Origin of the sequence: Klebsiella sp. AqSCr (assembly GCF_008452795.1) — a bacterium.
Lineage (GTDB): Bacteria > Pseudomonadota > Gammaproteobacteria > Enterobacterales > Enterobacteriaceae > Klebsiella > Klebsiella pneumoniae.
This window is the reverse complement of record NZ_MJDM01000005.1, coordinates 2,762,451-2,877,793: the sequence shown is the minus strand read 5'-3', so window position 1 is coordinate 2,877,793 and position 115,343 is coordinate 2,762,451. Positions and strand designations below refer to the sequence as shown.

Annotated in this window: 90 protein-coding genes, 1 tRNA gene, 2 pseudogenes and 1 riboswitch (1 of these 94 only partly in view); of the genes and pseudogenes, 54 read left to right on the top strand and 39 right to left on the bottom strand. The window is 59.3% G+C overall.

All coding sequences use genetic code 11. From position 1 onward, the window contains the following. Nucleotides 1–1,603, bottom strand: the 5' portion of a protein-coding gene (mtlA, locus tag BHE81_RS18125) for a PTS mannitol transporter subunit IICBA (RefSeq protein WP_002922397.1). The gene continues 305 nt to the left of window position 1, outside the view; 1,603 of the gene's 1,908 nt are visible here — the first part of the coding sequence; the start codon lies at nt 1,601–1,603; the stop codon falls past the left edge of the window. Between the two features lie 538 nt (nt 1,604–2,141). Here mtlA and BHE81_RS18120 point away from each other — a divergent pair. The 7 genes and pseudogenes from BHE81_RS18120 to BHE81_RS18090 all read left to right on the top strand — a co-directional run bounded on the left by BHE81_RS18120 (nt 2,142) and on the right by BHE81_RS18090 (nt 8,427). Beyond that, nucleotides 2,142–2,510: a DUF3302 domain-containing protein gene (locus BHE81_RS18120; protein ID WP_004152044.1), complete on the top strand. Its 369-nt coding sequence runs from the start codon at nt 2,142–2,144 to the stop codon at nt 2,508–2,510. A gap of 3 nt (nt 2,511–2,513) precedes the next feature. Next, nucleotides 2,514–3,650 carry an HlyD family secretion protein gene (locus tag BHE81_RS18115; protein ID WP_149888817.1) on the top strand — a complete coding sequence of 379 codons (1,137 nt, stop codon included), beginning with the start codon at nt 2,514–2,516 and terminating at the stop codon, nt 3,648–3,650. A gap of 106 nt (nt 3,651–3,756) precedes the next feature. Then, nucleotides 3,757–4,365, top strand: coding sequence for a glutathione S-transferase (locus BHE81_RS18110; protein WP_004145238.1), 609 nt, complete (start codon nt 3,757–3,759; stop codon nt 4,363–4,365). 105 nt (nt 4,366–4,470) lie between these two features. Continuing rightward, a complete protein-coding gene (gene selA / locus BHE81_RS18105) occupies nt 4,471–5,859 on the top strand; it encodes an L-seryl-tRNA(Sec) selenium transferase (protein WP_023301436.1) in 1,389 nt (462 codons plus the stop codon). Continuing rightward, complete coding sequence (gene selB, locus BHE81_RS18100) at nt 5,856–7,697, top strand: selenocysteine-specific translation elongation factor (protein WP_004173923.1); 1,842 nt, start codon at nt 5,856–5,858, stop codon at nt 7,695–7,697. The genes selA and selB overlap by 4 nt, the downstream gene beginning before the upstream one ends. 42 nt (nt 7,698–7,739) lie before the next feature. Continuing rightward, nucleotides 7,740–7,832, top strand: a pseudogene (locus BHE81_RS18095) (IclR family transcriptional regulator); the annotation flags it as partial. A 109-nt stretch (nt 7,833–7,941) separates the two neighbouring features. Next, nucleotides 7,942–8,427: a 4Fe-4S dicluster domain-containing protein gene (locus tag BHE81_RS18090; protein WP_002922360.1), complete on the top strand. Its 486-nt coding sequence runs from the start codon at nt 7,942–7,944 to the stop codon at nt 8,425–8,427. 42 nt (nt 8,428–8,469) lie between these two features. Here the strand turns inward: BHE81_RS18090 and avtA are convergent, their stop codons facing one another. Further along, a complete protein-coding gene (gene avtA, locus BHE81_RS18085) occupies nt 8,470–9,726 on the bottom strand; it encodes a valine--pyruvate transaminase (RefSeq protein ID WP_149888816.1) in 1,257 nt (418 codons plus the stop codon). Nucleotides 9,727–9,897: 171 nt separating this feature from the next. Then, a complete protein-coding gene (locus BHE81_RS18080) occupies nt 9,898–11,931 on the bottom strand; it encodes an alpha-amylase (protein ID WP_009308772.1) in 2,034 nt (677 codons plus the stop codon). A gap of 314 nt (nt 11,932–12,245) precedes the next feature. On the opposite strand from BHE81_RS18080, the gene BHE81_RS18075 reads away from it, so the two are divergent. Continuing rightward, nucleotides 12,246–13,064, top strand: coding sequence for a protein bax (locus tag BHE81_RS18075; protein ID WP_004188166.1), 819 nt, complete (start codon nt 12,246–12,248; stop codon nt 13,062–13,064). Nucleotides 13,065–13,103: 39 nt separating this feature from the next. Here the strand turns inward: BHE81_RS18075 and xylR are convergent, their stop codons facing one another. The 4 genes from xylR to xylF form a co-directional block, all read right to left on the bottom strand. Further along, a complete protein-coding gene (xylR, locus tag BHE81_RS18070; protein ID WP_002922351.1) occupies nt 13,104–14,282 on the bottom strand; it encodes a D-xylose utilization transcriptional activator XylR in 1,179 nt (392 codons plus the stop codon). 232 nt (nt 14,283–14,514) lie between these two features. After that, nucleotides 14,515–15,696, bottom strand: a complete 1,182-nt coding sequence (gene xylH / locus BHE81_RS18065) for a xylose ABC transporter permease XylH (protein ID WP_002922349.1) — start codon at nt 15,694–15,696, stop codon at nt 14,515–14,517. Then, nucleotides 15,674–17,215: a xylose ABC transporter ATP-binding protein gene (locus BHE81_RS18060; RefSeq protein WP_002922346.1), complete on the bottom strand. Its 1,542-nt coding sequence runs from the start codon at nt 17,213–17,215 to the stop codon at nt 15,674–15,676. The genes xylH and BHE81_RS18060 overlap by 23 nt, the downstream gene beginning before the upstream one ends. A gap of 64 nt (nt 17,216–17,279) precedes the next feature. Beyond that, on the bottom strand, nt 17,280–18,275 hold the full coding sequence (gene xylF / locus BHE81_RS18055; protein ID WP_004152040.1) for a D-xylose ABC transporter substrate-binding protein: 996 nt from the start codon (nt 18,273–18,275) through the stop codon (nt 17,280–17,282). Between the two features lie 494 nt (nt 18,276–18,769). Between xylF and xylA the strand changes: the two genes are divergently transcribed. The 4 genes from xylA (at nt 18,770) to yiaA (ending at nt 22,657) form a co-directional block, all read left to right on the top strand. Then, nucleotides 18,770–20,092: a xylose isomerase gene (gene xylA, locus BHE81_RS18050; protein WP_002922139.1), complete on the top strand. Its 1,323-nt coding sequence runs from the start codon at nt 18,770–18,772 to the stop codon at nt 20,090–20,092. A 92-nt stretch (nt 20,093–20,184) separates the two neighbouring features. Next, a complete protein-coding gene (gene xylB, locus BHE81_RS18045; RefSeq protein ID WP_023301438.1) occupies nt 20,185–21,639 on the top strand; it encodes a xylulokinase in 1,455 nt (484 codons plus the stop codon). A gap of 168 nt (nt 21,640–21,807) precedes the next feature. Beyond that, on the top strand, nt 21,808–22,179 hold the full coding sequence (gene yiaB, locus BHE81_RS18040) for an inner membrane protein YiaB (RefSeq protein ID WP_004181516.1): 372 nt from the start codon (nt 21,808–21,810) through the stop codon (nt 22,177–22,179). Between the two features lie 31 nt (nt 22,180–22,210). Then, on the top strand, nt 22,211–22,657 hold the full coding sequence (gene yiaA / locus BHE81_RS18035; RefSeq protein ID WP_004188180.1) for an inner membrane protein YiaA: 447 nt from the start codon (nt 22,211–22,213) through the stop codon (nt 22,655–22,657). Between the two features lie 26 nt (nt 22,658–22,683). On the opposite strand, the gene BHE81_RS18030 is transcribed toward yiaA, so the two are convergent. Beyond that, the gene (locus BHE81_RS18030) at nt 22,684–23,679 is read right to left on the bottom strand and encodes an acyltransferase (protein ID WP_004145225.1); all 996 of its coding nucleotides are present in this window, start codon (nt 23,677–23,679) and stop codon (nt 22,684–22,686) included. Between the two features lie 179 nt (nt 23,680–23,858). Between BHE81_RS18030 and BHE81_RS18025 the strand changes: the two genes are divergently transcribed. From BHE81_RS18025 to BHE81_RS18005, 5 genes are all read left to right on the top strand, one after another. Next, nucleotides 23,859–24,158, top strand: a complete 300-nt coding sequence (locus BHE81_RS18025) for a YsaB family lipoprotein (protein WP_002922129.1) — start codon at nt 23,859–23,861, stop codon at nt 24,156–24,158. A gap of 127 nt (nt 24,159–24,285) precedes the next feature. Continuing rightward, nucleotides 24,286–25,197, top strand: coding sequence for a glycine--tRNA ligase subunit alpha (gene glyQ, locus BHE81_RS18020; RefSeq protein WP_002922128.1), 912 nt, complete (start codon nt 24,286–24,288; stop codon nt 25,195–25,197). Nucleotides 25,198–25,206: 9 nt separating this feature from the next. Beyond that, entirely contained in the window at nt 25,207–27,276 is a 2,070-nt protein-coding gene (gene glyS, locus BHE81_RS18015) for a glycine--tRNA ligase subunit beta (protein WP_002922127.1), read from the top strand. Between the two features lie 325 nt (nt 27,277–27,601). Next, on the top strand, nt 27,602–27,754 hold the full coding sequence (gene hokA / locus BHE81_RS18010; protein ID WP_002922102.1) for a type I toxin-antitoxin system toxin HokA: 153 nt from the start codon (nt 27,602–27,604) through the stop codon (nt 27,752–27,754). Between the two features lie 301 nt (nt 27,755–28,055). Beyond that, a complete protein-coding gene (locus tag BHE81_RS18005; protein ID WP_023301439.1) occupies nt 28,056–29,675 on the top strand; it encodes an ATP-binding cassette domain-containing protein in 1,620 nt (539 codons plus the stop codon). Between the two features lie 98 nt (nt 29,676–29,773). On the opposite strand, the gene cspA is transcribed toward BHE81_RS18005, so the two are convergent. The 3 genes from cspA to BHE81_RS17990 form a co-directional block, all read right to left on the bottom strand. Further along, a complete protein-coding gene (cspA, locus tag BHE81_RS18000) occupies nt 29,774–29,986 on the bottom strand; it encodes an RNA chaperone/antiterminator CspA (protein ID WP_000014594.1) in 213 nt (70 codons plus the stop codon). Between the two features lie 252 nt (nt 29,987–30,238). Further along, nucleotides 30,239–30,529 (bottom strand): HTH-type transcriptional regulator, encoded by a 291-nt coding sequence (locus BHE81_RS17995; protein WP_002921931.1) that lies wholly within the window; start codon nt 30,527–30,529, stop codon nt 30,239–30,241. Nucleotides 30,530–30,774: 245 nt separating this feature from the next. Beyond that, the gene (locus BHE81_RS17990; RefSeq protein ID WP_023158417.1) at nt 30,775–32,130 is read right to left on the bottom strand and encodes an MFS transporter; all 1,356 of its coding nucleotides are present in this window, start codon (nt 32,128–32,130) and stop codon (nt 30,775–30,777) included. A 440-nt stretch (nt 32,131–32,570) separates the two neighbouring features. Between BHE81_RS17990 and BHE81_RS17980 the strand changes: the two genes are divergently transcribed. Beyond that, nucleotides 32,571–33,281 (top strand): DUF3053 domain-containing protein, encoded by a 711-nt coding sequence (locus BHE81_RS17980; protein WP_002921929.1) that lies wholly within the window; start codon nt 32,571–32,573, stop codon nt 33,279–33,281. 108 nt (nt 33,282–33,389) lie between these two features. Here BHE81_RS17980 and ghrB read toward each other — a convergent pair whose 3' ends face one another. The 6 genes from ghrB to BHE81_RS17950 all read right to left on the bottom strand — a co-directional run bounded on the left by ghrB (nt 33,390) and on the right by BHE81_RS17950 (nt 39,353). Further along, nucleotides 33,390–34,361 (bottom strand): glyoxylate/hydroxypyruvate reductase GhrB, encoded by a 972-nt coding sequence (gene ghrB / locus BHE81_RS17975; protein WP_004145219.1) that lies wholly within the window; start codon nt 34,359–34,361, stop codon nt 33,390–33,392. Between the two features lie 24 nt (nt 34,362–34,385). Then, a complete protein-coding gene (locus BHE81_RS17970) occupies nt 34,386–35,666 on the bottom strand; it encodes an MFS transporter (protein ID WP_002921927.1) in 1,281 nt (426 codons plus the stop codon). Between the two features lie 104 nt (nt 35,667–35,770). Continuing rightward, nucleotides 35,771–36,706, bottom strand: a complete 936-nt coding sequence (locus tag BHE81_RS17965) for a sugar kinase (protein ID WP_023301440.1) — start codon at nt 36,704–36,706, stop codon at nt 35,771–35,773. Nucleotides 36,707–36,709: 3 nt separating this feature from the next. Continuing rightward, a complete protein-coding gene (locus BHE81_RS17960; protein ID WP_023342578.1) occupies nt 36,710–37,459 on the bottom strand; it encodes a sugar phosphate isomerase/epimerase family protein in 750 nt (249 codons plus the stop codon). 111 nt (nt 37,460–37,570) lie between these two features. Beyond that, nucleotides 37,571–38,587: a LacI family DNA-binding transcriptional regulator gene (locus tag BHE81_RS17955; RefSeq protein WP_002921918.1), complete on the bottom strand. Its 1,017-nt coding sequence runs from the start codon at nt 38,585–38,587 to the stop codon at nt 37,571–37,573. 103 nt (nt 38,588–38,690) lie between these two features. Next, the gene (locus tag BHE81_RS17950) at nt 38,691–39,353 is read right to left on the bottom strand and encodes an OmpA family lipoprotein (protein ID WP_002921917.1); all 663 of its coding nucleotides are present in this window, start codon (nt 39,351–39,353) and stop codon (nt 38,691–38,693) included. A 167-nt stretch (nt 39,354–39,520) separates the two neighbouring features. Here BHE81_RS17950 and BHE81_RS17945 point away from each other — a divergent pair, with 167 nt between their 5' ends. Next, complete coding sequence (locus BHE81_RS17945; protein WP_023342579.1) at nt 39,521–41,851, top strand: molybdopterin guanine dinucleotide-containing S/N-oxide reductase; 2,331 nt, start codon at nt 39,521–39,523, stop codon at nt 41,849–41,851. Here BHE81_RS17945 and BHE81_RS17940 read toward each other — a convergent pair. Together BHE81_RS17940 and tag are read right to left on the bottom strand one after the other, a co-directional pair. Continuing rightward, entirely contained in the window at nt 41,820–42,260 is a 441-nt protein-coding gene (locus BHE81_RS17940; RefSeq protein WP_004173935.1) for an N-acetyltransferase, read from the bottom strand. The two genes, BHE81_RS17945 and BHE81_RS17940, sit on opposite strands and share 32 nt — an antisense overlap. Continuing rightward, nucleotides 42,238–42,819 carry a DNA-3-methyladenine glycosylase I gene (gene tag / locus BHE81_RS17935; RefSeq protein ID WP_002921914.1) on the bottom strand — a complete coding sequence of 194 codons (582 nt, stop codon included), beginning with the start codon at nt 42,817–42,819 and terminating at the stop codon, nt 42,238–42,240. The genes BHE81_RS17940 and tag overlap by 23 nt, the downstream gene beginning before the upstream one ends. A 199-nt stretch (nt 42,820–43,018) precedes the next feature. On the opposite strand from tag, the gene BHE81_RS17930 reads away from it, so the two are divergent. The 18 genes and pseudogenes from BHE81_RS17930 to BHE81_RS17840 all read left to right on the top strand — a co-directional run bounded on the left by BHE81_RS17930 (nt 43,019) and on the right by BHE81_RS17840 (nt 67,095). After that, nucleotides 43,019–43,600 carry an autotransporter outer membrane beta-barrel domain-containing protein gene (locus tag BHE81_RS17930; protein WP_073545694.1) on the top strand — a complete coding sequence of 194 codons (582 nt, stop codon included), beginning with the start codon at nt 43,019–43,021 and terminating at the stop codon, nt 43,598–43,600. 241 nt (nt 43,601–43,841) lie between these two features. Further along, on the top strand, nt 43,842–45,047 hold the full coding sequence (locus BHE81_RS17925; protein ID WP_002921907.1) for an MFS transporter: 1,206 nt from the start codon (nt 43,842–43,844) through the stop codon (nt 45,045–45,047). A gap of 242 nt (nt 45,048–45,289) precedes the next feature. After that, nucleotides 45,290–46,963 carry a kdo(2)-lipid A phosphoethanolamine 7''-transferase gene (eptB, locus tag BHE81_RS17920; RefSeq protein WP_009308767.1) on the top strand — a complete coding sequence of 558 codons (1,674 nt, stop codon included), beginning with the start codon at nt 45,290–45,292 and terminating at the stop codon, nt 46,961–46,963. Nucleotides 46,964–47,154: 191 nt separating this feature from the next. Then, nucleotides 47,155–48,549, top strand: coding sequence for an ankyrin repeat domain-containing protein (locus BHE81_RS17915; RefSeq protein ID WP_023301442.1), 1,395 nt, complete (start codon nt 47,155–47,157; stop codon nt 48,547–48,549). Between the two features lie 119 nt (nt 48,550–48,668). Continuing rightward, nucleotides 48,669–48,745 (top strand) — tRNA-Pro (locus BHE81_RS17910). Nucleotides 48,746–49,461: 716 nt separating this feature from the next. Next, complete coding sequence (dppA, locus tag BHE81_RS17900) at nt 49,462–51,069, top strand: dipeptide ABC transporter periplasmic-binding protein DppA (protein ID WP_002921789.1); 1,608 nt, start codon at nt 49,462–49,464, stop codon at nt 51,067–51,069. A gap of 134 nt (nt 51,070–51,203) precedes the next feature. Continuing rightward, entirely contained in the window at nt 51,204–52,223 is a 1,020-nt protein-coding gene (gene dppB / locus BHE81_RS17895; RefSeq protein WP_002921786.1) for a dipeptide ABC transporter permease DppB, read from the top strand. Between the two features lie 9 nt (nt 52,224–52,232). Next, nucleotides 52,233–53,135, top strand: coding sequence for a dipeptide ABC transporter permease DppC (gene dppC, locus BHE81_RS17890; protein ID WP_004145207.1), 903 nt, complete (start codon nt 52,233–52,235; stop codon nt 53,133–53,135). A gap of 10 nt (nt 53,136–53,145) precedes the next feature. Beyond that, nucleotides 53,146–54,129 (top strand): dipeptide ABC transporter ATP-binding protein, encoded by a 984-nt coding sequence (gene dppD, locus BHE81_RS17885; RefSeq protein ID WP_002921785.1) that lies wholly within the window; start codon nt 53,146–53,148, stop codon nt 54,127–54,129. Beyond that, complete coding sequence (dppF, locus tag BHE81_RS17880) at nt 54,126–55,139, top strand: dipeptide ABC transporter ATP-binding subunit DppF (protein ID WP_002921784.1); 1,014 nt, start codon at nt 54,126–54,128, stop codon at nt 55,137–55,139. The genes dppD and dppF overlap by 4 nt, the downstream gene beginning before the upstream one ends. 18 nt (nt 55,140–55,157) lie before the next feature. Next, nucleotides 55,158–55,337 carry a hypothetical protein gene (locus tag BHE81_RS17875; protein ID WP_004145206.1) on the top strand — a complete coding sequence of 60 codons (180 nt, stop codon included), beginning with the start codon at nt 55,158–55,160 and terminating at the stop codon, nt 55,335–55,337. Between the two features lie 317 nt (nt 55,338–55,654). Further along, nucleotides 55,655–56,194 carry a cellulose biosynthesis protein BcsO gene (locus tag BHE81_RS17870; protein ID WP_004186070.1) on the top strand — a complete coding sequence of 180 codons (540 nt, stop codon included), beginning with the start codon at nt 55,655–55,657 and terminating at the stop codon, nt 56,192–56,194. A gap of 1 nt (nt 56,195) precedes the next feature. Next, a pseudogene (locus BHE81_RS17865) lies at nt 56,196–56,988 on the top strand (cellulose synthase operon protein YhjQ/BcsQ). A gap of 19 nt (nt 56,989–57,007) precedes the next feature. Continuing rightward, complete coding sequence (bcsA, locus tag BHE81_RS17860) at nt 57,008–59,119, top strand: UDP-forming cellulose synthase catalytic subunit (RefSeq protein ID WP_004186066.1); 2,112 nt, start codon at nt 57,008–57,010, stop codon at nt 59,117–59,119. Continuing rightward, on the top strand, nt 59,116–61,557 hold the full coding sequence (gene bcsB / locus BHE81_RS17855; protein ID WP_023301444.1) for a cellulose biosynthesis cyclic di-GMP-binding regulatory protein BcsB: 2,442 nt from the start codon (nt 59,116–59,118) through the stop codon (nt 61,555–61,557). The genes bcsA (BHE81_RS17860) and bcsB (BHE81_RS17855) overlap by 4 nt, the downstream gene beginning before the upstream one ends. After that, nucleotides 61,554–65,606, top strand: a complete 4,053-nt coding sequence (locus tag BHE81_RS17850; RefSeq protein WP_110246568.1) for a cellulose biosynthesis protein BcsC — start codon at nt 61,554–61,556, stop codon at nt 65,604–65,606. Before bcsB (BHE81_RS17855) ends, BHE81_RS17850 begins: the two co-directional genes overlap by 4 nt. Beyond that, complete coding sequence (gene bcsD / locus BHE81_RS17845; protein WP_002921529.1) at nt 65,606–66,082, top strand: cellulose biosynthesis protein BcsD; 477 nt, start codon at nt 65,606–65,608, stop codon at nt 66,080–66,082. The genes BHE81_RS17850 and bcsD overlap by 1 nt, the downstream gene beginning before the upstream one ends. An 11-nt stretch (nt 66,083–66,093) precedes the next feature. Beyond that, complete coding sequence (locus BHE81_RS17840) at nt 66,094–67,095, top strand: glycosyl hydrolase family 8 (protein ID WP_002921526.1); 1,002 nt, start codon at nt 66,094–66,096, stop codon at nt 67,093–67,095. Nucleotides 67,096–67,202: 107 nt separating this feature from the next. Here the strand turns inward: BHE81_RS17840 and bcsG are convergent, their stop codons facing one another. Genes bcsG through bcsE form a run of 3 tightly spaced genes read right to left on the bottom strand, consistent with a single transcriptional unit; the run spans nt 67,203 to nt 70,617 of the window. Beyond that, complete coding sequence (gene bcsG, locus BHE81_RS17835; protein ID WP_023301447.1) at nt 67,203–68,870, bottom strand: cellulose biosynthesis protein BcsG; 1,668 nt, start codon at nt 68,868–68,870, stop codon at nt 67,203–67,205. Continuing rightward, on the bottom strand, nt 68,867–69,064 hold the full coding sequence (gene bcsF / locus BHE81_RS17830) for a cellulose biosynthesis protein BcsF (protein ID WP_002921518.1): 198 nt from the start codon (nt 69,062–69,064) through the stop codon (nt 68,867–68,869). Before bcsF ends, bcsG begins: the two co-directional genes overlap by 4 nt. Further along, the gene (gene bcsE, locus BHE81_RS17825; RefSeq protein ID WP_004173945.1) at nt 69,064–70,617 is read right to left on the bottom strand and encodes a cellulose biosynthesis protein BcsE; all 1,554 of its coding nucleotides are present in this window, start codon (nt 70,615–70,617) and stop codon (nt 69,064–69,066) included. Before bcsE ends, bcsF begins: the two co-directional genes overlap by 1 nt. A 168-nt stretch (nt 70,618–70,785) precedes the next feature. Here bcsE and bcsR point away from each other — a divergent pair, with 168 nt between their 5' ends. The 9 genes from bcsR (at nt 70,786) to BHE81_RS17780 (ending at nt 86,676) form a co-directional block, all read left to right on the top strand. Beyond that, nucleotides 70,786–70,974 carry a cellulose biosynthesis protein BcsR gene (gene bcsR / locus BHE81_RS17820; RefSeq protein ID WP_002921513.1) on the top strand — a complete coding sequence of 63 codons (189 nt, stop codon included), beginning with the start codon at nt 70,786–70,788 and terminating at the stop codon, nt 70,972–70,974. 11 nt (nt 70,975–70,985) lie between these two features. Then, entirely contained in the window at nt 70,986–71,717 is a 732-nt protein-coding gene (gene bcsQ, locus BHE81_RS17815) for a cellulose biosynthesis protein BcsQ (protein WP_002921510.1), read from the top strand. Next, the gene (gene bcsA, locus BHE81_RS17810) at nt 71,714–74,332 is read left to right on the top strand and encodes a UDP-forming cellulose synthase catalytic subunit (protein WP_021312498.1); all 2,619 of its coding nucleotides are present in this window, start codon (nt 71,714–71,716) and stop codon (nt 74,330–74,332) included. The genes bcsQ and bcsA (BHE81_RS17810) overlap by 4 nt, the downstream gene beginning before the upstream one ends. Nucleotides 74,333–74,342: 10 nt before the next feature. Continuing rightward, nucleotides 74,343–76,688 (top strand): cellulose biosynthesis cyclic di-GMP-binding regulatory protein BcsB, encoded by a 2,346-nt coding sequence (bcsB, locus tag BHE81_RS17805; protein WP_024622923.1) that lies wholly within the window; start codon nt 74,343–74,345, stop codon nt 76,686–76,688. A gap of 3 nt (nt 76,689–76,691) precedes the next feature. Next, on the top strand, nt 76,692–77,801 hold the full coding sequence (gene bcsZ, locus BHE81_RS17800) for a cellulose synthase complex periplasmic endoglucanase BcsZ (protein WP_004145188.1): 1,110 nt from the start codon (nt 76,692–76,694) through the stop codon (nt 77,799–77,801). Continuing rightward, nucleotides 77,783–81,262, top strand: a complete 3,480-nt coding sequence (bcsC, locus tag BHE81_RS17795; RefSeq protein WP_023301448.1) for a cellulose synthase complex outer membrane protein BcsC — start codon at nt 77,783–77,785, stop codon at nt 81,260–81,262. The genes bcsZ and bcsC overlap by 19 nt, the downstream gene beginning before the upstream one ends. A 242-nt stretch (nt 81,263–81,504) precedes the next feature. Next, nucleotides 81,505–83,511: a biofilm formation regulator HmsP gene (hmsP, locus tag BHE81_RS17790; protein ID WP_023301449.1), complete on the top strand. Its 2,007-nt coding sequence runs from the start codon at nt 81,505–81,507 to the stop codon at nt 83,509–83,511. Between the two features lie 156 nt (nt 83,512–83,667). Beyond that, the gene (locus BHE81_RS17785; RefSeq protein WP_002921438.1) at nt 83,668–84,954 is read left to right on the top strand and encodes a dicarboxylate/amino acid:cation symporter; all 1,287 of its coding nucleotides are present in this window, start codon (nt 83,668–83,670) and stop codon (nt 84,952–84,954) included. A 219-nt stretch (nt 84,955–85,173) separates the two neighbouring features. Next, the gene (locus BHE81_RS17780) at nt 85,174–86,676 is read left to right on the top strand and encodes a M16 family metallopeptidase (RefSeq protein WP_002921436.1); all 1,503 of its coding nucleotides are present in this window, start codon (nt 85,174–85,176) and stop codon (nt 86,674–86,676) included. A 54-nt stretch (nt 86,677–86,730) separates the two neighbouring features. On the opposite strand, the gene BHE81_RS17775 is transcribed toward BHE81_RS17780, so the two are convergent. Then, on the bottom strand, nt 86,731–87,660 hold the full coding sequence (locus BHE81_RS17775) for a sugar kinase (RefSeq protein WP_002921434.1): 930 nt from the start codon (nt 87,658–87,660) through the stop codon (nt 86,731–86,733). A gap of 194 nt (nt 87,661–87,854) precedes the next feature. On the opposite strand from BHE81_RS17775, the gene BHE81_RS17765 reads away from it, so the two are divergent. Beyond that, nucleotides 87,855–89,906, top strand: a complete 2,052-nt coding sequence (locus BHE81_RS17765; protein ID WP_023285614.1) for an AsmA family protein — start codon at nt 87,855–87,857, stop codon at nt 89,904–89,906. Nucleotides 89,907–89,943: 37 nt separating this feature from the next. On the opposite strand, the gene BHE81_RS17760 is transcribed toward BHE81_RS17765, so the two are convergent. From BHE81_RS17760 to BHE81_RS17750, 3 genes are all read right to left on the bottom strand, one after another. Then, the gene (locus tag BHE81_RS17760) at nt 89,944–91,266 is read right to left on the bottom strand and encodes an MFS transporter (RefSeq protein WP_004150118.1); all 1,323 of its coding nucleotides are present in this window, start codon (nt 91,264–91,266) and stop codon (nt 89,944–89,946) included. 271 nt (nt 91,267–91,537) lie between these two features. Beyond that, complete coding sequence (yhjD, locus tag BHE81_RS17755) at nt 91,538–92,569, bottom strand: inner membrane protein YhjD (RefSeq protein WP_110246569.1); 1,032 nt, start codon at nt 92,567–92,569, stop codon at nt 91,538–91,540. A 106-nt stretch (nt 92,570–92,675) separates the two neighbouring features. Then, nucleotides 92,676–93,575: a LysR family transcriptional regulator gene (locus BHE81_RS17750; protein ID WP_004145179.1), complete on the bottom strand. Its 900-nt coding sequence runs from the start codon at nt 93,573–93,575 to the stop codon at nt 92,676–92,678. A 119-nt stretch (nt 93,576–93,694) separates the two neighbouring features. Here BHE81_RS17750 and BHE81_RS17745 point away from each other — a divergent pair, with 119 nt between their 5' ends. Beyond that, nucleotides 93,695–94,453 (top strand): SDR family NAD(P)-dependent oxidoreductase, encoded by a 759-nt coding sequence (locus BHE81_RS17745; RefSeq protein ID WP_002921336.1) that lies wholly within the window; start codon nt 93,695–93,697, stop codon nt 94,451–94,453. 34 nt (nt 94,454–94,487) lie between these two features. On the opposite strand, the gene BHE81_RS17740 is transcribed toward BHE81_RS17745, so the two are convergent. From BHE81_RS17740 to BHE81_RS17730, 3 genes are all read right to left on the bottom strand, one after another. Beyond that, a complete protein-coding gene (locus BHE81_RS17740; RefSeq protein ID WP_023283052.1) occupies nt 94,488–95,021 on the bottom strand; it encodes a GNAT family N-acetyltransferase in 534 nt (177 codons plus the stop codon). A 66-nt stretch (nt 95,022–95,087) separates the two neighbouring features. After that, nucleotides 95,088–96,740, bottom strand: a complete 1,653-nt coding sequence (locus BHE81_RS17735) for an alpha,alpha-trehalase (protein WP_004150117.1) — start codon at nt 96,738–96,740, stop codon at nt 95,088–95,090. A gap of 239 nt (nt 96,741–96,979) precedes the next feature. Next, nucleotides 96,980–98,128 carry an iron-containing alcohol dehydrogenase gene (locus BHE81_RS17730; RefSeq protein WP_024622924.1) on the bottom strand — a complete coding sequence of 383 codons (1,149 nt, stop codon included), beginning with the start codon at nt 98,126–98,128 and terminating at the stop codon, nt 96,980–96,982. A gap of 126 nt (nt 98,129–98,254) precedes the next feature. On the opposite strand from BHE81_RS17730, the gene BHE81_RS17725 reads away from it, so the two are divergent. Then, nucleotides 98,255–98,878, top strand: a complete 624-nt coding sequence (locus BHE81_RS17725; RefSeq protein ID WP_004173953.1) for a glutathione S-transferase family protein — start codon at nt 98,255–98,257, stop codon at nt 98,876–98,878. 53 nt (nt 98,879–98,931) lie between these two features. Here BHE81_RS17725 and gorA read toward each other — a convergent pair whose 3' ends face one another. Both gorA and BHE81_RS17715 read right to left on the bottom strand, forming a co-directional pair. After that, nucleotides 98,932–100,284 (bottom strand): glutathione-disulfide reductase, encoded by a 1,353-nt coding sequence (gene gorA, locus BHE81_RS17720; protein ID WP_002921271.1) that lies wholly within the window; start codon nt 100,282–100,284, stop codon nt 98,932–98,934. 72 nt (nt 100,285–100,356) lie between these two features. Beyond that, entirely contained in the window at nt 100,357–101,199 is an 843-nt protein-coding gene (locus BHE81_RS17715) for a 23S rRNA (adenine(2030)-N(6))-methyltransferase RlmJ (protein WP_002921269.1), read from the bottom strand. A 193-nt stretch (nt 101,200–101,392) separates the two neighbouring features. On the opposite strand from BHE81_RS17715, the gene BHE81_RS17710 reads away from it, so the two are divergent. The 3 genes from BHE81_RS17710 to rsmJ all read left to right on the top strand — a co-directional run bounded on the left by BHE81_RS17710 (nt 101,393) and on the right by rsmJ (nt 105,649). Then, nucleotides 101,393–102,664 (top strand): acid phosphatase, encoded by a 1,272-nt coding sequence (locus BHE81_RS17710; RefSeq protein ID WP_016529354.1) that lies wholly within the window; start codon nt 101,393–101,395, stop codon nt 102,662–102,664. Nucleotides 102,665–102,846: 182 nt separating this feature from the next. After that, complete coding sequence (prlC, locus tag BHE81_RS17705; protein WP_004901172.1) at nt 102,847–104,889, top strand: oligopeptidase A; 2,043 nt, start codon at nt 102,847–102,849, stop codon at nt 104,887–104,889. A gap of 7 nt (nt 104,890–104,896) precedes the next feature. Then, complete coding sequence (gene rsmJ / locus BHE81_RS17700; protein ID WP_004151425.1) at nt 104,897–105,649, top strand: 16S rRNA (guanine(1516)-N(2))-methyltransferase RsmJ; 753 nt, start codon at nt 104,897–104,899, stop codon at nt 105,647–105,649. Between the two features lie 145 nt (nt 105,650–105,794). On the opposite strand, the gene dtpB is transcribed toward rsmJ, so the two are convergent. Together dtpB and uspA are read right to left on the bottom strand one after the other, a co-directional pair. Then, nucleotides 105,795–107,267, bottom strand: coding sequence for a dipeptide/tripeptide permease DtpB (gene dtpB, locus BHE81_RS17695; protein WP_002921264.1), 1,473 nt, complete (start codon nt 107,265–107,267; stop codon nt 105,795–105,797). A gap of 256 nt (nt 107,268–107,523) precedes the next feature. After that, complete coding sequence (uspA, locus tag BHE81_RS17690; RefSeq protein ID WP_004145166.1) at nt 107,524–107,961, bottom strand: universal stress protein UspA; 438 nt, start codon at nt 107,959–107,961, stop codon at nt 107,524–107,526. A gap of 382 nt (nt 107,962–108,343) precedes the next feature. On the opposite strand from uspA, the gene uspB reads away from it, so the two are divergent. Further along, nucleotides 108,344–108,679: a universal stress protein UspB gene (uspB, locus tag BHE81_RS17685; protein WP_002921203.1), complete on the top strand. Its 336-nt coding sequence runs from the start codon at nt 108,344–108,346 to the stop codon at nt 108,677–108,679. A gap of 55 nt (nt 108,680–108,734) precedes the next feature. On the opposite strand, the gene pitA is transcribed toward uspB, so the two are convergent. Next, nucleotides 108,735–110,231: an inorganic phosphate transporter PitA gene (gene pitA, locus BHE81_RS17680; protein WP_002921200.1), complete on the bottom strand. Its 1,497-nt coding sequence runs from the start codon at nt 110,229–110,231 to the stop codon at nt 108,735–108,737. Between the two features lie 229 nt (nt 110,232–110,460). Here pitA and BHE81_RS17675 point away from each other — a divergent pair, with 229 nt between their 5' ends. Continuing rightward, nucleotides 110,461–111,654 (top strand): NAD(P)/FAD-dependent oxidoreductase, encoded by a 1,194-nt coding sequence (locus tag BHE81_RS17675; protein ID WP_002921196.1) that lies wholly within the window; start codon nt 110,461–110,463, stop codon nt 111,652–111,654. A gap of 39 nt (nt 111,655–111,693) precedes the next feature. Here BHE81_RS17675 and BHE81_RS17670 read toward each other — a convergent pair whose 3' ends face one another. From BHE81_RS17670 to BHE81_RS17650, 5 genes are all read right to left on the bottom strand, one after another. Then, entirely contained in the window at nt 111,694–112,707 is a 1,014-nt protein-coding gene (locus BHE81_RS17670) for a magnesium transporter (protein WP_002921192.1), read from the bottom strand. A gap of 57 nt (nt 112,708–112,764) precedes the next feature. Further along, nucleotides 112,765–112,946, bottom strand: a riboswitch (M-box (ykoK) riboswitch). Between the two features lie 98 nt (nt 112,947–113,044). After that, nucleotides 113,045–113,443, bottom strand: coding sequence for a nickel-responsive transcriptional regulator NikR (nikR, locus tag BHE81_RS17665; RefSeq protein ID WP_002921188.1), 399 nt, complete (start codon nt 113,441–113,443; stop codon nt 113,045–113,047). Further along, nucleotides 113,431–114,222 (bottom strand): nickel import ATP-binding protein NikE, encoded by a 792-nt coding sequence (gene nikE, locus BHE81_RS17660; protein WP_002921186.1) that lies wholly within the window; start codon nt 114,220–114,222, stop codon nt 113,431–113,433. Before nikE ends, nikR begins: the two co-directional genes overlap by 13 nt. Continuing rightward, on the bottom strand, nt 114,219–114,983 hold the full coding sequence (locus BHE81_RS17655) for a nickel import ATP-binding protein NikD (protein ID WP_004173959.1): 765 nt from the start codon (nt 114,981–114,983) through the stop codon (nt 114,219–114,221). Before BHE81_RS17655 ends, nikE begins: the two co-directional genes overlap by 4 nt. Continuing rightward, nucleotides 114,983–115,343 (bottom strand): ABC transporter permease subunit (locus BHE81_RS17650; RefSeq protein ID WP_172622144.1); only part of this gene is annotated, 361 nt, incomplete at its 5' end. The genes BHE81_RS17650 and BHE81_RS17655, both read right to left, overlap by 1 nt.

The window sequence follows — 115,343 nt, the reverse complement described above, 5'->3', positions numbered from 1 at the left end:
TCGCCTGCACATATTCCGGCTCGACGTAGCCGCCTTTCACCAGCTGCTCACCGGCGAAGCGAATGGCTTCTTCTTTGGTGGCTGCTTTGCGACCGAGGAAGATGTTATCCGCGCCCAGCTGGAACAGGTTGTTGTTAGTATCGTCAAAGCTGTCTTTCAGGCTATCGGTGACTTTGACTTCGTTGTCGATGTGGCGCTGGGCCGCGACCAGGCGCTCGGTCAGGCTGGTGTACAGACCGCTGTCGAGGAAGTTGGTCAGCGAAATATGCTGCGCCTGCGGCACCTGGCGCATGGCGCGCTCGGTAAGGTCGCGGTGGGTGATGACCAGGTCAACATCCGGCGGCAGGTTATTGATTGCGCTGTTGGTGACCGAGATGTTGCTCAGCCCGGCATCCTGCACTTTCTTGCGCAGTACCCCGGCGCCCATGGCGCTGGAACCCATCCCGGCGTCGCAGGCGACGATGATTTTACGCACATGGCTCAGGTCGTTGGTGACATTGCCGGCCGCCAGCGGGCTGGCGCCTTTGGATTCCGCTTTCATGTCATGCATACGACGCGTTGCGGCTTCGATATCGTCTTCTTCTTTGACTTTGCTGGTCTTGAGCAGAACCGCAGAGACCACGAAGGAGACCGCCATCGCTGCGATAATCGCGGCGATGTTAGCGAAGTAGGCGCCTTTCGGCGTCATCGCCAGTACCGCCAGAATGGAACCCGGGGAAGCCGGGGAAACCAGACCGCCATTGAGGATAGTCAGGGTGAAGACACCGGTCATCCCGCCGAGGATAACGGCCAGGATCAGGCGCGGGTTCATCAGCACGTACGGGAAGTAGATTTCATGGATACCACCCAGGAAGTGGATGATAGCCGCCCCGCCTGCAGACTGTTTTGCGCTGCCGCGGCCAAAGAACATGTACGCCAGCAGAACGCCCATCCCTGGACCCGGGTTAGCTTCAATCAGGAAGAAGATGGATTTACCCAGCTCGTGGGACTGCTGAATACCCAGCGGCGAGAAGATACCGTGGTTGATGGCGTTGTTAAGGAACAGGATTTTTGCCGGTTCGACGAAGATAGACGCCAGCGGCAGCATGTCGTGCGCCACCATAAAGTTAACGCCAGCCGCCAGAATTTTCGACAGAACTTCGACCGCCGGGCCAATGCCGAGGAAGGCCAGAATGGCGAGGATCATCCCGATGATGCCGGCGGAGAAGTTATTCACCAGCATTTCAAAACCGGATTTGATCTTACCGTCTACCCAGTTATCGAACTTCTTGATGCAGTAGCCGCCCAGCGGGCCGGCAATCATTGAGCCGAGGAACATCGGCATATCCGCGCCGACGATAACGCCCATGGTGGTGATCGCCCCGACCACGCCACCACGTTCGCCGCCGACTAATTTACCGCCGGTGTAACCGATCAGCAGCGGCAGCAGGTAGGTGATCATCGGACCGACCAGCTTCGCCAGCGTTTCGTTTGGCAACCACCCTGTCGGAATGAAAAGCGCGGTGATGATACCCCACGCGATAAACGCGCCGATATTCGGCATCACCATATTGCTGAGGAAACGACCAAAGCTTTGCACCTTGATCTTGATATCGGATGACATAAAACACCCCTTCTTCTGTTTTGCGTATAGCGCAGGCTTAAAGCCCGAGGTTTGTTGTTAATGTGGCGGCAGAGGTAGCCGGGCCCTGATTGATAGTGCGAAATCTGGCACTGAATCGTTTAGCTGTCCAGCCAGCGCCCTTTTGTGTGATACGGATCACATGAATATAGGGGGCAAAGCGCTTTTTGTAGTGATGCTGATCACATAATTCCTGTGTAAAAAAACAACACAGCGCCTTTTTAGCCGCTGATCTGCCTTTTTGTGTGATATTTGTCACAATTTTGTTTCGTGGTTTTGTTGTTTGTTTGTGATTTTGATCACAAAGAATTTCACGGTGGATTTTTGCCGCTGTGATCTCGGCCCGGTTTTGCGGCCAGGGCGAGATGGCTCTGTAACTAAGCAACCTTAACTGCCGAATAACTTTTTTACGCCGGATGGCAAAAATGAAAGGCGTGAATTATGCTCAAAATAGCGGCCCGAATGTCAGTGGGTCGTGAATAAAATTCATATAAATTATTAGCGTAAAGCCGAGGGAATTATGTTTCTCAATTATTTTGCGCTGGGCGTTCTGATCTTCGTTTTTCTGGTCATTTTTTATGGGATTATCATTATTCACGATATTCCTTATTTGATCGCCAAAAAACGCAACCACCCTCATTCCGATGCTATTCATGTCGCCGGATGGGTCAGTCTTTTTACTCTCCACGTAATATGGCCGTTTTTATGGATTTGGGCCACGTTGTACCAGCCTGAGCGCGGCTGGGGCATGCAGCATAAGGCGAATACGGCCCCTGACGAACCTGAAAAAGAGACCGATATACAACAGCTTCGCCAACGACTGAGCGACCTTGAACACCAGGTGGCGGCCATCCAGCGGCCGCAGTCCACCTCTGCGGCGGAGAAATAATCTATGGATCTGTTGATAATTTTGACCTACGTGGCCATCGCCTGGTCGATATTTAAAATCTTCAAAATACCGGTAAATAAATGGACGGTACCTACCGCGGCGCTGGGGGGTGTATTTATTGTTAGCGCGCTTATTTTATTAATGAACTATAACCACCCTTACACCTTTCTGGCGCAAAAGGCGGTGATATCTATTCCTATTACGCCGCAGGTTACCGGAGTGGTTAACAGCGTCACCGACAAAGCGAATCAGCGCGTCAAAAAGGGTGAGGTGCTTTTTACTATTGACCCGGCGCGCTATCAGGCGCGGGTCGACCGTCTGCAGGCCGACCTGGTGACGGCGCTGCACAGTATTAACACCCTCAAAGCGCAGCTCTCTGAAGCCCAGGCCAACACCACCCGCGTGTCGGCGGAACGCGATCGCTTATACAAGGACTATCAGCGCTACCTGAAAGGGAGCCAGGCGCGGGTGAACCCGTTCTCGGAAAGCGACATCGATAACGCCAGGCAGAATTACCTTGCCCAGGACGCGCTGGTCAAGGCGTCGGTGGCGGAGCAGGCGCAGATCCAGAGCCAGCTGGACAGCATGATCAACGGCGAGCAGTCGCAAGTGGCCAGCCTGCGCGCCCAGCTGGCGGAGGCGAAATATAATCTCGATCAGACCACCGTGCGGGCGCCAAGCGATGGGTATATCACCCAGGTGCTGATCCGTCCGGGGACCTATGCCGCCTCGCTGCCGCTGCGTCCGGCGATGGTGTTTATCCCCGAGCAAAAACGGCTGATCGTCGCCCAGTTTCGGCAAAATTCCCTGTTAAGGCTGGAGAAAGGCGACGACGCGGAAGCGGTGTTTAACGCCCTGCCCGGACAGGTATTCCACGGCAAACTGGTGAGCATTTTACCGGTGGTGCCGGGGGGAACCTATCAGGCGCAGGGGGCGTTGCAGTCGCTGACCGTGACGCCGGGCAGCGATGGCGTGCTGGCGACCATTGAGCTCGATCCGAATGCCGAAATCGATGCACTACCCGATGGCATCTATGCGCAGGTGGCGGTCTACTCCGACCATTTCGCCCACGTTTCGGTGATGCGTAAAGTGCTGCTGCGGATGACCAGCTGGATGCACTACCTCTATCTCGATCATTAATGCGATCGGCGGCAGGTTGAGCCGGACGCTCACCTGCCTTTTGTCCTGCCCTGAGCCATACTCATATCTTTGTTGGCGATAATTTGTTGGCGATAAGGAGCAGGCTATGAAACTGATCGGCAGCTACACCAGTCCCTTTGTGCGCAAAATATCGGTGATCCTGCTGGAAAAGCGCATCCCTTTTGAGTTTGTCAACGAATCCCCCTACAGCGAAAGCAACGGTGTGGCGCGCTATAACCCGCTGGGCAAGGTACCGGCGCTGGTGACGGACGACGGTGAGTGCTGGTTTGACTCCCCGGTCATCGCCCAGTATCTGGAGCTGCTGGGCGTGGCGCCGCCGATGATCCCCGCCGACCCCAGAGCCGCTCTCAGGATGCGCCAGCTAGAGGCGCTGGCGGATGGCGTGATGGAGGCCGCCCAGGCGCTGGTGCGTGAAAAGGCTCGCCCGGGCGCGCAACAGTCAGAGCAAGAACTGCTCCGCCAGCGGGAGAAAGTGGCTCGCGGTCTCGACAGGCTGGAAGCCTGCGCGGCAGACGGAACGCTGCGCGGCGACGAGGTTAATCTGGCGACCATTTCCACGGCCTGCGCCATTGCTTATCTGAACTTTCGTCGGGTAGCGCCCGGCTGGTGCGCCACCCGGCCGCAGCTGGTGAAGCTGGTGGATGCGTTGTTCCAGCGCGCCAGCTTTGCGCGCACTGAACCGCCGCGGACTTGACCCAGGCAGGTAACAGTTTGCGCAAGGAGGCGTTACAATCGCCGCTGATTGTTGACTCCCTCTCCCGTCGGGAGGGGGGAAAATAACTTACCGCCAGGCCCATTCATGACTACCGAAATTCGTGCGCTTTATACCCGGCTTCCGGCCATTGACCGCTTACTACGCGACCCCGCTTTTTCTCCCCTGCTGGCGCAGCACGGCCATTCGCAGGTGGTGGCGCAGCTGCGCCAGATGCTGGATGAGGCGCGGGAGCAAATCCGCCAGTATCAGACACTGCCGGACTGGAGCCATGACTGGCCGAGCGCCTGCGCGCAGCGGCTCACCGCCGGCCGGCAGAGCGCCCTGCGTCCGGTGTTTAATCTCACCGGTACGGTATTGCATACCAATCTGGGGCGCGCCATTCAGGCGGAGTCGGCTGTGGAGGCGGTCGCCAGCGCGATGCACGCGCCGGTGACGCTCGAATATGATCTCGACGACGCCGGGCGCGGCCATCGCGATCGCGCCATTGCCGATCTGCTGTGCCAGATCACCGGCGCGGAAGACGCCTGTATCGTGAACAACAACGCGGCGGCCGTTCTGCTGATGCTGGCGGCCACCGCCAGCGGTCGCGAAGTGGTGGTCTCTCGCGGCGAACTGGTGGAGATCGGCGGGGCATTTCGCATCCCCGACGTGATGCGCCAGGCGGGTTGCCAGCTGCACGAAGTAGGTACCACCAACCGCACCCATGCCAAAGATTATCGCCAGGCGGTGAATGACAATACCGCGCTGCTGATGAAGGTCCACACCAGCAACTACAGTATTGAGGGCTTTACCAAAGCCGTCGACGAAGCGGAGCTGGCGGCCATTGGCCGCGAACTGGATGTTCCGGTGGTAGCCGACCTGGGCAGCGGGTCGCTGGTGGATCTCAGTCAGTATGGCCTGCCAAAGGAGCCGATGCCGCAGGAGATGATCGCCGCCGGGGTGAGCCTGGTCAGTTTCTCCGGCGACAAGCTGCTCGGTGGCCCGCAGGCCGGGATTATCGTCGGCAAACGCGCGCTGATTGCCCAGCTGCAAAGCCACCCGCTGAAGCGGGCCCTGCGTGCCGATAAAATGACCCTCGCGGCGCTGGAGGCTACGCTGCACCTCTATCAGCACCCGGAGGCGCTGAGGGAGAAATTGCCGACGCTGCGCCTGCTCACCCGTCCGGCGGAGGAGATCCGCCGGCTGGCTGAACGCCTGCAGCCTGACCTGGCGGCACACTATGCTGATTTTGCCGTCAGCGTGGCAGCCTGCCAGTCGCAGATTGGCAGCGGCTCGTTACCCGTCGACCGCCTGCCCAGCGCGGCGTTGACCTTTACCCCGCATGACGGCCGCGGTAGCCGGCTGGAGGCGCTGGCGGCCCGCTGGCGCGCGCTGCCGTGTCCGGTGATTGGCCGCATTTATGACGGTCGGCTCTGGCTGGACCTGCGCTGTCTGGAAAATGAAACCCGCTTTATGGAGATGTTGTTACGATGATTATTGCCACCGCTGGACATGTTGACCACGGCAAAACGACGCTGCTGCAGGCGATAACCGGCGTGAATGCCGATCGTCTGCCGGAAGAGAAAGCGCGGGGAATGACGATCGATCTCGGCTATGCCTACTGGCCGCAGCCGGACGGGCGGGTGCTGGGATTTATTGACGTTCCCGGGCACGAAAAGTTTTTGTCCAACATGCTGGCGGGGGTGGGCGGTATTGACCATGCGCTGCTGGTGGTGGCCTGCGATGACGGGGTGATGGCGCAAACCCGCGAACACCTGGCGATCCTGCAGCTGACCGGAAAGCCGACGCTGACCGTGGCGCTGACCAAAACGGACCGCGTGGCGGCCGCCAGGGTGGCGGAGGTTCAGGCAGAGGTCGAGCAGACCCTGGGCGAGCTGGGCTTTGACGCCGTCGCTTTCTTTCCCACCGCGGCGGCGGAAAATATCGGTATTGCAGAACTGCGCAGCCATCTGCTGCAGCTTGCGGAGCGCCCCCGCCCGCAGCAGCAGCGGTTTCGCCTGGCGCTGGATCGCGCTTTTACCGTCAAAGGCGCGGGGCTGGTGGTCACCGGGACGGCGCTCTCCGGCGAAGTACGGGTCGGGGATACCCTATGGCTTACCGGCGTCAACACGCCGATGCGCGTCCGCGGCCTGCATGCCCAGAATCAAGCGGTTGAGCAGGCGCACGCCGGACAGCGCATTGCGCTGAACATTGTCGGCGATGCGCAAAAAGAGGCAGTGCACCGCGGCGACTGGCTGCTCTCCTCACCACCGCCGGAGCCAGCAGAACGGGTGATTGTCGAGTTGCAGTGCCATACGCCGCTCAGCCAGTGGCAGCCGCTGCATATTCACCATGCTGCCAGCCACATTACCGGCCGGGTGTCGCTTCTTGAGGGCAACCTGGCGGAGCTGGTGCTGGATACTCCGCTGTGGCTGGCGGATAACGACCGGCTGGTGCTCCGCGATATCTCTGCTCGCTTGACGCTGGCGGGCGCACGGGTGGTGACGCTGGATCCTCCGCGTCGCGGCAAACGTAAACCGGAATATCTGCAGTGGCTGCACGCCCTGGCAGCGGTCGGCGCTGACGATGCGCAGGCGCTGGAGTTACATCTGCAGCGGGATGCCGTCCGGCTTGAGCACTTCGCCTGGGCGCGGCAGCTCAGCGAAGCCGGAATGGCGGCCCTGATCCAGCGACCGGACTATCTGCAGGCCGGACAGCGCCTGCTTAGCGCGCCGCTTGCCGCCCGCTGGCAGCGAAAATTGCTGGATGCCCTTGCGCGCTACCATGAGCAGCATCGAGACGAGCCGGGCCCTGGCCGGGAGCGCCTGCGCCGCATCGCGCTGCCGATGGAAGATGAAGCGCTGGTGCTGCTGCTGATTGAGCAGATGCGCGAGAGCGGCTTAGTCCACAGCCATCACGGCTGGCTGCATTTGCCGGAGCATAAAGCCGGGTTTACCGACGAGCAGCAGGCGGTCTGGCAGAAGGTGGAGACTCTGTTCGGCGACGATCCGTGGTGGGTGCGCGATCTTGCGCGCGAAGTCCATGTTGAAGAGTCCCTGATGCGCGCGGTGCTGCGCCAGGCGGCGCAGCAGGGGATGATTACTGCGATCGTCAAGGATCGTTACTACCGCAACGATCGCATTGTGCAGTTCGCCCAGCGGGTGCGCGAGCTGGATCGGCTGCGCGGTTCAACCTGCGCGGCGGATTTCCGCGATACCTTAAACGTCGGGCGGAAGCTGGCGATCCAGATCCTGGAGTATTTCGATCGGATTGGCTTCACCCGCCGTCGCGGCAACGATCATATCCTGCGCGATAAGGCATTGTTCCGGTAATCATTAACGTCGGCTCCCCGGCGGACTTCGTGCCGGGGAGCTGGCGAAAAGAACTTGTTAAAACCACTACGTGAGACCGCCGAAGCAATTTCGCGTGAGCTGGGTTTCACGGTGCGTGAAGCGTCAGGCAAATGACCACATCCTGCCGGCCATCTGACAAAAAACAGCGCTGATTCCATTCAGGATCAAAGCGCGGGCAGGGGACATTCTGGCACCCTGCGGTTTTATCCCCAGGGAGCAGAGGATGAACCAGTTTCTTATTGCCAATGCCCAGCGGTGCATCGGCTGTCGTACCTGCGAAGTGGCCTGCGCGGTGGCGCACCAGCAGGCGCAGGATGTCGCCGCCCTGTCGACGAACCATTTCGCGCCGCGTATCCGGGTGGTGAAAAGCGGTGACATATCGACGGCGATGGCCTGTCGGCAGTGCGAGGATGCGCCCTGCGCCAGCGTTTGCCCACAGGGGGCGATTCAGCGCGACAATGACGTCTGGTGGGTCGACCAGCGGCGCTGCATCGGCTGCAAAAGCTGCATGGTGGCCTGCCCGTACGGCGCGATGACCGTTACGGTAATGAACCAGCAGGCGCAGGCGTTGAAATGCGATCTATGCCATCACCGCGCCGAAGGACCGGCCTGCGTGGCCGCCTGCCCGACGCAGGCGCTGCGGGTGATGGTTCCCGCGGAGCTGGAAGCGCTATGCGCGCAAAAACGCCAGCGGCTGGCGCTGGCGTGAATGGGGTCGCTGACGAACGTTACCCGCCCGCGGCGTCAGAGATTATGCTTCCTGTTCGCGCCAGGCAAATTCAACCTCTTCGGCGAGGATTTTCACTCCGGCTTCGATTTTTTGCGGGTCCGGTACATAGTTCATGCGCATACACTGGTGGGTGTGCGGCCACGGTTTATCCAGACCAGGGAAGAAGTAATCCCCCGGCACCATCAGCACGCCGCGCTTTTTCAGCCGCTGATACAGCAGCTCGGTGGAGATCGGCAGATCCTTAAACCACAGCCAGAGGAAGATTGCCCCCTCCGGTTTGTGAATAAAGCAGCGCTCCTCCGGCAGATAGCGGCGAATAATGGCGATGGTTTCCTGCACCCGCTGGTAATAGAAGGGCTTGATCACCGTCTCTGACAGGCGCAGCAGATCCTGTCGTTTAATCATTTCGCACATCATTGCCGGCCCGATGCCGCCAGGGGCGAGGCTAATAATGCCGTTCATGTTGCTGATGGCGGTGATGATTTTTTCGTTGGCGATGATAATCCCGCAGCGGCTGCCCGGCAGGCCCAGCTTGGACAGGCTCATACACAGCACGATGTTCGGATTCCACAGCGGTCGGGCGTCGCTAAAGATAATGCCCGGGAACGGTACACCGTAGGCGTTATCAATCACCAGCGGGACCCCGTGCTGATTCGCCAGCGCATCCAGTTTGATCAGCTCTTCATCAGTGATGACGTTGCCGGTCGGGTTGGTGGGGCGCGAGACGCAGATCATCCCGGTCTCTTCCGTCACCTGCAGATGCTCAAAATCAACATGGTACTTAAACTGGCCTTCCGGCAGCAGTTCGATGTTCGGCCGGGTGGCAACGAACAGATCCTCTTCCAGACCGGCATCGGCGTAGCCGATATATTCCGGCGTCAGTGGGAACAGTACCTTACGGGTGGTGCCATCTGCCCGACGGCCTGCAAACAGATTAAATAAGTAGAAAAATGCGCTCTGACTGCCGTTTGTTAGCGCAATATTCTGTGGTTCGATCTCCCAGCCCAGCTCGTCGCGCAGCATGTTCGCCAGCAGAGCCAGCAGCTCGCTTTTGCCCTGTGGACCATCATAATTACAAAGCGCATCAAGGGCTTTGCCATTATCCAGCATGTCGGCCAGCAGCTGCTGGAAGTAGTCATTCATTTCCGGGATCTGAGCGGGGTTGCCGCCGCCCAGCATAATAGCGCCCGGCGTGCGCAGACCGTCATTAAGGTCTTCCATCAAGCGGGTGATGCCTGAATGACGGGTGAATTTGTCGCCGAAAAGGGAAAATGTCATCGCGAATAGTCTATCGGTGGTTCTGGAAAGTGGCTAACCATAACGCCAGCGCTGGCGTGGTGCAAATCGGCGGGAGGAGGCGGGTTTTTATCTTTATCCTGTATATTGCTATTTTGTTAGCATTTTGTTCTAAATGGTGGCTCCCCGCCAGGGCGGAGAGCCACCTGTGGATTACTGCTGCTGTCCGGCCCAGATGACCATCACTTTGTCTTCACCGCTCTCACGCACGAACCCGTAACCACGCGACATCGACAGCGTTGTCTGTTTGCCCATGCCGATTGCCGGATGGCGAGCGCGGAACTGGCCGATCTTCTGCCAGTGGGTAACGCTGCGGGCCGCCTTGCCGTTGACATCCTGCCAGTTCATCTCCGAGCGGGTACCCTGCAGCGGGTCCGAGCCGGTGGGGCCGAACGGGCGCGATGATTCGTCGCCATAGAAAATCTGCACGGCGCCAGGGGCCAGCAGCAGTAGCTCCGCCGCGGTGGTGCCGCCTTCACGGAACAGCCGCGTATCGTGCGAGGAGAGGTAGCTCAGGACGTTAAAGCTCTGCAGCTTGTCCGCCATTTGCTGCCAGGTGAGGTCAATATTGGCCATACAGGTCGCCGCTTTCGCCGCCTGGTCCTGGTAGTCGAAATTGATCATCGCATCAAAACCGTGGCGATAATAATCGCTCTGCATCACTCCATGTCCCCAGGCTTCGCCGGTCATCCAGAACGGCGCCGCATCCAGCGCTTTATCCGGATTGGCTTTCTTCCACTCCGCCAGCGCGGCGGTGGCCTGGGTTTTTAACTGCTGCCAGGCGTCCATCTCCACATGTTTGGCGGTATCGACGCGGAAGCCATCGATGCCGTAGTCACGTACCCACTGGCTCAGCCAGTGTGTCAGATAGTCGCGCGGCGTATAGCCCGGGATCGCTTTCGCTGCGGTGTCTGGTTTATGGTTATAGAAGTTCGGCAGGCCTGAGACCTCCTTCGATTCGGTTTTCAGGTCCGGCAGGAAGGCCAGCGACATGGTGAGATCGTCATAGCCCGGATTGTCGTAATCGCCGATATCGGTGCGGATCCACTTCTTACCCCACCATTTCTCCCACCCGGCTTTGTCGCTGAAGTTGATATAGTCGTTAAAGCTGTGCCAGGTCTGTCCCGCGCCCGGCTTCCAGTCCGTCCAGCGCTCGCCGAGAGTTTTTTTCAGCTCATCGCCTTGCAGATACAGGGAGCCGAACTGGAACTCCTGCATGTCGGCCAGGGTGGCGTAGCCGGCATGGTTCATCACCACGTCGAACAGAATACGTATTCCGCGCTTATGCGCTTCATCCACCAGTCGGCGGAGATCCGCTTCGGTCCCCATGTTGGCGTCCAGTTTCGACCAGTCCTGGGTGTAATAGCCGTGATAAGCGTAGTGAGGGAAATCGCCCTTCGTGCCGCCGCCGACCCAGCCGTGGATCTGCTCGAGCGGGGAGCTGATCCACAGGGCGTTAACTCCCATCTGCTGCAGATAATCCAGCTTGCTGGTTAATCCCTGCAGGTCGCCGCCGTGGAAGGTGCCGATCTCCTGCATGCCGTCTTTATGGCGACCATAGCTGTTGTCGTTGGCCGGGTTACCGTTTACGAAGCGATCGGTCAGGACGAAGTAGACGGTGGCATTGTGCCAGTCAAACGGCGCCGGGGCGGCGGTCTCGGCACGCTCGAGTAGCAGCAGGCCATTGCTGCCGAAGGCGGGCTGCAGGGTGATTTTGCCGCCGCTGACGGTCGCGACATTGCCGCTGTAGAAATCGCGGACCTTGCTGCCCTCGGCGAAGGTTTTGCTGACGTCGATGGTCAGCGGTTTTCCGTCCCACTTCGGACACTGGCGGATCTGCGGCGCCGCGGCGCTGGTCTCTTTTTCCTCCAGCGAAATTATCATCGTTGGCGTGCCGGAACGGGTATCCACCTCCAGGGTATACAGACCCTGGCGGAAGATGCGCCATTGCGGCGGTGTGCCGCGACAGGGCTCCATGGACAGCATCTGGTTGAGCTTAATGCCGCCGGAAGGCTGCCAGCACTGCTGGTCAAAATTTAGCTGCAGGGGACGTGTACCCTTCTCAACCACTTTCTGGCTGATGAATCGGCCGGTCCCTTCTTCGGTAAAAGCAGGAAAGTCGGTGGTAGTCCAGGCGGCAAAGGCCATCCCAGGCACGAATAACGTGGCAAGCGCAGCGAGTTTCATTGCGAGATCCTGTGAGCGGTTTTTATCTAGTGTGCCTTGTCGCCGCGCGGGTGAACTCCTCCTGACGCGCGTTTTACCAGGAGGATGAAAAGGGGTGAGTGACACCGCTCAAAAAATAGGCTAAAAATGAGACGAAGCTAGCATTTTCGCGCTGGCGATGCGCCGCAGAAACCGATTTCAGATGACAGCAATTCGGAATTGGACTATTTCTGTTGATGCCCTCAGTGCGTATTTTTGATACTATTAGCGATTCAGCTATCGTTTTTTTGTGAAAAACAAGGTGTTGGAATGCATATATCCGACCAGGAGACCTGATGATATCGAATCCCATACGACGATATGGGGCCGCCATACTTATGTTACTAACCTGCATCTTTTCAGGTAGTGTGTTGGCGACAACGCACACAGCGACAAAGAGTCATAAAGCCCCAACGGTAAAGAAGATAAGTAGTACTAAGGTAAGCAGTAAACAAGAGTATTCTCGCAATAGTGTAAAGAGCAGTTCACTTCCTGACTTGCGAAAATACCCTTCCGGAACACCAAGGAAAAAAGCGTTTCTCCGGACGGTCATGCCTTATATTACCAAGCAGAATCAGGCGATTACTGCGGATCGTAACTGGCTTATTTCCAAGCAGTACGATGCTCGCTGGTCACCGACTGAGAAGGCGCGCCTGAAGGATATCGCTTCCCGTTATAAGGTGAAGTGGTCAGGCAATACGCGTCATGTGCCCTGGAACGCGCTGCTTGAGCGTGTCGACATTATTCCGAACAGCATGGTGGCGACCATGGCGGCGGCGGAAAGTGGCTGGGGTACCTCCAGGCTGGCGCGCGAGAATAACAACCTGTTCGGCATGAAGTGCGGCGCCGGTCGCTGCCGCGGCGCGATGAAAGGTTACTCGCAGTTTGAGTCGGTAGAGCAGTCGGTGCAGGCTTACGTAACAAACCTGAACACCCACCCGGCCTATTCTTCTTTCCGCAAGTCGCGCCTGCAGCTGCGCAAGGCGGATCAGGAAGTAACCGCCAGCACCATGATCCATAAGCTGAAGGGGTATTCGACTAAAGGGTCGAGCTACAACAACTATCTCTTCGCGATGTATCAGGACAATCAGCGGCTCATCGCCGCCCATCTGTAATCCGGATGCCCGGCCTTGTCGCCGGGCATTTTTTTTACCCTACAGCATCACCTCGCTGTGCCGATCGCGGTACTCCTTCGGCGTCACGTCGTACTCCTTCTTAAACACCGAATAGAAATATTGCAGCGACGGATAGCCGCACATCTGCGAAATCTCATTGATCGACAGACTAGTGGACACCAGCAGGCTACGCGCCTTTTCCAGTTTTTCGCTGTGGATCACCGTGTGGATGGTCTCACCGACCTCCTCTTTGAAGCGTTTTTCCAGATTAGAGCGAGAGATGCCCACGGCGTCGAGCACCTGTTCCACCTTGATGCCTTTGCAGGCATTGTTGCGAATGTAATGCATCGCCTGTATCACGGAGGGATCGTTTAACGACCGGTAGTCGGTGGATCGTCGCTCAACGACGCGCATCGGCGGGATCAGCTGGCGCTGCAGCGGGAGGGCCTCGTTATTCAACAGCCGGTGGAGTAATTTTGCCGCCTGATAACCCATCTGGCGGGTGCCCTGGGCGACAGAGGAGAGGGCGACGCGAGAGAGATAGCGGGTTAGCTCCTCGTTATCGATGCCGATAACGCACAGTTTCTCTGGCACCGGGATATGCAGTAGCTCGCAGGCCTGCAGGACGTGGCGGGCACGGGCGTCGGTGACGGCGATGATGCCGGTTTGCGGCGGCAGGGTTTGCAGCCAGTCGGCGAGCCGGTTTTGCGCGTGCTGCCAGTTCTCCGGCGCTGTCTCCAGCCCCTGGTAGACCACGCCGCGATACTTCTCCTTCGCGACCAGCTGGCAGAAGGCATACTCGCGCTCTACCGCCCAGCGTTTACCGCTGGAGGCGGGGAGTCCGTAAAACGCGAAGCGGTGCACCCCTTTTTCCTTCAAATGGAGAAAAGCGCTTTCCACCAGCGCGGCGTTGTCGGTGGCGATATAGTGGACCGGCGGGTACTGCTCTGGCTGATGATAAGATCCGCCGACGCCGACGATGGGCACGTGGACATCGGCCAGCAGCTTTTCGATTTCGGGATCGTCATAGTCGGCGATAACGCCATCGCCCAACCACTCTTTGATGTTTTCGATGCGTGCCCGAAAGTCCTCTTCAATAAAGATATCCCATTCCAACTGGGAGGCCTGCAGATACTCGCCGACACCTTCAACTACCTGGCGGTCATAAGCTTTGTTGGCGTTAAATAACAGCGTAATACGGTGACGCTTTTCAAACATAGATAATGTTCCTGCTCTAACCCCGGTCATACCCCTTCATTCAAGATGTTGCCGATGGCCTGACTTACCACTCATCCCGGCCACGTACGCCGGTACGCGGCCGGGGGCGCCGTCTGCAACCCGAATGATGTTGGGTATACACTACCGGCTAATGCCCGAGATATTTCAAGCGCCTTATGGCGAAGTTTGGCGGTAGCGCAAAGAATTCAGACATTCTTCAGAGAGTCTCTGCTTATGCGCGCCGCTTGGTGGCAGAGTCCATCCACACCGCCAGCAGCAAAATGGCGCCTTTAACGATATATTGCCAGAAGGTGGCGACGTCCATCATGCTCATGCCGTTATCCAGGGCCGACATAATAAACGCCCCCATTACCGCCCCGGCGACGCTGCCGATGCCGCCCGCCAGGCTGGTGCCGCCGATGACGCAGGCGGCGATGGCGTCCAGTTCGGCGATATTGCCCGCCGAAGGCGACCCCGCGCCGAGCCGTGAGCTGAGGATTAGCCCGGCAATGGCGACCATCAGGCCGTTAATGGCAAACACCGCCAGCTTGGTACGCTCGACGTTAATCCCGGACAGACGGGCCGCCTCCAGGTTGCCGCCGATGGCGTAGATGCGGCGACCAAAGGCGGTGCGGGTGGCCATAAACAGGCCCGCCAGCAGCAGGGCGGCGAGGATCAGCACCGGGGTCGGTACGCCGCGATAGTCATTGAGCAGCCAGATTGCGCCCAGCACAATCACCGCGGTAATGGCCTGGCGGCCGACGGCGGCGGTGGAGGACGAGGTCGCCAGACCTAACGCCTGCCGGCGCATCCGCCCGCGCCACTGCCAGACGATAAACACCGCCATGCCGACAACGCCGATGCCGAAGCCGATGCCGTCTGGCAGGTAGCTTTGGCCGATCTGCGACATCGCCGGGCTGGTGGGCGAGACGGTGGTCCCGTTGGTGATGCCGATCAGAATGCCGCGAAACGCCAGCATCCCGGCGAGGGTGACGATAAACGAGGGCACCTTGCGATAGGCTACCCACCATCCGTTCCACGCGCCGAGCAGCAGGCCCATCACCAGCGTCACCAGAATGGTGAGCGGCAGCGGCCAGCCGAGCCAGACGTCAAAGATCGCCGCAGCGCCGCCCAGCAGCCCCATCATCGAGCCAACGGAGAGGTCGATTTCTGCCGAAATAATCACAAACACCATGCCGACGGCGAGGATGCCGGTGATGGCCGTCTGCCGCAGCAGGTTGGAGATATTGCGTGCGCTCAGGTAGGCGCCATCGGTAACCCAGGTGAAAAACAGCATAATGACGACGATGGCGGCGATCATCACGAAGACCTGGAGATTCAGCCCCTTCAGCGCCGGCAGGGCCGCGGGGGCGGTTGGGGTGAGTTTGATTTCAGACGACGTGTTCTTCGACATGGCGTTCGCTCCTCAGCGCGGCTTCCATCACCTGTTCCTGGGTCAGATGTTGATTAACCAAATTGGCTTTTAGTCTGCCTTCGTGCATGACCAGCACCCGATCGCTGAGACCGAGCACCTCGGGCAGTTCGGATGAAATGACAATGACCGCGATGCCCTGCTGCACCAGCTGGTTAATCAGTTTATAAATTTCATACTTCGCCCCGATATCGATGCCACGGGTGGGTTCGTCGAGGATCAGAATGCGCGGATTGAGCAGCAGACAGCGCGCCAGAATCGCCTTTTGCTGGTTGCCGCCGCTCAGACGGCCAATCGCCAGCTCCGGCGAGGAGGTTTTAATTTTCAAACGCTGAATGGACTGCTGGATGCAGTGCTGCTCGGCGGCGTCGTCCAGGCTGCTCATTGCGCCGGTGAACTGGTTGAGCGCCGCGAGGGTAATGTTTTTGCCCACCGCCATCACCGGCACGATGCCGTCTTTTTTGCGGTCTTCCGGCACCATGGCGATGCCGTGGGCAATGGCCTGCTGGCAGTTAGAGATGCTCACCGGCTGGCCATCAATAAAGATCTCCCCTTGCCAGCGCCCCGGCCAGACGCCGAACAGGCACTGTACCGCCTCGGTACGTCCGGCGCCGACCAGCCCGGCGATGCCGAGGATTTCTCCGCGACGCAGGGAAAATGAGACGTCATTGACCCGTTTAATATGGCGGTTTACCGGGTGCCAGGCGGTTAAATGTTCAACCCGCAGGATCTCCTCGCCGTGGGCGTGCGGCTCGCTGGGATAGAGCGCGGTGAGCTCGCGGCCGACCATCATGGTGATGATATCGTCTTCGCTCATGCCGCTGGCATCGCGGGTGCCGATGTGCTGGCCGTCGCGGATCACGCAGATCGTATCGGAGATCGCTTTGACCTCATTGAGCTTATGCGAGATATAGATGCAGGCGATATCGTGGTTTTGCAGATCGCGAACGATCGCCAGCAGCGTCGCGGTTTCTTGTTCGGTTAAGGAGGCGGTCGGTTCGTCGAGGATCAGCAGGCGAACCTGTTTATTCAGCGCCTTGGCGATCTCCACCAACTGCTGCTGACCAAGGCCGAGGTCGCCGACGCGGGTATCGGGCGAAATGGGCAGATTGACCTGCGCCAACAGTTTCTGACAGCGCAGCGTCATGGTTTCATAATCCAGCAGACCATGGCGGGATATCTCGGCGCCGAGGAAAATATTCTCCAGCACGGTGAGATGTTTCACCAGCGCCAGCTCCTGATGAATAATGGCGATGCCTTTGCGTTCGGTATCGCGAATATGGTTTGCCTGCAGCGTTTCGCCGGCAAAAATAATCTCGCCCTCATAGCTTCCGTGCGGATAGATACCGCACAGCACCTTCATCAGCGTCGATTTCCCCGACCCATTTTCACCGCATAACGAGACCACCTCGCCTGCGTTCAGGCGCAGGCTGACGTTATCCACGGCTTTAACAGCGCCGAAGGTTTTGGTGATGTTCTTCATTTCGAGTAGCCAGGTCATAAAGACTCCGCAACAGTGATATCCGGCGGGATGAAAATGACGCCCCGCAGCGGGGCGTCAGCCATTACAGTTCACTCTTTTTATGGAAACCGTCTTTAATCACCGTGGCGTCGATATTCTCTTTATTCACCTCAATTGGCGTTAACAGGCGCGAAGGGACGTCTTTTAAGCCGTTATTCAGCGTGGTATCGGCCTTCGGCTGCTTATCGTTACCCAGCTCAACGGCGATTTCAGCGGCGTTGGTGGCCAGGGTGGTTATCGGTTTATAGACGGTCATCGTCTGGGTACCGGAAATAATGCGCTTCACGCCCGCCAGGTCAGCATCCTGACCGGAGATCGCCACTTTGCCGGCCAGCCCCTGGGCGGTTAAGGCCTGGATGGCGCCGCCGGCGGTGGCGTCATTGGAGGCGACCACGGCATCGATCTTGTTATTATTCGCCGTTAGCGCGTTTTCCATTATTTTCAGCGCGTTCTCCGGCAGCCAGCCGTCAACCCACTGATCGCCGACAATCTTAATTTTGCCATCATCGACATACGGCTTGAGAACCTTCATCTGTCCGGCGCGGAACAGTTTAGCGTTATTATCCACCGGCGAACCGCCCATCAGGAAATAATTACCCTGCGGCACTTTGTCGACCAGACTTTGCGCCTGCATTTCACCAACTTTTTCATTATCGAAAGATATATAGAAATCAATGTCGGCATTATTAATCATACGGTCATAGGCCAGGACTTTAATACCTTCCTGCTTGGCTTCTTTAATAACGTTACTGAGTACCTGGCCGTTATAAGGAATAATGACTAACACATCGACGCCGCGGTTGATCATGTTTTCAATTTGCGACATCTGCGTTTCTTCATTGCCATTAGCGGACTGGACAAAAACTTTGGCGCCTAAGGATTCCGCTTTATTGACGAAAATATCACGGTCTTTCTGCCAGCGCTCCAGACGCAGATCGTCGATGGCCATGCCAATCTTCACTTCTTTCGCCATCCCCGCCATGCTGGCGAGCAGGAGGGAGCTGGCGCAAAGCGTAAGGCAAAGGTTCTTTATCTTCATAATAACGATACCTTTTTTGTAAGGGTAGGTAAGACGAACGGAAAATAATGTTTGATACATGAGGTTGCGGATACGTTACAGATTCTTAACGCGGAAAGCAGGGCTGGCAATTACCGGTTCTTATTTTGCCGTTATGAAATTTCGTTTAATGTGCAAATTATGACGGCGATCGTATTTTATTCATGCACGCTCTTATTATTGCACTGGACTGTCTCTGACAGAGCGGCGCAACGGCGACTGGATATTATTTTTGCGAGCTGGCGCACGTTTGTGGATTCTCTCAATGGCGGTGTGAAATAACGTAATTGAGGAAAATGAAAGCGAAATTCTATATTGGCTTAAACCCGTCATACTTCAAGTTGTAGGTGGGTTGGTGACATTCGTTGCTCCGCCCCCGGTTACCGGGGACTCGCGCTCCTGCCGCCTTCCTGCAACTCGAATTATTTAGGGTATCTGATTGGTTATTCGCCGCATCTCTGAATATGGAGTTCTCTATGCAGACCTATTTCGATCAACTGGATCGCGTTCGTTACGAAGGCCCGAAATCCACTAACCCGCTGGCTTTCCGTCATTACAACCCGGATGAACTGGTGCTGGGCAAACGGATGGAAGATCATCTGCGTTTTGCGGCCTGTTACTGGCACACCTTCTGCTGGAATGGCGCCGATATGTTTGGCGTGGGCTCCTTTGATCGTCCCTGGCAGCAGCCTGGCGACGCCCTGGAGATGGCCAAACGCAAAGCCGATGTGGCGTTCGAATTCTTCCATAAACTCAACGTGCCTTACTACTGCTTCCACGACGTTGACGTCTCGCCGGAAGGCGCTTCGCTCAAGGAGTACAGCAATAACTTCGCCCGGATGGTCGAGGTGCTGGCTGAGAAACAGCAGCAGAGCGGCGTGAAGCTTCTGTGGGGGACCGCAAACTGCTTTACCAACCCGCGCTACGGCGCCGGCGCGGCCACCAACCCGGATCCGGAAGTATTTAGCTGGGCGGCCACCCAGGTGGTCACCGCCATGAATGCCACCCATCAACTGGGCGGTGAAAACTATGTGCTGTGGGGCGGTCGCGAGGGCTATGAAACCCTGCTGAATACCGACCTGCGTCAGGAGCGTGAGCAGATTGGCCGCTTTATGCAGCTGGTGGTGGAGCATAAGCATAAAATCGGCTTTAAAGGCACGCTGCTGATTGAGCCCAAACCGCAGGAGCCGACCAAGCATCAGTATGACTATGATGCCTCTACCGTTTACGGCTTCCTCAAACAGTTTGGTCTGGAAAAAGAGATTAAACTGAATATTGAAGCTAACCACGCGACGCTCGCTGGTCATTCGTTCCATCATGAGATTGCGACGGCCATCGCGCTGGGGCTGTTCGGCTCCGTTGACGCCAACCGCGGCGATCCGCAGCTGGGCTGGGATACCGACCAGTTCCCGAACAGCGTCGAAGAGAACGCGCTGGTGATGTATGAAATCCTCAAAGCGGGCGGCTTCACCACCGGCGGCCTCAACTTTGATGCGAAAGTGCGCCGGCAGAGCACCGACAAATACGATCTGTTCTATGGTCATATTGGCGCGATGGATACCATGGCGCTGTCGCTGAAGGTCGCGGCGCGGATGATCGAGGACGGCGAACTGGATAAGCGCGTGGCCAGACGCTACGCTGGCTGGAACGGTGAGCTGGGGCAGCAGATCCTTAACGGGCAGATGACCCTGAGCGATATTGCCCAGTATGCCGCTCAGCATCAGCTGGCGCCGCAGCATCGCAGCGGCCAGCAGGAACAACTGGAAAACCTGGTCAACCATTATCTGTTTGACAAGTAATCATGCGGCGGCGCCCGGGGTGACCGGCGCCGCAACCAGGATGCTCTGTTCGCGCCACGCTCAGCCGTGGCGCGCGTTTAAGGAGAGGGAGTATGTATATCGGCATCGATCTGGGGACGTCGGGCGTCAAAGCCATCCTGCTCAATGAGCAGGGTGAGGTAGTGGCATCGCATACCGAAAAACTCACCGTCTCGCGTCCGCATCCGCTGTGGTCGGAGCAAGATCCCGAACAGTGGTGGCTGGCGACGGACACGGCGATGAAAGCCCTGGGCGCGCAGCATAGCCTGCGCGACGTGAAGGCGCTGGGCATTGCCGGGCAGATGCACGGCGCCACCCTACTGGATAAATCGTTACAGGTGCTGCGTCCGGCCATTTTATGGAATGACGGCCGCTGCGCCGAAGAGTGCCAGCTGCTGGAAGACAAAGTCAGCGCTTCCCGGCAGATCACCGGCAACCTGATGATGCCGGGCTTTACGGCGCCGAAGCTCTTATGGGTACAGCGCCACGAGGCGGCAGTGTTCAGCCAGGTCGATAAAGTGCTGCTGCCCAAGGATTATCTGCGCCTGCGCATGACCGGCGAGCTCGCCAGCGATATGTCTGACGCCGCCGGCACGATGTGGCTGGACGTCGCCCGGCGCGACTGGAGCGACGAGATGCTCGCCGCCTGCGATCTCAGTCGGGATGCGATGCCGGCGCTGTTCGAAGGCAGCGACGTCACCGGGCAACTGCGACCTGAGGTGGCGCAGGCGTGGAATATGCCGCCGGCGCTTGTGGTGGGCGGCGGGGGCGACAACGCCGCGGGCGCGGTCGGGGTCGGCATGGCCGATGCCGGTCAGGCGATGCTGTCGCTGGGTACCTCAGGCGTCTACTTCGCCGTCAGTGAAGGGTTCCTTAGCAAACCCGAAAGCGCGGTGCACAGCTTCTGCCATGCCCTGCCGGGCCGCTGGCATTTGATGTCGGTGATGCTCAGCGCGGCCTCCTGTCTGGACTGGGCGGCAAAATTAACCGGTCTCGCCAGCGTGCCGGCGCTGATCGCGGCGGCGCAGACGGCGGATGAAAGCGCCGGTCCGGTGTGGTTCCTGCCCTATCTGTCTGGCGAACGCACGCCGCACAACAACCCGCAGGCTAAGGGCGTCTTTTTTGGCCTGACGCATCAGCATGGGCCGGCAGAGCTGGCGCGGGCGGTGCTGGAAGGGGTGGGCTATGCGCTGGCGGATGGTATGGACGTGGTGCACGCCTGCGGCATCAAGCCGCAGAGCATCACGCTTATCGGCGGCGGGGCGCGCAGCGCTTACTGGCGGCAAATGCTGGCGGATATCAGCGGCCTGCAGCTCGATTACCGTACCGGGGGCGATGTCGGCCCGGCGCTGGGGGCGGCCAGGCTGGCGCAGCTGGCGGTTCACAACGAGGCAGACCGCCCCGGGCTGCTGAAGCCGCTGCCGCTTGAACAAGCCCATCGCCCGGACGATCGCCGTGTGGCCCACTATGCGCCGCAGCGGGAAACCTTCCGCCAGATTTATCAGCAACTGAAACCGCTGATGTCTTAGCCTCAGTCCGTCCGGCAGCGCCGGGCGGATTCCCTTCCTGAATGTCCCGGCTACATCCATCCATAAATGCGTATTTATTTATTCCGAAATCTCCGCTTTGTCGTACGTAATCTGAGGCATCGCCGAGGGAGTCGGTCATAATCAGCCCCTGTCGACCAGGGAGGTGAGATGATCACAAAACGCAATATTGCCAGGGGGATGATGGCGGCAGGATCGCTGGTTTATCTGCTCGGTATCTGGCGAACCTGCCCGTTGTTTAGCGGTAAAGGCTATTTTCTTGGCGTACTGGTGATGGGGATGTTTGCTGTTCTCGCCCATCAGCGCGCCAGTCAGTGGCAGGAACAGGACGACGGTTTTATTGCCTTATGCCGGCTGGTGCTGCTGCTATCGGTCGGCCTGCTGCTGGTCGGCGCCTGGTATGTACCGGCAGACTGGCATGAAAAAGCCGTCTATATCGCGGCATGGTTTGTCTGCTTATATGGCGCATCGGCAACCCCCGAACGGACCCGCATCGCCCGCGCGATGCAAAAAACGGAATAAGCGCCGCCCCGAGGCGCGTAAAAGGTAAAAAGTGATGGAAAACAAGCACGCGACGTATTCTCCTGCGTTTCATTTGATCTCCTGGATTGCCCTGATCGGCGGCATCGTCACCTATCTGGTGGGGCTGTGGAATGCCGATATGCAGTTGAATGAGAAAGGCTATTATTTTGCCGTCCTGGTACTGGGGCTGTTTGCCGCGGCATCTTATCAAAAGACGGTGCGCGATAAGTATGAAGCCATTCCGACCACCGCGCTGTACTACACCACCTGTCTGGTGGTCTTCGTTATCGCTGTAGGTCTGCTGGTTATCGGACTGTGGAATGCCACTCTGCTGCTCAGCGAGAAAGGGTTCTATGGGCTGGCGTATTTTTTGAGCCTGTTTGGCGCTGTTGCGGTACAGAAAAACGTGCGTGATGTCTGGGACCCGACGCGCTTACGGGAACCTCTCAGCGTGACGGAAGAGGGGCCTGAGACGTAAGTCGGGCCCCTCCGGGCGGCGGACCGTTAGCTGACCAGCCGGCGGCTATCAATCCGCTGCACCAGGCCTGACAGCAGCAGGCTGCCGAGCAGGGCGGCGCTAAATATCCACACAATATCCAGCAGCGGCCAGCGGGATAGCTCCAGATGGCTGGCGCGCAGCGCATGCACTATCAGGGCATGAAAGCCGTAGATCCCCAGCGAATGTCGCGCAATGCAGGCGATACCGGGCAGGGGACGCGCGTTAAGCCAGTTTTTGGCCAGCGTCAGCAGGGTGACCGCGCAAACAAACACCGCCGGTCCGCAGTAGAGATACCAGGTGTCGCCGAAGTCTCCGCGCCAGCGCAGCTCATGCAGCGTGCCGCGGGAAATGACCCACACGGCGGCGATGAACAGCGCGGCGCAGAGCGGTGTTAGCCATTTTTTATCGGTGTCCAGGGTGCCAATGGCTCTGCCCAGCACGCCGTAGAGCACGTAGTAGAAGGTGTCGCCGTTGATATAAAGGTTGACTGGCAGCCACTCAATCCCGGCGGCTTTAACGCTGACCATATTGGGGTTGGCCAGAATGCCGAGGATCGCCATCAGCGCCAGCAGCATTGTGCTACTGGTGGACTTAACCTGAATCAGCGGCGAGAGCAGGTAGATGACGGCGATAGCAAAGAAAAACCACAGGTGGTAGAAGACAGGCTTCTGCAGCAAATTCTTTAACGACAGCTCGACGTTGATATGGGTAAACAGCGTGATATACAGCAGAGATAGCGCGCTATAGAACGCAATGCACAGGCCAATCCGCCAGAAATGGCGCGGCTGGGCGCTGCGTTCCCCAAAAAAGAGGTAGCCCGAGATCATAAAAAACAGCGGCACGCTGACGCGGGAGGCGGAATTGAGCAGATTGGCGATATCCCATTGCAGCAGGGTAATCGCATGGGGGTGAGTGATATACCAGCTGGTGCTGTGGATCATCACCACCATCATGCAGGCGATGCCGCGCAGGTTGGTGATCCAGTGTATCTTTTCTTGCATCAGTCCCTCAATGTCTGCTGGAGAAATAAGATATGACCTGCCCGGTTTCCCGGTGTCGCAATAGATTAGTCTGAGTTTTCGGTCACAGACTTGTCGCAATTTCATGATATTCGCAAAATACCTGTAATACTGAATCTTTAAGATAACAACTTGCTAACAAGGCGGTGGAGGAGAACGTGGTGAAAGGTGTTGTTTCCGTCATGCTGGTGCTGCTCCTCGCGGGCTGCAGCGAGACCGTCTCCCCGCCGACGCAAAAAGCGCAGCGCGCTCGTATTACGCCGCAAACCACGCTCAATATGGCGCAGCTTTGCAAGGATCAGGCGGCTATCCGCTATAACACGCAAACGCAGCTCGTTGACGTGAACCACTTTGAACAATTCCAGGCGAGCTATGAGCTTTCTGGCCGTACCGGCAAGAATGAGCGTTTCATCTGTTCCTTTGACCCGGACGGCCAGTTTATGCATCTTTCGATGCGCTGAATCGACCCCGCCTGGCGTAAATTTCGTCCGTTTTCCTGAAACAACGCCGTTTCGTACTGTATATCTCGCAGCCAGCGGGTATACTGACTCCTTCCTTTAAATCCACACGTATCCAGCACGAAATCATATGCAAAAGTTTGATACCAGGACCTTCCAGGGCCTGATCCTGACCTTACAGGATTACTGGGCTCGTCAGGGCTGCACCATTGTTCAACCACTGGACATGGAAGTCGGCGCCGGCACCTCTCACCCGATGACCTGCCTGCGCGCGTTAGGACCGGAGCCGATGGCGACCGCCTACGTGCAGCCTTCCCGTCGTCCAACCGATGGCCGCTATGGCGAAAACCCGAACCGTTTACAGCACTACTATCAGTTCCAGGTGGTGATTAAACCCTCTCCGGACAACATCCAGGAGCTGTACCTCGGGTCGCTGAAAGAGCTGGGTATGGACCCGACTATCCACGACATTCGCTTTGTCGAAGACAACTGGGAAAACCCGACGCTGGGCGCCTGGGGTCTGGGCTGGGAAGTGTGGCTCAACGGCATGGAAGTGACGCAGTTCACCTACTTCCAGCAGGTCGGCGGCCTCGAGTGTAAGCCGGTGACCGGCGAGATCACCTACGGTCTGGAGCGTCTGGCGATGTACATCCAGGGTGTGGACAGCGTCTATGACCTGGTCTGGAGCGATGGCCCGCTGGGGAAAACCACCTACGGCGACGTGTTCCACCAGAACGAAGTGGAGCAGTCCACCTATAACTTCGAATATGCCGACGTCGACTTCCTGTTCACCTGCTTCGAACAGTATGAGAAAGAGGCCCAGCAGCTGCTGGCGCTGGAGACCCCGCTGCCGCTGCCGGCCTACGAGCGTATTCTGAAAGCGGCTCACAGCTTCAACCTGCTGGATGCGCGTAAAGCCATCTCCGTCACCGAGCGTCAGCGCTATATCCTGCGCATTCGCACCCTGACTAAAGCAGTGGCGGAAGCGTACTACGCTTCCCGTGAAGCGCTCGGCTTCCCGATGTGCAACAAGAATAAATAAGAGGCGGCCATGTCTGAGAATACTTTTCTGGTGGAAATCGGCACTGAAGAGCTGCCACCAAAAGCGCTGCGCAGCCTGGCGGAATCTTTTGCTGCGAATGTGACCGCGGAGCTGGATAACGCTGGCCTTGCGCACGGTAAAGTGGAATGGTTTGCCGCCCCGCGTCGTCTGGCGCTGAAGGTGGCCAACCTGGCGGCGGCGCAAGCCGATCGCGAAGTGGAAAAACGCGGCCCGGCTATTGCCCAGGCGTTCGATGCCGAAGGCAAGCCAAGCAAAGCGGCCGAAGGCTGGGCGCGCGGCTGCGGTATCACCGTCGATCAGGCCGAACGTCTGACCACGGACAAAGGCGAGTGGTTGCTGTATCGCGCCCATGTGAAGGGTGAAAGCACCGAAGCGCTGCTGCCGAACATGATTGCCAGCTCGCTGGCGAAGCTACCGATCCCGAAACTGATGCGCTGGGGCGCGTCTGACGTCCACTTCGTGCGTCCGGTACACACGGTGACTTTGCTGCTGGGTGACAAAGTGATCCCGGCCACTATCCTCGGTATTCCGTCCGATCGCGTGATTCGCGGCCATCGCTTTATGGGCGAGCCGGAGTTCACCATCGACCATGCCGACCAGTACCCGCAGATCCTGCTGGAGCGCGGTAAAGTCATCGCCGATTACGAACAGCGTAAAGCCAAAATCAAAGCTGATGCGCAAGAGGCGGCGCGTAAGATTGGCGGTCAAGCCGATCTGAGCGAAAGCCTGCTGGAAGAGGTCACCTCGCTGGTGGAATGGCCGGTGGTGCTGACGGCGAAGTTCGAAGAAAAATTCCTCGCGGTGCCGTCTGAAGCGCTGGTTTACACCATGAAGGGCGACCAGAAGTACTTCCCGGTCTACGACAACGCCGGCAAACTGCTGCCGAACTTTATCTTCGTGGCCAACATCGAGTCCAAAGATCCGCAGCAGATCATCTCCGGTAACGAGAAGGTGGTCCGTCCGCGTCTGGCCGATGCCGAGTTCTTCTTCAATACCGACCGTAAAAAACGTCTGGAAGATAACCTGCCGCGTCTGGAAACCGTGCTGTTCCAGCAGCAGCTGGGCACCCTGCGCGACAAGACCGATCGCATCCAGGCGCTGGCGGGCTGGATTGCCGAACAGATTGGCGCTGACGTGAACCACGCAACCCGCGCGGGCCTGCTGTCCAAGTGCGACCTGATGACCAACATGGTCTTCGAGTTCACCGACACCCAGGGCGTGATGGGGATGCACTACGCGCGCCATGACGGCGAAGCGGAAGACGTGGCCGTGGCGCTGAACGAGCAGTATCAGCCGCGATTTGCTGGCGACGCGCTGCCGTCTAATCCGGTGGCCTGCGCGGTAGCGATTGCCGATAAGATGGACACCCTGGCGGGTATCTTTGGTATCGGTCAGCATCCGAAAGGCGATAAAGACCCGTTTGCGCTGCGTCGCGCCGCGCTGGGCGTGCTGCGTATCATCGTTGAGAAGAACCTGGATCTCGATCTGCAGACGCTGACCGAAGAAGCGGTTCGTCTGTACGGTGAGAAGCTGACCAACGCCAACGTGGTTGATGATGTGATCGACTTTATGCTGGGCCGCTTCCGTGCCTGGTATCAGGACGAAGGCTACGGCGTCGACACGATCCAGGCGGTACTGGCGCGTCGTCCAACCCGCCCGGCGGATTTCGATGCGCGTATGAAGGCGGTATCGCACTTCCGTACTCTGGAAGAGTCCTCCGCGCTGGCGGCGGCAAACAAACGTGTCTCCAACATCCTCGCGAAATCCGATGAGACGCTGAACGACATCGTTCACGCTTCGGTGCTGAAAGAAGCGGCGGAAATTAAGCTGGCGGGTAATCTGGTGGTGCTGCGCGACAAGCTGCAGCCGTATTTCGCCGCAGGCCGTTATCAGGATGCGCTGATTGAGCTGGCCGCGCTGCGCGAGCCGGTGGATGAGTTCTTCGAGAACGTGATGGTTAACGCTGAAGACAAAGATGTTCGCATCAACCGTCTGACGCTGCTGTCCAAACTGCGTGAACTGTTCCTGCAAGTGGCGGATATTTCTCTGCTGCAGTAAGCGTATCGGTAATAATAAAGACCTGCCTCAGGGCAGGTTTTTTTTTACGTGAAATATAAATAGGTGAACCGTTAATAATTCTGTCATTGATATCTTCATTATTTTCATTCATCGATGAGAAATGTTTTAGGAATATATAAACATAATTCCGAGAGGTATTTACGCTAGAATGGCGGCGGGTGCTTGAGACTGTGTGTCTCAGGTATTCAGCGGGAGACAGACAGAGAAAAGCCCCACCTGATAGTAATCAAAGTGAGGCTCCCCTATGCATGAACACCATAAGAGTAGCCTCTTACTTGTTGAAAATCAACACTGGAGGCGAGGAATGCCGCAAAAGTATCTGTTGTTTGGCTTAGTAGTGATTTGCTTCACTATTTTATTATTGACCTGGATGGTTCGTGATTCGCTATGTGAATTACAGCGCAGGCAGGGAAATATTGAGCTGGTGGCATTCTTAGCCTGTGATATTAAACAGTAAGAGCATCTGGTGGGGATCTATCCCCACCATGCTTGCGGTGTCAGACATTCTCAATGCACCCTTTCATTGTTCACCAAATAAATCATTTGCCTCCTGATATCAGGAGGCCTTTTTATTTTTACAAGATCGTTGAATAAAACAGGCTTGCAACGCATACCGGAGTGTGGCTATCCTATGTCCCGACGAATCCCTCGTCTCACCGGAGCGCGCCCCACAAATGAACAAACACGACTGATGAATTTCACGCCTTACCTCGCATACCTTGCGGGTAGGGGAGTATTGATTTCATTCAGGAGTGCTTATGGCTCATTGCGCCCACATCCCCGCTTTTGTTTTACATCAGGTCACCTGTCAGTTTGCGACGGGACAGACCCAGTTTGGTCCGCTCAGCGTCTCGCTGGAACCGTCCCTTTGCGGCCTGGTCGGCCGGAACGGCGTCGGCAAGACGCGTCTGCTGCGTCTGCTGGCGGGCCTTGATTCTCCTGCCGGCGGCCATATTGAGCGCGCCGCCGCCATTGCCTGGGTAGCGCAGCAGCCGACGCTCACGCCGGAGACCACCCTCGCTACGCTGCTGGGCTATGCGTCGGTTTTTGCCGCCTTGTCTCGCCTTGAACAGGGCCAAGGGCTGGCCGACGATTTCGATCTGTTAGATGGTCACTGGGATCTCACCGATCGCCTGAGTTTAGCGTTCCGTGAAGCCGATCTCCCGCCGTTCTCTGCCGATCGCCCCGCGTTTTCACTCAGCGGCGGCGAGCGGATGAAGGCTCTGCTGTGCGGCGCCTTCGTCTCGGGCGCCGATTATCTGCTGCTGGATGAGCCTACCAACCATCTGGACCGCCAGGGGCGGGAGTGGCTCTATCACCAACTGGAAAGCTGGCAGGGCGGGGCTCTGATCGCCAGCCACGACCGCGAGCTGCTGACGCGGATGCCGAGGATTATTGAGCTGACGCCGACAGCGCTGCGCAGCTACGGCGGCAACTATGATGAATATCAGCGCCAGCGTATGGCGGAGCAGCAGGCCGCGCGCGCGGCGCTGGAGCATGCCGTGACCGACCGACGGCGCACCCGCGCGCGAATGCAAAAGGAGCATGACGCCGCCCAGCGGCGCTCGGCTCAGACGCTGCGTACCGTTGATACGCTAAATATCGCCTCCTTCGAACGCGTGAAGTACAAAGGCGCGGCAAAAGAGCGCCCGGGAGCGCTGCGCCGTCAGCATCGTGAACAGAACAGCAGTCTGAATGCCGCCGTGCAGCAGGCGCGGGAGCGGATAGAAGACGACAATCCGGTGATGTTCACCCTGCCGGGTAGCGAAGTGGCCGCCGGCAAGCAGGTGCTGGTGGTGGAGTCATTACAGCTCGACCATGCGCCGGCTGCGCCGCTGAACTGGCGTATCGATGGTCCGATGCGCATCGCGCTAAAGGGGCCAAACGGCTGTGGCAAAACCACTTTGCTGAAAACGCTGTTGGGGCTGGAGCAGGCCGCGTCAGGCGATGTCCGGCTTTCGGTGAGCGCCGCTTACCTCGATCAACATCTGACGCAGCTGGATTTATCCCTGTCGGTAATGGCGCACCTGAGCCTGGAAGATACCCCGCTGGATGAGGGCCTCCTGCGCACCCGCCTGGCGCAGCTCCAGCTGGGCGCGGATAAGGTCACTCTGCCGCTGTCGGCGCTCAGCGGCGGCGAGCGCCTGAAAGCGGCGCTGGCGTGCGTGCTCTGGCGACGCGAGCCTGCCCAACTGCTTTTGTTGGATGAGCCGACCAACCATCTCGATTTAGCATCGACGCAGGCTATTGAAAGCGCGCTGGCGGCGTTTCCCGGCGCGATGCTGGTGGTGTCGCATGATGAGGCGTTTTTACAAGGTCTGAAGCTGACCCATAGTCTGGCGTGGCGGGAGACGGGCTGGCACTTTTCCCTGCTCTGAATGCCCGGTAGCCGCCATCTTATGCTGGCGGCTACTGGCGACAGATAAAAAAAATCCCCGCCATCAGGCAGGGATTCTCGATTCTTAGCGGCTTGAACTTACAGAGAAGTTACGTTGCCAGCTGCCGGGCCTTTAGCGCCGCTTTCGATGGTGAAGGATACTTTCTGACCTTCGTCCAGGGATTTGTAGCCATCGTTCTGGATAGCAGAGAAGTGTACGAACACGTCTTTAGAGCCATCGTCAGGAGTGATGAAGCCGAAGCCTTTGTCAGCGTTGAACCATTTTACGATACCAGTCATTTTACCGGACATAGTGAATTACCTTTAAAAAAATAAGTGAGCCTTGCGGCGTAGGGGTCTGGACTACAGATTTAAAGCGATAAAGGGAAAGTTCACTACGGGGGTATCTTTGGATAACCTTAGAAGGACTGCTCTATTCGACTGCTCTGTGGTCTGTACATCAAACCTGCGAGCATTAACGCACGTTCAGCACCTGATAGCAAACTTTTTTTTACGGTGCAGCGGCAAAAGCTCCCTTACTGGCCTTTGCCGCTGCGCGCGAGATTAATCGAGTAATTGTCGTGAAAGCTGTGGATTGGCCTGAATCAGGCGCATCAATTTCAGCTCGGTGGGAGACGGTCTGACCCGTCTCGACTCCCACTCTCTTACCATGGCGACGCTCACGCCCATGACGTTGGCAAAGTCGTCAATCTTAAGTCCAGTGCCTTTACGCAGCTGTTCAAATTCACTAAACACAGTGGACTTACGGTTTGAGGTAAGTTTCTGATTATCATCCTTAAAAACGATGTGTTCCAGGCTGCTCAGCAGTTCAAACACGGGATCTTTATATTCCATTGAGAACTCCTTTTATCACACAGCGGAAAAGATTTTTCTATAGCTCATTAAGAATAGTCAGAAAATGGCGCAAGGGATGGTAACGTCGGTGATTATTTGCCAACAGGCTATCGAATCTTCCCCGACAGCCAAACGGCAGCGTAGCCTAAAAGAATGATTATTAACGCGATGAGGTGGCTTCGAAAATTTTTGTAAACGGATAAGAAAAAAGCGGCAAAGCCGGCGCGGGGCGCCGGCTTATAGGGTTAGGCTTTCTGCAGGCTTCTCGCCTCATCTGTCGTCGCCGGCACGGATTTACTGACCCGGTACTTGATCAGCAGCGCAATGGCTGACAGGAACGCCGGGATGGCCAGCAGGGTGAAAATGGTCTCAAAGGAGAGCTGAGCCTGCATCAGGAAGGCGCCGCTGAACGCGCCGAGGATGCCGCCGAAGCGGCCGATACCCAGCATCCAGGCGACGCCGGTGGCGCGCCCCTGCGTCGGATAGAAGCCAGCCGCCAGCGCCGGCATCGACGACTGCGCGCCGTTCATAATGCTGCCGGCGATAAAGACCATCACTCCCATTAGCGCCAGGCTGCTGGTGGAGAACCCCACCAGGCAGACAAAAACGCCGGTCAGCAGCCAGCCGACGGCCACCACTTTATTGGGGTTAATCTTGTCCATCAGGGCGCCGAGGATCAGCACGCCAATCCCGCCGCCGAGCGGGAACAGGGCGGTGATAATTGAGGCCTGACTCATCGAGGCGCCGGTTTCACGGATGAGCAGCGGCAGCCAGCTGGTCAGCAGATAGAAAATCAGCAGACCCATAAAGTAGGTCAGGCACAGCATCACGGTACCCACCGCGTAGCGAGGAGAGAAAATGACGCCGATCGCGGATTTCTCTTTCACCTGGCCTGCTTCGCGTAGTACAAATTCCACTGCCTTCGGCAGCGGCGCGATATGGCGCAGGATAGCAGCAATGCGCTGCGCCGGGTGCTGCTTCACTACCAGATAGCGGACGGACTCTGGCAGCAGGAATATTAATGCCACCGCCAGCAGGAGGGGCATCACGCCGCCCAGCACCAGCACGCTCTGCCAGCCATAGTGCGGGATCATCCAGGCGGATAAAAAGCCGCCCAGCGAAGATCCCATCGGAAAGCCGACAAACATCAGGTTCACCAGCAGCGCCCGACGGCGCTCCGGCGCATATTCACTCATTAGCGTCGCGGCATTCGGCATCGCCGCGCCAAGGCCCAGACCGGTCAGGAAGCGCAGCAGCGTCAGCTGATTAAGGCTGGTGGCGAAGGCGGTGAGCAGGCTGAATCCGCCGAACACCACGATCGACATGATCAGCACTTTTTTGCGGCCGATGCGGTCAGCCAGCGGCCCTGCGGTTAAGGCGCCGACCGCCAGGCCCACCAGCGCGGCGCTCATCACCGGGCCGAGGGCCGATTTTTCCACGCCCCACTCTTGCACTAGGTCGGAGGCGATGAACCCGATAATTGCGGTATCGAACCCGTCCATCGCGACGGTGATAAAGCAGAGCGCAAGGATCATCCACTGGTAGCGGGTGAAGGGGTGCTCGTTGATAAAGGCCTGAATGTCGATGGTTGTCTTAGTCATACGGCTTTCCTGGCAGACTGAGCGAGGGACAGAGGTTTATTATTATCGTCGCCTTCGCGTCGTTGAGTTTGATTTGTGCGATAATCGAACATGTCGCCGTTAATCGCTCATTCATCAAATCATTGAAGTGCGAGGCAGGCAATCCAGACGCGTGCCAAAGCGTGCGATTATCGTCCGCTTTAAGGCGCAGTGCCGGGTTGTGGCTTTTTATTTATATTAATATCAATGGCTTATGAAGTTCTGGCCCACCTGATCTTAAGACCATATTTGTGATGCGCATAACAGACGTTCTACAGCGCGACGATGGCGTGCAAAATGGTGTTTTTCCCGCGTAAGATTAGCAGGAAAGGGTATCCTGCGAGGCCGAGCTGGACTATCCTTGTCAGCGTCTGGCACGTGTGTGCCGTTGTGCGCTTTTTTTGGCTGAAAGGAGTAAAAAAATGGCGACAGGAAAGTCCTGCTCTCGCTGGTTTGCGGCTATGGCGGCCTTATTGATGGTGGTTAGCCTGAGTGGGTGTTTTGATAAAGAGGGCGATCAGCGCAAAGCGTTTATCGACTTCCTGCAGAATACGGCGATGCGTAGCGGTGAACGTCTGCCGACGCTGACCGCCGATCAGAAAAAACAGTTTGGGCCTTTTGTCTCTGACTACGCGGTGATCTACGGTTACTCGCAGCAGGTGAGCCAGGCGATGGACGCTGGTCTGCGCCCGGTGGTGGACAGCGTCAATGCGATCCGCGTCCCGCAGGATTATATGACCCAGCGTGAGCCGCTGCGTCAGGCGAACGGCGCGCTGGGCGTGCTCAGCCAGCAGCTGCAGAATGCGAAAATGCAGGCCGATGCCGCGCATGGCGCGCTGAAGCAGGCTGACGATCTCAAGCCGGTCTTCGATCAGGTTTACGCCAAGGTGGTGACGGCGCCAGCCGACGCGCTGCAGCCGCTGATCCCGGCCGCGCAGATCTTTACCCAGCAGCTGGTTCAGGTTGGGGATTTTGTCGCTCAGCAGGGGACGCAGGTGAGCTTTGTCGCCAACGGCATTCAGTTCCCGACCTCCCAGCAGGCCAGCCAGTACAATGCGCTGATTGGGCCGCTGGCGGCGCAGCATCAGGCGTTTAATCAGGCATGGACGGCGGCGGTGAACGCCACCCGTTAATGCTTCATCTGGCTGACGTTGGCTGCGGCGAACGGGCAGGATGATGGACAGGATGCAAAAAGAACCCGGGGAGGGCGGTTGCCGCCATTACCCGGGTTTTTTTATGGCTTATTTTACCTGCGGATTGACGCAGTTTTTCTCTACGTTGCCGTTCAGGGCGTCGATCAGGTTGTCCACCGCACAGGCCGCCATGTTGTAGCGCGTCTCATGGGTGGCGGAGCCGATATGCGGCAGCGCGACGACGTTCGGCAGGCTCAGCAGCGGTGAGTCCTTGGCCAGCGGTTCGTGTTCGAACACATCGAGACCGGCAGCGTGGATCTCACCGTTCTGCAGGGCGGCGATCAGCGCCTGCTCGTCCACTACCGGGCCACGCCCGGCGTTAATGAAGATGGCGGAAGATTTCATTTTGGCAAACTGCGCCTGACCGAACAGATGGTGAGTCTCTTCGCTCAGGGGCAGGATCAGGCAGACAAAGTCAGCCTCCTGCAGCAGGGTATCGAGATCGCAATAGCGGGCATTGAAGCGTTCTTCCGCCTGCGGATGCTGGCGACGCGCGTTATACAGGATCGGCATGCCGAACCCGAAGTGGGCGCGCTGCGCCAGCGCCATACCGATGCGGCCCATGCCGACAATGCCTAAGGTTTTATGGTGAACATCCGTGCCGAACCAGTCCGGACCAATGCTCTTCGTCCATTCACCCGCTTTGACGCGCTCCGCCACTTCCACCACCCGGCGCGCGGTACTCAGCACCAGCGCCATGACCGTATCGGCGACGGTCTCGGTCAGCACGGTCGGGGTATGCATCAGCAGCACCCGGCGGGCGTTCAGCGCCTCGACGTCGAAGTTGTCATAGCCAACGGAAACGGTGGAGGTCGCACGCAGCTTCGGCATCTTCTCCAGCAGCGCGGCGTCAACCTTTTCGCTGGAGCCCAGCAGGCCTTCAGCCTGGGCGAAGGCCTCAGCGTGCTGCGAAACGGTCTCCGGCCGCAGGTTTTTCACCTGAGTGACGGAAAAGTGCTCCTCCAGACGCTGTAGCAGGTCGTCGGGAAGCGTTTTATAGAGAATGACAGACGGCTTCATGCGAATCTCCGTAGTATGAGTCGTTCAGGCGTGATGAGCGCCAAGTGGAAGGTTTTGATTATTAGCAGGCTTAACAATCAAAGTCAGCCATACTGAGGCGAAAAGCGCTACCCCCATAAAAATATAGGACGCTGCGGGGCTGCCGGTGGCGCCGTTCAGGTAGCCGACAAACCACGAGCCGCAGAAGGAGCCCAGGGCGCCCATGCTGTTGATCAGCGCCATGGCGCCCCCGGCGACGTTGCGCGGCAGCATTTCCGGAATAATGGCGAAGAAGGGGCCGTAAGGCGCATACATTGCCGCCCCGGCTACCACCAGCAGGGTGTAGGAGACCCAGAAGTGGTTGGCGCCGACCGCCCAGGAACCGATGAAGGCCAGTCCGCCAATCAGCAGCAGCGGCCAGACGAACAGCTTACGGTTTTGCAGTTTATCCGAGGCCCAGGAGACGACGATCATGGCGATGGTGGCCGCCAGGTACGGGACAGAAGAGAGCCAGCCCACTTCCACCATCCCCATATTTTCACCGCCGCTGCGGATAATCGACGGTAGCCACAGTACAAAGCCGTATACGCCGATACTCCAGGCAAAATACTGCGCGCAGAGTAGGATCACGTTGCGGGAGCGGAAGGCTTCGCCATAGTTACGCACCGCTTTGATGCCTTGCTGTTCACGATCCAGTTGCTCCTGCAGCGCCGCTTTTTCACTCTCCGCCAGCCAGGACACCTGCGACGGCTTATCTTTCACCAGCACCCACCAGCAGAAGGCCCAGATCACCGCCGGAACCCCTTCGATGATGAACATTTCCCGCCAGCCGAAGGCCTGAATCAGGTAGCCGGAGACTACCGACATCCACAGGACCGTCACCGGGTTACCGAGGATCAGGAAGGTGTTGGCGCGAGAGCGCTCTGATTTGGTGAACCAGTTGCTGATATAGATAAGCATCGCCGGCATCACCGCGGCTTCGACGACGCCGAGGATAAAGCGGATCGCCGCCAGCGCCGGGATATTATGCACAATACCGGTCAGGGAGGCGCAACCGCCCCACAGGATCAGGCAGATAAAGATCAGTTTGCGAACGCTGCGGCGCTCCGCATAGATAGCGCCGGGGATCTGGAAGAAGAAGTAGCCGAGGAAGAACAGCGCCCCCAGCAGGGAGGAGATCCCCTTGGTGATGCCCAGGTCTTCGGTAATGCCTGCCGCGGAGGCGAAGCTGAAGTTGGCGCGGTCGAGGTACGCCAGGCTATACGTGATAAACACGATAGGCATGATGTACCACCAGCGTTTCGTTGCATTTGTTGAGCTATTCATAGGCTTGCCTCTGTCAATGAGGAGACATACGTCCGTCGAAACGGACGCTGCTGTGCCGCGCTGCAGGTAGGGTACAGGACGGCTGTTATCGTTGCGTAGAAAAGTTACTCGCCCAGCGCGTCGCGAGTGGGCAGCCCCTCGCTGTCGCCCTGGACCTGAATCGCCAGCGAACCGATTTTATTGCCGCGGTTCACCGCCTGAAGCAGGGTTTTGCCTTCCAGCAGGGCGCTAATCACCCCGACGGCAAAGCCGTCGCCGGCACCGACGGTATCGACGACGTTATCGACTTTAATGGCATCGACCGTTCCCTGTTCGCCGCTGGCGCTCTTGAACCAGGCGCCGTCGCAGCCGGTTTTAATGACTACCGCCTTGACGCCGCGGGAGAGATAGAAATCGGCAATCCTTTCCGGGGTCTGCTGGCCGGTAAGAATCACGCCCTCTTTTAAGCCTGGCAAAACCCAGTCAGCCTGGAAGGCGAGACTGTTGAGTTTCTCCACCATCTCGGCTTCGCTTTTCCACAGCACCGGGCGCAGATTGGGGTCGAAAGAGAGGGTTTTTCCTTCGGCTTTCATTACCTTCGCCGCATGCTCCAGCAACGCGTAAGAGCTCTCAGAAAGGGCCGCCGCGACGCCGCTCAGGTGCAGATGGCGGGCGCTGGTGAAGTAGTCGGCGCGAAAATCGTCCGGCGAAAGATGGCTGGCTGCGGATCCTTTGCGGAAATACTCCACAATGGGATCGGTTCCATTTTCGACTTTCGATTTCATCTGGAAACCGGTAGCGAAGCGGTTGTCGATGGCCACAGCGTGGCTATCGATCCCCTCTTTCGCCAGCGATTGCAGTACGAAGCGGCCAAAGCTGTCGTTGCCGACGCGGCTCACCCAGCCGACTTTCAGGCCCAGGCGCGCCAGGCCGGTGGCGACGTTCAGCTCGGCGCCGGCGACACGTTTCATGAAATGCTCCACCTCGGCCAGATCCCCGGTTTCGGTGGCGACAAACATGGCCATAGCTTCGCCGATGGTGATGACATCTAAATTTTCCACGACTTAATCCTCGCGTAACAGGTTGACGTAGCGGCGGGTCACGGCCGTCAGGTCATGGCCAGTCAGCGGAAACTCGATTCCACGCGGCGCGTCGGCGGGAAGATTATCGAGCAGGGCCAGCCAGCGTTCGGCGGCCTGATCCGGCGGTACAGCGCGGAATTTCTCATGATGAGGCTCCGCCGCTTTAACATGAATATAGCTGACCGCCGGCGCAAGATGACGTGCCGCCTCTTCCGGCGAATCGCCAACCCACAGCCAGTTGCCCATATCAAATGTTAAGGTGATCGGCAGCTGATGGACCCGGCAGGCGGCTTTGAAGCGCTGCATCGGCGCCAGCTGGCCGCAGTCGGTCTGGTCATTCTCTACCACCAACGCCATACCGCTGTCGCTGAGGATATCGCGCAGCTCATCCAACTGCTGATTGTGGAGGAAATGGCCAAGGGAGAGCTTCAGCCACAGAGCGTTCAGAGTTTGCGCTTCCGAGAGCAGCGTCGGGAGATCCGGGTTAAGCTCGCCGTTGTCGGTGAACAGCGCCTGCGGCGCGGAGTAGCAGGCCAGCAGGCCGTGGCGCTCAATGGTGGCCGCCAGCGAGGGCAGAGCGTTGAGCTCTTCCGCGCTGCACAGCTCGCGGCGGATTTCGACGCCGTCCGCGCCGGCGTTGGCGATAAACGGCAGGACGGCGGCCTGCCCGCCTAAGGATTTAACATGGTCATTACCATACGCAGCGGTAACGACAATAATTTTTCTGGCCATCGCGCTTTTACTCCCGGCGTTTGTTGCTTAATCTCCTTAATACGCTAAATGGTATCGGTTCCATAAGAAAGGGCGAGATGTTTAATTTATGATCGGCATCACGAAGGATCGTTAACGGGAGGTTGATCCGCGGACGATAAGCTCGCCGGAAAATACCCGTTCGCGGATGGGGTCGTTAGTGCCGGCAATGCGCCGAATAACCTGTTCGACCGCCGCGTAGCCGATCTGCCACGTCGGCTGTTTGAGGGTGGTAATACCGACGCCGGCCAGCTCCGCCCACTCCAGTTCGTCGAAGCCCAGCAGGCCGATATCGCTCCCCCAGATCAGGCCGACGCGCTTTAGGGCGCGGGCTACCTGCAGCGTCAGCGCGCCGTTGGCGGAGATGACCGCTTTGCGCATCCCGCGGTGGCGGGCATGGAACTGACGCAGGACGTTGTCCAGCATCGCGCCGTCGTTAAGCTGCACCTCGGCGTTTTCGGCCACCACGCCGTGGTGGCGGGCAAGCGTGGCGCGAAAGGCGCTCAGGCGCTCGCGACGGGTATTCACCGAGCCCAGCGGTTCGCTGAGAAACAGGATGGCCTCGAATCCTTTTTCCACCAGATGTTCGGTGGCGGTGGTGGCGGCCTGGGCGTTATCAAGCCCGACCACATCGCAGGCGAAGTCGGGGATTTTACGGTCAATCAGCACCATCGGCAGGGCCGACTGCTGCAGGCGGTTCAGGCCATCCTCCCGCATACCGACTGCGTTGACCACGATACCTTCCACCTGGTAGCTGCGCAGCAGGTCCAGGTAGTGCAGCTCCTGATCGAGCTCGTTATTGGTATTACACACCAGCAGGGTGAAGCCCTTTTCCCGGCAGGCTGCTTCAATGCCGCTCATGACGTTGACCGAGTAGGGATTGGTGATATCGGCGATGATCAGGCCGATGAGGCGGGTTCGGCCGTGCTTGAGGCCGCGGGCCATCAGGCTGGGGCGGTAGTCGAGTTCGGCAATGGCTTTTTCAATACGTGATAACAGGTCGTCGGAAAGCAGATGCTTCTCGCCGTTAAGATAACGTGAAATGCTGGTTTTGCCGGTCTTTGCGGCTTTCGCCACATCGCTGATAGTTGCACGCGCCGCTTTCGCCATGGTGGCTTCCTTTGCTGAAAATCTGCCAACACCTTAGCGCGAAAAATAGCGATATCAAGCATTTTGCCCGGCAGAACGGCTGCCGGGCGATATGAAGATGCGCTTACTGCAGCGGGCTGAGGGTGATTTCCACGCGACGGTTCTGCGCTTTGCCTTCCGCCGTGCTGTTGCTGGCGATCGGGTTTGCCGGGCCCATGCCGGTGGTGCGAATGCGATTGGCCGCCACGCCCTGGGTGATGAGCGCGCTGGCGACGCTGTCCGCACGCTGTTGCGACAGACGCATATTCAGATCCTTGCTGCCGGTGCTGTCGGTATAGCCGACCACGTTAACGGCGGTTTTCTCATACTCTTTCAGCACCATGGCCACGCCGGTCAGGGTGTTGGCGCCGGCCGGCTTCAGGTTGGCGCTATTGCTGTCGAAGGTGACGTTATTCGGCATGTTCAGCACGATATTGTCGCCATTTCGCGTCACGCTGACCCCGGTTCCCTGCATTTTGTCGCGCAGCTTCGCTTCCTGCACGTCCATGTAGTAACCAATGCCGCCGCCGAGCGCCGCGCCGGCCGCTGCGCCAATCAGCGCGCCTTTGCCGCGGTCATGTTTGGAAGAGGAGAGCGCGCCGACGCCAGCGCCCACTAAGGAGCCAATACCTGCGCCAATACCGGATTTGCCTGCTTCACGTTCACCGGTATAGGGGTTGGTGGTGCAGCCAGAAATGGCCAGAGTGCCGCTGACCAGCGCCGCAATCATAAGTACGCGTTTTTTCATTTAATGTCCTTAATCCTTTTTATTCTTTGTCACAGCGAACGTGACGGTTGATTATGACGCGCGATTACGGAGAAAATTCCCCGGATACCATCTCTTTTTGTAAATAACATTGAACGGTTGCCCATCACGCCGTCATGACACCTGCATTCGCTGACCAGGAGCCGCCCTTGCCAACCTCATCTGCAACCAAAACCATCTTAACCGCCGCCCACTGGGGACCGATGCTGGTGGAAACGGACGGGGAAAACGTCCTCTCTTCCCGCGGCGCGCTGGCGACACCGTTTGCCAACTCGCTGCAAACGGCAGTGCGCGATCAGGTGCACAGCAAAACCCGTGTGCGCTATCCAATGGTGCGTAAAGGCTTCCTTGCTTCACCGGACAAGCCCCAGGGGGTCCGCGGTCAGGATGAATTCGTGCGGGTGAGCTGGGAGCAGGCGCTGGATCTGATCGATGCCCAGCATCGGCGGATCCGCGACAGCTACGGTCCGGCCTCCATTTTTGCCGGCTCCTACGGCTGGCGCTCTAACGGCGTATTGCATAAGGCGGCGACGCTGCTGCAGCGCTATATGAGCCTGGCGGGCGGCTATACCGGCCATCTTGGCGATTACTCCACCGGCGCGGCGCAGGCGATCATGCCTTACGTCGTTGGCGGCAATGAGGTGTATCAGCAGCAGACCAGTTGGCCGCTGGTGCTCGAGCACAGCGAAGTGGTGGTGCTGTGGAGCGCCAACCCGCTGAACACGCTGAAAATTGCCTGGAATGCCTCCGACGAGCAAGGGATCCCGTGGTTTGATCGGCTGCGCCAGAGCGGTAAGCGGCTGATCTGCATCGATCCGATGCGATCGGAAACCGTCGATTTCTTTGGCGATTCGATGGAGTGGATCGCGCCGCATATGGGCACCGACGTCGCGCTGATGCTGGGGATCGCCCATACGCTGGTGGAAAATGACTGGCAGGATGAGGCGTTTCTTACCCGCTGCACCAGCGGCTACGATATTTTTGCCCGCTATCTGACCGGCGAAAGCGACGGCGTAGCGAAAACCGCTGACTGGGCAGCAGCGATCTGCGGCGTTAAAGCAGATAAAATCCGCGAACTGGCGCAACTTTTCCACGAAAATACCACTATGCTGATGGCCGGCTGGGGCATGCAGCGTCAGCAGTATGGCGAGCAGAAACACTGGATGCTGGTCACTCTGGCCGCCATGCTGGGACAGATCGGCACCCCCGGTGGCGGATTTGGTCTTTCCTACCATTTTGCCAACGGCGGCAACCCGACCCGCCGCGCGGCGGTGCTGGGCTCGATGCAGGGGAGCGTGGCCGGAGGCGTGGACGCGGTGGAGAAGATCCCGGTCGCACGAATTGTCGAGGCGCTGGAGAATCCGGGGGCGGAGTATCAGCACAACGGCATGGCGCGGCGCTTTCCCGATATTCGCTTTATCTGGTGGGCCGGCGGCGCCAACTTTACTCATCATCAGGACACCAACCGACTGATTCAGGCGTGGCAGAAACCGGAGCTTATCGTCATTTCCGAATGCTTCTGGACCGCCGCCGCGCGCCATGCCGATATCGTCCTGCCGGCGACCACCTCGTTTGAGCGCAACGATCTGACCATGACCGGGGACTACAGTAACCAGCATCTGGTGCCGATGAAGCAGGTGGTTGCTCCGCGAGATGAAGCGCGCGACGATTTCGCGGTCTTTGCCGACCTCAGCGAACGCTGGGAGGCGGGTGGCCGCGAACGCTTCACCGAAGGGAAGAGTGATTTGCAGTGGCTGGAGACTTTCTATCAGATGGCCGCCCGGCGCGGCGCCCAGCAGCAGGTGACGCTGCCGCCATTTGCCGAATTCTGGCAGGCTAACCAGCTGATTGAGATGCCGGAGGAGCCGGAGAATGCCCGTTTTGCGCGTTTCGCCGCCTTCCGCGCCGATCCCCAGGCCAACCCGCTGAAAACGGCGAGCGGTAAAATAGAGATCCACTCGCCGACCATCGCCGCTTTTGGTTACGCCGACTGTCCGCCGCATCCGATGTGGCTGGAGCCCGACGAGTGGCATGGCAACGCAGAGGCGGGGCAGCTGCAGCTGCTGTCGGCCCATCCGGCCCACCGTCTGCACAGTCAACTGAACCACACCGCGCTGCGCGAGCGCTATGCCGTCGCCGGGCGCGAACCGGTGACTATTCATCCGCAGGATGCGCAGGCGCGCGGGATTGTCGATGGCGATTTGGTGCGGGTATGGAACGCCCGCGGTCAGGTGCTGGCCGGCGCCGTGGTGACGGAGGGGATCCGCCCGGGGGTGATTTGCCTGCATGAAGGAGCGTGGCCCGACCTGGATCCGCAGGTCGGCATCTGCAAAAACGGGGCGGTGAACGTCTTAACCAAAGATATTCCGACATCCCGGCTGGGCAACGGCTGTGCCGGGAACACCGCCCTGGCGTGGTTGGAGAAATATACCGGCCCGGCGCTGCCGCTTACGGCATTTGATCCGCCGGCCAACGCATAATCCACGTCGGGTGCTGAGTATCGTCCTGCCATGCGCAGTCTTCAATCCGGAAGCCCTGCGCATGGTAGAAACTCACCGCCGATTCGTTCTTCTGATAAACCTCAAGGCTCAGCCAGGCGTAGTGCTGTTTGACTTCATCCAGCAGCGCCCGGCCAATACCCTGGCGGGTGGCGCCCGGCGCGACAAACAGCGCGCCGACGAAACGGGAGTCCAGCACGCTGACAAAGCCTTTTAACTCGCCATCCTGCTCCCAGACCCAGGTGCTGGCGGCGGGAAGATAGACATCCCGTACTACCGCGACGCTGTCGCGCCAGTAGCTTTCGCTGATAAAAGGATGGGCATGAATCGTGCTGTCCAGCCACAGCGCCAGCAGCGGCGCGGTATCTTCAGTGTCCCACTTGCGGATCATCCTGACCTCCAGGGTGACAGAAGCAGCCGGTGACATGGTCGTTGACCAGCCCACAGGCCTGCATAAAGGAATAACAGATTGTCGAGCCGACAAACTTAAAGCCGCGTTTTTTCAATGCTTTCGACAGCGCATCGGAGGCCGGCGTCGTGGTGGGAATTTCCGCCAGCGTCGCAGCGCGGGTCACCTGTGGCGCATTGTCGACGAAGGACCAGACAAAATCAGTGAACGACTCGCCATTTTCTTCCATCGCCAGATAGGCGCGGGCGTTGCCGATAATGGCCTGGATTTTTCCCCGATGGCGAATGATGCCGGTATCCTGCAGGAGTCGCTCGATATCGTCATCACCCATCGCCGCCACGCGCACCGGATCGAACTGGTGAAAAGCCTGGCGGTAGTTCTGCCGTTTTTTTAACACCGTGATCCACGATAAACCGGCCTGCTGGCCCTCAAGGCAGATCATTTCAAACAGCTGGCGACCCTCTTTTTGCGCCACACCCCATTCGGTATCGTGATACTCGATGTATAACGGATCCTGACTCACCCATCCGCAACGCTGCATAGCTGTTTCTCCCTCTGCGCTAAAAAAGTGGACGCCCGCCTTGACGGCTGAAAGATAATAGTTAATACAGGGAAATCGTATCCCCACTAAAAACACAGCAATATTGCCGATTCGGCTCTTTTCTGGAGTCGCATTAATGATAATAAAGAAATGCAATGGCCTCCGGGGGTTCTTGATCCCGGCGAGCGTATCCGTCTGGGTGTCATGTGTCTCTGGAGCGAATGCCTGGCAACAGGAATATATCGCTATCGATACAAAAAGTAATACGTCGGAACGCTATACATGGGATAGCGATCACCAACCACGTTATGAAGATATTCTCGCCGAGCGGATGAAGTCCTCTGAGACGCCCGGCGGGCTGGCGTTAAACCAGGGGCTGGCGCCGCCGGAAAGCGGCCGCGGCCTGAGCGTTGGCTGGAATTATCCGCTGGCAAACGGCGTAACCTCCGGGCCGGTGGCCAGCCTGCGCAGCGACGTCACCGCGCCGACGGTGAGAAACGCAGGCGAGGCGGGCTACGTTAACACGCTCGGCTGGCGCATGGATTATCAGGCGCTGTGGGGCGTGCATCCCTGGGCGCAGGTGAGCTATAACCAGTCGCTCGCCAGCGATGTCTGGGCGCCGATGACCCGTGCCAGGGAGGGAGGCTGGAGCGATGTCACCCTGGGCGCTGATATGCGGTTGGGATCCCACGTGGCGGCATGGGCAACGCTATCGCAGGCGGATAACCTGCCGTCAGGGGAAAATACGCTCTATTTGATGGGGGTCAGCGCCAATTTTTAATCGGGAATTGTTACGCATTTGAAACGATGTGGTTATTGTTAAATCTCAGCAATGGCGCATTTCTGTGAGATAGCGCACACTAACTTTTTGCCTGTAATTTACGGAATGAATGTTATGCAATGCCATTCATTCCAACATTAATGCATTTCATTCCCCGCTGATGGCAGTTCATGCCTTTTTCCCCCACTGGATGAGGGGCCTTCGCTATTGTGGCGGCAGTTAATTTATCAGGACAACTGCTATGAACGCTGCAAACCGTCAATCGACCCGCTGGCTGACACTGATCGGCACCATCATCACCCAATTCGCTCTCGGTTCGGTTTATACCTGGAGCCTGTTTAACAGTTCGCTGTCTGACAAACTGGGCGAGCCGGTCAGTCAGGTGGCTTTTTCCTTTGGTCTGCTGAGCCTCGGGCTGGCGCTCTCTTCGTCGGTCGCCGGCAAGCTGCAGGAGCGCTTTGGCGTGAAGCGCGTCACCATGGCCTCCGGGATCCTGCTCGGCCTGGGCTTCTTCCTGACCGCGCACTCCAGCAGCCTGATGATGCTGTGGCTGAGCGCGGGCGTGCTGGTGGGGCTGGCGGACGGCGCCGGTTACCTGCTGACCCTGTCGAACTGCGTGAAATGGTTCCCGGAGCGTAAAGGGTTGATCTCCGCCTTCTCCATTGGCTCCTATGGTCTCGGCAGCCTGGGGTTCAAATTCATTGATTCCCACCTGCTGGCCACCGTTGGCCTGGAAAAAACCTTCGTTATCTGGGGCGCTATCGTGCTGGTGATGATCGTCTTTGGCGCGACCCTGATGAAAGATGCGCCAAATCACCCGGCAGCCACCGCGGCCAACGGCGTCGTGGAAAACGACTTCACCCTCGCCGAATCGATGCGTAAACCGCAGTACTGGATGCTGGCGGTGATGTTCCTGACGGCCTGCATGAGCGGTCTGTACGTAATTGGCGTAGCGAAAGATATTGCCCAGGGAATGGTCCACCTGGATGTCGCCACGGCGGCCAACGCGGTAACGGTTATCTCGATTGCGAACCTCAGCGGTCGCCTGGTGTTAGGTATCCTGTCTGATAAAATCTCCCGCATTCGCGTGATTACCATCGGTCAGGTCGTGTCGCTGGTGGGGATGGCCGCGCTGCTGTTCGCCCCGCTGAATGCCTTGACCTTCTTCGCCGCCATCGCCTGCGTCGCCTTTAACTTCGGCGGCACCATTACCGTCTTCCCGTCGCTGGTGAGTGAGTTCTTTGGTCTGAACAATCTGGCGAAAAACTATGGCGTGATTTATCTGGGCTTCGGTATCGGCAGCATCTGCGGCTCTCTCATCGCTTCGCTGTTCGGCGGTTTCTACGTGACCTTCTGCGTGATCTTCGCCCTGCTGATCCTCTCGCTGGCGTTATCCACCACCATTCGTCAGCCGAAAAGCACGGTATATAACGAGGCGCACGCCTGAAACCTGCGGCGTGAAACGTGCCCCTGGTTATTTCCCTAAGCAAATAGTGCCAATCCAGCCAAATGTTTTGTAAATGTTTGGCTGGATCACATTCCCTCCTGATACTTTTCTCGTTCCCTGTGGTCTACTTATCGCGGTTTGTAGAGGTTTCTGATAACCAACCCTAACGCACCCTATTAGCCTACTGACTCGTGCCACAGCGTCAGGCGGTGTTTTATTCTTCTTTTTCCAGGTTTGCTTGCATGAAATATATTAGAACGATGACGCAGCAGAAGCTTAGTTTTTGGCTGGCGCTGTACATCGGCTGGTTTATGAACGTCGCCGTTTTTTTCCGGCGTTTCGATGGTTATGCTCAAGAGTTCACTTTCTGGAAAGGGCTTTCCGGTGTTGTTGAACTGGTTGCCACGGTATTTGTCACCTTCTTCCTGTTACGTCTTCTGTCGCTGTTCGGCCGCCGTATCTGGCGCATTCTGGCGACGCTGATTGTCCTGTTTTCCGCCGCGGCGAGTTACTACATGACGTTCCTCAATGTGGTGATTGGCTACGGGATCATCGCTTCGGTGATGACCACCGATATCGACCTGTCGAAAGAGGTCATCGGCTGGCACCTGATCCTCTGGCTGGTGGCGGTGAGCGCGCCGCCGTTGCTGTTCATCTGGAGCAACCGCTGCCGCCATACGCTGCTGCGCCAGCTGCGCACCCCGGGCCAGCGGGTTAAAAACGTGCTGATCGTGGTGCTGGCCGGACTGATTGTCTGGGGACCCATCCGCCTGCTAGAGCTGCGCCAGCATGATGTGGAGCGCCATTCGGAAGTGGATATGCCGAGCTATGGCGGGGTGATCGCCAACTCTTACCTGCCGTCGAACTGGTTGTCGGCGCTGGGTCTGTACGCCTGGGCGCAGGTGGATGAATCCTCAGACAACAAATCGCTGATTAACCCGGCGAAGAAGTTCACCTACGTCGCGCCGGAAGGTCTGGATGATACCTACGTGGTGTTTATCATTGGCGAAACGACCCGCTGGGACCATATGGGCATCCTCGGCTATAGCCGCAATACCACGCCAGAGCTGGAGAAAGAGAAGAATCTCGTCGCCTTCCGCGGTTACTCGTGCGATACCGCTACCAAACTGTCGTTACGCTGCATGTTTGTGCGCGAGGGCGGGGCGGAAGATAACCCCCAGCGGACGCTCAAAGAGCAGAATGTCTTTGCCGTGCTGCATCAGCTGGGCTTCAGCGGCAATCTGTACGCCATGCAGAGCGAGATGTGGTTCTACAGCAACACGATGGCCAACAATATCGCCTACCGCGAGCAGATTGGCGCCGAGCCGCGCAACCGCGGTAAGAGCGTTGACGATATGCTGCTGGTGGATGAGATGAAGCGCGGTATGGCGCAGGGCAACGCCTCCGGTAAGCATCTGATCATTCTCCACACCAAAGGCTCCCACTTTAACTACACCCAACGCTACCCGCGCAGCTTCGCCCAGTGGAAACCGGAGTGCGTCGGCGTCGACAACAAGTGCTCGAAAGAGGAACTGATCAATTCCTACGACAATAGCGTGACCTATGTCGATCACTTTATCGTCAGCGTCCTCGACCAGCTGCGGGATAAGAAAGCGATTGTGTTCTATGCCGCCGACCACGGGGAGTCGATTAACGAGCGTGAACACCTGCACGGTACGCCACGCAAGATGGCGCCGCCGGAGCAGTTCCGCGTGCCGATGATGGTGTGGATGTCGGATAAGTACCTGGAAAATCCCGATCACGCCGCCGCGTTTGCCCATCTGCAGCAGCAGGCCGCGATGAAGGTGCCGCGCCGTCACGTCGAGCTGTACGACACCATTATGGGCTGCCTCGGCTATACCTCGCCGGATGGCGGGATCAATGAGAACAACAACTGGTGCCGGTGGAAAAAGTAAGGCCCGATAGTTTTCAGATTCTCGGGTCTGTTTTCCTTTCCTGAGCCCAGGATAAGCTAATCCCTCGCCGGCTGACGCCGCGCGAGGGATTTTTTTCGCACAGTGGACGTGTCTGGCAGGTGACCTCTTCTTCTTTGATTACCCCTGCTTCCTCGCTTCCCCTGTGCATGAACTTTTCATGGAGAGAAAGGATGAAGGTGATAAAGGGGTTGGTCCTACTGTGCCTGATGATGCTCGCGGGCTGCCAGTCTGAGGAAGAGACCAGCCAGTTCCTGCTGGCCTGTAAATACGATGCGCCAGCGACGATCGCAGCCATGCTGGATAACGGCATTGATGTGGATGGTCAGGATAAAACCGGCTTAAGCGGCCTGATGGTCGCTGCTGCGGAAAATCGACGCGATGTGGTTGAATTGCTGCTTAAGCGTCGGGCGAAGCCGAACCTCCAGACGCGCCAGGGCGTCACGGCGCTGATGCTGGCGGCGGCGCGTGGCAGCGATACCGCGATTATCGGCGATCTTCTCCAGGCGGGAGCGTCGGTGAATCAGACCTCCATCGACAAGAGTACGGCATTGATGTCCGCCATCTCCGACGGCGGGGACGTCAGAAACGACTATCAGCATATTCTGGCGATGAAAAAGCCCGATGCGCCTGTCGAAGAGGAGAGTACGCTGGACAAGATAGTTGGCGCAACGGCGGTGAAATCGCTGGCGACGGGCAATCGCGCGCTGATGACCGAAGACATGGCGTTACAACTGGCGCCCGGCGCGTTTAAGAAGAACGTCGACGAGATAGTGGCGCTGCTCCTCAAGCACGGCGCGGACGTGAAGGCCGTCAACGCGTCCGGGGAATCGGCCTTTTTCCTCGCTGTCGATCACGCGCGATCGGCGGAAACCATCACGACGTTGGCCAACGCCGGGGCGGACACCAGCCTGGCGGATAAATCCGGCACCACACCGCTGATGCTGGCGGCGGCGGGGGATGAGCCCGATCTGGTGCTGGCGCTGTCGGCCTCCGGGGTGGAAGTGGATCAGCCGAACCGTGAAGGACTCACGGCGCTGCAGGTGGCGGCGGGTCAGGGGGCGCCTGCGGTGATCGCGGCGCTGGCGCAGCGCGGCGCAAAGGTGGACCAGCTTTCCGCCAACGATCTCAGCCCGCTGATGCTGGCGGTCAAAATGAATAATAAAGCCAATGTCGAGGCGCTGCTTGCGGCTGGCGCCAGCGTCAACCTCAGCAATAAGGCCGGCTATACGGCGATTGGCTACAGCCGGGCCGGCGAGGTTCGCCAGCTGCTGCTGGCACAGCATGCCGAGCTGAAGGGGCAGGCCGCGCATATGGCGCAAAGCGAACTGCAGTTTTGTGCTAATGCCTTTGCCGACAAGCTGGCATACAGCGACATCGCCCGGGCGGTGAATAACGATACCCGCCCGGATATTATGCGTCATCAGCAATCCTGCCCGGAGCTGGGGGAGCTGACGATGCTACTGGGAGAGTTTACATTCACCCCGGCGGGCGCAACCTATCTCGGCGAGCCGGTGACATGTAAGGTATCCGAGTATCGCAAAACGTTTGAGGTGAACTGCCGCTAAAAACGTTGAGCAACCGGCGATTCGCTGCTCAGGCTGCTGAGTTTCTCGCCGGTTGAGCGATTTTTTGAAAATAAGGCATTGACGGGTAGGCATCCCAGCAGTAAGATGCGCCCCGCATTCGGTGATTGGCGCAGCCTGGTAGCGCACTTCGTTCGGGACGAAGGGGTCGGAGGTTCGAATCCTCTATCACCGACCAAATTCGAAAAGCCTGCTCAATGAGCAGGCTTTTTTGCATCTGGGGCCTGCGAGGAAGAGAACCTCCGGGGGCAGGAGGTTCGACTCGCGTTCCGTAGGCCCGCGCAAGCGCAGCGCCGCCGGGCATCATCAGTGCACGACTGGCCAAAAATACCACCAAAATCACAATAAACGTCTTTACTCACGTTTTCAGCCGGCTATTCGCTATTTTGTGACATCTTCCATTGCATTTTTTTATCGATGAACAGATCTTTTTTCGCGAAGCTTATGGCTGAATGCAGCATTTTCCGCTGTGCGTTTTAACGTTCACGCTATTAATCGCTCACATATTGGTCACACAGCAAGAAATTTTTCTCATTTGCTGGCATTGTTTCCCACTGGGTGTTGCAAATTAATAAGGTCTTTATTCTGCTGAATTGCCAGTAGCATAAATTTCTCTGCTGAAAATAGCGTCCTGAAGTTTTTTTAATCTTTGCCTGCCGTTTCTCACGCTGGATGTAAAACCCGGCTGGCTGTATTGACGTTTCCCCATTCTGTTGACAGATTGTAGGGCATGAGGGGCATTTCATGGAGAATCCGTACTGCAACTCAGTCGTTTTTGCGAAAGGAATCCCCATCTCTCTCTACGCCTTCGGGCACCACCGACCGGACCGGGTAAAAAATAAATAAAGGTCCGGCGGATATATGCAAACAACATCACAATTTTGGAGCAGAATAATGAGTATTTCCTTGAAGAAATCAGGGATGCTGAAGCTTGGTCTGAGCCTGGTCGCCATGACCGTCGCCGCCAGCGTGCAAGCGAAAACCCTGGTTTATTGTTCTGAAGGCTCGCCGGAAGGATTTAACCCACAGCTCTTCACCTCTGGCACCACCTATGATGCCAGCTCCGTACCGATCTATAACCGCCTGGTCGAATTTAAAACCGGTACGACGGAAGTTATTCCAGGACTTGCTGAGAAATGGGAAGTCAGTGCGGATGGCAAAACCTATACTTTCCACCTCCGTCAGGGTGTGAAGTGGCAGGATAATAAAGACTTTAAACCAACCCGTGACCTGAACGCCGATGACGTGGTGTTCTCCTTCGATCGCCAGAAGAATACTAATAACCCGTACCATAAAGTTTCTGGCGGCAGCTATGAATACTTTGAAGGGATGGGCTTACCGGACCTGATTAGCGAAGTGAAGAAAGTGGACGATAATACCGTCCAGTTCGTCCTGACCCGTCCGGAAGCGCCGTTCCTCGCTGATCTGGCCATGGACTTCGCCTCCATTCTTTCGAAAGAGTATGCTGACAACATGCTGAAAGCCGGCACGCCGGAAAAAGTGGATCTCAATCCTATCGGTACCGGCCCATTCCAGCTGCTGCAATACCAGAAAGATTCCCGCATTCTGTATAAAGCCTTCCCGGGCTACTGGGGTACCAAGCCGAAGATCGATCGTCTGGTCTTCTCCATCACCCCGGACGCTTCCGTGCGCTATGCCAAGCTGCAGAAAAACGAGTGCCAGGTGATGCCGTACCCGAACCCGGCGGACATCGCGCGCATGAAGGAAGATAAGAACATTACCCTGCTGGAACAGCCGGGTCTGAACGTTGGTTATCTCTCCTTTAACACCGAGAAGAAACCGCTGGACGACGTCAAAGTACGTCAGGCGCTGACCTACGCGGTCAACAAAGAAGCGATCATCAAAGCGGTTTACCAGGGCGCAGGCCAGGCGGCGAAGAACCTGATCCCGCCGACCATGTGGGGCTATAACGACGACGTTAAGGACTACACCTACGATCCGGAGAAGGCGAAGCAGCTGCTGAAAGAAGCGGGCCTGGAAAAAGGCTTCACCATCGATCTGTGGGCGATGCCGGTACAGCGTCCGTACAACCCGAACGCCCGCCGCATGGCGGAGATGATTCAGGCTGACTGGGCCAAGATTGGCGTCCAGGCCAAGATCGTCACCTACGAGTGGGGCGAGTATCTGAAGCGGGCGAAAGCGGGCGAGCACCAGAGCGTGATGATGGGCTGGACCGGCGACAACGGGGATCCGGATAACTTCTTCGCGACCCTGTTCAGCTGCGCCGCGGCGAAAGACGGCTCCAACTACTCGCGCTGGTGCTATAAGCCGTTTGAAGATCTTATTCAGCCGGCCCGCGCTACCGACGACCACAACAAGCGTATTGAACTGTACAAACAGGCTCAGGTAGTGATGCATGACCAGGCTCCGGCGCTGATCATTGCTCACTCCACCGTCTATGAGCCGGTGCGTAAAGAAGTCAAAGGCTATGTGGTGGACCCGCTGGGCAAACACCACTTCGATAACGTCTCTGTCGAATAATAAGCACGATGCCTGACCCCCTCTCCCCGCGTGGGAGAGGCGGGGGGCGTATTCCCGCTATTCCGGGGAATGCTTTTGTGAGCAATACAGACGCCCTGTCGCCAGGCGGGGCGTCACTAGAGAGAATCCGGGTTATGTTGCAGTTTATTCTCCGACGTCTGGGACTAGTCATCCCGACATTTATCGGTATCACCCTTCTCACCTTTGCCTTCGTCCATATGATCCCCGGCGATCCGGTGATGATTATGGCGGGCGAACGTGGTATTTCCCCCGAACGTCACGCGCAGCTGCTGGCCGAAATGGGCCTTGATAAGCCGCTGTGGCAGCAATATGCCCACTATATCTGGGGCGTGCTGCACGGCGATTTAGGCATCTCGCTGAAAAGCCGCATTCCCGTGTGGCAGGAGTTTGTCCCACGCTTTAAAGCCACCCTTGAGCTGGGCGTCTGCGCGATGATCTTCGCCGTCGCCGTCGGCATTCCGGTGGGCGTGCTGGCTGCGGTAAAACGCGGCTCCATCTTTGACCACACCGCGGTGGGCCTGGCGCTGACCGGCTACTCAATGCCTATCTTCTGGTGGGGCATGATGCTGATTATGCTGGTTTCGGTACAGCTGAACCTGACGCCGGTCTCCGGGCGCATCAGCGATACGGTGTTCCTTGACGATACCCTGCCGCTGACCGGCTTTATGCTGATCGACACCGCCATCTGGGGCGAGCAGGGCGACTTTATTGACGCCTTAATGCATATGATCCTGCCCGCTATCGTGCTGGGCACCATCCCGCTGGCGGTGATCGTGCGTATGACCCGTTCGTCGATGCTGGAAGTGCTTGGCGAAGACTATATCCGTACCGCGCGCGCCAAAGGCCTGACCCGGATGCGGGTGATCGTGATCCACGCGCTGCGTAACGCGATGCTGCCGGTGGTCACGGTGATTGGTCTGCAGGTGGGCACCCTGCTGGCGGGCGCCATCCTGACGGAAACCATTTTCTCATGGCCTGGTTTAGGTCGCTGGCTGATCGACGCGCTGCAGCGTCGCGATTATCCGGTGGTGCAGGGCGGGGTGCTGCTGGTGGCGACGATGATTATCCTCGTCAACCTGCTGGTCGACCTGCTGTACGGCGTGGTGAACCCGCGTATCCGGCATAAGAAGTAAGGGGCCATCATGTCACAAGTTACTGAAAATAAAGTTATCGCTGCGCCGGTACCCATGACTCCGCTGCAGGAGTTCTGGCACTATTTCAAACGCAACAAAGGGGCGGTCGTCGGGCTGGTATACGTGGTGGTGATGATCGTCATCGCGGTATTCGCCAACTTCCTCGCCCCCTATAACCCGGCGGATCAGTTCCGTGATTCGCTGCTGGCGCCGCCGTTCTGGCAGGACGGCGGCAGCATGGCGCATCTGCTCGGCACCGACGACGTGGGCCGCGATATTCTGTCGCGCCTGATGTACGGCGCCCGCCTGTCGCTGCTGGTGGGCTGCCTGGTGGTGGTTCTGTCGCTGATCCTCGGCGTGGTGCTCGGCCTGGTGGCGGGCTATTTCGGCGGAGTGGTGGACTCAATCATCATGCGCGTCGTCGATATTATGCTGGCGCTGCCGAGTCTGCTGCTGGCGCTGGTGCTGGTGGCAATCTTCGGGCCCTCCATCGTCAACGCCTCGCTGGCGCTAACCTTCGTGGCGCTCCCGCACTATGTGCGTCTCACGCGCGCCGCGGTGCTGGTGGAGGTCAACCGTGACTACGTGACCGCCTCCCGCGTAGCGGGCGCCGGCGCGATGCGCCAGATGTTCGTTAATATTCTCCCTAACTGTCTCGCGCCGCTGATCGTTCAGGCGTCGCTGGGCTTTTCCAACGCCATTCTCGACATGGCAGCGCTGGGGTTCCTCGGCATGGGCGCGCAGCCGCCAACGCCGGAGTGGGGCACCATGCTTTCCGACGTGTTGCAGTTCGCGCAGAGCGCCTGGTGGGTAGTCACCTTCCCGGGCGTGGCGATCCTGCTGACGGTGCTGGCATTTAACCTGATGGGTGACGGTCTGCGTGACGCGCTCGATCCCAAACTGAAGCAGTAAGAGGTTCGAGATGGCGTTATTGAATGTAGATAAATTATCGGTGCATTTCGGCGATGAAAACGCGCCGTTCCGCGCCGTAGACCGCATCAGCTATAGCGTGAAGCAGGGTGAAGTGGTCGGTATCGTCGGGGAGTCCGGCTCCGGTAAATCCGTCAGCTCGCTGGCGATTATGGGGCTGATTGACTATCCCGGCCGGGTGATGGCGGACAAACTGGAATTTAACGGCCGCGATCTGCAGCGCATCTCTGAAAAAGAGCGGCGCCAGCTGGTGGGGGCGGAAGTGGCGATGATCTTCCAGGATCCAATGACCAGCCTCAACCCGTGCTTCACCGTCGGCTACCAGATTATGGAAGCGATTAAGGTCCATCAGGGTGGTAATAAGCAAACCCGCCGCCAGCGGGCCATCGACCTGCTGAACCTGGTGGGCATTCCCGATCCGGCCTCGCGGCTGGACGTCTATCCGCATCAGCTTTCCGGCGGCATGAGCCAGCGCGTGATGATCGCGATGGCGATTGCCTGTCGGCCAAAACTACTGATTGCCGATGAACCGACCACCGCGCTGGACGTGACCATTCAGGCGCAAATCATTGAGCTACTGCTGGATCTGCAGCAGCAGGAGAATATGGCGCTGGTGCTGATCACCCACGACCTGGCGCTGGTGGCGGAAGCCGCGCATAAAATTATCGTTATGTACGCGGGTCAGGTGGTGGAGACCGGTGACGCGAAAGATATCTTCCGCGCGCCGCGCCATCCTTATACCCAGGCGCTGCTGCGCGCGCTGCCGGAATTCGCCCAGGATAAAGCGCGTCTGGCCTCGCTGCCGGGCGTGGTGCCGGGGAAATATGACCGTCCCAACGGCTGCCTGCTTAATCCGCGCTGCCCCTATGCTACGGATAAATGCCGTAGCGAAGAGCCGGCGCTCGCGGATCTGACCGGCGGCCGCCAGTCTAAATGTCACTACCCACTCGATGATGCCGGGAGGCCTGGATTATGAGTACGCAAAAGGCCGCCACGCCACAACCGCTGTTGCAGGCCATTGATCTGAAAAAACACTATCCGGTGAAGAAGGGGTTATTCGCCCCGGAACGGCTGGTGAAGGCGCTGGACGGCGTCTCCTTTACCCTTGAGCGCGGTAAAACGCTGGCGGTAGTGGGGGAGTCGGGCTGCGGCAAATCGACCCTCGGTCGTCTGCTGACGATGATTGAGATCCCCACCGGCGGCGAGCTCTATTATCAGGGGCAGGATCTGCTTAAGCACGACCCGCAGGCGCAGAAGCTGCGGCGGCAAAAAATCCAGATTGTGTTCCAGAACCCGTATGGTTCGCTGAACCCGCGTAAAAAAGTGGGGCAGATTCTGGAGGAGCCGCTGCTGATTAACAGCAGCCTGAGCAAAGAGCAGCGGCGTGAAAAAGCGCTGGCGATGATGGCGAAAGTGGGCCTGAAAACCGAGCATTACGATCGCTACCCGCATATGTTCTCCGGCGGTCAGCGTCAGCGTATCGCTATTGCTCGCGGGCTGATGCTGGATCCAGATGTGGTGATTGCCGATGAGCCGGTCTCCGCGCTGGACGTTTCGGTACGCGCCCAGGTGCTGAACCTGATGATGGATTTGCAGCAGGATTTAGGGCTGTCCTACGTGTTTATCTCCCACGACCTGTCGGTCGTCGAGCACATCGCCGATGAAGTGATGGTGATGTATCTCGGCCGCTGCGTGGAGAAGGGCACCAAAGACCAGATCTTCAACAATCCGCGTCATCCGTACACCCAGGCGCTGCTGTCGGCGACGCCGCGTCTGAACCCAGACGACCGGCGCGAGCGGATCAAGCTGACCGGCGAACTGCCGAGCCCGCTAAATCCGCCACCGGGCTGCGCCTTTAACGCGCGCTGTCGCCGTCGCTTTGGCCCCTGCACTCAGCTCCAGCCGCAGCTGAAGGATTACGGCGGCCAGCTGGTGGCCTGCTTTGCCGTCGACCAGGATGAGAATCCGCAAAAGTCCCACGCCTGATGGCGCGCTCCCGGTCCCATGGCCGGGAGCTTCTCTCCCGCCGTGGATAAAACCTGGCGCTTACGCATATTGCCGCAGTTTATGTCACGCTCTCAGAGCATTCTTCGTAGATTATCCGAAAAAATAAGCCTTTCAGTCCATTTTTATAGAATTAAAGAGAAATTAAAATGGTTCAGGTTTATTCTTTCGCTGATCTGACGCTATGATTTCATCATGACCTAATACTTTTATATAAAAACGACTGGGAAGCGTGGTGATTGCGGGAAGTTAAGGATGTACGCATACCTAAAAAATGGGGCTACCCTTCTGCAAGGGAAATGTTAGTGTAGCGATACTTCTGCCGTGGAATCATCCCGAAAATCAAATTCTAAACTATTATAACCCTGTCAATCGTGTGTATTGGTACGTCACCATTGGCGCGTTATCTGCCATCCCAGAAGCGTCACGATATTTTTAATATACCCAGAAAATAACAACAAACTTAATATGAAATTTTTAAAATCATGAGGTTATCAATGAACCATTATGATGATCTGCAGCGCTTTCAAGAAAAAACGCGGACGCAAAACCTCAACTTTCAGGATCTTTCTTCGCAAGCCGCCACGCGGGAACACGGCGACTGGGCGATCCTCAATCAGCTAAATCCCGGCGCCGAGAAACCCTCTTCTCTGGCGCTGGGAGGCTCGGTCTCCGCGCCGTTGCCGCAGTCGGTGCCCGCGGATCTGTTCCGCCAGGTAGAGGCGGCCGTAGCAGCGGCGCCAACCTCTGATCCTGTTGTGTCTGCCGCTTCGGCCGCGCCTGCTACTTCCCAGCCGGTCGTGGAGACCGCCGCAGCCGCACCGGAGCCGGTCAGGCAGGAGCCTGCGCCGACCCCTGCGCCTTCAATTCCGGCGTCGGAACCGGCCATGGCGCCGCCGCCGAGAATGGCCCCCCGACCCGCGCCCGCCGCCGAGAACTATGCCCACCTGTTCGCCGCGAAAAGCGCGGAGCCGGTGGCGAAAAATAAAGACCAGCCTTTGAAATCACTTCTGGAAAGGATCGCGACATGCCGTTGATTTGCGTCTGTTCACCGAAAGGCGGCGTAGGGAAAACGACCCTGGCGGCCAATTTAGCCTATTCGCTGGCGCGGACGGGCAGCAAAGTTCTGGCGCTGGATTTTGATGTCCAGAACGCGCTGCGTTTGCATTTTGGCGTACCGCTGAACGATGAGCGGGGCTATGTGGCGAAGGCGCTGGAGCTGCACGACTGGAGCCAGTGCGTGTTGAGCGCCGGCAGTAATATTTTCGTCCTGCCATATGGCGAAGTGAGCGAGGCGCAGCGTCAGGCGTTTGATGAGCAACTGACCCATAATGACCATTTCCTCCAGCGCGGTCTGTCCGCGCTGCTTAATTATCCCGGGCTTATCACCATCGCCGATATGCCCCCTGGACCTTCGCCCGCGCTAAAGGCGCTGACGGGGCTGGCGGATCTGCATCTTATCCCGCTGCTGGCGGATACCGCCTCGATGTCGACCCTGGCGCACGTAGAAAAGCAGCGCCTGACCGGCGCGGCGGTGAATCATAAGCACGGGCACTATTTCGTCATTAACCAAAGCGATAACCGTCGCCAGGTCAGCCGGGACGTCACCAGCCTGATGGAAGAGAAACTGGGCGAGCGACTGCTTGGCGTGATCCATCGTGATGAAAGCGTGGTGGAGGCCAATGCCTCGCAGAAGTCGATCCTGGACTTTAACGCTTCCTCGGCAGCGGCCTTCGATATTGAAATCATGGCTAAAAAAATATCTTCGCTGTTGGGTATTCATATTGGCGATGGCACGGTGCACAGCCAGCCACGCATGTCAGGGCGTTAACTTTTTGCAGGGCTGCTGAATGAAAAAGTCTCTTTTTTGGTTGCTGGCGCTGGTGCTGTCACCGGTCGCCGTGCTGGTGGTGATCACGCCGATGGACAGCCAAAAGCAGTATATTTTTGGTCTGTTAAGTATCGGTATTCTCTTTCTGATGGGCTTCAGCAAGCGCCGCAGCGTATCGGTCATTATGGTCGTCACGTCGCTGCTGATGTCCACCCGTTACATGTATTTTCGCCTCACGCAGACCCTGCACTTCAACTCGTCCATTGAAGCTATTCTCGGCATGGGACTCTTTCTGGCGGAAGTCTATATCTGGGTGATGCTACTGCTTAACTATCTGCAGACGGTCTGGCCGCTGAAGCGCGGCATTGTTCCGCTGCCGGATGATATGAGTAAGTGGCCGACGGTCGATATCTATATTCCGAGCTATAACGAACCGCTGGAGGTGGTGCGCGATACCGTCCTGGCGGCACAATGCATTGATTATCCAAAAGATAAAATGAAAATCTATCTTCTGGATGACGGTAAGCGCAGCGAGTTTGCCGTCTTCGCCGCCGACGTTGGGGTGGGCTATATCACCCGCAATGACAACAAGCACGCCAAAGCGGGGAACCTTAACCATGCGCTGACCCTGACTCAGGGGGAGCTTATCTGCGTTTTCGACTGCGACCACGTCGCCACGCGCGTCTTCCTGCAGGCCACCGTCGGCGGCTTCCTGAAAGACCCGATGCTGGCTCTGGTGCAGACGCCGCACTACTTCTATTCCCCGGACCCGTTTGAACGTAACCTCTCCGTCGGACGCAACATTCCCAACGAAGGGATGTTGTTCTATGGCCCGATTCAGCAGGGGAACGACAACTGGAACGCCACCTTTTTCTGCGGCTCCTGCGCGGTGATCCGTCGCGAGGCGCTGGCGCAGATCGGCGGTTTCGCCGTCGAAACGGTGACCGAAGATGCTCATACGGCGCTGAAGTTTCAGCGTCTGGGGTGGAAGTCGGCCTTTCTCGATATCCCACTGGCCGCAGGCCTCGCTACTGAACGCCTGGTGGTGCACGTCATCCAGCGTACCCGCTGGGCGCGCGGGATGACGCAGATTTTCCGCGTCGATAATCCGCTGTTTGGCCGCGGGCTGACTTTTCAGCAGCGCTTGTGCTATCTCAGCGCCATGCTCTACTACCAGTTCGCGCTGCCCAGGGTGGTGTTTGTCACCGCCCCGCTGGCTTACCTGCTGTTTAACCTCAATATTATTTACTCGTCGGCGAGCCTGATCGTCTCCTATGCCCTGCCGCACCTGTTCCTCGCTATTTACGTTGGTTCGCGAATGAACGGCCGCTATCGCTACAGCTTCTGGGGGGAGATCTACGATATTGTGCTGGCCTTCCACCTGGTGCTGCCGACTCTGGTGACGATGATTTTCCCCAAACGCGGCAAGTTTAACGTTACCGATAAGGGGGGGCTGCTTGACGTCGGCTACTTCGATTTCACCGTGGTGCGCCCGCACCTGGTGGTGGCCTGCCTGCTGGCCCTGGGGGTGATCGTCGGCATCGTCCGGGCGATTGGCCATGACTATTTTGGCTCGGATCCCAACGTTATCGCCCTCAACGTCGGGTGGGGGATCTACAGTCTGATCTTCCTGCTGGCGGCGATTGCCGTGGCGCGCGAAACGCGGCAGGTGCGAAAAACCATTCGTATCGATGTCGACATTCCGGTGGTGATCCATTACGCCAGCGGCATCGTCTCGCGCAGCCATACCGCGGATCTGTCGATGGGCGGCTGCCGCGTGGTCGCGCCTGATAATCGCCATCTGGAGGATGACATCGAAGAGATTGAGCTGATCCTGCAGTCCGGGGCTATCTCGATTCCGGCCCAGCTGGTCACCTCTGACGAGCGCTTCCTGCGCCTCAAGTTTGATGAAGATATTCCGCTTTCGCGCCGCCGTGAACTGGTGCGCGTGGTGCTGGCCCGCGCGGATGCGTGGATTAATCCGCCGCGCCCGCAGGATAACCCGTTCCGCTCCTTCTTCACCATTTTACGCTGCGTGTTCGAACTGTTCTGGCTGACGTGGAAAACCCGTCGCAGCCAGCGCAATCGGGCAACAGTGGCGAAAACGGCGCAGGAGGATGGGACGTTATGAAGCGATTAACCACGCTGGCGCTGCTGGCAGGGATGCTTTCTGCGCCTGCGCTACACAGTGAAGAACCGGGCTCCGGCGCCGCTGCCCCGCTGAGCTTCCCGCAGCTCAACGACGCGGCGGACAGCGAGCCAGGCGACGAACCTCCGGCTGCCTCGCCGGAGGAGGGCGCCTCTCCGGCAGCCCCCGCCCCCGCCACCGCCGGCGATGCGGCGGCGACGGCCCCTGTGCCGGTTATGCCGGACTTACCCCCGCCGGTGAGCGGCACGGCCGCGCCGGAGGTCATTCCTGTCGCTCCGGTCTGGGGAGGCGATCTGAATCTGGCGCAGATGGGGATGCCGGACGGGATTATCCTCAGCGGCGGCCAGCGACAGGGTGGGGTCAGCTTTACCCTGCCTGCCGATCAGGTGGTGATCCATTCGCAGCTCAGCCTTGCCGTTCGCGTATCGCCGGAGATGGCGAGCCGCAACGCCACCCTGCAGCTGATGCTCAACGGTCAACCGCTCGGCACGCTGCCGCTGGGCGCCGATGGCGAGGATGTCTCCCATTATCAGCTGGATATTCCGCCCGCGCTGATGGTCTCCAGCAATAACCTGAGCGTGAAGATCAACGATGGCGATACCCTGCAGTGCCAGCGTGACATTCATGATACGTCGCGGGTGACGGTGCTGCCCACGTCGCATTTCAGCTGGGAAAGCCAGCAGCTGAACATCAGCGACGACCTGAGCCACTTCCCGCGGCCCTTCTTTGACAGCATGCAGATGACCCCGGCGGACATTGCGGTCGCCTATGGGGCCAAGCCGTCGGCGGACGTCTTCAGCGCCGCGGCGCTGATCTCCTCCTGGCTGGGTATCCAGGCGGACTATCGCGGCATCGCCTTCAGCGCTCTGCGCGACCGTCTGCCGGAACGCCACGGCATCGTGATTGGCCATCCGGGGGAGCAGGTGGGCGGCATGATGCTGCCGGAAACCGATAAGCCGCTGCTGCGCATCATCGCCAACCCCGCCAATCCGGCCTATAAACTGCTGCTGATTGTCGGCAAAAACGATACGGCGCTGCGCATGGCCGCCTGGCGGTTAACCCGCGGCAACTTTGCGCCGCAAACCGCGACGCTGGATGTCGAACCGCAGACCATCCCGGTTGGCAAAGCATATGATGCCCCGCGCTGGATCACCACCGATCGTCCGGTCAAGCTCAGCGAGCTGCTGCGTAAGGACCAAAGCCCGACCGTCAGCGGCGTCTGGCACGAACCTTTACGTATCGCCTTCCGCGCCGCGCCCGATCTCTATCTGTGGGATGGGGAGACCATTCCGCTACAGGTTGGCTACCGCTTCCCGTCGGAAAGCTGGATTAATGAGGACAAGTCCTTGCTGAGCGTCACGCTCAACGGCACCTTCCTCAACAACCTGCCGATGAACAAGCAGGGGCCGCTGGAGAAAGTCTGGCGCTACCTCGGGGGCGATGCGCGCCAGGAGCGCTTTACCATCCCGCTGGCGCCTTACCTGATTTACGGCGATAACCAGCTGTCGATGTACTTCAATGTGGTGCCAAAGGACGATGTTCCATGTTCGGTGCTGCTGAATAACAATATCAAGAGCCGGATCACTGACGACTCCTGGATCGATTTGAGCAAGACGCGTCACTTCTCGCTGTTGCCCAATCTCTCCTACTTTGTCGGCGCCTCGTTCCCCTTCTCGCGGCTGGCGGACTATTCGCAGACGACCCTCCTGCTGCCGGCGGACCCGTCTGAAACCCAGGTGGCGACCCTGCTGAATCTGGCGGCACGCTCCGGGAACGCGACCGGCACCGCGCTGGCGAATAACCGCGTGGTGCTCGGGATGCCCACCGGCGGGGGGGATTTGCAGTCGCTGCGTGAACGTGACGTGCTGGCGGTCACCGCTCTCGATCAGCAGGCCTTTAACCAGAGCCTGCTGGCCGACTCACCCTATCGCCCGGTAGATAATGTGCTGAGCGTCCGCGAGCCAGACCTGTGGCAAAAAGTCCAGCGCCGGCTCACCGGCGACTGGACTTCCGCCAGCCTCGACGCCGATCGCTACTTTTCGTCGAGCAGCGCCTGGCGCGGGTTCATCAGCTATCGCTCGCCGTGGAATTCCACCCGCCTGGTGGTGGTGGCGCTGGCCAGCAATGATGACCAGCTGGCGCGACTGAAGACCGATCTGGAATCGCCGCGCATTAACGCCGGGATCCGCGGCGATACCGCGGTGATCACCAGCGATAACGGGGTGCGCAGCTTCCAGGTGAGTACGCCGTTCCCCAGCGGTCAGATGCCGTGGTACATGATGGCGGTCTGGTATGCCAGCCAGCACTCAGGTTTCCTGGCGGTGCTGGGGCTGATTGCCACCTCGATAATGGGACTGGCGCTGACCGCGATGTTTAAACGTCACGCCCGTAAGCGTCTGGGTTCGGGGGATAACCAATGAAAAGAAAGATAATAATAACGATGAAGACCTCCCGTCGGCTTACCACGTTCTGCCTCACCGGCGCGTTGACTCTCGCTGCCTCGGGCGGCGCGCTGGCGTCGGGGAACGACGCGGCGCTACAGGCGCTGTTCGCTCAGGCCAACTACTGGCATGAGAAATCTCATGACGAGCTGGCGTTGGAGTCCCTGCAGAAGGTGCTCTCGGTGGATGCCAACAACACCCAGGCGCTGTATCTGATGGCGCTCTGGTCGCAGCAGGGCGGCGATATGCAGGCGGCGGCGCAGTGGCGCGCGCGGCTGGCGAAAGCGGCCCCTGACAGCCCGGGACTACAGGATCTGGACAACGCCAAAAAGATGTCGCAGGTGCCGCAGGGCCAGCTCAGCCTGGCCCGCCAGCAGGCGCGCGGAGGCAATATCCCCGGGGCGCTGGCGACCTGGCGCAGTATGTTCAATGGCAATACGCCGCCTGCCGGGCTGGCGGCGGAATATTACCTGACCATGGCCAGCGACAAATCGCTCTATCCGCAGGCTATCAGCGAGCTGCGCCAGTACGTGGCGCAGCATCCGCAGGAGAACGCCCCGCGGGTGGCGTTGGGCAAAGCGTTAACCTGGCGGGAAGAGACTCGCCGGGAAGGGATCGCCCCGCTCGAGCCGATGGCCAGCGGCAATAAAGAGGCGGACAGCGGCTTGCGCCAGGCGCTGCTCTGGCTGGGCCCGCAGGCCGGGGATGAGCAGTATTACGACACCTGGATGCAGCGGCATCCCCAGGACAGCGAAGTTCAGAATTACTTTCGCGAACGGCGCAGCGGTCAGGCGCGCGGCCAGGGCTACGCCAACCTCAACAGCGGCAATACCGCCGCCGCGAAGCAGCAGTTTGAAGAGGTATTGCAGACCAACCCCCAGGATGCCGATGCGCTGGCGGGCATGGGCTATATCGCCCAGCGCAGCGGCGACTACCAGGCCGCGTCGCAGTATCTGAGCCGGGCCGCGGACCTCGGCGGCGACGCCTCGGCGACCCGTCGTCAGCAGGCGGCCGATGCGCTGTTCTACGGCCAGCTGGCGCAGGCCCAGCAGGCCTATAAGCAGGGCAATATCAGCCAGGCGCTGGCGCTCTCCGCGCCGTTGGCGCAGCAGAGCGGGGCGCAGGGCGCCTCGGCGAAGCTGTTCCGCGCCGATGTGCTGCGGCACAACAAAGATTTGCCCCAGGCGGAGCAAACGCTGCGCTCACTGTTAAATGACGATCCGCAGAACGCGGCGGCGCGGGAAAACCTCTATTACGTGCTGCGCGAGCAGAATAAATCCGCCGAGGCGCAGGCGATGCTGCAGACTCTCCCGCAGAGCCTGCGGCAAAAACTGCAGCCGCGGGTGGTGGCCGGTATGCCGGGCGATGCCCTGCGCCGTCAGGCCCAGGCGCAGGTCAGCAGCGGTAACCCAGCCGGCGCCATTGCCACCCTGCGCGAAGGCGTCGCCCGCTATCCGGACGATCCCTGGCTGCGCCTCGACCTGGCCCGGCTGCTGCAAAAATCGGGTAACGGCAGCGAGGCCTCTTCGCTGATGTCGGCGGCCTATCGCCCCGGCGCCAGCAACAGTGCGCTGTATGCCGCCGCCCTGTTTGCCAGCGAAAACGGCGCCTGGCAGCAGGCGCAGACGCTGCTGGCGCGCATTCCCGGCGGCAGCCAGACCAGCGATATGCGCGATTTGCGCCAGCGGGTGAACTACAACCTGCAGTTGGTGACGGCCGAAAACTACCTGGCGCAGGGCAATACCATTGCCGCCAGCAATACCCTGCGGGCGATGGCCTCCACGCCGCCAAAAGCCCCGGCGGACGCCGGCAAGCTGGCGCGTCTGCTGGCCGAGAGCGGCGACCTGACCACCGCGGTCTCGCTGGTGCGCAACAATATCAGCAGCGGCGTATCCGGCAATGCCGGGGATTACGCCGATCAGATCGCCGTCCTGAATCAGGCCGGGCTGACCGGCGAGGCGCAGAACCTGATCAGCAATCCGCAGCTGCAGGCCAGCAGTACGCCGACGCAGCTGGCGAGCATTCGCAATGGCTATGTGATCAACGAAGCCGACCGCCTGCGCGAGCAGGGCAATTACGCTGCGGCGTATGACAAGCTGATCCGCGCTATGCAAAGCGATCCGCAAAATACCGATCTGATGTTCGCCATGGCGCGGCTGTACCAGAGCGGCAAAATGAACAAAGAGGCCGGGGTGGTCTATGACTACCTGATGACGCGCGATACGCCGAACCAGGATGCGCGCGCCGGGGCCATCGACGTGGCGCTGTCGGCGGGGAACAACGATCGCGCTGAACAGCTGGCCGGCGGTTTGCGCCAGGATAACTCCCCGGATCGCCTGCTGCTGCTGGCGAGAGTGGCGGAGGCCCAGGGACATCATCAGCAGGCGATGACCTATCTGCGCAGCGCCCGCGGCAAACTGCTGGGCATGCAAAGCACCAACAGTAGCGAAACGCCGACCGTCGGCGGGGTGCTGGCGGCGGATAACCCCTTTATCGGCGTGTCGCAAACGTCGGCGCCGACGCGGACGGCCTCCGCCTACGGGCAGTACATGCCGTGGCAGGTTGCCCAGTCGGCCGCCGCGCCCGGTTCCACGCTGCCGGGGATCCAGCGCACCGATCTGCCGGTGGACACCGCCCAGACGCGGATGCTGCGTCAGGTGGACACCATGATGGAGTCGCTGCAGGAGAAAACCGGCAGCTGGCTGCAGGGGGGAATGGACGTGCGTGGACGCGACGGCGAATCGGGCACCAGCAAGCTGACGGAGCTCCGGACGCCGCTGACCTGGTCATCCTCGCCGTTTGGCGACTCGCGCTTTGACTTTACCGTCACCCCGGTGTCGTTGAACGCCGGGACCGCCAGCGGCGACGCCTGGCGTCGCTACGGCGCCAACCCGCTGGCTAACGCGGTCTCCAACATGGTGAGTACCGCCACCAGCGAGCAGGCGGCGATCGCCTCGATGACCGAGGCGGAGCGGACGGCCTATTTCGCCAGCAATCCAGGGGCCGAGGCGTTAAGCGGCCTCGGCACCCTGAACGCGGCAGATTTCAATCCGACCACCAACAGCGGGATGGAAAACCTGGCGAAGCTCGGGAGCTATGATGCGGGGCAGGTGGCCAGCTATCTCTCTTCGTCCAGCCGCAAGCCGAACGTTGACCAGACCAGCGGCTCGACCGATTCGCAGAAGGCCAACGGCGTCGAACTGGCGCTGGCGTTAAGCGGTGACGATTACCGGGTCGATATCGGCAGCACGCCGTTGGGCCAGGATCTTAATACCGTAGTCGGCGGGGTGAAATGGTCGCCCAAGCTGACCAACTATCTGTCGCTGATCCTCACCGGCGAACGCCGCTCGCTAACCGACAGCCTGCTTTCCTACGTGGGTCTGAAAGACGCCTATTCCGGGAAAACCTGGGGGCAGGTGACGAAAAACGGCGGCACCCTGCAGCTGAGCTATGACGACGGCGACGCGGGCTTCTATGTCGGCGGCGGCGGATACAGCTATCTGGGGCAGAACGTCGCCAGCAACACCAGTATCAACGCCAATGCCGGGGTCTATCTTCGTCCCTACCATGACGAATACCGCCAGCTGCAGGCCGGGTTGAGCATGAGCTATATGGATTATTCCAAAAACCTCAGCTACTTCACCTATGGTCAGGGGGGCTACTTTAGTCCGCAAAACTACGTCAGCGTATCGCTGCCGGTCAGTCTGACGGAGAAATATGATAACTGGACCATGAAGCTTGGCGGCTCGGTGGGCTATCAGTCTTACAGTCAGGATAAGAGCGCCTATTTTCCGACCAATTCGGAGTGGCAACAGACCCTGGAGACGGCGGTGAGCAATGGGTTTGCCAAGGAAGCCTACTACTCCGCGACCTCGAAGAGCGGCATAGGGTATACCCTGCGCGCCGGGGCGGATTACAAGGTCAACAAACAAATGACCCTGGGGGGCCAGATTGGCTATGACACCTTCGGGGATTATAACGAAAGCACCGCCGGGCTCTATATTCGCTATATGTTAGGAGATCATTGATGATGACGGAGAACAATAACCCGGTGGTGATGACCTGGTTTCAGCAGCAGCAGACGCCTGCCGGATGGTTCGATCTGTTGATTATTATGATCGAAGGTATGCTAAATAATGCCGGCGAGCTGGAAAGCCAGCCCTTCCTGCGTCAGATGGGCGCCTCGCTGGCGGAGACCCATCCGCTGCCGGCGTCGGAGACGGTGGGGGATCTGGAGGCCAATATCAACCGGCTGCTGACTCATTTTCACTGGGGCGTGGTGACCATCGATGTCGGTGAGGACGGCCTGCGCCTGCGCCATCAGGCGTTGCCGGTCAGCCGCGACGAAGCGGGGCGCGTGCGCTGGTGCAACGCGTTCTGTGCCATACTCGAGGGGTTATATTCTCGCTGGCTGCAGAGTCAGGGAGGCAGTGCCCACGTGATACTGCAGCGTGAGCGGGTGTTCTCCGTCTCTGACGTTCAGTTTCTCTACTACCATCCATAAAGAGTGAATTTATGCCCCTGCGTGCTTTAGTGGCGGTGATAGTGACAACGGTAGTGATGCTGGTGCCCAGGGCGTGGGCGGATACGGCCTGGGAGCGCTATAAGGCCCGTTTTATGATGCCGGATGGTCGTATCATTGATACCGCCAATGGCAATGTGTCGCATACGGAAGGTCAGGGCTTCGCCATGCTCCTGGCGGTGGCGAATAACGATCGTCCGGCGTTCGACAAGCTGTGGCAGTGGACGGACAACACCCTGCGCAACAAGTCTAACGGGTTGTTTTACTGGCGCTATAACCCGGTGGCGCCGGACCCTATCGCCGATAAAAACAACGCCTCCGATGGCGATACCCTGATCGCCTGGGCGCTGCTGCGCGCGCAAAAGCAGTGGCAGGATAAGCGCTATGCGATTGCCTCTGACGCCATCACCGCCGCCCTGCTGAAGTCTACGGTGGTGACTTTCGCCGGTCGCCAGGTGATGCTCCCGGGCGTGAAAGGGTTCAACCTCAATGATCACCTGAACCTTAACCCTTCCTATTTCATCTTCCCGGCCTGGCGCGCCTTCGCGGAGCGGACGCATCTCACCGCCTGGCGGACATTGCAGAGCGACGGACAGGCGCTGCTGGGGCAGATGGGCTGGGGGAAATCACATCTACCCAGCGACTGGGTGGCGCTGCGGGCGGATGGCAAGATGCTGCCAGCCAAAGAGTGGCCGCCGCGGATGAGTTTCGATGCGATCCGTATCCCGCTGTATCTCTCGTGGGCCGATCCGCACAGCGCCTTGCTCGCGCCCTGGAAGGCCTGGATGCAGAGTTACCCGCGCCTGCAAACCCCGGCGTGGATCAACGTCAGCACCAACGAGGTGGCTCCCTGGTATATGGCCGGCGGCCTGCTGGCGGTGCGCGATCTGACGCTGGGTGAACCGCAGGAGGCGCCGCAGATTGACGACAAGGATGATTATTACTCTGCCAGCCTCAAGCTGTTGGTCTGGCTGGCGAAACAGGATCAGCGCTAAATACGGTGATTGATTTGCCGCCTTCCCCGCCCGTATGCCTGCGGGCTGAGAAGGTAGAATGGGAACGTCTCACGATGTAAGGCCGCCAACATAGGCGGCCTTGTCGCTTATTGCGGATAAGGCACCCAGCTACCGCCATTCAGCTGGACATAAGGCTTGCCCTGATACTGGATGACGATGGCGTTGGCGTTCTCGGACACCGCCGCGCTCTGCGGCAGGTTGGCGACATACTGCTGCCAGTTGACGCTGTCCTCGCTGAACATTTTGCCGTCGAGGGCGCGCACCACCAGCTCCGACACCGCCAGATAACTGCTGGGCTGATCGATGATAATCGGCGCCCCTTCATGCGGCGCCTTCATGCCGAAGAATTTCACCGCCGTCGGGACGTTAGTGATCGACGGGCTTGGAATATCGCGCAGGCCAGATACCTGCATCTTATCGCCCTTCAGCGCGCCGCCGTGTTCCGGCACCACCACCACCATCACTTTCCGCCCCGATTTCTCCAGCTCGGTGAAGAAGTTATCCAGGTCATCAAACAGCTTCTGCGCCCGCACTTTGTAGTCTGCGGTTTTGCTTTGTCCCGGGAAGTGGTTGCCGTCATGCAGCGGCAGGGTGTTATAGAAGGTGGCGTTCCGCGGATTGCTGCTGGCCTCTTCGGTCTTCAGCCAGCGGTTGAGGACCGCCAGATCCTCATACACCGGGGAGCCGTCAAACGCCTGCAGGCTGACCGGCAGGCCGGTCTGGTCCATCAGCGGACTCTGCATACCGCCCAGCGAACGCAGCTCTTTCAGGAAGTCGCCGAACAGACCGTTATGGCCGAGCATCAGCTGCTGGTTGAAGCCGAGCTTTGCCAGGTTTTCAAACAGGTAGCAGTCGGCGCCGGACGGCTGATACAGATTAGTATGCGACAGCTGGCCGCAGCTGGCGCGCAGCAGGCGCACCGCCGCCGGGCCGCTGTAGGAGGTCGCGGAGTTAAAGTTTTTGAAGACAATATCAAAGTGCTTCCATAGCGGATGATCCATCAGACCGGCGGCTTCAATATCCGACCAGGAGAGGGAGCAGATGTTGATCACCAGCAGGTCAAACGGCTGCGCATCCGCCGGCAGCTGGTCCGGGAACGGCGTCTTGCGCTTCTGCTCGGCGGCATAGAAAGCGTTCAGCCAGTTGGTCAGGTTGGCTGAGGTCGGCGGCTCGGTCTGCGGCGGAATATCGCTGTTGGCGGGGCTGGACGCGGCGCCAGCGGCGGCGTTGGCCCCGGTATTGGCCTGTGCGGCCGTGGTGGGCTGGCCGGAGGGCCATAGGGTAAAGGCCGGCAGCAGCGGGCTGACCGCCAGCCAGACGACCATTGCCGAGACAAACACGGTGACGCGCAGCCACTGGCTGATAAACAACCATAGCACCAGCAAAACAAAGAAGGCGCCAACCATGCTCCAGTTGATAAAGCGGACAATCAGATCCCAGATATAGCTGGCGCTGAAGCCGGCGATTTGCGACCCCTGGCTAAAAATCGACTCTGGCCCGGGCAGCCAGGTATCGTGCCAGAACAGCGCGAATCCCAGCGGAATAGCGATCCAGTGGCGGATACGGTGTAGCTTTTCGCGCGGGATCGGCACCAGCAGAAAGGCGAGAAATACCAGGTTCAGCATCGGATGGAAATTGAGATACCCGGCCCACAGCAGGGCAAACTTGACCAGAAAGTAGAAGTTCCAGCCGCCAAGGCCGCGCCAGTACTGCCAGAGCGGAAGCGGTGCCGCGGTCGTTTTTTTATTTGTCATTTGTTCGCTTTGCCTTGCTTAACCGTTGTTCCCCGGCGTAATACCCCTGCCGGTTTCACGTAACGGGGTTTAAAGAACATCAGTCTTAACGTCGTGCGGATCCGGCGCTGATAGTGGCGCGTCAGGTAGCCCAGCGGAAAAAACAGCAGGGCGCAGAGCACCACCAGTTGCAGAATATCGGCGAGAGACATCATCAGGCTTGCTCCTCGCGGGTGGTTAACCGGTGTGGTTCGGGGTAGCGTCGCCAGTGGCGTCCATCGTGGGTGGCGTTAATGGTCTCGTTTTTACCGACCGAGAGAGGCAGCGGCGTGTTCCAGCGCGCCGGCTCGACGCCGCGCATGATTACGATTTCCGAGAGGATTTGCTTGTCCTCAAACCACACCATACGGTTAGAAAAAATATCGCCGGTCGGCAGCGGGAAAATGTGGTTTAGCGCGGTATCGAGGTCATTGATCCGGCAAAACGACAAAAACAGCACCAGCCGGTTATTGCCGATGGTCATGATGTCGCCCATCCGGTTAGGTTTGCATAACGTCAGCGCCTGCTCAACGCGCAGCCCCGGCGCCGGGCGCAGGGCCACCATCACGCCTTTGCTGTCGGGTGGAAGCAGAGTATTGGTCATCACGTTGTGCACCGCTTCGCAGAAGGCATCCCACTTCTGGTAGCCGCGCAGCTTTAACGGCTGGCTCCAGGTCAGCAGGGTGGCAAAATCTTCCGGGATATGGCGGGAGAACTTTTGGTTCTGTACGCTTTCGATTAGCGTCAGGCAGCGGGAGAGCGATGCGCTGCTGGGGATCACCAGGCTGGCGCCGCTGCTGAGCAGTAGCCGCTCATCGGTCGCGCGCAGGCTCGGGGTTTGTTCACGGACGATGATTTTCAGCGCCGTACCGCGCTGGCGACGCAGGGTATGAATATAGCGGCCCAGCTGTTCAATTTGCGTATTTTGGGTAATGGAGAAGAGGATCGTCGCCGCTTGCGCGGTGCGCCCGGCGTTGAAGACCTCGTCGTTGGTGTCAAACAGCGTCCAGTATTCCGACAGCGGCGGGGCGCCTTCCAGCACGCGCACATGGCTGAGGATCGCTTTTTCGTCGCTGCGCGGCTGCACGCTGGTTTCAGCGTCCTGCGCTAATCGCCAGCCAGCGTCATCATGTTGCACCATCAGCTGCTGTTGGGCGCTGATACCCTTATCGCTTCCCCACCAGGCAATATCAAAGATATGCCGGTCGCCCTGGTAACGAATACTTGCCAGTCCGGAAAGGGAGCGGTACTCACGTAATAAGGGAGTTAGCTGCCGATCGATTTCCTGCGCGGAATTGATCGCTAAGAACGCGCAACGGTGATATTGCGCCCAGCGGCTGGTCTTTTCTACCCAGGCGCATAACTTTTCATTATTTATATTTTGCCAGGCATTTTCAGCGCATAGCAGAATAAACAAATAATTGCCAGGTTCGAGGGAGCAGACTAAATCGCGGTGTATTTCCTCCAGCGCCTGCGGGCGATTCGGCAGGGTGAACAGCGCGATATTATCCGGACCGTGAGTATGATCTAAGGAAATGATATCCTTGGGTTTGTTTCCCATAACCAGCGCGGCAACGTGGCTGTTTTTCGCCTGCGCGGCCAGTGTCTGATTAAACAGGCTGACGGCATCGGCATAACGGTCGACGTTGAGCCACCATACTCCGCCGACCGGCATATGGCACACTTCATCCCATAATGATGAAATACCCAAAGTAAATACATTATCCACGGCATCCCTCGTGCGCCCTGATTGACACTGAATAAGTTTACTAGCGAAACCGACAGAGTAAACCTAACATTGAAATTAAAGGTCATCAGTTTTAGCATGTACACCTGCTTTTAAGGATGAGCTGTATACGTCCTCTGGTTTAATAATAAATTTCGAACGGACAGAGATATGCCAGCAAAAGATCCTGCGGTACCCACGGACGCCACGCTGGGGTACACCTTTCAAAATGATTTTCTGGCGCTTAGCCGGGCATTTTCCCTGCCGGATATTGATTATCATGATATTTCCAGGCGCGAACAGCTGAACGCGGCGCTGAAGCGCTGGCCGCTGCTGGCAGAGTTTGCAGAGAAAAAATAAGGAAGCCGGAGATGGCTATTCTGGGATTACAGGGCGTGCGCGGGGGAACTGGCGTCACGTCCATTACGGCTGCACTCGCCTGGGCCCTGCAATTGCTCGGTGAAAGCGTGCTGGCGATCGACGCCAGCCCGGATAATATGCTGCGCTTTTTCTTTAATACCGATATCCATCATCAGGACGGCTGGGCGCGGGCGCTGCTCGACGGCCGGGACTGGCGTGACGCGGGCTTGCGCTATACGCAGCATATCGATCTGCTGCCGTTTGGCCAGCTCAGCGCCGGCGAAAGAGAAAATGTCGACCAGCTGCAGCCCACCCTGGGGGCGATAGCGGAGGCAGTACAGCAGCTACAGGGCCAGTACCGCTGGCTGCTGCTGGATCTGCCGGCGGGTTATTCGCCGTTGACCCGCGAGCTGCTGACGCTTTGCGATCGCTCGCTGGTGGTGGTTCATCCCGACGCCAATAGCCATATCCGTCTACACCAGCAGCCCCTCCCGGCCAACGGCGATATTCTGATTAACGATCTGCGGGTCGGCAGCCAGCTGCAGGAAGATCTCTACCAGCTGTGGCTGGAGAGCCAGCCGCGCATCCTGCCGGTGACGATTCACCGCGACGAGGCGATGGCCGAGTGCCTGGCGGCGAAACAACCTCTTGGGGAGTATCGTCAGGATTCGCTGGCGGCGGAAGAGGTGCTGACCCTGGCGAACTGGTGCCTGATCCACTATTCCGCCGGGAGAGCGGCATGATCCGCCTCAGTACGCTGCTGCTGGCCCCGCCGGTGGGGGAGCGGCTGCGTGCGCGCTATGATGACTATCGGCAGCACGGCGCTTCGTGGCTGTCGGCGTCGCTTGGCTGTCTGTGGGCATCGCTGGTCTGGGCGCTGATGCCGCTGGAGACGCCACGCTGGCAGGCGATTCTGGCCCGCCATGAAACCTATTTTCCCCACATAAATCCGCATCGCCCGCGTCCGCTGGATCCGCTGCGCTACCTGCTGCAATCCCTGTGGTTACTGACGACGCGCGTGCCGGAGCCGGAGAAAAAGGTCAACTGGCGTTCGCTGGCGGCGCTGGAAGGGGTGCACGGTCGCTATACGCAGTGGCTGGAAAAATTGCCTGAGCAGATGAACGCCCGCACCGGCCATCTGGATAAACAGAAAGAGCTGGCGCACCTCAATCCTAAACTGCGCCGGGCGATCCTTGGGGGGGCGACCTTCTGCTCGCTGGTGCTGGCGCTGATGTGTATTACGCAGCCCTTTAACCCGCTGTCGCAGTTTATCTTCCTGATGCTGCTGTGGGGCGTGGCGCTGCTGGTGCGACGCATCCCGGGCCGTTTCTCGGCGCTGATGCTGATCGTGCTGTCGCTGACGGTGTCGTGCCGCTATATCTGGTGGCGCTATACCTCGACGCTGAACTGGAACGACCCGGTAAGTCTGGTGTGCGGGATCATTCTGCTGTTCGCAGAGACCTACGCCTGGGTGGTGCTGGTGCTGGGCTACTTCCAGGTGGTCTGGCCGCTGAATCGCCAGCCGGTGCCGCTGCCGGAGGACATGGATTTGTGGCCAACCGTGGACATCTTCGTCCCCACCTATAACGAAGATCTCAACGTGGTGAAAAACACCATTTACGCCTCGCAGGGCATCGACTGGCCGAAGGACAAGCTGAACATCTGGATCCTCGACGACGGCGGACGGGAAGCGTTTCGCCAGTTTGCCAAAGATGTTGGGGTGCACTATATCGCCCGCACCAGCCACGAACACGCCAAGGCCGGCAACATCAATAATGCGCTGAAATATGCCAAAGGGGAGTTCGTCTCGATCTTTGACTGCGACCATGTGCCGACGCGCTCGTTTCTGCAGATGACCATGGGCTGGTTCCTGAAAGAGAAAGAGCTGGCGATGATGCAGACCCCGCACCACTTCTTCTCGCCCGATCCCTTTGAGCGCAACCTTGGTCGTTTTCGCAAAACGCCGAACGAAGGGACGCTGTTCTACGGCCTGGTGCAGGACGGGAACGACATGTGGGACGCCACCTTCTTCTGCGGCTCCTGCGCCGTTATCCGCCGCGGCCCGCTGGACGAAATTGGCGGGATAGCCGTCGAAACGGTGACCGAAGATGCCCACACCTCGCTGCGTCTGCACCGGCGGGGATATACCTCCGCCTATATGCGTATTCCGCAGGCGGCGGGGCTGGCGACGGAGAGTTTATCCGCGCATATCGGCCAGCGCATCCGCTGGGCGCGCGGGATGGTGCAGATATTCCGCCTCGATAATCCGCTGTTTGGCAAAGGCCTGAAGCTGGTGCAGCGCGTCTGCTACGCCAACGCCATGCTTCACTTTCTCTCCGGTATTCCGCGCCTCATCTTTCTCACGGCGCCGCTGGCCTTTTTGCTGCTCCATGCCTATATCATTTATGCGCCAGCGCTGATGATCGCGCTATTCGTGTTGCCGCACATGATCCACGCCAGCCTGACCAACTCGAAGATTCAGGGCAAATATCGCCATTCGTTCTGGAGTGAAATTTACGAGACGGTGCTGGCCTGGTATATCGCGCCGCCCACTTTTGTGGCGCTGATCAACCCGCATAAAGGCAAGTTCAACGTCACCGCGAAGGGCGGGCTGGTGGAAGAGGAGTATGTCGACTGGGTGATCTCCCGGCCCTATATCTACCTGGTGCTGCTCAATCTGGTCGGCGTCGCGGTGGGGATCTGGCGCTTCATGTACGGCCCGGAAAATGAAATCCTCACCGTCTGGGTGAGTATTGTCTGGGTATTCTACAACCTGATTATTCTTGGCGGCGCGGTGGCGGTCTCGGTTGAAAGCAAGCAGGTTCGCCGTTCGCACCGTGTCGAAATGAGCATGCCGGCGGCTATCGCCCGCGAAGATGGCCACCTGTTCTCCTGCACCGTCCACGACTATTCCGACGGCGGACTGGGGATCAAAATTAACGGCGACGCGCAGGTGCTGGAAGGCCAGAACGCCAGGCTGCTGCTCAAACGGGGACAGCAGGAGTATGCCTTCCCGGTCAGGGTCGCGCGGGTCAACGGCAGCGAAGTGGGGCTCCAGCTGCTGCCGTTAACCAACCAGCAGCATATCGATTTTGTGCAGTGTACGTTTGCCCGCGCTGATACGTGGGCGCTTTGGCAGGATAGCTTCCCGGAAGATAAGCCGATGGAAAGCCTGCTGGACATCCTCAAGCTGGGCTTTCGTGGCTATCGTCACCTGGCGGAGTTTTCGCCGCCGTCGGTGAAGGTGGTTTTCCGCGCGCTCACTTCGCTGGTGGCCTGGATAGCGTCGTTTGTACCCCGACGCCCTGAACGCGCCGCGCCGACGCTCTCCGCAGACCCGGCAATGGCTCAACAATGATGATAATGCGATGAAAAGAAAACTTTCCTGGATGTGTGCAGTAGCGGTGGGCATGTGCAGCTGGTATCCACTGGCCTCTTACGCGGCGCCGGCCGCGGTGGCGAACGCTGCCCCTGGCGTTCAGCCGCACGCCGCGACCCCGGCTGCGCCGATCGTGGTGGGCGAGCCGACGGCGACCCTCGCCGAACCGACCGCTCCGGCGGCGCTGGCCGAGAACGTGCCGCAGCGGGAGGTGAAGCTGAGCTTTGCCACCATCGCGCCGCCGCCCGGCAGCATCGTGCTGCGCGGCTCACGGCCTGACGCGTCGGTCGAATTCGGCATGCGCAGCGATGAGCTGGTCGCCAACGCGCTGCTCAATCTGGAATACACCCCATCGCCCTCGCTGCTGCCCGTGCAGTCGCAGTTGAAGGTCTATCTTAACGATGAGCTGATGGGCGTCCTGCCCGTCACTAAAGAGCAGCTGGGGAAAAAGATCCGCGCGCAGCTGCCGATTGACCCGCTGTACATCACCGACTTCAACCGCGTACGGCTGGAGTTTGTCGGCCACTACCGCGACGTCTGCGAAAACCCGGCCAGCAGTACGCTGTGGCTGGACGTCGGACGCGAAAGCTATCTGGATCTCACCTACCAGTCGCTGAAGGTAAATAACGATCTGTCACACTTCCCGGTGCCGTTCTACGATCCGCGCGATAACCGTCCGCTGAAGCTGCCGATGATTTTCCCGGGCTCGCCAGCGGTCACCCAGCAGCAGGCGGCGGCGATAGTCGCCTCCTGGTTCGGCAGCAAGGCCGGCTGGCGCGGCCAGCAGTTCCCGGTCTATTTCAATGAACTGCCGGATCGTAACGCCATTGTCTTCGCCACCAACGACAAGCGTCCGGACTTCCTGCGCGATCATCCGCCGGTCAAGGCGCCGACCATCGAAATGATCGACAACCCGAACGATCCCTACGTCAAGCTGCTGGTGATTTTCGGCCGCGATGATAACGACCTGCTGCTGGCGGCGAAGGGGATTGCTCAGGGCAATATTCTGTTCCGCGGCAGCAGCGTCACCGTGGACGGCATCAAAACCCTGCAGCCGCGTCAGCCTTACGACGCGCCGAACTGGGTGCGCACCGACCGTTCGGTCACCTTTGCTGAGCTGAAAACCTATGAGCAACAGCTGCAGTCCAGCGGCCTGGTGCCGGATGCCATCACCGTGGCGCTTAACCTGCCGCCGGATCTCTATCTGCTGCGGGCCAACGGCATCGATATGGATCTGAAATACCGCTACACCATGCCGCCGGTGAAGGACAGCTCGCGGATGGATATCAGCCTCAACGACCAGTTTCTGCAGTCGTTCAGCCTTAACAGCTCCCAGGACGTGAACAAACTGATCCTGCGCCTGCCGGTGCTGCAGGGGCTGCTGGACGGCAAATCGGAGGTCACCATCCCCGCGCTGCGTCTTGGGGCGGTCAACCAGCTGCGCTTTGACTTCCAGTATATGAACCCGATGCCCGGCGGCTCCATCGACAACTGTATTACCTTCCAGCCGGTGCAGAACCATGTGGTGATTGGCGACGATTCGACCATCGACTTCTCGAAGTATTATCACTTTATCGCCTTGCCGGACCTGCGCGTCTTCGCCAATGCGGGCTTCCCTTACAGCCGTATGGCGGACCTTTCCGACACGCTGGTGGTGGTGCCGAAGGCGCCGACCCAGGGCCAGGTGGCGACGCTGCTGCAGGCGCTGGGGGGCATCGGTTCGCAGACCGGTCTGGCGGCGATTAATCTGCAGATGACCGACGATGGCAACCAGATCAAGAATAAAGACGCGGATCTGCTGCTGATCGGCGCGATCCCGTCGTCCCTCAAGGACGACACCAAAATCAACCTGCTGGTCGAGGCGACCAAAAGCTGGGTGAAAATGCCGATGCGCCACTATGACCTGGCGAGCATTTATCCCGACGATGAGGCCCGCACGCCCAATACCCGCACCGACATTACCTCTTCCGGGCCGATGGCGGCGGTGATTGGCTTCCAGTCGCCGTATAACGATCAGCGCAGCGTGGTGGCCCTGCTGGCCGACAGCCCGCGCGGTAATGAACTGCTGACCAACGCCCTCAACGACAGCGGTAAGCGGGCGGCGATGTTTGGCTCGGTGGCGGTGATCCGCGAATCCGGCGTCAACAGTCTGCGGGTGGGGGATATTTACTACGTGGGTCATCTGCCCTGGTTCGAGCGCATCTGGTTCGCGCTCTCTAACCACCCGATACTGCTGGCGATCTTCGCCGCCATCAGCATTGTGCTGCTGGCATGGGTGCTGTGGCGCATGCTGCGCATCATCAGCCGCCGCCGTCTTAGCCTGGATGATGAGTAAACCATGATGAAAGTACTTTGTGGCGCGGTGCTCTCGGCGCTGCTGCTGGCGGCGGGCCAGGTGGGCGCCGCCTGCCAGTGGCCCGCCTGGGAGCAGTTTAAACAAGCGTACGTCAGCCCCGAGGGACGGGTGATTGACCCCAGCGATGCGCGCAAAATCTCCACCTCCGAAGGGCAGAGCTATGGCCTGTTTTTCGCCCTGGCGGCCAACGATCGCGCAGGGTTCGACAAACTGCTGACCTGGACGCAGAACAACCTGGCGGAAGGCGATCTGAAACAACATTTGCCGGGCTGGCTGTGGGGCAAAAAGGACGATGAGCAGTGGACCCTGCTGGACAGCAACTCGGCGTCCGACTCGGATCTGTGGATAGCCTGGGCGCTGCTGGAGGCGGGGCGCCTGTGGCAACAGCCGCAGTACACCGAGACCGGAAAAGCCCTGCTGGCGCGGATTGTCGCTGAAGAGACGGTGGCGGTGCCGGGCCTCGGCACGATGCTGCTGCCGGGAAAAGTCGGTTTTGCCGATGACAGCGGCTGGCGGTTTAACCCCAGCTATCTTCCGCCGCAGCTGGCCACCTACTTTGTGCGTTTTGGCGCGCCGTGGCCCGCGCTGCGCGATAGTAACCTGCGCCTGCTGCTGGAGACCGCGCCGAAAGGCTTTACCCCGGACTGGGTGCGCTATGAGAAAGGGAAAGGCTGGCAGCTGAAAACCGAAAAGCCGCCGATCGGCAGCTATGACGCGATTCGCGTCTACCTGTGGGTGGGCATGCTCCATGATGGCGATAAGCAGAAAGCGCGTCTGCTGCAACGCTTCACGCCGATGGCGGCGCAGACCACGAAGCAGGGGGTACCCCCGGAGAAAGTGAATATCGCCACCGGCAAAACCAGCGGTCAGGGGCCAGTGGGCTTCTCCGCGGCAATGCTGCCGTTTTTACAGGACGACGAGGCCCGGTCGGTGCAACGCCAGCGCGTCGCCGATAACTATCCCGGCGCGGATGCCTACTACAGCGCAGTTCTGACGCTGTTCGGCCAGGGTTGGGATCAACACCGTTTTCGTTTCACGGCGAGTGGTGAATTACAACCTGACTGGAACCAGGAATGCGCAAGCTCTCACTAAGTTTACTCACGCTGTCCCTCGGCGTTGCGCTGCTGCCGTTAGCGCAGGCGGCGACGACGCCTGCCCAGGAGCATCTGCTGGAGCAGGTCCGCCTCGGCGAGGCCAGCAATCGTGAAGACCTGGTGCGCCAGTCGCTGTACCGTCTGGAGCTGATTGATCCCAACAACCCGGAGCTGATTGCCGCGCGGATGCGCTATCTGCTGCGTCAGGGGGATGCCGCCGGGGCGCAAAAAGAGCTGGAACGACTGACGAAGCTGGCGCCGGACTCCCCGGAGCTGAAGGCGTCGCGCAATGAGATGAAAAGCAACACCGGCGAGGGCCGCCAGGCGCTGCAGCAGGCGCGACTGCTGGGCGTGGCCGGGAAGGTCGATGAAGCCATCGCCGCCTATGAAAAACTGTACGGCGGGGTGCCGGATGACGTTGACGTCGCCATTGAATACTGGACGCTGGTGGCGCGCCTGCCGTCCCGCCATAGCGAAGGCGTCAGCCAGTTGAAAAAACTGAACGCCAGCGCGCCGGGCAACGTCAGCCTGCTGACTTCGCTGGCGAAGCAGATGTTCGCCGATAACAAACCGCAGGAGGGGTTCGCCTATCTGGCGGAGATGGCCCGATCGGCCTCGGGACGCGGTATCGCCGCCGATATGTGGTTCAGTGAGGTGAAAAGCATGCCGGTGAGTAAGGCCAGCGTGCAGGCGTTGCAGCAATTTCTTCTGCAGTTTCCCACCGGCTCGGTGGCGGCGAACGCCCGCGTTCTGCTCGACCAACAGCAGGCGCAGCTGCAGGATCCGACTTTCCGCGCCCGCTCGGAAGGGCTGGCGGCGGTCAAGTCCGGGAATACCACGCAGGCGGTCGCGGATCTGCAGAAAGCCGTTCAGGCCGACAGCCGCGACAGCGACGCGGTGGGCGCTCTCGGCCAGGCCTATTCCCAGCGCGGCGACCGCGCGCGGGCAGTGGCGCAGCTCAGTAAAGCGATTGCCATGGACCCTGACAGCCCGAACCGCGGCAAGTGGGACAGCCTGCTGCAAACTAACCGCTACTGGCTGCTGATAAAGCAGGGGGATAACGCCCTGAAAGCCGGCCAGCTTTCGCAGGCGCAGAACTATTATGCCCAGGCGCAGCGGGTCGATCGCACCGACAGCTATGCCGTGCTGGGGCTGGGGGACGTCGCGGCGGCGCGCAAAGAGGCGGCGGCGGCGGAGCGCTATTACCAGCAGGCGTTGCGCCTGGATCGCGGCAATAACCTGGCGGTGCGCGGCCTGGCCAACCTCTATCGCGCCGAATCGCCGGAGAAAGCCAGCGCCTGGATCGCCGGCCTCCCTCCCGCTCAGCGGCGCAGTATCGATGATATTGAGCGCAGCCTGACTAACGACCGGCTGGAGAAACAGGCGCAGGCTCTGGAGAGCCAGGGCAACTGGGCGCAGGCGGCGGAAGTTCAGCGTCGGCGCCTGGCGCTGGCTCCGGACAGCGTCTGGATAACCTACCGTCTGGCGCGGGATCTGGTCAGCGCTGGCGAACGCCAGGAGGCCGACGCGCTGATGCGGACGATGGTCAACCGCCAGCCGCAGGACGCCGAACGGGTCTACGCCTCGGGACTCTACCTGTCGGGGAACGACCAGGACGATCTGGCTCTGGCGCAAATCGCCGCTCTGCCGCGCAGCGCGTGGACGGATAACATTCGTGAACTCGAAGCGCGCCTGCAAAGCGACCGGGTGCTGCACCAGGCCAACCAGCTGCGCGACAGCGGCGACGAAGCGCAGGCGATCGCCCTCATCAAACGGCAGCCGTCTACAGTACGCTATGACCTGACGCTGGCCGACTGGGCGCAGCAGCGCGGCGACAGCCAGACGGCGATTGCCGACTATCAGCGGGTGCTGCGTCAGGAGGCCGACAACGGCGATGCGCGCCTCGGCCTTGCGGAAGTCTACCTGGCCGATGGCGATAAACCGGCCGCCCGGGCGCAGGTCATGCAGCTGAAAGGCGCAGAGACCGAATCCATGAACATGCAGCGGCGGGTGGCGCTGGCGCGAGCTGGCCTTGGCGATACCGCTGACGCGCAACGGATTTTTAATCAGATTGTGCCGCAGGCGAAGGCGCAGCCGCCCTCGATGGAGAGCGCGCTGGTGCTGCGCGATGCCGCGCGCTTTGCCACCCAGAGCGGGGCGCCGCAGCAGGCGCTGACGCACTACCGGGAAGCGATGGTGGCCTCCGGCATTACCCCCGCGCAGCCGCAGGATAACGCTACTTTTACGCGGCTGACGCGCAACGACAGCCATGATGACTGGCTGAAGCGCGGGATCCGCAGCGATGCCGCCGACCTTTATCGTCAGCAGGATCTGAACGTCACCCTGGAACATGACTTCTGGGGTTCCAGCGGCACCGGCGGCTATTCCGACCTGAAGGCGCATACCACCATGCTGCAGGTGGATGCTCCGCTGGCGGATGGCCGGATGTTCTTCCGCACCGACCTGGTCAATATGGATGCCGGCAGCTTTTCCACCCACAGCGACGGGAGCTACTCGCCCAGCTGGGGCACCTGCGGGGAGATCGCCTGTACCAGCGGCAGTAAAAATCAGACCGACAGCGGGGCCAGCGTGGCGGTCGGCTGGAAGAATGACACCTGGAGCGGGGATATCGGCACCACGCCGATGGGCTTCAATGTCGTCGATGTGGTGGGGGGGCTGAGCTACAGCAGCGACGTCGGGCCGGTGGGGTACACGGTCAACGTCCACCGGCGGCCTATCTCCAGCTCGCTGCTCTCCTTTGGCGGGCAGAAGGACAGCAGCAGCCATACCGGCGCCACCTGGGGCGGCGTCCGCGCCGACGGCGGCGGCCTGAGCCTGAGCTACGATCGCGGTGAGGCTCACGGCATCTGGTCCTCGCTGGGCGCCGACTCGCTGACCGGTAAAAACGTGGCGGATAACTGGCGCGTGCGCTGGATGACCGGGTACTACTACAAGGTCATCAACGAGAATAATCGTCGCGTCACCGTCGGCCTCAACAATATGATCTGGCACTACGACAAAGATCTCAGCGGCTACACCCTCGGCCAGGGCGGCTATTACAGCCCACAGGAGTATCTCTCGTTCGCCGTGCCGGTGACCTGGCGTCAGCGCACCGAGAACTGGTCCTGGGAGCTCGGCGGGTCGGTGTCATGGTCCCATTCGCGCACCCAGACGCAAGCCCGCTATCCGCTGCTGAACCTGATCCCGTCCGACTACCGGCAGCGCGCCAGCGAGCTGACGGAGGAGGGGAGCAGCAGCCATGGATTCGGTTACACCGCCAGAGCGCTGGTGGAGCGGCGGGTGACCAGCAACTGGTTCGTCGGCGCCGCGGTCGATATTCAGCAGGCGAAGGATTACACCCCGAGCCATGCGCTGCTTTACGTCCGCTACTCGGCGGCCGGCTGGCAGGGGGATCTGGATATGCCGCCCCAGCCGCTGGTGCCCTACGCCGACTGGTAGCAGAATAGGCTGAATTACGTTACAGAGCGCCACTCCGCGACGCGCTTCGCGTATACTCGTGAGGCGTTGCCCACCGTTGGCCGTCGGGGATGTATCCCGGCGTCCGCGCCACCGCGCGGAAATATCCCGTCACTTCATCCCTCGCGGGCGTGGGCGAAGGATTTAAGTATATAATCAGCCTGAAACGACCGGGATTGAAGGATTGATACCGGGTATGTATTCAGTATCAGTGGAGAACACCGTTGCGCGTCAGCCGTTCACTTACAATCAAACAGATGGCGATGGTCGCGAGCGTGTCCATGGCCTTTGTATTGGTTTTTTGCACTATTTTGCTGTTTCACTTTGTGCAACAGAGTCGCTTTACCACGGCCACGCAGTTAGAAAGTATCGCGCGATCCGTTCGCGAACCGCTGTCTGCGGCTATTCTGAAAGCCGATATTCCGGAAGCGGAAGCCATTTTAAGCCGTATCCAGCCTGCTGGCATCGTCAGCCGGGCGGATGTGGTATTGCCGAACCAGTTCCAGGCGCTGCGGATGCGATTTATCCCCGAGCGGCCGGTGCCGGTAACCGTCACCCGGCTGTTTGAGCTGCCGGTGCAGATTTCGCTGCCCATTTATTCGCTGGAGCGGCCGGCCAACCCGCAGCCGCTGGCCTATCTGGTGCTGCAGGCCGACTCCTATCGCATGTATAAATTCGTCATGAGCGCCCTTGCCACGTTAGTGACTGCTTACTTGCTTCTGGTGCTGATGCTGACGGTGGCGCTCACCTGGTGCATCAACCGGCTGATGGTTCGCCCTCTGCGGCGTATCGCCCGCGAGCTGAACGATCTCTCCCAGCAGGAGCGTCTTGGCCATCAGCTGACCCTCCCGCGCCTGCACCATGACGACGAGATCGGTATGCTGGTGCGCAGCTATAACCGCAACCAGCAGAGCCTGGTCCGCCAGCATGATGAGCTGTCCATCCAGTCGACCCGCTTCCCGGTCTCCGAGCTGCCGAATAAAGCCTTTTTGCTGGCGATGCTGGAGCAGACGGTGGCCCGCCCGCAGAGCGCCGCGCTGATCGTCGTCGCCTGTGAAACCCTGCAGGACGCCGCCGGGGTCCTCAAGGAGAGTCAGCGCGAAATGCTGCTCCTGACGCTGGTGGAGAAGCTGCGGGCCGCGATCTCGCCGCAGATGGTGCTGGCTCAGGTGAGCGGGTATGACTTCGCGATTCTCGCCGATGGCCTTGCCGAACCGTGGCAGGCGGTGACGTTAAGTAAGCAAGTGCTCACTATTATTAATGAGCGTTTACCGCTGCATGGGCTGCAGCTGCGGCCCTACGCCAGCGTCGGGATCGCCATGTTCCACGCCGGGCTCAGCGCCGAGCAGTTTTACCGGCGCGCGGTGTCGGCCGCCGTCACTGCACGACGTAAAGGCAAAAACCAGATCGAGTTCTTCGATCCCGAGCAGATGGAAAAGGCTCAGCGCCGCCTGATGGAAGAGCACGACATTATGACCGCGCTCGATAACCAGCAGTTCGCGATCTGGCTGCAGCCGCAGGTGGCCTGCGCCAGCGGCGAGATCTGCGGCGCCGAGGTACTGCTGCGTCAGCGGCAGGCGGATGGCAGCTGGTCGCTACCGCCGTCGCTGATTGAGCGCATTGAGTCCTGCGGGCTGATTATCCCGGTCGGCTACTGGGTGATGGAAGAGGCCTGCCGCCAGCTGGCGGCCTGGCAAAGCCAGGGGATTATGCTGCCGCTGTCGGTCAATGTTTCCCTGCTCCAGCTGCTGGAACACGACCGCGGCGAGGAGATGCTAAAGCTGATCGCCCGCTACCGCATCGCCCCGGGCACCCTCATCCTCGAGGTGACGGAGAGCTGCCGGATGGACGATCCGCAGGATGTGATGGCGCGGTTGCGACCGCTGCGCGAGGCCGGGGTACAGATTGCGCTGGATGATTTTGGCATGGGTTATGCCGGGTTGCACCAGCTGCAGCAGATGAAAGCTCTGCCGGTGGATATTCTGAAAATCGATAAAGTATTCATCGATATGCTGCCGGAGGATGTCAGCATGGTGCCGGCGATGATCCAGCTCGCGCGCGGCCTGTCGCTGCGTATCGTGGCGGAAGGGGTGGAGAACGACGCCCAGCGCCGCTGGTTGCAAGCCGCCGGCGTCGAGGTGCTCCAGGGCCATCTGTTCGGTTGCGCTTTGCCGCAGGAGGCATTCAGCGCGCGCTATCTCTCCTCGGTTCGGGAGGATGAAAATTTGTAAATGTTTTGTTGACTTGTGCGAGTCAGCTCAAAGATTTTAACAATTGCGTTGCACTTTCGGCGTTAGTTATTTCTGAAATGTTTCCAGGGTGTTATTTTTAAGCCACAGACGTCAAATATCCCTTCTTGCTCTGTGGTTATTCCCAAAGGACACCCTATGAAAACCTCTATCTTTAAAAGCCTCTATGTCCAGGTTCTGACGGCCATAGCGATCGGTATTCTGCTGGGCCATTTTTACCCGGAACTGGGCGCGCAAATGAAACCCTTCGGCGACGCCTTCGTTAAGCTGATTAAAATGGTGATTGCTCCGGTGATCTTCTGTACCGTCGTGACGGGGATCGCCGGGATGGAAAGCATGAAAGCCGTTGGCCGTACCGGGGCGGTGGCGTTGCTCTATTTCGAAGTGGTCAGCACCATCGCGCTGATTATCGGTCTGATTATCGTCAACGTGGTGCAGCCGGGCGCCGGGATGAACGTCGACCCGTCGACGCTCGATGCGAAAGCGGTGGCGGTGTACGCTGAGCAGGCTAAAGATCAAGGGGTCGTGGCCTTTTTACTGGATGTGATCCCGGGCAGCGTCATTGGCGCCTTCGCCAGCGGCAACATTCTGCAGGTTCTGCTGTTCGCCGTCCTGTTTGGTTTTGCCCTGCACCGTCTGGGCAGCAAGGGCCAGCTGATTTTCAACGTCATTGAAAGCTTCTCCCAGGTTATCTTCGGCATTATCAATATGATCATGCGCCTGGCGCCGATCGGCGCCTTCGGAGCCATGGCCTTTACCATCGGTAAATATGGCGTCGGCACCCTGGTGCAGCTGGGGCAGCTGATTATCTGCTTCTATATCACTTGTATCCTGTTCGTGGTGGTGGTGCTGGGGAGCATCGCCCGGGCTACCGGCTTCAGCATCTTCAAATTTATCCGCTATATCCGGGAAGAGCTGCTGATTGTGCTGGGGACCTCCTCATCAGAATCGGCGCTGCCGAGAATGCTCGACAAGATGGAGAAGCTGGGCTGCCGTAAATCGGTGGTAGGCCTGGTGATCCCGACCGGCTATTCGTTCAACCTCGATGGCACCTCTATCTATCTGACGATGGCCGCAGTCTTTATCGCCCAGGCGACCAACAGCCATATGGATATTTTCCATCAGATCACCCTGCTGGTGGTGCTGTTGCTCTCCTCGAAAGGGGCGGCAGGGGTGACCGGCAGCGGCTTCATCGTGCTGGCGGCGACCATCTCGGCCGTCGGGCATTTACCGGTGGCTGGCCTGGCGCTGATCCTCGGTATCGACCGCTTTATGTCCGAAGCCCGCGCGCTGACTAACCTGGTGGGTAACGGCGTTGCCACGGTGGTGGTGGCGAAATGGGTGAAAGAACTGGATGCCAAACAGATGGATGACGTTCTGAATAACCGTGTTCCGGCGAACAAAACGCACGAATTATCCTCTTAAATCCTCCTCTTAGGCCCGTACTCCCTTGCTGGAGTACGGCCTCCTGCGCATAATTAGAGGTCATTCCCGCCCGGCGGGAATGACACGAAATGATTATTTTACGTTGTCATGCGACATTTTCGTCTCCGTGTGGTCTAACCGACGTATTTCACTCTCACTTTTTTCGGCAGCCCGTCAGTGGGGTGCTGTTGTAACCAGGAATGTTCATCAGGGGTTCACATGCAGGGCACAACAATTAAACTCTTAACGGGCGGTTTGCTGATGGTAGCGGCGGCCGGTTATGTGCAGGCAGAAGCGCTCCAGCCTGATCCGGCCTGGCAACAAGGGACCTTAGCGAATGGTTTGTCGTGGCAGGTATTGGCCACGCCGCAACGTCCCAGCGACCGTATCGAAGTCCGTTTGTCCGTCAATATTGGCTCGCTGAGCGAAAGCACTCAGCAGAGCGGTTTCAGCCGCTTTATTCCCCGCCTGGCGTTGACGCAAAGCGGCAGCCTGCCGACGATGCAGGCGCGCTCTTTATGGCAGCAGAGTATTGACCCGAAGCGTCCTCTGCCGCCGGCCATCGTCTCCTACGATTACACGATGTTTAATCTCAGCCTGCCCAATAACCGCAACGATCTGTTGAAAGAGGCGCTGAGCTGGCTGGCGGACGCCAGCGGTAAACTGGCCATTACGCCTGAATCGATCAATCATGCGCTGCAGGGCAGCGACATGGTGGCGACCTGGCCACTGGATACCAAAGAGGGTTGGTGGCGCTATCGCCTGAAAGGGTCCACCATGCTGGGCCATGACCCCGCCGCGCCGCTGAAGCAGCCGATCGACGTGGCTCAGCTGAAAGACTTTTATCAAAAATGGTACACCCCCGACGCCATGACGCTGATCGTGGTGGGGAATGTCGACAGCCGCAGCGTTGCCGAGCAAATCAATAAGACCTTTGGCGATCTGAAGGGCAAGCGGGAAACCCCCGCAGCGGTGCCGACCTTATCGCCGCTGCCTACCGTGCCGGTCAGCATCATGACCAACGCGGTGCGTCAGGACAAACTGTCCATCATGTGGGATGCGCCATGGCAGCCGATCCGCGACTCCGCGGCGCTGCAGCGCTACTGGCGTGACGATCTCGCCCGTGAAGCGCTGTTCTGGCACGTGCAGCAGAGCCTGAGCAAAAATAACGTGAAGGATATTGGCCTTGGCTTTGACTGCCGGGTGCTATATCAGCGCGCGCAGTGCGCCATCAACATCGATTCACCGGGCGAGCGCCTGAACAACAACCTGAGCGTGGTTTCGCGCGAGCTGGCGAAAGTGCGGGACAACGGGCTGCCTCAGGAGGAGTTTGACGCGCTTATCGCTCAGAAAAGCCTCGAGCTGCAGAAGCTGTTTGCCACCTATGCGCGCACTGACACCGACATTCTGATGAGCCAGCGCATGCGCTCCCTGCAGAATCAGGTGGTGGACATCGCGCCGGAGCAGTACCAGAAGCTGCGTCAGGAGTTCCTCAACTCCCTGACGGTGGACATGCTGAACCAGTATCTGCGCCAGCAGCTCTCGCAGGACATGGCGCTGGTGCTGCAACAGCCGAAGGGCGAACCGGAATACAATATGAAGGAACTGCAGGCCACCTGGGAAAAACTGATGGCGCCGAATCCGGCGGCCACGGCGGCTAGCGGCAGCGCCGATACGGTTGACGCCCACAGCGAGGCCAGCGACATCCCGCCGGGGCAGTAACCTAACGCCTCTCCGGCGCGCCAGCGGCGGCCGGAGAGCGCTTTGTGCGGAGAATTACTGCGGCATCGCTTCCCGCGGGATGATCGCCCCGCGATACTGGATCACCGTGCTGGCGGTCAGGTGTCCGCGTCTGGCGGCGGATTCGGCATCGCCGCCGGTCAGGCGAACGGCCAGGTAGCCGGCGCTGAAGGAGTCTCCGGCGGCGGTGGTATCCACCACCTTCTCTTTGGCCAGCCTGACGGCCGGCACTTCCCGCAGCGGTTGCCCGCTAACCGAGACCAGGCAGGCATCCGCGCCGCGCTTCACCACCACCTCTTCCACGCCGGCGGCGTGGGTGCGGGCGATCACCTCAGCAACCGGTTTTTCTCCCCACAGCGCGTCTTCATCATCGAGGGTCAGAAACGCGATATCGGTGCAGGCGAGCATTTCCTGATAGACCTGCTGCGTTTCCGCCTGGCTGGCCCACAGGCGCGGACGATAGTTGTTGTCGAAGATCACCTTGCCGCCGTTGGCGCGGCACTCACGCAGCAGCGTGAACAGCTTGTCGCGGCTGGCCGGGCTGAGAATGGCGAGACTGATGCCGCTCAGATAGAGATAGTCGAAAGTGGCCAGCTCTTCGCAAATCGCCGCCGCGCGATCGCTCTCCAGCCAGAACTTTGCCGCCGCCTCGTTGCGCCAGTAGTAGAAGGTGCGCTCGCCGGTGTCATCGGTTTCAATGTAATACAGTCCCGGCAGGCGGTCGGCCATCCGCTGGATAAGATCGGTGTTGACGTTTTCCTGTTGCCAGCTGTCGAGCATCTGCTGGCTGAACGCATCGGTTCCCAGGGCGGTGACGTAGTGGACGCTCAATGCGCTGGCATCCGTCTGCCGCGCGATATAGACCGAGGTGTTTAAGGTATCGCCGCCAAAGCCGCGGTTAACGGCCCCGTTTTTCTCTGACAGCTCAATCATGCATTCGCCAATAACGGCAATTTTTTTAGACATAGCCAGAACCTGCAATGGAATCGATATAAGCGCTAGTGTGCGCTGCGCTGTTTTGCTGGTCAATCATATTAAAACATCGTTCCATTATTTTTTTGACCTGACGCGCGTAATGTGACGAAAAGCGCATTTCCAGGATAAACGCCGCTTTTTGACTATATTCAGGACTGACGTGATGCAAAAGGAGCGGAGTAGGGATGAGCAGAACCCGTAAAACGTTGGTTATCATCACAGGAACGATACTATTGCTGATCGTTCTTTTCTTTATCGTGCTGGCCACCTTTGACTGGAACCGGCTGAAGCCGACGATCAATCAGAAAGTGTCCGCCGAACTTAACCGCCCGTTCGCCATCCGCGGCGATCTCGGCGTGGTCTGGGAGCGGCAGCCGGACGAGCGCGGCTGGCGCAGCTGGATCCCGTGGCCCCACGTACACGCGGAGGATATCGTGCTGGGCAACCCGCCGGCCATTCCCCAGGTGACCATGATCCATCTGCCGCGGGTGGAGGCGACCCTTGCCCCGCTGGCGCTGCTGAGCAAAACGGTGTACCTGCCGTGGATCAAGCTGGAGCAGCCCGACGTACGGTTGATCCGCCTGGCGGAAGACAACAATAACTGGACCTTTCAGCTGGCGGGCGATAAGCGTACTCCGGGCGACAGCGCGCCCTCCAGCTGGTCCTTTCGCCTCGATAATATTCTCTTTGATCGCGGGACTATCGCCATTGACGACAAGATCACCCGCAGCGATATCACCATCCTCGTCGATCCCCTCGGCAAACCGCTGCCGTTCAGCGAAGTGACCGGCACAAAAGATAGCCATAGCGCGGCGAAACCAGGCGACTATGTCTTTGGTCTGTCGCTGAAGGGCCGCTACAAGGGCCAGCCGGTCACCGGCAACGGGAAAATCGGCGGCATGCTGGCCCTGCGCAGCGCAAGCGCCCCCTTCCCATTGCAGGGCGACTTCCACTCCGGTAACACCCGGGTAGCGTTCAGCGGCACGGTCAGCGACCCGCTCAACGTCGGCGGTATTGACCTGCGGCTAAAATTCGCCGGTGACTCGCTGCGCGATCTCTACGACCTGACCGGCGTGCTGCTGCCGGAGACGCCGTCATTCTCCACCGACGGCCGCCTGCGCGCCGACTTTACGCAAAAAAACCGCATGCGCTTTAACTATCAGAATTTTAACGGCCGAATCGGCGATAGCGACATTCATGGCTCCCTGTCCTACACCACCGGCAAGCCGCGGCCGAAACTCAGCGGCGATATGGAGTCGAAGCAGCTGCGTCTGGCGGACCTCGGGCCATTAATCGGCGTCGATTCCGGCAAAGGGACGAAGAAAAGCGCTTCGCGCCAGGCGGGGGACCGGCCGCAGCCGGCGGGTAAAGTGCTGCCGGCGGACCGCTTTGAAACCGACAAGTGGCAGGTGATGGATGCCGATGTGCGCTTTAAGGGCCGGAGAATTGAGCACGGCGGCACCCTGCCGATCAGCGATCTGTCGACCCATGTGATTCTGGAGGATGGTGACCTGCGCCTGCAGCCGGTGCGCTTTGGCCTGGCCAACGGGTCGATTGCCGGCAGCGTACACCTGCAGGGCGATAAAAAGCCGCTGCAGGGTGAGGCCAATCTGCAGGCGCGACGCCTGAAGCTGAAGGCGCTGATGCCAAACGTCGAGATGATGCAGAAAACCCTCGGCGAGATGAATGGCGACGTCCAGCTGCGCGGCAGCGGCAACTCGGTGGCGGCCCTGCTCGGCAACAGCAACGGTAACCTGAAGCTGCTGATGAACGACGGACTGATCAGTCGCAACCTGATGGAAATCCTCGGTCTTAACGTCGGTAACTACCTGATCGGCCAGATTTTTGGCGATGAGGAGGTTCGGGTAAACTGCGCTGCGGCCAATATCGACGTAACCAACGGCGTCGCCCGGCCGCAGATTTTTGCCTTCGATACAGAAAACGCGCTGATCAATGTGACCGGGACCGCCAGCTTCGCCTCCGAGCAGCTGGACCTGACCATCGATCCGGAAAGCAAAGGCTTTCGGGTGATCACCCTGCGTTCCCCGCTGTATGTCCGGGGCACCTTTAAATCGCCGCAGGCGGGGGTGAAGGCCGGGCCGCTGATTGTCCGCGGCGCGGTAGCGGCGGCGCTGGCAACCCTGGTGACGCCGGCCGCCGCGCTGCTGGCGCTGATCTCCCCGGCGGAGGGCGATAGCAACCAGTGTCGGACCATTTTGTCGCAGATGAAAAAGTAGAGGAGAGCCCTGACGCCGGGGGCGTCAGGGCGAAGGATCACAACGACTGGTGGCGGGTCTCGTGGGTCAGCAGCAGGGCGATCAGCGTTAGCGCCGCCATCGCCGCCAGATAAGTGCCGACCGCCGCGAGACCGTAGTTACCCTGCAGCCAGGCGGCAATGTACGGCGCGACCGAAGCGCCGAGGATCGACGACACGTTATAGGAGAACGACGCGCCGGTGTAGCGCACTTCCGTCGGGAACAGCTCCGGGAGCAGCGCGCCCATCGGGCCAAAGGTCAGTCCCATCAGGCTTAAGCCCAGCAGCAGGAAGGCGAAGACCAGCAGCGGATTGCCGGAGCCCAGCAGCGGTTTAAAGGCGAACAGGGCGAACAAAATAATCATCGTGGTGATGATAATCATGCTCTTGCGACGACCAAAAGCGTCCGCCAGCAGGCCGGCGACAGGCACCATTACGCCAAAGCCAATCACCGCCATCATCAGCATCCACAGCACTTCGTTACGCGGCAGACCCAGGCCATTCGGCGCCGCGCCGGTGCTGAAGGTCATCGAGTAGACGGTCATGATGTAGAACAGGGTATAAGTGGCCAGCATGATGAAGGTGCCCAGCACTGTCACCCGGACGTGTTTGGTCAACAGGGTACCCAGCGGGATTTTGACCTGTTTTTTCGCCGCCGCCACTTTGGCGAAGACCGGGGTCTCATGCAGCGAGACGCGAACATACAGACCGATGATCACCAGCACCGCAGAGAAGATAAACGGCACGCGCCAGCCCCACTCCATAAACTGCTGGTCGGTCAGCAGCCAGGAGAGCAGCAGGAAGGTGCCGTTGGCGAAGAAGAAGCCGATCGGCGCGCCCAGCTGCGGGAAGGAGCCGTACAGGGCGCGCTTGCGCGCCGGGGCGTTTTCCGTAGCCAGCAGCGCTGCGCCGCCCCATTCCCCGCCGAGGCCAAGGCCCTGACCGAAACGCGCCAGCGCCAGCAGCATCGGCGCGACAATGCCAATGCTTTCATAGCCGGGCAGCAGGCCGATCACCACGGTGGAGATCCCCATGGTTAACAGCGAGGCCACGAGGGTGACCTTCCGGCCGACGCGATCGCCGAAGTGGCCAAACAGCGCGGAGCCGATCGGCCGGGCGACGAAGGCGATGGCGAAGGTGGCCAGCGACTGCAGGGTGGCCGCAGCGGCATCGCCCTGCGGGAAAAAGATATGCGGGAAGACGATGACCGCGGCGGTGGCATAGATGTAGAAGTCGAAAAACTCAATGGCGGTGCCAATGAGCGAGGCGACAACAACCTTGTTGCGTGAGTTGACCGGGGCGGTTTCCTGCGTGTTTTCGAGAGTGGTGGCTGTGGCTTGCATAGATCTTTCTTATTTTTGCGCGAACGAAAAGCCATATAGCCACAGCCACAGGGACATTTCAATCTGTAACAAACGCGGGAAATGGGCAAAAAAGAGGCAAAAAGCGGATAATTTTTACACCAGTAAAAATAGTTCTATGAAATGCTTCACACAATTAAAAAGATAGAGAATAAAACCAGTTTTGAGTTAAATAAAAGTTACATGCTGGATTTATCTGCTGAAATCAAGCGCGAGGATGAATTTTGCCTCTTTTATTCATCCTCGCAATACCTCAGCGGTGGGTTTTGCCCGGCATCCGCCGGTCGTCTTTATACTCCGCGGTGGCGATCCACGCGGCGCAGAATAGCGTCAGGCGGGCGAAGAAATAGAAAAAGGCCATCAGCCCCAGCACCGATCCGAACGCCGCCCCGGAGGGGGATTTCACCAGCGCCGGCAGCGTCCAGGTCATGACGATTTTTATGATTTCAAAGCCAATCGCCGCGATAAGCGTGCCGTGAAACAGGGCCTTGCGCCGCGGACGATGGCGCGGCAGGCGCCAGAAAATCCAGAAAAAGAGCAGATAGTTGGCAAAAATCGAGATGGCGAGGCCGATTAGCCGCCAGGCGGGTTTCAGCCATTCAATGTTGTCGAGATACAGCGCGGAGATAATCATCTGCTGGGCGGAGCCGGCGACGGAGGTGATGGACAGCGTAATAATCAGCGCCACCAGCAGACCGATCAGCGAGATAAGATCGCGGAAGTACTTTACCCAGATTTTCTCCTCGTCCTGCGGCCGGCGCTCCCAGACGTCGCGCGATTGAGCGCGGATCGCTTCGCGCAGGTTGCCCATCCAGTTAATACCGGAATAGAGGGCGACCAGCAGGCCGACCAGACCGACGGCGGTGCGCTGTTGCACCGCGGTGTTGATGGTGTTTTTCAACGTGGCCGCCAGCGTTGGGTCGCTGACGTTTTGCAGAATTTTGTCGAAAATGTCCTGCAGCAGGGTTGGGTGCCAGGCCAGCACGAAGCCGGCGGCGGCAAAGGAGACCATCAGGATCGGGATCATCGACAGGAACGAGAAATAGGTGATAGCCGCCCCAAACTGATTGCCGAGCCGGTCATTGAAGCGCTCTGCGGCGCGCAGCAGATGGGCGATCACCGGGTTGCGCTGCACTTTGGCCGCCGTTCCGGTGACGGTCTTCAGCGCCTGGCTGGCTTTTTGCCCGACGGCGGTGTCATTAAGGGCCTCGAGCGTGCTTTTGCTTTTCTCCGGCTGCGTATCCGGTTCCTGTGGCGGGCGTCGATCGTCGTTTTCCGGCGTCATACGTAATTTCTTCCTTTTTTACAGCGAGATTCAGCAAAAAGTATACCTTAAATGCCGTATCCTGCAGGAATGCCTCTCCCCGCCGCCCGTTTTCCGGCCGCGCCGCTCAATCGACATACGCTTTCATCAGTCCGCCCAGCCACTCCATAAACAGATTTACCCGGCGGGAGAGATTGCGCCGGTGCGGGTAGATCAGCGAGACCGGCAGCGGCTCGGCGCGGTACTGGGGCAGGATCTCAATCAGGTCGCCGGCGCGTAACGCCTCGCGCACGCCGGTGCGTGGCACCTGAATAATCCCCAGCCCGGCGATACAGGCTGCCTGATAGGTTTCCGTACTGTTGACCGTCAATATGCCGCCGGTTTTTACCCAGCGCACCGCGCCGTCGATCATTACCTCAAAGCCGGGGGGACGGACCCCGAGGGTGCTGGCGTAGTGGATCAGGGCATGATCCGCCAGATCCTCCAGGGATTGCGGATAGCCAAAACGCGCCAGATAGTCCGGGCTGGCGCAGTTAATTTGCGTCAGCTTGCCCAGCGGGCGGGCAATCAGCCCTGAGTCTTTGAGCGCGCCGACGCGCACCACGCAGTCAAACCCCTCGCGGATCACGTCCACCAGCCGATCGCTGCTGCTCAGCTCCAGTTCGATGCCCGGATATTGCTGTAAAAAAGTCGGCAGATGCGGGATCACCATTTTTTTAGCAAAACCGACCGGCATATCCACCCGCAGCCGGCCGCTGATGCTCGCCGGATCGTGCTGGAACATGCCGTCCAGTTCGTCGAGGTTGCTCAGCAGATCTTTCGCCCGCTCGTAGTAGACCATCCCATCCTGGGTGAGCTGGACCCGGCGGGTGGTGCGGTGCAGGAGCCGCACGCCAAGATGGCTTTCCAGGGCCTGAATCTGTCGCGAGACGCTACCCTTAGGTAGCGCCAGGGTTTCGGCGGCGCGGGAGAAGCTCTCCAGATCCGCTACGCGAATGAATAACTGCATTGCATGAATTTTATCCATGCCGATCGCCTATTGTTGTTGTTAATGAAACAGTAAAACGCAATGTAGCGTATTTATTGTTGCATGAGCAGTTAATAAGCTACAACACAATCACAACGCAACCTGAAAGGGGTCTTCTGATGACACAACGTATCGCTTTAGTGACCGGCGGCAGCCGCGGTCTGGGTAAAAACGCCGCGTTGAAGCTGGCGGCAAAGGGAACCGATATTCTTTTGACCTATCACAGCAACCGCCAGGCGGCCCTCGACGTGGTGGCGGAAATAGAGCAAAAAGGGGTCAAAGCGGCAGCATTAGCGCTGAACGTCGGCGATTCCACAACATTTGACGCATTCGCCAGCGAGGTGGCGCAGGTGCTGGCGCAGAAGTGGGGACGCACAACCTTTGATTATTTACTGAACAATGCCGGGATCGGACTCAACGCGCCCTTCGCCGAGACCAGCGAAGCGCAGTTTGACGAGCTGATGAATATCCAGTTCAAAGGGCCGTTTTTCCTGACCCAGCGTCTGCTGCCTCTCCTGCAGGATGGGGGGCGTATCCTCAATGTCTCCAGCGGCCTGGCGCGCTTTGCCCTGCCGGGCTATGCGGCCTACGCCGCGATGAAGGGGGCGATGGAGGTTCTGACCCGCTATCAGGCGAAAGAGCTGGGCGGACGGGGGATATCGGTGAACATCATCGCGCCGGGTGCCATTGAGACCGACTTTGGCGGCGGGGAGGTGCGCGATAACGCCGAGGTGAATCGGCATATCGCCGCCCAGACTGCACTGGGGCGCGTTGGGCTGCCGGATGATATCGGCGACGCCATCGCCGCCCTGCTCAGCGATGAGCTGGCGTGGATGAACGCGCAGCGTGTGGAAGTCTCGGGCGGGATGTTCCTCTGATCCTGACTGCCCCCAGCCTGTGACCGGCGGTGCGCTACGGCGCATCGCCCTCCCCACGCAGCTGACCGAACAGCCAGTCGTTGTGCCAGCGTCCGTTGAGCCAGTAGTTTTCCCGCAGCTCCCCCTCCAGCCGGAAGCCGGCTTTGAGCAGTAACTGCTTAGACGCCTCGTTGCCGGCGGTGACGCTGGCGGTCAGGCGGCGGACGCCGCCGGTGGTAAAGGCGTAGTCGCACAGCGCGCGCAGCGATTCGTAGCCGTAGCCCCGACCCTGCGCCGCCGGGGCGAAGAGAAAGCCAACCTCGGCAATGTCGCGCTGATGATGCTGGTAACCGGTCAGGCCGAGCGGGGTATGGGTCAGCCTGTCGCGCACCACCAGGCACAGCCAGTGTTCATCCCCGGGCGTCCACGGCGGCAGCCGCGAATCGAACGCCTCGCGGATGGCCGCCTGCGGTCGGGGATCGGCGACGTAGAGCATGACCTGCGGATCCTGCTGCAGGGAAAGAAAAAACGACCAGTCGTCCAGCTGCAGCGGTGAGCAGCGCAGGCGCGGCGTCAGAAGTTCAGGCATAAGCGTCGTTCCGGGCAGGGCGAATCCTCTGAACATAGCAGGAGAAAGCCGCCGGGAACAGCCCGACTAGGTTGGCTCACCGTACAGGCCAATCAGTCGGCGCACCACGCCGTTGGTCCAGCCAAAGCCATCCTGCAGGGGATACTCCCCGCCGCCGCCCTCATGGGGGACGCCGGTGGCAATATGGTATTTTTCAATCAGCTTGTGATGCTGCTTGTAAAAGTGGTTGACCGTCTGCAGCCAGCTCCAGGCAATCTCATCTCCCAGCGGATCCTGGCCGTAACGTTTAAATCCCTGGATCGCCATCCACTGCAGCGGCGCCCAGCCGTTGGGTTTATCCCACTGCTCACCGCTTTCGTATTCGGTGGCCATGATCCCCCCGGGGGTGAGCAGGCGGGCCCGCACCGCATCGGCAAGGCGTTCTGCCTGTTCGTGGGTCGCCAGGCCGACGTAAAGGGTGACGATACTGGCTGCAGAAAACAGCGCCAGCTGTTCACGGCGCCAGTCATAATCGCGGAAACAGCCGTTCTCATCATCCCACAGATAGCGGTTGACCGCCGCCCGCCGATCCTGGGCCTTCTGGCGGAAGGCCGTCTCCGTCTCGCGATCGCCCTTCAGGCCGGAGAGGTTGGCAATGGTCGTCTCCAGCTTGAACAGGAAGGCGTTCAGGTCGATGGGGATAAACTGCGTCGTGCGGATGCTGGCCAGCCGCGTGATATCCCGCAGCCAGCGGCTGGAGTAGTCCCAGCCGGACGCGGCGCCCGCCCGCAGGTCGCGGTATACTTCATTGGCGGGCCGCCCGGAGTGTCGGGCGGTCTCCACGTCTTCGCGCCACGACTCATCCCGCGGCGTGTCACGGTCGTCCCAGTAGCGATTGAGCAGGGAGCCATCCGGCATACGCACCACGTGGCGATACGCCTGGTGCGGGATCAACGACTCGGCGCCGTCCATCCAGAAGGCGTGCTCCATCTTCAGATGGTCCAGATAGCGCTTCGCGCCGCGCACGCCATCCTCTTCAAAGAGTTCGACCATCAGGGCGAACACCGGCGGCTGCGAGCGGCTGAGGTAGTAGGTGCGGTTGCCGTTCGGAATGTGGCCGTAGGTTTCAATCAGCCAGGCAAAGTTATCGGCCATGCATTTCAGCAAATCTTCCCGGCCGCTCTCCGCCAGCCCCAGCATGGTGAAATAAGAGTCCCAGTAATAGGTTTCGCTAAAGCGACCGCCGGGCACGATGTAGGCCTGCGGCAGCGCCAGTAGCGATGACCACGGGATATGATCCTGAGGCTCGCGGGTCAGCACCGGCCACAGCTTGTCGATGTGTTCTTTCAGGGTCAGGCTGGGGTCGGAGATATAGATGTCGCTCTGGCTCTCCGGCAGCCAGAAGTTGTCCTCAACGAACTGCCGCAGATCGAAGTCGGGCTGGCGTTTGACCTTGCGGTAGTTCCGCAGGATGTCCAGCGGATCGTGTTTCGGCGCGCAGTCGGGGAAGGTTTTGCTGTCCGCGAAAATGCGTGATTTCTGCACGTTGGTAAACAGCTCAAGATAGCGATCCGCCGGGGTGAGGGCATCAGACGCCGGAAGCCCCTCGATCACCTCAGGCTCCGGTTCAGCGTCTATCATCTCATCCAGCTTTAATTCGTACGGATCGGCTTCGTAGCAGGGATCGATGTCGATCCTTAACTCGTCGTCTTCAACGTGGCGTAATTTCTGGCTGAACATAGCGATACGGACCTCCGGATAGCGTGAGTTCGGGGCCGGGCATACCCGGCCTTGTCTATTAAGCGTAGACAGTCGCTTCGGTGAGTGTGAAGCAAACTGTGCGTGAGATCACGCTTTTCCGCCGAGAAGAAAAGCTGCCATTTCAAAGTACGCTGTTGATAAGTAATTAAAAATTGTACATCCTGGCGCAGATGAAATTCGGAGCATTCATTATGCAACAAAATTTTATCCCGGGGCGCTCACTCCCACGCCGCCTCCAGCATCTCCAGCAGCTGTTCGCCGCTCAGGCTGACCGGGTTGGCCTTCATCGATGAGGAGCTGCTGGCGGCCAGCGCCGCCGGTTCCAGCGCATCGCGCGCTACGCCGAGGTCGCGCAGGGTGCCAAGGCCAGCGCGATGGCTCCATTCCCGCAGACTGTCCCAGACCCGATCCACAGGGACGACCAGCCCGTCGGCCAGCCAGCGGCGGACATCGTTAACGCGCTGGCGCAGGCCAGGGTCGTTGATCTGCGACTCATTGAGCGCCAGGCCAAACGGCAACAAACTGCCGCATAGGGCGCCGTGCGAGGCGCGGCTCAGGCCGCCCAGCGGGCCGGCGAGGCCGTGGATCACCCCCAGCCCGGCGTTCGCCAGCGCCAGTCCGCCGCACAGGCTGACCCAGGCCATCTCGTCGCGGCTGGTCGGACACTCTTGTTCCATCAGGATTTTTAGCGCGCGAATTCCCCGCGGGATCGCCTGCTGGCAGAGAGCATCGGTGAAGGGAGTGGCCCGGCTGCAGAGCCAGGGCTCAATCACCTGGGTCAGGGCGTCGAGGCCGGAGCTCAGGGTGATGCTCCGCGGCGCGTTGTCGGTTAGCGCCGGGTCGACAATCGCCAGGTCAGGCAGCATTCGGTCGTCGCGCAGGCTCACTTTCCGCTGCTGTTCCGGAACGTTGATCACCGCATTTTTGGTGACCTCCGCGCCCGTGCCAGCGGTGGTGGGGATCGCCACGAACGGCAGGGGACTGGCTTCCAGCTGACGGCCCGTTCCCACCACCTCCAGATAGTCGATCACCGGGCCGGCGGCGGGGACCAGCGCCGCAATCGCCTTACCGGCGTCAATCACCGCGCCGCCGCCGAGGCTGACCACCGCTCTGATCCCTTTCTCGCGCGCCAGCTGGACGCCCTGCTCGATATCGCTAAGCCAGGGTTCGCGACTTATCGCCAGCGTCGTGACCGCAAGCTGCAGCGCCTCCAGCTGCTGGCGGAGAAACGCCGCCCGCTGCGGGCTGGCGCCATGCACCAGCAGGATTGGGCCGCCCTGTTGCGCCAGCCAGGGGGCGGCGCTCTCGGCCTGACCACGGCCAAAACGAATATTTGCAGGCATCAAAACGGTAAAAGGGGTCAACATGTCGGGTTCCTTTTCGGCAAACAGGCTGGAATCAACTATACACATTATCCAGCGCTCTGCCTTGTTGCTGGCTGGCAATAGAGTAGAGTGAATGAACTGTCTTTTATGGCTGAGGAATCGCTGACGATGCTAACAATTCTGGGTAAACGCTCTTCAATCAATGTACGGAAAGTGTTGTGGACCTGCGAGGAAGCCGGGCTGGCGTACCAGCAGGAAGATTACGGCAGCGGATTTAAGCCCCTGGATACGCCTGAGTTTCAGCGTCTGAATCCTAACAGCCTGGTGCCGGTGCTACTGGACGATGACTTCGTGCTCTGGGAGTCGAACAGTATCTGCCGCTATCTGGCGCGCAAAGCGGAGCGCTGGGATCTGCTGCCCGCCGAGCCGCAGCCCGCCGCCGAGGTGGAGCACTGGATGGACTGGCAGGCGACCGAGTTCAATACTGCCTGGCGCCATGCTTTTATGGGGCTGGTGCGTAAAGATCCGCGCTTTCAGGATCCGGTGGCGATTAAAGAGAGTATTGCCGCCTGGACCCACTGCGTGCGCATTGTTGAAGCGCAGCTGCAGCGTACCGGGGCGTGGGTAGCCGGCGAGCGCTTCACCCTGGCCGATATCGTGCTGGGGCTGTCGGTGCATCGCTGGAAAATGACCCCTTTCGCCCATCCGGAGATGCCAGCCGTGGAGCGCTGGTATATGGCGCTCAATCAGCGCCCGGCGTTTATGCGCCATGGCAATAACGGCGTGGCCTGAGCATAAAAAAAGAAGCCCCTGGGGGCTTCTTTTTATCATCCGGCGATCGCGTCTTAGCGCATGGTGACGAACTCTTCTGCCGCCGTCGGGTGAATGGCGACGGTGTTGTCGAAGTCTTTTTTGGTGGCGCCCATCTTCAGGGCCACCGCAAAGCCCTGCAGCATCTCATCCATCCCGAAGCCGATGCCGTGGATGCCGACAATCTTCTCTTCCGGGCCGACGCACACCAGCTTCATGCGGCACGGCTGACGGTGAGAGGTCACGGCGGTATACATCGCGGTGAAGGAAGATTTGTAGACCTTCACGGCGTCGTCGCCGTACTGCTCGCGCGCCTGCGGCTCGGTCAAGCCGACGGTGCCGATTGGCGGATGGCTGAAGACCACGGTCGGGATGTTGCTGTAGTCCAGATGCTCTTCCGGTTTGTTGTTAAACAGGCGCTCGGAGAGACGACGGCCTGCGGCCACGGCGACCGGCGTCAGCTCAACGGCGCCGGTATTATCGCCCACCGCGTAGATGCCTGGCACGTTGGTGTTCTGGAATTTATCAACGATGATGTACCCTTTATCGTTGGTTTTAACGCCCGTTGCCGCCAGATTGAAGTTGTCGGTCGCCGGTTCGCGGCCAATCGCCCAGATCAGGCAGTCAACGGTCTGGCTGCGGCCATCTTCCAGCTCCAGCGTCAGGCTGCCGTCGGCATTCTTCACCACCGCTTTCGGGATCGCATTGGTATGCAGCTGCGGGCCTTCGGCGTTCATCACTTCCACCAGGGTCTCAACGATCAGCGGATCGAAGCTGCGCAGCGGCGCGTGTTTGCGCACGAACAGGTGGGTTTCGGCGCCGAGGCCGTTAATCACCCCCGCCAGCTCAACGGCGATATAGCCTGCGCCGACCACCGCCACGCGCTTCGGCAGCGCCGGCAGTTCGAAGAAACCGTCGGAATCAATACCGTATTCGACGCCCGGAATATCCGGGTGGCTCGGCCGGCCGCCGGTGGCGATCAGGATATGGTCAGCGGTGATGATCTCGCCGTTGACTTCCACGGTGTGGGCATCGACAAAGCGCGCGAAGCCTTTGATCACGTCGACTTTATTCTTACCCAGTACGTTGTCGTAAGAGGTATGAATACGGTCGATATAGGCGCTACGGCTGGCGACCAGCTTCTCCCAGTCAAAATGGTTGATGGTGGTATCGAAACCGTAGTCCGGGCCGTAAAGATGAATCGCTTCGCGGATCTGCGCCGCATGCCACATCACCTTTTTCGGCACGCAGCCGACGTTGACGCAGGTGCCGCCCAGCTCTTTGGCTTCAATCAGCGCGCACTTCTGGCCGTACATGGCCGCGCGGTTAATTGAGGCGATACCGCCGCTACCGCCGCCGATGGCGAGGTAATCATAATGTTTGCTCATGCCCATATGTCCTTAATCGTTGATTGCCGCGATTGTAGCGCGAGGCTTAAAAGGTTCCACCGATGGTTGCGATTACTCCGGTACGATCCAGCTGACGGTGGCGTGGCCGGTGCCGGTCGGAACCAGTTTGCTGTGCAGCCACGGCAGCACGTTATTCATCTGCTGCTCCAGCTTCCACGGCGGGTTGATGACGATCATCCCGGAGGCGGTCATGCCGCGCTGGTCGCTGTCCGGACGCACCGCCAGCTCAATCTGCAGGATTTTGCGGATGCCGGTGGCTTCTAACTCTTTGATCATGCGTTTGATTTGCGCGCGCAGCACCACCGGGTACCACAGAGCGTAGGTGCCGGTGGCGAAGCGTTTGTAGCCTTCGTTAATCCCGGTGACCACCGCCTGATAGTCGGTTTTAATTTCGTACGGCGGGTCGATCAGAATCAAACCGCGGCGCGATACCGGCGGCAGCTTGGCTTTCAGCTGCTGGTAGCCATCGGCTTTATCGACGCGCGCGCGGCTGTCTTTCTGGAATTCAGCGCGCAGCAGCGGGAAGTCGCTCGGGTGCAGCTCGGTCATCTGCAGGCTGTCCTGCTCGCGCAGCAGCTGGCGGGCAATCAGCGGCGAGCCCGGGTAGTAGCGCAGCTGGCCGTTACGGTTGAAGTGTTCTACGACCGAAATATACGGCTCCAGCTCTGCCGGCAGGTCGTCCTGCTGCCAGATGCGGGCGATGCCTTCAAGATACTCGCCGGTACGTTCGGCGTGCTCGCCGCTCAGCTGATAGCGGCCCGCGCCGGCGTGAGTGTCCAGGTAGAGAAACGGTTTTTCTTTCTCTTTCAGTGATTCAATGATCAGGCTCTGAACGGTGTGTTTGAGGACGTCGGCGTGGTTGCCTGCGTGAAAGCTGTGGCGATAACTGAGCATGGATGCAGAGATTCCGGGAAGTAAACAAGTTAACCGATAGTTTACCGCAGATCGGCCGAGATTACCGCTGCGCCGCCGCGCTGTTTCATTTCTGCCAAAAGCGTTGCAAAACATAACGCTGTCATAAAAACGTCAAACGGCCGCGCTAGCGTCGGATACAGGCAAGGTAATTATTTGAATAAAAGGAAAAATAATGAAAAGGCAACTCTCGCTGCTGGCCGTCGCGCTGCTGCTGGCGCAACCGGTTCTGGCTAAAGACATCCCGCTGAACAGGGCGGCGGCCCTCGCCAATAGCGTGACGCCGGCTGCCTCCAGCCAGGCGTATGACGATCTTGAGCAACAGGCGCTGGCGCAGCTACGCCACGCTCTGCAGGGGAATGCCGCCACGCTGACCCGCGATCGGCTGGCGCGCACCAAACAAAACCAAACTCAGGCCGATACCGCCTGGCTGAAGGCCAGCGGCTATGACTTCCAGACCCGGGCCAACCAGCAGGCGGGCATTGCGCTGCTGTCGGCGTTCAGCACCCTGCCGGAGACCGTCGTGAAGCAGAATCTGGCGACGGTGACCGCCATCAATCGCGACGCCGTGCAGACCACGCGCCGTCAGGCGCTGGCCGATGCGGAAGGCATTAGCTACCTCTACTTCCTCAGCGACGCGCTGGGGCCACGCCTTGGCAAAGCGTTTCTGACCGCCTATGACCAGGGCGCGCTGGGGAAAGCGGCAGCGTTGATCAAAGCCTCGGAGGTCAGCACCGGCGAGGCGAAAAAGCACTTCAATAATCCGCGGCCGTTTCTGGTGCAGGGCAACACCATTCACCTGGTGCCTGACGATGTGGTGGTGAAAGATAACCAGCCCTACACCGCCGACGGCGGCTCGTTCCCCAGCGGCCACACCAACACCGGCTATACCGATGCGCTGCTGCTGGCGGCGATGATCCCGGAGCGCTACGACGCGCTGGTGGCGCGCGGCGCCCGCTATGGCTACTCGCGCATCGTGCTGGGCGTCCACTACCCGCTGGACGTGATCGGCTCGCGAATGGTGGCCGAGCGCAACGTGGCCCACTATCTTAACGATCCGCACTACCGGGTATTATTTAACGAAGCCCGCGATCAGCTGCGCGCCGCGCTGGCGAAGGCCTGCGGCACATCGCTTGCCGAGTGCGCGAAGAGCAGCGTGAAAGACGATCCCTGGCGCGATCCGGCGATGCGTGATTTCTCTCGCTTCACCATGACCTACGATCTGCCGCAGCAGAAGGGTCCGCAGCCGCGTTTACAGGTGCCGGAGGGGGCGGAAGTGCTGCTGGAAGATGCCCTGCCGCATCTGTCAGCGGCCCAGCGTCGGGCGCTGATGGTCAACACCGCGCTGCCGGCGGGTTACCCGCTATCCGGCACCACCCCCGAACAGCAATTCTGGCAGCGGCTGAATCTGTCGGCGGCCTGGGAGATGGCGCAAAAAAGGCAGTAATGTGGTTTCCGGCACGCTGCACTGCGTGTCGCGCTTTTCCGGCAACGGGCGGACTTATCGCAGCAATACCCAGGCTGACGCACCGCCCGTCATTGAAATTCCCCCAACTATCCCCCATTCTAGATCTCATGCATAAGCGCCGGACGCGCGCTTCATTCACCCTTTTCAACAGGACAGCGCATATGACCAATCCATTATTGACGCCTTTCTCCCTGCCGCCTTTTTCTGCGATCAAACCAGAGCACGTGGTCCCTGCGGTCACCAAAGCGCTGGAGGATTGCCGGGCCGCGGTGGAAAGCGCGGTGGCGCATGGCGCGCCGTATAGCTGGGAAAATCTTTGCCAGCCGCTGGCGGAAGTGGACGATGTGCTGGGACGCATCTTCTCGCCTGTCAGCCATCTGAATTCGGTTAAAAACAGCCCTGAACTGCGTGAGGCCTACGAACAGACGCTGCCGCTGCTCTCCGAGTACAGCACCTGGGTCGGCCAGCATGAAGGCCTGTATAAAGCCTATCGCGACCTGCGCGATGGCGATAACTACGCCACGCTGAATACCGCGCAGAAAAAAGCGGTTGATAACGCGCTGCGCGATTTTGAATTATCCGGGATTGGCCTGCCGCCGGAGGCGCAGAAACGCTACGGTGAAATCGCCGCGCGCCTCTCTGAGCTGGGCAACCAGTACAGCAACAACGTCCTCGACGCCACCATGGGCTGGAACAAGCTGGTGACCGATGTCGCCGAGCTGGCCGGCATGCCGGAAAGCGCGCTGGCCGCCGCTCAGGCTCAGGCGCAGGCCAAAGAGCAGGAAGGGTATCTGCTGACCCTGGATATTCCGAGCTATCTGCCGGTGATGACCTACTGCGATAACCAGGCGCTGCGCGAAGAGATGTATCGCGCCTATTCCACCCGCGCCTCCGATCAGGGCCCGAACGCCGGGAAATGGGATAACAGCCCGGTGATGGCGGAGATCCTCGCGCTGCGTCACGAGCTGGCGCAGCTGTTGGGCTTTGACAGCTATGCGTATAAATCCCTCGCCACCAAAATGGCGAAGGATCCGCAGCAGGTGCTCGACTTCCTCACCGACCTGGCAAAACGCGCCCGTCCGCAGGGCGAAAAAGAGCTGGCCCAGCTGCGCGCCTTCGCCAAAGCCGAGTTTGGCGTCGATGAGCTGCAGCCGTGGGACATTGCCTACTACAGCGAAAAACAGAAGCAGCACCTCTACAGCATCAGCGATGAGCAGCTGCGCCCCTATTTCCCGGAAAACAAAGCCGTTAGCGGCCTGTTTGAAGTGGTTAAGCGCATTTACGGTATTACCGCTAAAGAGCGTACCGATGTCGATGTGTGGCATCCGGAAGTGCGCTTCTTCGAGCTGTATGACGAACACAACGAGCTGCGCGGCAGCTTCTATCTCGACCTGTATGCCCGCGAACATAAGCGCGGGGGGGCGTGGATGGACGACTGCGTCGGCCAGATGCGTAAACTGGATGGTTCCCTGCAGAAGCCGGTCGCCTACCTGACCTGTAACTTCAACCGCCCGGTCAACGGCAAGCCGGCGCTGTTCACCCATGACGAAGTGATCACCCTGTTCCACGAGTTCGGCCACGGTCTGCACCATATGCTGACCCGCATCGACACCGCCGGGGTTTCCGGCATCAGCGGGGTGCCGTGGGATGCGGTCGAGCTGCCGAGCCAGTTTATGGAGAACTGGTGCTGGGAGCCGGAAGCGCTGGCGTTTATCTCCGGCCATTATGAAACCGGTGAACCGCTGCCGCAGGAGCTGCTGGAGAAAATGCTGGCGGCGAAAAACTACCAGGCGGCGATGTTTATTCTGCGCCAGCTGGAGTTCGGCCTGTTCGATTTCCGCCTGCATGCGGAGTACAAACCGGAGCAGGGGGCGAAAATCCTTGAGACCCTGGCCGAGATTAAAAAGCAGGTCGCCGTGGTGCCGGGGCCGACCTGGGGCCGCTTCCCGCACGCCTTCAGCCACATCTTCGCTGGCGGCTATGCGGCAGGTTACTACAGCTACCTGTGGGCCGACGTGCTGGCGGCAGACGCCTTCTCACGCTTCGAAGAAGAGGGGATTTTCAACCGTGAAACCGGTCAGTCGTTCCTCGACAATATCCTGAGCCGCGGCGGTTCCGAAGAGCCGATGGAGCTGTTCAAACGCTTCCGCGGGCGCGAGCCGCAGCTGGACGCGATGCTGGAGCATTACGGGATCAAAGGCTGATTGCTACGTGAAGATCTGCTTAATTGATGAAACAGGCGCCGGTGACGGCGCCTTATCTGTTTTAGCCGCCCGCTGGGGGCTGGAGCAGGATGACGATAACCCGATGGCGCTGGCGCTGACGACGGAGCATCTGGAGCTACGCAAGCGCGATGAGCCCAAGCTTGGCGGCATCTTCGTCGATTTCGTCGGCGGGGCGATGGCCCACCGGCGCAAGTTTGGCGGCGGCCGCGGCGAAGCGGTGGCTAAAGCGGTGGGTATTAAAGGCGATTACCTGCCGGATGTCGTCGATGCGACGGCCGGGCTGGGACGCGATGCCTTTGTGCTGGCGTCAGTCGGCTGTCGCGTGCGGATGCTGGAGCGTAATCCGGTGGTCGCCGCGCTGCTCGATGATGGCCTGGCGCGCGGCTATGCTGACGCGGAAATCGGCGGCTGGCTGCAGGAGCGGCTGCAGCTGATCCACGCCTCCAGCCTGACGGCGTTAACCGATATCACCCCGCGCCCGCAGGTGGTGTACCTCGATCCGATGTTCCCGCATAAGCAGAAAAGCGCGCTGGTGAAGAAAGAGATGCGCGTCTTTCAGTCGCTGGTGGGGCCGGATTTAGACGCCGATGGCCTGCTGGCCCCGGCGCGCCAGCTGGCGACCAAGCGGGTGGTGGTGAAGCGCCCGGATTATGCGCCGCCGCTGGCGGAAGTCGCCACGCCGAATGCGGTGGTGACCAAAGGGCATCGGTTTGATATTTACGCCGGTACGCCGGAGTAATATTACGCCGTGGTGGTATCTCCCGGATAGCGGCGCAACGCGCCTTATCCGGGCTACCGAATCGTCGCCCGGCTCAGCGTAGCGCAAGCCGGGAACCACAATATCTGAACAAACGGCGCCAGTGCGGATCGGCCATCTCAAACGGTTATTCGGCGCTGGCCGGGGTATTAATCATCCGGTTCAGCCACGGCACCATCAGCGCCATTACCACCGTGACGCCCAGCGTCACCAGGCCAATTTTACTGAACACATTGGTGTAGACCGGCAGGGTCTGCAGCGGGTCGGTGATGTTTTCCGGCACCGCGGTAAAGGTCGCCACATAGCCGCCCAGCAGGAAAGCGGCGGCCTGGGTCAGAAACCACATCCCCAGAATAAAGCCCATCAGATGCTGCGGCACCAGCGCGGCAACCATCGCCAGCCCCAGAGCGCTGATTAACAGTTCGCCCAGACTCTGGAACAGATAAACCAGCACAATAAACCACGGCGAGGTTAACCCCTGGGCGTCGGCGAACCACATCCCGGCCGCCGCGGCGGTCAGGAAGCCCAGCGCGCAGAGGAACATCCCGAGGGTAAATTTCACCGGCATGGTCAGGTCTTTACCCTTATGACCGAGATGGGTGTAGATCGCCGCCAGCACCGGGCTGGCGACCACTACCCAGAAGGGATTCAGCGCCTGGAAGCTGACCGGGTTGATGGTAAAGCCAAGGATCTCATGATGGACGTTGTTGATGGCGAAGAAGTTCAGCGAGGTCGGCATCTGGGCATACAGAATGTAAAACAGCACCGCCTCGATCATCAGAATAAAGGCGACGAACATTTTGTTGCGTCCAGTTTTATCGAGGCGAAACGCCTCACGGAAAAAGAACGCAATAACCACGACCGACAGAACAATCAGCACCAGGTTGGCGATCATCACGTTATGCATCAGCCAGGCGCAGAGAAAAATCATTACCACCGTACCGGCCAGCACCAGCGCCAGATTGCGTAGGCTGAGGGGGCGATGATCCGGCTCGGAGCCAATATCTTTCACCATCCCGCGGCAGGCGAAGTAGACCAGCAGCGCGATAATCAGCCCCGCGCCGCACAGGTTATAGGTTACCGCGTAGCCAAATTTTTCGGCGATCACCGGCGCCAGCGACAGCGACAGCAGCGAACCGATGTTTATCGACATATAGAACAGGGTAAATGCCCCGTCGAGACGGGCATCCTTCGGCGGATAGCATTTGGAGAGCAGGCTCGCCGGGTTGGCTTTAAACAAACCGTTGCCGACGGCGATGGTGCCGAGAGCGATAAAGATCAGCTGCGGTTTCAGCAGCGACATCCCGGTCATAAAGTAGCCGATAGCCAGCACAATGGCGCCGAGCACCAGCGTGCGTTTGGTCCCCAGCAAATGGTCGCCCACGTAGCCGCCGATGGAGATCAGCCCGTAAACCAGCGCCGCGAAGGCGCCGAAGGTGATAAAGGCCTGTTCCTGAGAGAAGCCCAGCTGTTTAACAAAGAAGACCGCCAGGATCCCCTGAACGCCGTAATAGCCAAAACGTTCCCAGAGCTCCACAAAGAAGATCATAAAGAACGGACGAGGTTGCTGCAGCAAGCCCGTAGGTGCAGTTGTATTCATATTCCTTCGCCTTGTATTACTTTCCCAAAAAGTATGAACGCGTATGCCAGAACGCGCCGAAAATGTCTGATAACTCGCCATGCTGCGGTTATTGGCTTATGGAATAGATTATTATATAGATATTTCGCCGAATAACTGGTTGATCACACTAATTGAATGGCGATTTTATGGATTGAAGTTCTGCCGCATGGCGAGGGAAAGCGAAAATAAAAAACGCCCGCATCGGCGGGCGTATTGCGCGGATAAAACGAGACGGTTATTCGTCTTCTTCGTCGCGCAGCGGGACGATCAGCATGTCGACATGAACGGTGTTAATCAGCTGGCGGGCAGAGGACATCAGCTTGCTCCAGAAGTCCTGATGATGGCCGCAGACCACCAGGTCCATATCGTATTTTTTAATCGCATCGACCAGCACCTGGCCAAGGTCGCCGCTGCCGCTCAGGGTCTCGGTGATGGGATAGCCTGCGTTGGTCGAGAGCTCGGTCAGCGCGTGATGGGTCTCTTCGGAGATGCGTTTTTGCATGTCGCCGAGGTTAACGTCAATCAGCCCGGTGTAGAGGTCGGAGTAATTCACATCCACATGGATCAGGGAGACTTTCGCGTTATACGGGCGGGCCATAGAAACGGCTTTTTCAACCAGTACTTTACTCTCCGGGGACAGGTCTACTGCAATCAGAATATGTTTGTAAGCCATAGTGTTACTCCTTCCATAAGTTTGTCGATGACCATTGGACCTGACAGCTGGCGCTGCCGTTTCGCCCGCGTCCTGCGTGCTACATTCGCGGGAGGGTAGCCTTTAAGGACTTCATTGTAGAAGATATTTCCTACCTTATAGCGCCCCCCGCACTCCGTCAATGCACTGGGTTCACCTAAAAGTTAAACAAATTTATCCGTCTTACGTATTGATAACGAATAACCTTGTGGTAAAAAAATTAATGGATCTCCTACACTATTTAATGAGCCGGTCGGAAAAATAAATGTGATCGGAATCGCACTCTTTACGGTATCGTCGTGGGTTATTTGGGGAGCGGTAGCCGCGGAGGTTTTCTCCGTAGGCGGGTCGCCGGGGAGGAGGTATGATCAGCACTATTGCGCTGTTTTGGGCCCTGTGTGTCGTTTGTGTGGTGAATATGGCACGCTACTTCTCATCGTTGCGTGCATTATTGGTGGTGCTACGTGGTTGCGATCCCTTGCTCTATCAGTATGTTGATGGCGGCGGCTTTTTTACCTCGCACGGGCAGCCCAGCAAACAGATGCGGCTGGTGTGGTATATCTATGCCCAGCGCTACCGTGACCATCACGATGATGAATTTATTCGTCGCTGCGAACGTGTTCGTCGCCAGTTTATCCTGACCAGCGCCCTGTGCGGCCTGGTGGTGGTGAGCCTGATTGCGCTGATGATCTGGCACTAACGTTTCAGAATAAAAAAACGGGCCAGCAAGCTGGCCCGTTTTGAACGAATAACGCTTAAATCAGTTTCAGGGAGAGCCAGTAAAGGACGCCTGAAAGGATAATCGCTGCCGGCAGGGTCAGCACCCAGGCCATCAGAATGCTGGTCACCGTCTTTTTCTGCAGACCACCGCCATCCACCAGCATCGTCCCCGCTACCGAGGAGGAGAGTACGTGGGTGGTGGAAACCGGCATCCCGGTGTAGCTCGCCAGACCGATAGAAACCGCTGCGGTCATCTGAGCCGACATCCCCTGAGCGTAGGTCATGCCTTTCTTACCAATCTTCTCACCGATGGTGGTCGCCACGCGGCGCCAGCCGATCATGGTGCCGATACCCAGCGCCAGCGCGACAGCCATGATAATCCAGATTGGCGCGTACTCGATGGTGCTCAGCATATCGGTTTTCAGTTTCTTCAGCAGACGCTGGTCGTCAGCGCTCACATCCGGCAGCTTCGCCACCTTGTCGGTGGTGTCGGAGATGCAGAGCATGATGCGACGCAGCTGGCCGCGCTGTTCCGGTTTTAGCGACTCGTAGTTCTCAACGCCGGTCAGCATGGTTTTGACGCGGTCAAGGGCGTTGATGGTGTTCGCCGGATGGCAGTGGAACTCGCCATTGGCCGCGGTATTGGTATCCGGAGAAGGCACCAGCTGATCGACGCCGGTGGCTTTTTTCAGCAGTTCAGGACGCTGCTGGAAGAAGGTTTCCACGTTGTTGACCGCATCGCGGGTACGGGTGATTTCGTAACCAGAGGCATTCATATTCACCACGAAACCCGCCGGCGCGACGCCGATCAGCACCAGCATCACCAGGCCAATGCCTTTCTGCCCATCGTTAGCACCGTGAGAGAACGACACGCCAATAGCAGACAGGATCAGCGCGATACGGGTCCAGAACGGCGGCTTTTTCTTACCGTCTTTCTTTTCACGCTCTGCGGGCGTCAGGTGGATACGCGCGCGTTTTTTGGTTCCGCTCCAGTAGCGACGCAGCAGGAAAATCAGGCCGCCCGCGATCACCAGACCGACGATCGGCGAGATGATAAGCGAAGCAAAAATACCGATGACTTTCGGGATATTCAGCGCATCAACCACGGAAGTACCGGTCATCAGCGCATTGGTTAAACCAATGCCGATGATGGCGCCAATCAGGGTATGAGAACTGGAAGCTGGAAGACCGAAGTACCAGGTGCCGAGGTTCCAGATGATCGCCGCCAGCAGCATAGAGAACACCATGGCGAGGCCATGTGCGGAACCCATGTTAAGCAGCAGATCGGTCGGCAGCATATGCACGATGGCATAGGCTACGCTGAGACCGCCCAGCAGAACGCCGAAGAAGTTGAAGAGCGCCGCCATCGCCACAGCGAGCTGTGAGCGCATTGCGCGAGTGTAGATAACCGTAGCCACCGCGTTTGCGGTATCATGGAAACCGTTAATCGCTTCGTAAAACAGTACAAAAGCTAAAGCAAGCAATAATAATAGTCCGGTATGTAAATCCAGACCGGCAAATAAATGTAGCATAGGACGTTACGCCATTTTGAGGACATGAACGCGGCGCATTATCAGTGACTTTAGCGGCGCGGGCAAAGTGAAATATAGACTTTTTTTGATTTTCTTCCTGTTTAGGTTTTACCCTGTTGGGAGTAATCCTATATCTTTCAATGATGTATCTAATGCGGGATTTTTCCCGCTGGTGTGACCAGAGTGAAATATTTACAAAACCCGACAATTGGGGAACGAGGAACGCGGTGTGGAAAGGTTTGATGCCATTGTCGTTGGCGCCGGAGCGGCGGGAATGTTTTGCGCAGCGCAGGCGGGCCAGCTTGGCTGCCGCGTCCTGCTGCTGGATAACGGCAAAAAGCCGGGGCGAAAAATTCTGATGTCCGGCGGCGGCCGCTGCAACTTTACCAACATGTATGTTGAACCGGCGGCCTATTTGAGCCAAAACCCGCATTTTTGCAAATCTGCCCTGGCGCGCTACACCCAGTGGGACTTTATCGAGCTGGTCGGTAAATACGGCATCGCCTGGCATGAGAAGACCCTCGGCCAGCTGTTTTGCGATGATTCGGCGGAGCAGATCGTCAATCTGCTGCTCGCGGAATGTGAAAAGGGCGGCGTGGAGATCCGTCTGCGCAGCGAAATCCTCAGCGTGGAGCGCGATGAACAAGGCTACCGGCTACAGGTGAACGGCGAAACGCTGGTGACCAAAAAGCTGGTGATCGCCTCCGGCGGTCTGTCGATGCCGGGGCTCGGCGCCTCGCCGTTTGGCTATAAAGTCGCCGAGCAGTTCGGCCTGAAGGTGCTGCCGACCCGCGCGGGGCTGGTGCCGTTTACCCTCCACAAGCCATTGCTTGAGCAGCTGCAGGTCCTCTCCGGCGTGTCGGTGCCGTCGACCATTACCGCCGAGAACGGCACTCTGTTTCGCGAAAATCTGCTGTTCACCCACCGCGGCCTTTCCGGACCGGCGGTGCTGCAAATTTCCAGCTACTGGCAGCCCGGCGAGTTCGTCACCGTTAATCTGCTACCGGACTGCGATCTTGATGACTTCCTTAACGAGCAGCGCAGCGCGCATCCCAACCAGAGCCTGAAGAACACCCTGGCGATGCAGCTGCCGAAGCGGCTGGTGGAGTGTCTGCAGCAGCTGGGACAGATACCTGATGTGACGCTCAAGCAACTGAACGTTCGCGATCAGCAGACGCTGGTGGAGACGTTAACCGCCTGGCGCGTGCAGCCGAACGGCACCGAAGGCTACCGGACGGCGGAGGTGACCCTCGGCGGCGTGGACACCAACGAACTCTCGTCGCGTACTATGGAGGCGCGTAAGGCGCCGGGTCTCTACTTTATCGGCGAAGTGATGGACGTTACCGGCTGGCTCGGGGGGTATAACTTCCAGTGGGCGTGGTCAAGCGCCTGGGCCTGCGCGCAGGCGCTGGTGGAAGGGTAATCTACGCGTCCGGGCGCCCTGGTGCCCGGACGTATATGATCAGTTCAACCCAAGAAAATACTGGGCGATTTTGAAATAGATAATTAGCCCGGTGCCATCAATCAGCGTGGCGATAAACGGCGCGGAAACTACCGCCGGGTCAATGCCGATCCGCTTAAGCACCATCGGAATGACCGAGGAGACAATCGCGCTCCACAGGGTAATGCACACCAGCGTCAGGCTGACGATGAGCGTGATTTCCATGCCAATCCCCATCATCCAGGCGCGCAGGCAGCCCGCCAGGCCCAGGGTCAGGGCAATCAGAAACGAGGTCGATACCTCTTTGCGGATCACCCGCCCCATATCGCGCAGTCGCACTTCCCCCAGCGCCATCGAGCGCACCAGCGTCGAGGTGATCTGCGTTCCGCTGTTGCCGCCGGTGCCGATGAGCAGCGGAATAAAGAAGGCCAGCGCGATGGCCGATTCCAGGGCTTCTTCGAAATGCTGCAGTACGCTGCTGGTGTAGGCTTCGGCCACGAACAGCAGCAGCAGCCACACCGAGCGTTTTTTCCACAGCGTCCAGGGGCTGATCTCGAGGTACGGTTTTTCCAGCGGCAGCGTTGCCCCCTGCAGCTGAGCATCTTCGGTGACGTCATCCTCCAGCAGATGGGCGATCTCCTTCTCCATCAGGCAGCCGACCAGCTCGCCTTTATCGACGACGGGGACCAGGTCGAGGCCGCGCTCGCTGAGCTCGGCAATCACCTGCTGGCGCTCATCGTCAGGTTTGACGCGAAACAGGCAGCTGTCCATCAGGTGGCGGATAGACTGGTTGATATCCGTTTCCTGGAGTAGCTTTTTGACCGACAGGCTGCCACGCAGCTTCTTGCCGGCGACGACAAACACCTGCCCGGGAATATCATCGCTGGCCAGCTGGGAGATAAAGTGTTCGCGCGCCTCATGAACGCTGAGATGTTCCTGCAGCGTAATAAAATCGGTACGCATGTACTGGACGATCGCATCGCCGTCGAAGCCAGAGGTCGCCTGATGGGCGGCGCAGAGTTGAATGGAAGACATGTTTAAAAATCCCTATAAAAAATCACTCATAGGGGCGAACAAGACAGGGTTAGCGCAGGCAGATCCCTACGTCCTGGTTTTAGCACTGCATAACGTATCTGAACGGTCATGACCGCCAGAAGTTACCTTGGCAACACCTTGATTCGATGGAAGCCTGTATTTCCCTGAGTGGTCTCTCTCGATACCAACAGGGCGGTAACTTGTATTTATGCAGGAGCCTCGCCATAACGAGATCGTTAAATGAGGCGCCATTATTGGCGAAGAGGGATAATTCACAAAGCGTATAGTTTATGTGGTTTATCAACTGTTGATAAACCACCCAAGAATTTTCAAATAATTAATCATCCGCTAAACACTGCAAATGCCCATGGCGCACGCCGCGCTGGGCAATCACGTCGTCGGCAAAATGCTGTACCTCGGCCATATCACCTTTCAGCACCGCAATCTCCAGGCAGTCGTCATGACTGATATGCACATGCAGCGTGGCGACGGAGAGATCGTGATGATGATGCTGGGTGGCCACCAGCCGGCTCGCCAGTTCGCGTTTTTCATGTTCATACACGTACGACAGGACGGCATACCCGCGCCGTGATTCCGGCGACGGAGGATCCTGGTTGAGGGCGTCGCGCAGAATATCGCGTACCGCCTCCGAACGGTTGTGGTAGCCGCGGCGGGCGCTGAGCGCATCGAGGGCGGCCAGCAGGTCATCATCAAGGGTCAGGGTTACGCGCTGCATGGCATGGCCTCGTTAAGCAGAGTGGCAGGAAAAGGGGGGAGCACCGCCTGCTGGAGCGCCTGTCCGGCAGGAGAGCGCAGGCGTAGCGGTAGACTAACCGTTGCGGTTTCGACGATGCGCCCGTGCTCCATCACCAGCACTCGCTGGCAAAAGCGCTCCACCAGCCGCAGGTCATGGGTGATGAACAGGCAGGCGGTGTCAAACTGCGCCTGCAGACGCTTCAGCAGGGCGATAATCTCCGCCTGCAGCAGCAGATCGAGATTTGAAACCGCTTCATCAAGGATCAACAGCTGCGGCCGTACCGCCAGGGCGCGTGCCAGGCAGACGCGCTGCAGCTGTCCGCCGCTGAGCTGCGCCGGGCGCTTATCGAGCAGCGACGGCGCGAGGTCGACGGCCAGCAGCATCTCTTCCACCCGCCGCGCACGCGCCTCACGCGGCAAGCACAACAGATGGCGCAGCGGCTCGCTGACGATCTCGCGCACCGTTTTGCGCGGATTCACCGCGCTGAAGGCATCCTGAAATACCAGCTGAATATCGCGGCGGAAGGCGCCGATGGCCTCGCCCTTCAGGGCGGCCAGCGGCGCGCCGCGCCAGGCAATATCGCCGTGCTGCGGCGTTTCCAGACCCACCAGCATCCGCGCCAGGGTGCTTTTCCCACAGCCGCTGCGTCCGAGCAGGGCCACCGTTTCGCCGGGGGCGATGGCGAGTTGTATCTCGTGCAGGACTCTGCCGTGGTGAGGATAATCGTGACTCACCCCGGTGACGCTGAGTAAATTCATGGTGTTTTCTCCAGACCGTATAACGCCAGATGCGCGGCCAGCAGGCGCTGGCTGAGCGGGTGCCGCGGGGCGCTAAATAGCGTATTCACATCGCAGTGTTCAACGAGGCGACCGTTCTCCATCACCGTTACGTGATGCGCCAGCCGCGCCACGACGCCCATGTCATGCGTCACCAGCAGCAGTCCCAGACCGCGCCTGGCGACAATATCCGCCAGCAGGTCGAGGATGCGCGCCTGGGCGATGGCATCGAGATCGGTCGTCGGCTCGTCGGCGATGATAAAGGGCGCGCGGCTGAGCAGGGCGAGAGCGACCATCATCCGTTGCAGCATGCCCCCGCTCATTTCAAAAGGGTAGCGCTTCAGCAGCGCCCGCGGATTGTCCAGACCGACCTCCTCCATCGCTGCCAGCAGCACGGCGTCATTCGTTTCACGACCCGCTGCCCGGCAGGTTTCCCGGGCATGCGCGGCCATGGTCTGCAGCGGGTTAAAGGCGCTGCGCGGGTTCTGCATGATGGTGGCGATGGTCGCCCCGCGCAGCTGTTCGCCGTGCACCGGAATGCCGTCGAGAAGCACCCGGCCGGCGGTTTGCCTGACGCCGGGCGGCAGCAGGCCCAGCGCGGCGGCGCAGGTCAGCGATTTTCCGCAACCACTGCTGCCGAGCAGCGCCAGCACCTGGCCGCGGCGCAGGGTGAAGGAGACGTCGCTGACCAGCGGTCGGTCAGCGGCAAGCGAGATCTGTTCCAGTTGGATCTTCTGCGGCATCAGTGGCTATGCTCCGCGATCAGGTGGGGATCGAGACGATCGCGCAGCGCGTCGCCCAGCAGGTTAAAAGCCATCACGCTGATGAACAGCGCCAGCCCCGGCCAGACCATTTGCAGCGGCTGGGTCCAGATATACTGCCGGGCGTCGTTGATCATCACCCCCCATTCCGCCGTCGGTGCGCTGACACCGAGACCGAGGAACGACATGCCGGCTACGTGAAGCATCATATGGCCGATATCCAGCGAGGCGAGCACCAGCAGCGAGGGGATCACCGCGCCGGCCAGATGGTCGCTGAACAGCCGCCACTGGCTGGGGAGGGCAATAACTACCACGCCGGTGATACCGATAACGGCGCCGGGC

Coding starts and splice junctions, on each gene's coding strand:
- xylR (WP_002922351.1), bottom strand. CDS start 14,282: ATGTTTGAAAAGCGTCACCGTATTACGCTGTTATTTAACGCCAACAAA.
- BHE81_RS17775 (WP_002921434.1), bottom strand. CDS start 87,660: ATGTCTAAAAAAATTGCCGTTATTGGCGAATGCATGATTGAGCTGTCA.
- selB (WP_004173923.1), top strand. CDS start 5,856: ATGATTATTGCCACCGCTGGACATGTTGACCACGGCAAAACGACGCTG.
- BHE81_RS17875 (WP_004145206.1), top strand. CDS start 55,158: ATGGCCGGGAGCTTCTCTCCCGCCGTGGATAAAACCTGGCGCTTACGC.
- BHE81_RS18090 (WP_002922360.1), top strand. CDS start 7,942: ATGAACCAGTTTCTTATTGCCAATGCCCAGCGGTGCATCGGCTGTCGT.
- bcsR (WP_002921513.1), top strand. CDS start 70,786: ATGCCAGCAAAAGATCCTGCGGTACCCACGGACGCCACGCTGGGGTAC.
- bcsC (WP_023301448.1), top strand. CDS start 77,783: ATGCGCAAGCTCTCACTAAGTTTACTCACGCTGTCCCTCGGCGTTGCG.
- yhjD (WP_110246569.1), bottom strand. CDS start 92,569: ATGACGCCGGAAAACGACGATCGACGCCCGCCACAGGAACCGGATACG.
- hokA (WP_002922102.1), top strand. CDS start 27,602: ATGCCGCAAAAGTATCTGTTGTTTGGCTTAGTAGTGATTTGCTTCACT.
- xylF (WP_004152040.1), bottom strand. CDS start 18,275: ATGAAGATAAAGAACCTTTGCCTTACGCTTTGCGCCAGCTCCCTCCTG.
- pitA (WP_002921200.1), bottom strand. CDS start 110,231: ATGCTACATTTATTTGCCGGTCTGGATTTACATACCGGACTATTATTA.
- bcsG (WP_023301447.1), bottom strand. CDS start 68,870: ATGACAAATAAAAAAACGACCGCGGCACCGCTTCCGCTCTGGCAGTAC.
- nikR (WP_002921188.1), bottom strand. CDS start 113,443: ATGCAGCGCGTAACCCTGACCCTTGATGATGACCTGCTGGCCGCCCTC.
- ghrB (WP_004145219.1), bottom strand. CDS start 34,361: ATGAAGCCGTCTGTCATTCTCTATAAAACGCTTCCCGACGACCTGCTA.
- BHE81_RS17730 (WP_024622924.1), bottom strand. CDS start 98,128: ATGTTGACCCCTTTTACCGTTTTGATGCCTGCAAATATTCGTTTTGGC.
- BHE81_RS17670 (WP_002921192.1), bottom strand. CDS start 112,707: ATGTCTTCCATTCAACTCTGCGCCGCCCATCAGGCGACCTCTGGCTTC.
- BHE81_RS17915 (WP_023301442.1), top strand. CDS start 47,155: ATGAAGGTGATAAAGGGGTTGGTCCTACTGTGCCTGATGATGCTCGCG.
- dppC (WP_004145207.1), top strand. CDS start 52,233: ATGTCACAAGTTACTGAAAATAAAGTTATCGCTGCGCCGGTACCCATG.
- BHE81_RS17925 (WP_002921907.1), top strand. CDS start 43,842: ATGAACGCTGCAAACCGTCAATCGACCCGCTGGCTGACACTGATCGGC.
- selA (WP_023301436.1), top strand. CDS start 4,471: ATGACTACCGAAATTCGTGCGCTTTATACCCGGCTTCCGGCCATTGAC.
- bcsA (WP_021312498.1), top strand. CDS start 71,714: ATGATCCGCCTCAGTACGCTGCTGCTGGCCCCGCCGGTGGGGGAGCGG.
- bcsF (WP_002921518.1), bottom strand. CDS start 69,064: ATGATGTCTCTCGCCGATATTCTGCAACTGGTGGTGCTCTGCGCCCTG.
- cspA (WP_000014594.1), bottom strand. CDS start 29,986: ATGTCCGGTAAAATGACTGGTATCGTAAAATGGTTCAACGCTGACAAA.
- glyQ (WP_002922128.1), top strand. CDS start 24,286: ATGCAAAAGTTTGATACCAGGACCTTCCAGGGCCTGATCCTGACCTTA.
- bcsA (WP_004186066.1), top strand. CDS start 57,008: ATGAAAAAGTCTCTTTTTTGGTTGCTGGCGCTGGTGCTGTCACCGGTC.
- BHE81_RS17970 (WP_002921927.1), bottom strand. CDS start 35,666: ATGAATAGCTCAACAAATGCAACGAAACGCTGGTGGTACATCATGCCT.
- BHE81_RS17725 (WP_004173953.1), top strand. CDS start 98,255: ATGCTAACAATTCTGGGTAAACGCTCTTCAATCAATGTACGGAAAGTG.
- xylH (WP_002922349.1), bottom strand. CDS start 15,696: ATGTCGAAGAACACGTCGTCTGAAATCAAACTCACCCCAACCGCCCCC.
- BHE81_RS17715 (WP_002921269.1), bottom strand. CDS start 101,199: ATGCTCAGTTATCGCCACAGCTTTCACGCAGGCAACCACGCCGACGTC.
- BHE81_RS17960 (WP_023342578.1), bottom strand. CDS start 37,459: ATGGCCAGAAAAATTATTGTCGTTACCGCTGCGTATGGTAATGACCAT.
- BHE81_RS17760 (WP_004150118.1), bottom strand. CDS start 91,266: ATGCAAGCCACAGCCACCACTCTCGAAAACACGCAGGAAACCGCCCCG.
- bcsZ (WP_004145188.1), top strand. CDS start 76,692: ATGATGAAAGTACTTTGTGGCGCGGTGCTCTCGGCGCTGCTGCTGGCG.
- BHE81_RS17745 (WP_002921336.1), top strand. CDS start 93,695: ATGACACAACGTATCGCTTTAGTGACCGGCGGCAGCCGCGGTCTGGGT.
- dtpB (WP_002921264.1), bottom strand. CDS start 107,267: ATGAATACAACTGCACCTACGGGCTTGCTGCAGCAACCTCGTCCGTTC.
- BHE81_RS17740 (WP_023283052.1), bottom strand. CDS start 95,021: ATGCCTGAACTTCTGACGCCGCGCCTGCGCTGCTCACCGCTGCAGCTG.
- dppB (WP_002921786.1), top strand. CDS start 51,204: ATGTTGCAGTTTATTCTCCGACGTCTGGGACTAGTCATCCCGACATTT.
- xylB (WP_023301438.1), top strand. CDS start 20,185: ATGTATATCGGCATCGATCTGGGGACGTCGGGCGTCAAAGCCATCCTG.
- BHE81_RS18120 (WP_004152044.1), top strand. CDS start 2,142: ATGTTTCTCAATTATTTTGCGCTGGGCGTTCTGATCTTCGTTTTTCTG.
- gorA (WP_002921271.1), bottom strand. CDS start 100,284: ATGAGCAAACATTATGATTACCTCGCCATCGGCGGCGGTAGCGGCGGT.
- BHE81_RS17995 (WP_002921931.1), bottom strand. CDS start 30,529: ATGGAATATAAAGATCCCGTGTTTGAACTGCTGAGCAGCCTGGAACAC.
- bcsB (WP_024622923.1), top strand. CDS start 74,343: ATGAAAAGAAAACTTTCCTGGATGTGTGCAGTAGCGGTGGGCATGTGC.
- xylA (WP_002922139.1), top strand. CDS start 18,770: ATGCAGACCTATTTCGATCAACTGGATCGCGTTCGTTACGAAGGCCCG.
- BHE81_RS17990 (WP_023158417.1), bottom strand. CDS start 32,130: ATGACTAAGACAACCATCGACATTCAGGCCTTTATCAACGAGCACCCC.
- BHE81_RS17710 (WP_016529354.1), top strand. CDS start 101,393: ATGAAAAGGCAACTCTCGCTGCTGGCCGTCGCGCTGCTGCTGGCGCAA.
- BHE81_RS18080 (WP_009308772.1), bottom strand. CDS start 11,931: ATGAAACTCGCTGCGCTTGCCACGTTATTCGTGCCTGGGATGGCCTTT.
- BHE81_RS17955 (WP_002921918.1), bottom strand. CDS start 38,587: ATGGCGAAAGCGGCGCGTGCAACTATCAGCGATGTGGCGAAAGCCGCA.
- prlC (WP_004901172.1), top strand. CDS start 102,847: ATGACCAATCCATTATTGACGCCTTTCTCCCTGCCGCCTTTTTCTGCG.
- BHE81_RS18005 (WP_023301439.1), top strand. CDS start 28,056: ATGGCTCATTGCGCCCACATCCCCGCTTTTGTTTTACATCAGGTCACC.
- glyS (WP_002922127.1), top strand. CDS start 25,207: ATGTCTGAGAATACTTTTCTGGTGGAAATCGGCACTGAAGAGCTGCCA.
- BHE81_RS17940 (WP_004173935.1), bottom strand. CDS start 42,260: ATGATCCGCAAGTGGGACACTGAAGATACCGCGCCGCTGCTGGCGCTG.
- BHE81_RS17785 (WP_002921438.1), top strand. CDS start 83,668: ATGAAAACCTCTATCTTTAAAAGCCTCTATGTCCAGGTTCTGACGGCC.
- uspA (WP_004145166.1), bottom strand. CDS start 107,961: ATGGCTTACAAACATATTCTGATTGCAGTAGACCTGTCCCCGGAGAGT.
- dppA (WP_002921789.1), top strand. CDS start 49,462: ATGAGTATTTCCTTGAAGAAATCAGGGATGCTGAAGCTTGGTCTGAGC.
- dppF (WP_002921784.1), top strand. CDS start 54,126: ATGAGTACGCAAAAGGCCGCCACGCCACAACCGCTGTTGCAGGCCATT.
- BHE81_RS17950 (WP_002921917.1), bottom strand. CDS start 39,353: ATGAAAAAACGCGTACTTATGATTGCGGCGCTGGTCAGCGGCACTCTG.
- BHE81_RS17735 (WP_004150117.1), bottom strand. CDS start 96,740: ATGTTCAGCCAGAAATTACGCCACGTTGAAGACGACGAGTTAAGGATC.
- BHE81_RS17750 (WP_004145179.1), bottom strand. CDS start 93,575: ATGGATAAAATTCATGCAATGCAGTTATTCATTCGCGTAGCGGATCTG.
- nikE (WP_002921186.1), bottom strand. CDS start 114,222: ATGAATTTACTCAGCGTCACCGGGGTGAGTCACGATTATCCTCACCAC.
- bcsD (WP_002921529.1), top strand. CDS start 65,606: ATGATGACGGAGAACAATAACCCGGTGGTGATGACCTGGTTTCAGCAG.
- avtA (WP_149888816.1), bottom strand. CDS start 9,726: ATGACATTTTCCCTTTTCGGCGACAAATTCACCCGTCATTCAGGCATC.
- BHE81_RS18075 (WP_004188166.1), top strand. CDS start 12,246: ATGATATCGAATCCCATACGACGATATGGGGCCGCCATACTTATGTTA.
- BHE81_RS17840 (WP_002921526.1), top strand. CDS start 66,094: ATGCCCCTGCGTGCTTTAGTGGCGGTGATAGTGACAACGGTAGTGATG.
- dppD (WP_002921785.1), top strand. CDS start 53,146: ATGGCGTTATTGAATGTAGATAAATTATCGGTGCATTTCGGCGATGAA.
- BHE81_RS18115 (WP_149888817.1), top strand. CDS start 2,514: ATGGATCTGTTGATAATTTTGACCTACGTGGCCATCGCCTGGTCGATA.
- BHE81_RS17980 (WP_002921929.1), top strand. CDS start 32,571: ATGGCGACAGGAAAGTCCTGCTCTCGCTGGTTTGCGGCTATGGCGGCC.
- BHE81_RS17870 (WP_004186070.1), top strand. CDS start 55,655: ATGAACCATTATGATGATCTGCAGCGCTTTCAAGAAAAAACGCGGACG.
- BHE81_RS18030 (WP_004145225.1), bottom strand. CDS start 23,679: ATGCAAGAAAAGATACACTGGATCACCAACCTGCGCGGCATCGCCTGC.
- BHE81_RS17850 (WP_110246568.1), top strand. CDS start 61,554: ATGAAAAGAAAGATAATAATAACGATGAAGACCTCCCGTCGGCTTACC.
- bcsQ (WP_002921510.1), top strand. CDS start 70,986: ATGGCTATTCTGGGATTACAGGGCGTGCGCGGGGGAACTGGCGTCACG.
- BHE81_RS17765 (WP_023285614.1), top strand. CDS start 87,855: ATGAGCAGAACCCGTAAAACGTTGGTTATCATCACAGGAACGATACTA.
- yiaB (WP_004181516.1), top strand. CDS start 21,808: ATGATCACAAAACGCAATATTGCCAGGGGGATGATGGCGGCAGGATCG.
- BHE81_RS18110 (WP_004145238.1), top strand. CDS start 3,757: ATGAAACTGATCGGCAGCTACACCAGTCCCTTTGTGCGCAAAATATCG.
- eptB (WP_009308767.1), top strand. CDS start 45,290: ATGAAATATATTAGAACGATGACGCAGCAGAAGCTTAGTTTTTGGCTG.
- tag (WP_002921914.1), bottom strand. CDS start 42,819: ATGCAGCGTTGCGGATGGGTGAGTCAGGATCCGTTATACATCGAGTAT.
- BHE81_RS18060 (WP_002922346.1), bottom strand. CDS start 17,215: ATGACCTGGCTACTCGAAATGAAGAACATCACCAAAACCTTCGGCGCT.
- uspB (WP_002921203.1), top strand. CDS start 108,344: ATGATCAGCACTATTGCGCTGTTTTGGGCCCTGTGTGTCGTTTGTGTG.
- BHE81_RS17655 (WP_004173959.1), bottom strand. CDS start 114,983: ATGCCGCAGAAGATCCAACTGGAACAGATCTCGCTTGCCGCTGACCGA.
- BHE81_RS17780 (WP_002921436.1), top strand. CDS start 85,174: ATGCAGGGCACAACAATTAAACTCTTAACGGGCGGTTTGCTGATGGTA.
- bcsB (WP_023301444.1), top strand. CDS start 59,116: ATGAAGCGATTAACCACGCTGGCGCTGCTGGCAGGGATGCTTTCTGCG.